A 115,343-nucleotide genomic window follows, 5' to 3' on the forward strand; every position below is an offset into this window, starting at 1 on the left:
TGCGCTTTCACACGCACACCGGGACGCTTTGCGGCTTCGGCGTCCGGGATACCGGGACTTGGCAAGTCCCGCTCCTTGCGCAGCCGCCCCGCTCAACCATCTGGGGCGCTCTTCTTTGTCTCTTTTTTCTCGTCAGTCAGCCGTTGCTTGACCTTCATAATGCGGTCCACCAAGTCCGGAATTGTTTTGGTTTGCAGGATCCCGGAGACCTCTTCCCGCGTCATGGGCGGGTAAGGCATGGTTTCCACCGGCACCGGTTTGACGAAGGCTATGTTCCACCAAAAGCATGCAGCCCATACAAACGCCCCAAGATAAAATGCCGTTCCAAGCAGCATCAAAAACTTATGCCAGGCGGAGCAGCCCCACCTGTCCCGAAGTTTCTGGCGATATTTGCCGCTGAAGATTGCCATGCCTGCAAGGAACAAAAAAACCAGCCCATACCAGGTGGCATAAAAAACCATCGTCACGATGGCAATCGCTGCGAGGCAAAGAAGCGCAATGAGGTCCTCCATTCTGTCCCCTTACCATGCCCGCCTTCAACTTTTTGTCCAGAAGCCCCACATTCCACCCGCACTTGCACTTTCCCCCATCCCGGACGAACTAGGCGGTCCGATTCTTCACCTGTGAAACTGCACTACCACCTCATCGCCCAGATCATCAGCTCCCTGCGGGACGTCTTTGTGGACCGTCGTTATGCCGACAAGGTGGTGGAGTATGCCTTCAAACGCCACCCGAAGTGGGGCAGCCGGGACCGCAAGCTCTTCGCCGAGGCGGTTTATGAAATCGTCCGCCACTGGCGCTGGTACTGGTATCTGGCTGGCCAGCCGGATGCCGAGCACACCCAGCGGGAGGCCATCACCCCGGAGCGGCTCTGGCACGTCTGGGCCGCCTACTGGATCATGGCCGAAAACGACCTGCCCTTCTTCGATGAAGTGGGCGCCGTCCGGCGCGGTTACATCATCGAGCGCTCCAAAGCCGAAGTGCCTGAGGCCATCCGCGCCTCCATTCCCGACTGGATGGATGCGCGCCTGAGCCGCGAACTGGGTGCCGCCTGGCCCGCCATTCGCGAAACCCTCAATACCCCCGCCTCTGTGTATCTGCGGGTAAATACGCTCAAGACCGAGCGCCGCAGCCTCAAGACCCGCCTCGCCCAGGAAGGTTTCATCACGGACGGTCTCAAGGACATCCCCACCGTCCTGCATCTGCGCCAGCGGTACAATGTCTTTGGCATGGCCGCATTTAAAGAAGGACTCTTTGAAGTCCAGGACGCCTCCTCCCAGCGCGTGGCTCCTTTCCTTCAGGTCGAGCCTGGGATGAAGGTGGTGGATGCCTGTGCCGGGGCCGGTGGCAAGACGCTTCATATCGCCGCGCTCATGCAGAACAAGGGCAAGATCATCGCCCTGGACGTGCATGACTGGAAACTGGCCGAGCTACGCAAACGCGCCGCCCGCGCCGGTGTGGACGTGGCCGAGACCCGGGTCATCGAAGGCACCAAGACCCTCAAGCGCCTCGCTGGATATGCCGACCGCCTTTTGCTGGACGTGCCCTGCTCCGGCCTGGGCGTCCTGCGCCGCAATCCTGATGCGAAATGGAAACTCAGTAACGAGGAGATTGATCGCCTCATTATCGAGCAGCAGGACATCCTCACCCGCTACAGCGCATTGGTGAAGCCAGGCGGCAAAATGGTCTATGCCACCTGCTCCATTCTCCCGGGTGAAAATGAAGACCAGGTGCAAAAGTTCCTCTCCACCCATGGCGACCAATGGACGCTGGAGGAAGAGATGAAAATCAACCCCGCCGAAACGGGCCACGACGGTTTCTACGCCGCCCGCCTCCTTCGCAAGAAAGAGGAGCCTGCCGCCCCTGCAGCAGCAGCCGCCGCCACCGCTGAAACGGTCCCCGCGATTGTCGAGAAAGCAGTCCTGCCGCCCGCAGGCCCGGCCTTGGAGGAGCCCACCGCACCACCGCCAGCCTCTACTGCGGAAGAAGCTTGAGTTCCCTGCTGAAATCACCGCAGAATCGCCCCGGTCATCACGTTAATTGTCTCCTTCCATGAAAGCCATCTTCCTCCCGCTTCTCGCCCTCGGTGCCATTGCCGCCTTTGCCTTCGCTGCCGATCCCGCTTCCGCACCGCCGCTGAAGGTCCTCATGATCACCGGCGGCTGCTGCCACGATTACGAGAACCAGAAGATGATCCTGGCGGAAGGCCTCAGCGCCCGTGCCAATGTGGAATTCACCATCGTCCATGAAGAAGGACCGGCTGGCAAAAAGGACAAGACCCACAAGATCAGCATTTATGAAAAGGAAGACTGGGCCAAAGGCTACGATGTGATCCTTCACAACGAATGCTTCGGCGGCATCACTGATGACGCCTTTGTCAACCGCATCGCCAAGGCCCATCATGACGGCGTGCCTGCCGTGATGCTGCACTGCTCCACCCACAGCTATCGCGCCGCCACCACGGATGAATGGCGCAAGTGCATCGGCCAGACGTCCATGAGCCACGAAAAGAACCGTGACCTTCTGGTCAAAAACGTCGCCCCAGAGCATCCCGTCATGAAGGGCTTCCCCATGGAGTGGAACAACCCCAAGGATGAGCTTTATAAGAACGACAAGCTCTGGGAAAACTTCGTCCCCCTGGCCAAGGCCTTCGGTGAAGACACCCAAAAGGACCACTTCCTCGTCTGGGTGAACACATACGGAAAAGGCAAGGTCTTCGGCACCACCATGGGCCATGGCAACGATACCATGAGCTCCCCCGTCTTCCTGGACCTCGTCGCCCGCGGTCTCCTCTGGTCGGCTGACAAGCTCACCGACGAAGGCAAGCCTGCCGCCGGTTACGAGTCCAAGCAGAAGTAAGCCGTAACCATGATGGCCCGCCGCGCGCCTGGGCGGCAAGGGCCTAAGCCGCCGCGAAGGCCCGGATTTTCATTGCGCAAGCCCCACCTAAATTGAACGCGGATTACCGTGCCTTCGCTCCCCGCTCGTCTTTTTCGACGACGCCGTCGCGCAGGCGGATGATGCGGGTGCAACGCTCCACCATGCGCTCGTCATGGGTGACGAAGACGAGGGTTTTCCCCTGCTGGTTCAGTTCGTCAAAGAGGGCCAGGATCTCCTGGCCGGACTTGGAATCCAGGTTTCCGGTGGCCTCATCGGCCAGGATCATCAGCGGGCTATTGGACAGGGCGCGGGCGATGGCCACACGCTGCTGCTGGCCGCCGGACAGCTCATTAGGCTTGTGATAAAGGCGGTGGCCCAGGCCCACCTGGGTGGCCAGCTTTTCGGCCACCTGGCGCATGTGCGCATCATCGGCACCTCCATAGTACATGGGGACGGAGATATTCTCCACCACGGTGAGCTGCTGGATGAGGTTGTAGCTCTGGAAGATGAACCCGAGGTTCCGGTTCCGCGCGGCGGAGAGGTCATCATCATTGAGTGTGGCCACATTCTCCCCGCCCAGGAAGTAATCTCCGCTGGTGGGCTGGTCCAGGCAGCCGAGGACATTGAGCAGGGTGGACTTGCCACAGCCGGAGGGCCCCATGATGCAGACGTACTCACCGGGGTGGATGTCAAAGGACACCCCCTGGAGCACGTGGCTCAGGACATCGCCCATCTGGTAAGACTTGCGGATGTCCCGCAGGCTGATGATCGGCTCAGACATGGGGCTTACTTGACGATGGCCACATCCTTCGGCTTGGGCTTGCCCTGGCCTTTAGGTTTGGCCGGGGCCACGACTTCTTCCTCAGCCATGCCGGGGGCGGCAGGTCCGGAGGCGCCGTTTTCAGGAATCAGCTTTTTCGGCAGTGACAGGGCCACCATCTCCCCCAGGTTCAGGCCGTCGCGCACTTCGATGAATTCATCATTGAAGAGGCCCGTCTTCACGGAGCGGCGCTCCAGCGCACCACCGGCGGTGACATAGCAGTAGTGGTTGTCGTTCTCCACTTCGATGCTCTGGACGGGCACAAACATGACATCGGCAAGCTGGTTCACCAGAATCTCCGCCTTGGCGTTCATGCCGGGTTTCATCCACGGATGCGTGCCCAGGATGTGGACGGAGGCGGGATAGACTTTTAAATTGGGTGTGTAACGGCTGCTGCTGGAATCTGGCAGCACGGCCAGTTCCGCCACACGGCCTTCCAGGACGACGCCAGGCTCGGCATCCACCTTGATGAGCACCGGCTGGCCGATGCGGACCTTTTTCACCTGGGATTCGTGGATGTTCACATGCACGCCCATCTGGGACATGTTGGGGATGGTGAGCACCGTCTGGCGGAAGCGCACGCTGACGCCTTCCTCAATGGACTCATTGTACCGGGAGGAGGCGCTGGCATTCAGGTTGCCGTAAGCGACGAGGCCGGGCTGCACGGCCCGCATCATGCAGGCCTTGAGCTGGCGCTCGAGATCCTCTTTTTTGGCCAGCTCCATTTCATAGCGGCGCTTGGCGGTGGTGAAGCGGGTCTCCGCCTGGGCCATCTTGGAGCGGTTGGCGCGGACGGTGCGCTGCAGCTTGGTCAGGCTCTCACGGTAGCCGGAGAGGAGCTGGGCGCACATTTTGGAGAATGCGTATTTTTTGAACAGGGCCAGCTCCGTCTCTGCGGTCTTCACGGCCAGGGACACTTTTTCAAAGTTCACCTGGTCATTTTCAAGCTGGGTCTTGGAGATGAAATCGCGTGCAGCCAGGCGCTGGGAGGCTTCCACCTTCTGCTTGGACACGGCCATTTCAGATTTCCGCAGAAGCAGCTCGTCCTCCAGCTTGCGCAGCATCTGCTGGGCCTCGCCATCACCGCCGGTCTCCCCTTCCAGGAAGGGTGAGAAGTCAATGCGGTCAGAGGCGGACTTGCCGATGGTCTGCTTGAGAAGGTCGCCTTCCTCAGATTTGGCGGCCCCGACCGTGCTGACGTCCGTCCCAGCTTCAAGCTGCGCATTGGCCTGGGATTCCAGGGTATCCGCAAATTTGTCAAACTCCTCGGCATCTTTGGGAAGCTGGCTGACGGCGAGGATCTTGTCAGTGAGCTTGCTGCCGAGGTATTTTTCAAAGTCCATCAGGGCAAAGATGGCCGTTTCCTTCATGTCGCGGACCAGGCTCTGGTTTTCACTGCGCTGGATCTCACGCCCTTCATCGGCATCAATGTAGGCGGCAACGGTGCTCTGAAACTGGATTTCATGGTCCTGGATGCGGCTCTTCAGATCCGTGTTATCCAGCTCAACAAGCACCTTTCCTTCCTTCACATCCTCCTCGGTGACCATGTAGCCTTCCGGGATGATGCTGAGGATCTTGGTCGGAGTTTCGATCTCGGACTTCAGCTCCAGGTTCTGCAGGGCACGGATCTCCCCGCCCTGGAGGACGTTGATGGAAAGAGCGCCTTTCTGCACGGTGAAGGTAGGCAGGTCCTCCCCCTGGCTGGCAGAGCCAGACATGAAATAGCTGCCTGCCGCGATGACCGCCACAGCCGCCCCTCCATAGATCCAGATTTTTGACTTCCCCTTTTTCATGACTCTCCCTTCGGTTTTTCTTTGTTCAATACGTCCACCCACGTGCCGTCTTTCTCGATATATAAGACGCCCATGTCACTCCAGAGCTGCAAGCGGGCGATGACGTGATCAATCAGGGTGGAGACAACAAGGTCACGGGCGACGATGAGACGGTCCTGGGATTCCACGATGTCACGTGCGGTCCCCTGCCCTTCCTCCATCAGCGCCTCTTCGATCTCCAGACGTTTTTGAGACAGGGCGAGGCCCTTCTGCGCCAGGTCATACTGCTTCCGCGCCACCTGCAGTCCGCGCCAGTCACTGCGGATGGTGCTGCGCAGCTCCTCCTCCGCCAGCTCCAGCTCCCGCTGCGCCCTCTGCTCGGCGATCTGGGCAGAGCGCAGGAAATTGCGCTCCGGCTTGGTGTTCAAGTTCAGGTCCACATCCAGCCCGGCGGAATAACGCCGCTGGCTGGGATTCAGCTCCAGGCCGGGGTTGTTGGTCGGCGTGCCGATCTGGTAGCTGGTCAGCGCATTCAGGGTGGGCAGCGTGTTTTGATGGGCTATTTTGACCCGGCGGCTGGTGTCCTGCACGCGGTCACGCTCATTATAAATGTCCAGCCGGGTGATGAGGGCGGTGTCCAGCACCTGGTCCAGAGTGCCATGGGGATCAATGACCTGGAGCTTGTCCAGCTCGTTCTTGGCCAGCACAATGCGCTCGTTCACCGGGAGGCCAAGGGAGATTTTCAGGTTGTCGAGCTGCTCTTCGTAATTGCGGATGGCATTGATCCAGTTGCGCTCATAGGTGATCTGGCCCTGCTCAATCTGCTTGAGGCCGGACTGGGAGCGCAGGTTGGCCGCGGCCAGGGCAGTTTCACGTTCAATGGAAACCAGGGCCGCCTTGTAGGCGATGAAGCGGTTGCGCGCCGCCTCACGGGCCTGCACCACGCGGAAATACTGCGTGGCGATGCTGACGGTGAAGTCCTTCCGGTACTGGGTGAAGTCCCGGATGGCATACAGCACATCCCGTTCATCCTGGCGCAGCGGCTCCGTGGTGGCCAGCACACCGGCTCCGCGCAGGAGCGGCTGGCTCAGGGAGACGGCCGCGCGGGAGTCGCTAAAATTACGCACGCCGCCAGTGAAGAAGCGGGTGAAGTCCGTGGTCAGGTCCATGGCCACCCGTGCGCCGGTCTTCATCAGGTAGTCAAAGGCCAGGCCGCCATCCGAGGTCAGTGTGGAGGTGCGGACAAAGTTGTTCACCCCGGACTGCACCTGCGTTTCTGTAAAGGCTCCGCCGCCGCCGCCATCTACAATGGGGCCGAACTGCTGGCGGGTCAGGGTGAGATCCAGTGCGCTGAGGTAAACCAGCTCCTTGCGGGCCAGGTAGGCGCGGTTGCGGTGCACGGCAAAATCCAGCGCATCCGGCAGGCTGACCACGCGCGCGCCTTTTTCAATATAAGCCCGGTCTCCCAGGAAATCGGCGGTCTCGGCGCTTTTGATCAGTGTATCCAGCCTCACCGGCGGCGGCGGCGTGATGCTGAGCAGCGTGTCATCCTGCGATCCTTCCACGAACTGTGACTTTTTCCCGATGATGCCAAACACCTCCCCGTCCGCCCACTTTTTGTAGAAACCCTGCGAACAGCCGGACAGCAGACACACACTCACCATGGCAACGGCACACTGGGGGCGGGAAAAAATGCTGTGGAATAAGGCTGTTTGCATCATGAGGATCGAATCCGTTACGTAAGGTTGTGCAACGGACGGAGGTTGGGGGGGCTGACAAAACGCTCCCACATGCCTCCATCTATCAACGGATGTTAATAAGCATACAGCCGGTGTTTTCTTCAAAATCTCTTTAGCCTGGCCCGCCGTCCTCTTTTTTTCCGCAACTTCCCACCCCATCCTCGCGTTCAACCGCGCCCGCCGGTCTTTCAAATACCCGTTGCCACCCCAGACCGAGGCCTTACACTCACTCTCATGGAGGAACCGCTCCCAAAAGAAATCACCGAAGAAATGATCAAGGAGGCGTCCGGCTCACCGCCGACACGCAAAACCCTGATCGAGCGACTGGACAACTGGAGCGACTGGGCAAGCTGGGATGAATTTTACCGCACCTACTCCGGGTTTGTCTTTCATGTGGCCCGCAAGTCCGGCCTCAGTGATGATGAAGCGGGGGATGTGGTGCAGGAAACCTTCATCGGCGTGGCTAAAAACCTGCAGAAGAAGAAGTTCGACACCAGCCTCGGCTCCTTCAAATCCTTCCTGCTGAACCAGGCGCGGTGGCGCATCCTGGACCAGTTTCGCCGCCGCAAAAAACAGCAGAGTCGCGAGGCCAATCTGTACGCGGATGAGACGGATGACCGCCGCACGGCCCCCATTGACCGCTGCGCGGACCCGAATGGCATGACGCTGGAAAAACTCTGGGACAAGGAATGGCAGGATAAGGTGATGGACATCGCCCTGCGCCGCGTGAAGGCCCTCGTCTCCCCCCGGCAGTACCAGATTTTCTCCTGCTATGTCTTGAAAGGCTGGAGCCCGGAGCGGGTGAAAAAAGAACTGGGCGTGAATGCTGCCCAGGTCTATCTGGCCAAGCACCGCGTGGGCCGCATCCTGAAACGCGAAGCGGCGAAACTGGCCGCTGAAGAGGACGAATAAGCGCAGAAAGGCGGACCGGTAGCCGATTCAAGCAGCCGTCACCAAAAAAAATCCCCTCCCTCGTGGCAGTCACCAAGGGAGGGGATGATGAGCGGCATTAAGCCAGGGATTTGAAGGCTCAGACAGCCACGCTGTCCCGAAGGTTGCGCACCTTATCATGGGCGGCTTTCACTTCAGCGGCCTGCTTTTGGACGATGGCCCGGATGTTGGACGGCAGGTCCTCCTCTTCCAGCGCCTTGCGGTAGGCGGCGACTGCGACGTCTTCGCCGCGCTCGCACTCGGCCAGGACCGCGTGCTCATCCTTGCTCATCAGAGCGGCTTTCAGGTCAATCCAGCCGCGATGAACCGCGCCGGCGACGGAGCCGCTGTCAGCAGGATCGTGGTCACCCAGGGAGATGACCGCCTCCTGGAGTTCACCGGCAAACTGGGAACGCTGGAGGGAGTATTTGCTGAACAGGGTTTTGAGTTCTGAAGATCCGATGTCCTCGGATGCGGCACGGAAGCCTTCCTGGCCGTCCTTCAGGGTTTCGATAAGATTATTGAGGGTAGAGATAGTGCTCATGGCACTGACAGTTCGAAAGCCCGCGCTGCAATGAGCGTGTCAAATTGAGCAGAGGCGGTGAACTTTTTTCTGAGGCCGTGTATGGCCGGGTGGTTTGCCAGGATCTGGGAAGCACGGCCCTGGCACGGCTGGCTCCTTGTTGAAGTCCGACCACCTAACAAAAGGCGTTTCAAAAAAACCATGCCACCCGCAGCCTCACTCCACCTCAGCCGGGACGATCTCCACACGGCCGGACCACATCGGCGGGTTGCGGGGGATCTCGGCGCTGGGCAGTTCGGGAAGCAGGAAGTAGCCGTAGCCGCGCTCCAGGCCGGGGATCAGGCTGCCCTGAAAGGTGACGGTGCGGCGCAGGGTGGCGCTGGGTTTCAGGGGATTCGGATCTTCCAGCTTGAACTTGCCGGTGAAAGTACCCGTGGCGGCCTTCACCTTCAGGGTGATGCCGTGCGGGTTCAGAGCGGACTCGCGCGGCACATCGGCCTGGTGCTTGCCGGTGAAGCTGAGCACCTGGGTGATGCCCGGCTCCGGCAGCCCTGCGCGGGTGAGGGTGAGCGTGGCCGGGGTGGGCACATCCACCTGGGAGGCAAACAGGGGCGTGTTGGCGGCAGGGCGCTGATACTGCCCGCCTTCCACGCTCAGAGTGTTCCGGATGAAGCCGTTTTTATGAACGCGGTCCTTGGAGGACGGTCCCTGGTCGTCCTTGCCCCACCAGGCGCTGCCGCCGGCCTGGCCGGACGGGCTGTAGGTCATGAGCGTGCCAAAACCGCCGGTGCCGCGATGCAGGCTGACGAAGACGGGCATATGCCCCTGCGGACCCATGAGGGTGGAGCCAGTCACGGCCTGGCCATCGGCCAGCCGGCCTTTGCAGGTGACGGCGCCCTGCGGAGTCAGCTTCAGATTCAGGAAACCCACACCACGGGGCGCGCCAGTATCATTGGTTAGACCTTCTTCAAGCTCAGGCGGCAGCAGCGCAGTATTGATCAAACCTGCGCCGGGGGCGGGATTCGCCTTGGTCCAGTCATTGCGGACGGCGTAGCCTGCGGTCAGGATCTGCGGCTCGCCCTCACCGCCTGTGAGCAGCACGGCCTCATGCAGTGCGGCACCGCCGACGATGTCCACCTCCAACCGCAGTGGACTGCCATCTAGGCCGTCAAAAGCCGCCTCCAACCGCCCCCAGGCACCATCCGCTGCTGCGGCCACGTTTTTGGAGACAAAACGACGGTTCTTCCCCCGGATCATGACCGTGCCGCTGGCGGCGCCTTTGGGGGTGATTTTAAAGGCGGTCTGCGCGCCATGACGGTAGGCCGGATCCGCGTCCCGATCCGTAAACACACCGCGATACGTGCCCGCCAGCGCAGCAGGAAAGCCCACCACATTCAGCTGAAAGCTCACCGGCTCTGCCGCGCCCTGCGCATTGTTAGCCTGCACGGTAATGGTGTAGCTCTTGTTCCCCGTAAGGCTGCCCACGATGCGCTGGGTGTCCGCATCATACGACAGCCCCTTGGGCAGGTCACGCACCTGGATGAAGACCGGCGGATCACTGGCCCCGATGGCGATGTCCACCGCATTGCCGGAGACCACATCCACATCGGCGAGGGGCTGGATGGTCGGCCGCCGTAACAACCGCACCTCATACGGCCCCACGTCCAAGGTCCTGGTGATTAGATCCGTCTGATACGTCACCCGGCATTGATAGGCGGACTCTGCCGCCGCAGTCGCCTCCGTGACCGTGAGCGTGGAGGCCAACTCACCACTGACCGTGCCGATGCCAGCCAGATCCTCCTCTTCAATACGCCTCCAGGAAAACGTAAGGTCTTCCTCCAGCGACGCCGGATGCACCCGCATGCCCAGGCTGAAACTTTCCCCCACCCGCGTGTAAAATGGCCCCTCCTCCGCCATCTCGACCACCCCCAGCATGACCGGTTGCGTCGTCAGAACCTCATCTCCATGACGGATTTCACAGGTGTAGCTGCCGCCGTGGGCAGGTTCCGCACTGGCCAGGCTACAGGTGGCCAAAGTGGCTCCGGGAACCATTTCGCCGTCCTGATACCATTGAAAGGTGGCCGTGGAGGGGGTAGCACGCACGCTAAGGCTGGCCGGTTCCCCCACTTTGACCAGCTTGGAAACGGGCGGGCTGGTGATCCTCAAATCATCCACAGAGGCGGAAGTAATTCGCACATTGTCCAGCGCCCAATGGCCTTGGCTAAGGTAACCGTGGTACGAATATTGACGCCAGCGAAAAAACCAGGTTTTGAAAGGATAAGGGCCAGAGTACCCGTAGGCCAAAGGAATAGGCAGGCGAAAGTGAGCCCAGCTTGCCAGGGTGACACTGGTCATGTCGTAACTGCGGTAACTGTTCCAGTCGGTTCCATTGAATGAATATTCGAGCCGGATTTCCTCTCCGTAATCAGCGTTCCGCCAGTATTCAAAGCCATCGCTGGTTTGATTGCCAGCCCGCAGGGAAAATTCGATGAAGCCGCCCGCGCTGGCATCCACAGAGCGTGTGGCAGCCATGCGGGTGCCTTCATGGCCAAACCACAGGGCCTTGCTGCCATTAAATCCTGTGCCACCATCCACTGAGGTGGAGACGGAGGTGGTGGTCCATTGAGCCGCGTCCAGCTCAGGATCAAAGTCATCCTCCATGGTCACTTTCAGTTCCTGGGCATACACCGGTGGCGCATTGGCGGCGGAGCTGTCGCCTTGCGCATTATAGGCTATGACACGGTATCTATAGCCGTGGCCTGGAAAAGGGGTGGAGTCTGTATAAGCTGTGGCCCCCGCATCCAGCGTGGCCAGAAGTGTCCACGGAGTTTCGGATACATTCCGTCGCTCAATCCGGTAGCCAACTGCCGAATAGGTGGCCTCCCACTTCAGGCCGATCTGGGAAAGTGCGATGCCGGTAATTTCGAATCCTTCAGGCGTTGGCGGAGGGGACGGAGGCAGCGTTCGAATGGTGACCTCATTCGACACCCTGCTGGTCTTGGATTCGGGCAAGGCTTTTAACCGGTAAGTATAGGTGGTCGCTGGGACTGTCGTGGTGTCCGTATAACTATGCATGTACGTGCCTGACGGCATGATGTCCAGCCAAGCCAACTTGCCGACATCGAAGCGCTGAAGCATGTAGGTGTAATTGTAATTCGAAATGGTCGCTAAAAAATTTATGTTCCCTTGATACTCAGAAGGGGGATAAAGAAAGATGTTGGGTCCGGGCAGAATAGCGCTTTCGACGGGAGAGTAAGAGAAAAAGCTGTCTCGAATGGCTTGAAGCCTGTAATAATAGGCCACATCCGTGCGGGCGCTGATGTCACCATAACTGGTTGCGGTGCCCGGAAGTGTGTCAATAACTGTCCACGGGCCATCCTGAAGGTCTGCACGCTCCACGATAATGGAAGTGGGATTAAGGGTCGTTCGAAAGTATAAAAAAAGTGTCGTCGAGTAACCCGAACTGTCGGTTATTGTCACGGTGGGAGGCGGGATATCCAGGGTCCTGGCCACGACGGTATTGCTCCATACGGCAGTTAAAGAGGGACTGGTGGCCTGGAGGCGGATCTCGTATTCCGTGCCCGGCTGAAGCCCGGTCAGGGTGAACGAATCAAGGGCAATGTGCTGGCTGCGCGGAATCCAGTCGGCCGCACCTACGGCGCGGTATTCCAGAACAGTCGCCAATCCCATGGAATCCTTTGTCCACTTCACCGGCAGGGTGGTGGTGGTGACACCGCTGCCGAGGCTAAGAACAGGTGACCGAAGCGTCAGCGGAAAATCCAGCGGGTAATACCGCAACTGCGTGCCGTTTTGCACCATCAGCTTCTTCGTTGTATTGTTATACGCGCTGACTCGGGTGGAGACCGGCATGGTCAGGACCTGCTGGCGTGCAGAGGTGTCATAGATCTTCTTTTCGCCAAAGGCCAGCCGGCCATCGGCAGAGGTGCTGTAGATCTGGTCGGCGATGGACCACTGCTCCACAAGGTCCGCATTGAAGAGCGAGCCGTTCCAGAAGATGGACTGCCCGTCTTCCGTGCCCACTACCACACGCGAGCCATAGTAAGAATAACTGGAAACCCGAATGCTGGAGACAGAAGTCATGACATCCCCGGTCACATCCAGCTTGTGGATTTTAGCTCCAGAACTGTTGCTTTCCCCATGGTAATAGTACCGGCCCGATGGCTCAAAGGCACCTCCTCCTTCGCTGAGGCGGATGCCTCCTTTTTTCGTCCCGTTAACCGTATCAAAAACATTGATGTCAATGTGTTGATCTTCTTCTTCCACCACCAGCCTGCCAGCCTTGCCTGCGGCCACCCGGTAAACGTCATTGTTCCCGGACCCGGTGCCTTGAAAGGGAGAGAATGGATACGTGCGCTCCAGCGCGAGGGTGGTTTTGTTAAAAGCCAGCAGGCTGCCGATCTTCCAGTTGGGGAGGTAAATGCGGTTATCAGCCTGATGGATGGCCAGGTCCGTCACGGAAGTGCCAGCAGGCACCACCCGCAGGATGGATTCCGTGGCCGCGTCCACTTCCAGCAAATAGGCTTTGGCACCTGTCGTCGCCGTATCCTCACTGATGGCATAGGTGATGGAGCTGAGAGGATCAGACTTGAGGTGTGTAAGCTTGAGCGGCTCGACCCTGAGATGAACGGGGAGCGTGAACAGCGTACCCGTTGCACCGGTGACCGTGAGGAGCGCCGAGTGCATCCCGACATCCAGATTGCCTGCATCCAGGCAAATTTCCAGTTCTGCCGGAGTGGTTCCAGTGCTGCGGACAAAGGTCACCCAAGGCTGGTCGGCTGAGACACTCCAGGAAAGTCCGGGTGCAGCCGAGCTGAGCTGAACTTTAATACGATGATCCGCATGACTTTGAACCGTGGATGTTTCCACCTTGCTGGCACTGGCTATGATGGGGGAGACGGTGAATGAATGAACGCTGCCTGTGCTGGTGTGGCTGTTCAGGACCGTGTCCACCCGCCAATAATAAGTGGCTCCCGGCATGAGGGCATCCGGTGCCGGAAAGGTGGGAGCCAAGGTGGACCCCAGATACTCGGATGACGCCGTTGTCGCGGCATTCACTGCTGCGAAAGTGCTGCCAAAAAAGACTTCATAACGGTTGGCTCCGGGCTGGCCCGCCCATGACAATGAGGCAGGCTGAAGCACACTGCCGCCTGACGCCGGGTGAGGCACCCGTCCCATGGCCTCCGCCCCGATCAGGGCAAACAAGTCCATGGTTTCCAACTCGCTGGACACCGGATTAAAAATGACGAGCCGGGCATAGTCGGAAGTGATCCCATGGATGGAGGTGGTAACCGGCAGGTCCAGCAACTTGCTGCCTGTGAAGTTTTTGTAGATGGCATTGTTGGTGACGGCAATTTCACCACCAGGACTGATGGAATAGACATCCGTGGCATAACTGCGGCTGATGGAAGAAATTGCTGTAGCGTCTACGACCACCTCTTTGACGAAGACTTTTTCTTCGTCGTTCGCCACCAAAACAGGTGTTTCCAGCGGATCGCGGTTCAATTGAAAAGCAGCGGATGAATTCTCCATTGCCGTCAAGGTTCCGGTTCCACTGACTGCATAACGCCACAGATGGCTGCCAGCATTGCCCGCGCTCCACCCATACTGCACCCAGCCAAAAAGATGGGTCTTGCTGGCATTGAGGGCGAAGTCACCAAAACCATACCCGGACACCGTTGCAGTCAGGGACTGAAGCACCTGCTGACTGCTGCGATTATAGACATGCAAAACTGGCCCCCAGGAGCCATCCGTGTAATAGAGAACATCTCCCGGCCCCACACCCACATTTGCAGTTGTCGTTGACTGGCCCCAATTGCCAAAAACCGGCAACGTGATCGTTGCTGAAACCGCCAGTGTTTGGAGATCAATGACTGAGATAGTCTTGTCCACGCAGTTGATGACAAAGAGCTCGGAGCCGTCATCGGAGATGGCCATGCCGGTGGGGCGTTTGCCGACGGTGATGCTGCTAACAGGGGTGGCGGTGAGGGGATCTATCACCAGCAGGCTGCCGGCCAGGATGCCATTGAGCTGGATGCCGTACATCCGGGAGCGGTGCGGGTCATCCAGGAGCTTGAAGACGTTCAGGGCGGTGGAGGCGGCGGAGAGGGTCACCGCGAAGATATCGGCACCGTGCGTGGCGGTGAGGGTGGCGCTGTGGCTGCCGGTGGCCAGCGCGGCGGTGGTGAACTTCAGGATGACCTTTTGGCCTGCGGCATCCACCTGCGGGGTGACCCAGGCGGCGTTTGATGAAACCTGCACCTGGCTGTAATCAAATCCGCCTCCGGCTGGCTGGATGGGCAGTGTGAGATCCGCGTGATGATAACCGGGCACCAGCACGAGGTTGCGGGAGGCAGGCCCCAGATCAAACGGACTGGCTGCGGCGGACACCGCCAGCAGCATCGTCATGCAGAGCATAAAAAAGAATGGGAACCTCATGAGTGAATATCATAAGAATGAATTAAGAAAATCATTCCGACAATCCTTTTCCGATTCATCCAAAAAAAAGACGGATGCCCGCAAGAAACCTGCGTGAGGTGTGGAGTGGACCGGGCGGGCGGTGCCCAGGAAAAGGGTTGACGAAACCCGGTTTGACCGCACTGCCGCCCCCCCTGAAGAGTGAGGTACTCCCATCCGATGGCAGAGGCCGGTTGCGGAAGGGTGGCTACCCCGCATGGATTCGAACCATGAACGAGAGATCCAAAATCTCCTGTGTTACCATTACACCACGGGGTAAAGAGGTGGGGATGGGGAGAATACTGCTGTATTCCCGGTGCGCAACCCCAGCGGAGAAAATTTTCTTTCCTGGCTTTTGCTCCCCTCGCAGAGGCGGCTCAAGTCGTCGCGGGCTTGACGTTGGTGAGGCGGGGTTTGGGCTGGTCGGGCTTTTTTTCGGAAGGGTTGGGGGATTCCACCTGGCCGTCAATGGTGGGGAGCACGCGTGCGCCGTCGGCGGGGAACGGGATGGGGGTGAGGCAGAGGACATCGCCTTCCTTCGGAGCCTTGGCGGAGCTGGCGGAGACGACGATGTGCTTTTCATTGCTGACCATGGGCTCCACAAACATGCGGCGCAGGGTGTTTCCAGGGCGGTCAATGAGGATGATCTCATTGCCCGCACGGACAGCATTGCGCGGAATGACGTACACATTCTGAAGGGGCTCGCCGACGATCTCAGCCTCCACAAAAGCACCGATGGTCAGCGGCGGTGCGCCATCGGGGCGGCGGGCATAGGGATCGGTGACCTGGGCGACGGCGGTGGACTGCCGCGTCTCTGCATCCAGGGAGCCTTCGACCCGGACAATCTTGCCCTCCCAGGCGACGGGCTTGCCGGCGATGACGGATTTCAGATACACTTTGGTCCCGTCTTCGTTGGCGGAGCTCTGATCGCGAAAGGACTGGGGGAGCTTGAGAAACTGGCTTTCCCGCTCCGGCAGGGGCAGGCGGATTTCCACATAGTCCACGGCGAAGATCTGGCCCAGGGTGGTGCCCTGGCCGACAAACTGGCCGATGTCCACCGTCTGCTCCAGGACCTGGCAGGCATAGGGCGCACGGATGATGGTGCGCTGCAGGTCACGCTCGGCCTTGACGACCTGGGCTTTGGCGGAGGCGGCATCTGCCTCGGCCTTGGCCAGTTGCGGCGTGCGGCTCACGAGGGTGGACGGGGTGCCGGTGCGGCCCATGGCGCGCCAGTTTTCCACGGCCTGCTCGGCGCGGGCTTTTTCCTCTGCGAGCATCACCTCCGCCTGGGCCTGGGCGGCCTTGGCGATGACGATGGCGGTTTCATAATCCAGGGGGTCCAGGCGCATGAGGACATCCCCTTCCCCAAAAAAACCGCCAGGGCGGAAGGAGGGGCTGATTTCGATGATCTTGCCACTGACCTCCGGCAGCAGGGTGCTGCGCGTGCGCGGCTGGACGGTGCCCTGGGAGGGCACGCGCAGGTCATACGTGGTCTTGTTCAGCACGGTGCCCTCCACCCGGACGAGGGTGGGCGGCATCTCCATTTTCCTTTGTTCAGGGGGATTGGAAAGGAGCCACCAGGCCGCATAGACGCAGCCCCCCAGGACAATGACGGGAAGAATGAAGCGTATAGCTCTGAGAAGAAAGCGCATGGACAAAGATTTAAACGCTTGGGGATGCCTCAGGATTCAATCTTTGTCGAATGCGCATTTACTCCGATGCGGTGTTCAGCCCCGCTGACCGGTCAGCCAAAAAGCGCGGCAATGGGCGTGCCGCCATCGGTGATGGGCACAGGCCGGGAGGCATCCATGAGCTCGTGCGCAGGATTGATGCCCAGTGCGGCGTGGATGGTGGCGTGGAAGTCCGGGGTGGAGACGGGGTTTTCGACGATCTTTTTGGACAGGTCATCGGTGACACCGTAGGCCCCGCAATGCTTCAAGCCGCCGCCGGCGAGGATCATGCTGAAGGTGCTGCACTGGTGGCCACGACCGCCGCCGCCATCAAACTCTGGCGGACGGCCAAACTCGGTGCCGATGGCGATAAGGGTCTTGTCCAAAATGCCGTGGGCCTTGAGGTCCACGATGAGTGTGGACAGGGCGTCATCCAGGTCCTTGATGAGCAGGTGCTGGTTGAGCTGGCCGTCGTTGTGGGTGTCCCAGCCGGTGCCGTTGACGAAGCCGAGGTTGTGCGAGACTTCGATAAACCGCACGCCGTCCTGGATGAGGCGGCGGGCCAGGAGGCAGCGCTGGCCGAACTCGCTGCCGTAGTCGTTGCGGAGGTCTGCGGGTTCTTCGTCGAGCTTGAAATTGCGCATGAACTCCGGCCCGGCCAGGCGCAAGCCCTCACGCTGGGCGGCCTCATAATCGGCCAGTGCGGAGTCCTGGGCGGCGCGATCCTGGAGCGGCTTCAGCAATTTTTCCCGGGCGCTGACGCGCTGCTGGGTGACGTACTCTGGCCGGGTGAAGCCGGAGGGGCCGTTCTTGGTGTCCGAGAGGTAAATGTTGCCATATTTGGCCCCCAGGAAACCCGGGCCGCGGCTAGGACTGGGATAGCCGATGAGCATGTAGGCAGGCACCTTGGGATTGGCCGCACCGCGCTGGTGGGCGACGATGGAGCCGATGGAGGGGTAGCTGGCATTGCCGCTGACGGGCCGGCCCGTGTGGACAAAGTTGGTGGCGATGGCGTGCTCGTTGATGACGTTGTGAAAGACGGTGCGCACGGCGGTGATGTGCTCCATCTGCCGGGCGGTCTTGGGCAGGTGCTCGCACACGCGCACTCCGGGCACGGAGGTCTCGATGGAAGGATAGGCGGAGCCTGCCTTTTTCGGGCTGGCTTTGGGGTCGCCCAGGGCCTTGGGGTCAAAGGTGTCCGCCTGGCACATGCCACCGCCTAACCAGATGAAGATGCAATGCTCAGCCTTGCCCATGGGAAAGGGAGCCGTGGTGGAAGCGCGGACCCCCATGGTGGCAAAAGGGGCCAGGGCGGCAGTTTTGAGGAAATGGCGGCGTTTCATGGTTGCTGAATTAAACGGCTTCCAGGGCGTCTTTCATATTTCTATTGCTATCACTTTCGTGGGGGGTCCGCTGGGGCTGGCTGGGTCGGAGTGAGACAATGGTGTTCGGTCTCATCAGCAGTCACTCGTGGTCGTCCTGGATGCGGGTCTTCCAGTAGTCCGGGTGGCGTTTGGTATGGGCCAGGGCGATAATGTAGATGCTGTTTTGGCGGGTCCTGTAATGGATTCGATAGGAAAAGCTCTTCAGTTTCAGACACCTGTAAGGGGCATCAATGAAATGGTGACCGTCGGGGTTCTGAAGGATTTTCTCGACATGAAGATCATACTCCGTGAGCAGCTTTCCAGCTGACCACAAGCTGTGCTCCTTGAGGTAGCTGATTGCTTCATCAAGCTCCTCTTGAGCCTCCGGGTGGGTGACGACCTCAAAGTCCATGTTTGGCACGCATGCTGGCCATGACTTCCGAATGAGGAATGCATCTCACACTGCCGCTTTCGATTTCTTCCCAGCGGCGGTCCAGGGTGGCTTTCATATCGTCGGTGAGGTCTTCATCGGCAGGCAGGCCGGAAAAACTGTCTTGAAGACGCTCGGCAATTTCCAGGCGGTCTTCTTCCGGCAGTGTCAGCAGAGTACTCAAGATGGATTCAGCAGCGGCGGTCATGGCGGGACGAATCTACACGATTTGTCGGGACGGCTCAAGGCGCAAAGACCCATTCGGGGGCGTTGAGGAGGGCCCAGAGGACGTCTTCGAGACGGTTGCGCCAGTCGCGGGTGAGGCGGGTGGTGGGCGGGTCGCCACGGCGGGCGGCGGCTTCTTCCTCGACGCGGAGGGCATTGGCCTCGGCATCCAGGTGATTGGTCCAGGAGACGTATTTCTGCGGGTAGCGGGGGCCGGGCTTTTCCACCTCTGCGGCCTGGACACGAGTTTCATAACCGTCCTTGAGATAGGCGATGTACTGCTCCCGCTCGGCGGCGGAAGGCTTGCGGGTGAGCAGGCGCAGATACAGGGTGTCCACCAGCCGGTCTAACGGCATGTCTTGCAAAGCCAGGGCGGTGATGCCGTGGTCGTCGCTGAGACGGGTGAGCCAGATGCCGACGGTGCCATTGCTGAGGATGGCGGGCTGGAGGGCATTGGGGGAGGTCTCCCGGCTGCTCACCGGATCCTGCCGGGAGCCACGCCAGCCGAAGGCTTCCATCACGTCACACACGGCCTGGATGCGGGGCAGGCTCAGGCTGGGGCGGTCGCGCTCGTTGCTGGTGCTGGCCAGCATCCAGGCGCGGGTGGGGTGGCCCAGGGAGATGGAGTTTTTCATGTCGCGACGGCCGTCAATGTCCAAGCTCACCTCTTCCGTCTTGAAGGGCTTGCCGGTGGCGGAAAAGAGGGCGTCCACGATCTGCTCAGCCGCCAGACGGCGCGGAGCCGGAGAGGTGAAGAGGGGGCTGGTGGCGGTGAGCTTGGAGTCTGTGGCGCGCTGATAGGCGTGGGAATTCAGGATGATGCGGGAAAGGTTTTTCATGCTGTAGCCACCGCGCACAAACTCACGGCCTAACCATTGAACCAGTTCAGGATGGGTGGGCTTGCCCTTTTCCCAATCTTCCACCGGCTCGACAATGCCGCGGCCCATGAACTGCTGCCAGAGGCGGTTGGCGATGACCTGGGCGAAGCGCTCGTTCTGCGGTGCGGTGATGAGGGAGGCGAGGCGGTCACGGGAATCCTTGGGGTCCTGCGCGAGAGTGTCGGCGACGGATTCAGGAGCAAATTCGTCAAAGGGCCAGGCGGGCTCCACCTTGCTGCCGGGCTGCAAGGTGACCTGGATGAGGGGCTTGCGGCCGCCTTCATGCAGCTTGTCCATGGGCACGCTGCTGGTCTTGGGCACGTCCACGGATTTGCGCTCAAGCATGGCGGCCAGTTCAAAGAGGTCCTGCTGCAGGCTCTTGTGAGCGGGGGCATCGTGGCAGCGGGCGCATTTCATTTCCACGCCGAGGAAGGCGGTGCTGATGATGGTGCCCTTGGCGGCCATGGGCACGTCATTGCCGGAGGCCACGCCAAAGCCGGCCGGGCCGCCGAAACGCTCGCTGCCCTTCATGTGCAGCAGGTCGGTGACGACGAGGTCCATGGGCCGGTCATCCATGAGCGCCTCATGCAGATACCAGCGGAAGGGGCCGGTGTTGTTCAGCGTGGGGTTCAGGATGTTGGGATTTTCCGCCAGGGCATCCTGCCAGTAGCCCATCCACTTGTCCGCCCAACGGCGGTCGGCCAGGAGGCGGTCAATGACCTTCGCGCGTTTGTCCTTGGACTTGTCGGCGGTGAAGGCGGCGATCTCCTCCAGCGTGGGCACCACACCGACGGTGTCCAGGGTGACACGGCGGAGAAAGGCCAGGTCATCGCTCAAAGCGGTGATCTCGATACGGTCCACGTTCATCTCCGGCCAGACGGCACCTTCGCTGATCCAGCGCTGGATGACCTCGATCTGCTCGGCCTTCAAAGGATGGCCCTTGGGCGGCATGATGTAGTCTTCATCCGTGGTGCTGATGCGGGCGATGAGGGAGCTTTTTTCCGGCTGGCCGGGAACGATGGCAGGCCCGTCGGATTCGCCGCCCTTCAGGGCATCGGCCAGGGAGTCGAGCTTCAGGTCGCCCTTGGTCTTGCTGCCCTGGTGACAGCTAAAACAACTGGCCTCCAGGATGGGCATGACCTCTTTGTAAAAGTTCACGCCGTCTTTTTTCGCCGCAGAGTACTGGGAGGATACGGCGGCGATCTTGGCATTGAGGAAATGGTCAACCTCATTGTTAGACGGGTAACCCTTCACCGGTGCGGGCACCTTTACCGGAGGCACGGAGGCCAGCCACTCCGCAGCGGCGGCGCGGCGTTTTTTCCAGTAGCCGTCCTGCTGCGCCAGCACCTTGGCGCGGCGGGCGGCGTTCATGTCAATCAGCAGGGCGGACTGCTGCTTTTCATAGGCGGTCCAGCCAGCGTCGTTATACGCCACCTTGGTTTTGCCAGGGGCCAGAAGCTCCCAGAATTCGCTGCCTTCATAGGAAACGGCCACCACGGTCTCACCCGTTTCAGGACGTTTCTTGGAGCTGCCAGTAATGCCGCCGATCATGCTCTCGACGACAAACAGGTGCTCGCCACCCTTGGTTTCAAATTCGGCCCAGGTTTCCTGCGTGCCGGGAGGGGCAAAGCGGAAATCCGGCCCCAGGTTCAAATACACATCCTGCTCGGAGACGCGGCCATGACCGCCGGTGTCCGATTTGGCAAAGGGCATGTCCAGGAACGGCTTGCCATCAATGTGCAGGCGGGTGGCGCTGCGGCCACGGAGGAGCAGGCGATGCTTGCCCGCAGGCAGGTTCACCACCGAGGCGGCCCGGAGAAGGTAAGGGATGGGCCGGTCCGCGCGGACGCCGGTTTCGATGTACTTCTGCGGCACTTCCGAAAGGCCGAAGACATCCAGCGTATAGGTTTCCGTGGCGGCAGGCGGCATCGCGGGCCATGAGTTTTTGGCAGGCACGCCTTCTTCACAAAGCTGGACGAGCACCTTGCCCTTGGGCAGCTTTTTCGCATCAATGGGCGGCGGTGGCGGCTGGAACTGGTAACGCTGGGCCAGCAACACCTCCGGCAAGATCTCCCGGTAGATGGCGATCTCATCCAGACTGCCTTTCAGCGTATTGCTTGCGCCGCCGCCGTAGCCGGTGCCGATCATCACATCATCCGCATCACTGACGGGCGGCTCCGTAGTCTTGCCGGCGATGTCCCAGACTCCGCCGGGCACCTTCTTGCCATCCACATAGGCGGCCATGGTCTCGGGCTTGCCAAAGGTGTAGGTCATGGCCACATGATGCCAGCCGGAGCCGGGGAGAAAACCTTCCTTGGCCACCCAGCGATGGTAGTTTTCCGCGCCGGCCTTGTTGCGGCTGCGGAAGAGAAAACAGGGCCGGGCCTCGCCTCCTTCACCTTTGAGCCGGAGCGCCCAGTTCTGGTTCTCGGCGGTGAACGCCTTGGACTTGTTGCGTCCTTTGCCGATGAGATAGACATACTTGCCGTTGCCCAGCTCCTCCGCATTCACCCAGGCCTCGATGCTGAGGACATCGCCCTGCTGAAAGCGCAGATTGGTTTCAGGCAGGTCGGATTCCTTGACCTGGATGTAGCTGTCCTGGCCAGTGAAGTTGACGGCTTTGTTGCCCTTTTCAAAAGCCGGATAGGCAGGCTTCTGCGGACCGAAGGCATCAATCGCGGCCTTGCCCTTCAGCGTACCGGGTTCTTTCTTTTCAAAGGTCCACTTCACCAGCGGCGTGACCTTCGGAATGGGCGTGGAGTCATTCTGGGCGGCGTTCTTTGCATCGTCCGCAGGATCAGCCGCGAGGAGCAGGCCGGGGAGGATGAGAAATGGAAGGGCGCGGGTCATGGGTAGCATCAGTGTGAAGATTTAAACGCTCCCTGACGAGACATTTCATGAGACCGCACACCCCACTTTAGGGGGATGGAGAGGGCGGGTCCGTTGTGCAGGCTGCCAGCCAGGAGCCTGAAAATTGTTGCTTGCCCCGGCGGGCATCTCCTCTTCAGTCCTGGGATGGGAGAGCCGGTCACGCCATCAGCCTCAGCCGGAGACTGGCTGAAGGCGCTGCTGTTGCAACTGGTGGACCGCGCGGAGCTGGATGTGGCGGACCTGCGGGCCCATCCGCAGGAGGCGCTGCACCGCCTGCGCCTGCGCATGAAAAAGGCGGAGGCCCTGCTGCGGCTGAGCGCGGGCGGGCTGGGCAGGAAGCAGCGCAAAGACCTGCGCAAGCAGATGAAACAGGTGAAAAACGCCGGGGGCGGCCAGCGGGACGCGGAGGTGGTGGCCACCCTGGCGGAAAAGCTGGGCGCCAAGGCCGGGCTGAAGCTGCTCCAGCCGCCGCAGCCACCCGCAGAGGCCAGGCCAAAAGCGGCCCCGCTGCGCGCCCTGCTGAAAAGCCTGCGGGCGGACCTGGAGCGGCAGCCTTTCTCCCGGCTGGACTGGGAGGAGGTGGCGGACAACTACGCAGCCTGCTACCGCGCGGGCCGCCGACTGATGCGGAAGGCGCAGGAGGCCATGGAGCCGGAGACCTTCCACCGCTGGCGCAAGCGGGTAAAGGCCCTGCTGTATCAAACCCAGGCCCTGCATGACTCCGTGGACGCTCCCCAAAAGCGGCTGGAGCGCAGCCGCAAGCTGGCCCGGCTGCTGGGACGCGAGCAGGACCTGACGCTGCTGGAGGCGGCCAGCGGCACCCAGTTTCCTGACAATGCCTGGCAAGCGGTGATCCAGGCCGGGCGAGAAAAGGGCCGCCCCAAAATCTTCAAACAGGGCGGCAAGCTCTACCGGAAACCGGTACGGAAATTCGCCCATTTGCACGGCCTCCCCGGCCGCTGATCCCGCGCCACACGGCCCGATCCCGCTCCTCCCTGCTGCCTTTGGCACGGCGGCTGCATTCTGTGTGCGTGGACAGCGGCTCCGCACCCCCGCCGTCCGCCCTTTGCATGACGCCAGATCTCTCCATCGCCACCTTGTTACAGGCTTATCGCAGCGGCACCGCCAGCCCGCAGCAGGTCGTCCTTGCAGCCTGGGAAAGGGCCGCCCAGGATGACCCTGCCATCTGGATCAACCGTGCCACCTTGCAACAGTTGCAACACCATCTGGCCGCCCTGGACGGTGAATCCCCGGACACCCGGCCGCTCTATGGCATCCCGTTTGCCATCAAAGATAACATTGACTGCGCGGGCCTGCCCACCACCGCCGCGTGTCCAGACTGGAGCTATGATCCAGAGGAAAACGCCCATGTCGTGGAGTTGCTGATTCAGGCCGGGGCCATTCCGCTGGGGAAAACGAATCTGGACCAGTTTGCCACCGGGCTGGTGGGTGTGCGCTCCCCTTATGGCATCCCGGAAAATGCCTTTGATCCCCGTTACCTGCCCGGCGGCAGCAGCAGCGGCTCCGCTGTAGCCGTGGCAAAAGGGTTGTGCAGCTTCGCCCTGGGCACGGACACAGCCGGATCCGGCCGGGTGCCGGCCGCCTTTAACAACCTCATCGGCCTGAAGCCGACACGCGGTATCCTCAGTTGCACGGGCGTTGTGCCCGCCTGCCGCACTCTGGACTGTGTGTCCATCTTTTCCCTGTCTGCTGCGGATGCGGCCCTGGTGCTGGACATAGCGGCTTCTTATGATCCTAAAGATGGTTATGCCAGGAGGCAGGCACCGTCCAGCCCGCCTGTCTGGCCGCCGCGCATCGCGGTGCCTGCGGCGGAGCAGCTTGATTTTTTTGGCAATGACAGCGCCCGTGAGCTTTTTGAATCCGCCATCGCGACCGTCAAGAGCCTGGGCTGGACGGTGGTCGAGACGGACATCACTCCGCTGCTGGATGCGGCGCGGCTTTTGTATGAAGGCCCCTGGGTGGCGGAGCGTGCGGCAGTCATCAGCAGCCTGCTCACGCTGAACCCGCAGGCTCTCCTGCCGGTCACCCGCAGCATCATTGCCGGCGGGCTGAAAGGCAGCGCCATGGATGCCTTCAAGGCCCAGTACCGCCTGGCTGATCTGAAGCGCGCCAGCGAGGCCATCTGGGACCGCGCAGATGCCCTGCTGATGCCCACCACAGGCACGCTTTATACCCTGGCCGAGGTGGAGGCGGAGCCCGTCCAGCTCAACAGCAACCTGGGCCGCTACACCAACTTCATGAACCTGCTGGACCTGTGCGGATGCGCCGTCCCGGCAGGGTTTCTGGGGGCCGGCCTGCCCTGGGGCATCACCTTTTATGCTCCCGCTTTTGGTGATGCCTTGGTGCTGGACTGTGCCGCGCACTTCCATGCGGCGCGCGATCTGCCGGTGGGAAAAACCGCGCTTACCAGCAGCGATCTGCCCCTGCCTGCCGCCGGGTTCGATGAGGAGGAGACGCCCATGCTGGCGCTGGCCGTGTGCGGGGCGCACATGGAGGGGCTGGCGCTACATCACCAGCTCAGCAGCCGTGGGGCGCGTCTTTTACAGCGCACGGTCAGCACGCCTGTTTACCGGCTCTATTTGCTGCCCGGACATGGCAGCGTTCCTGACCGGCCCGGCATGGTGCGCGTGAGCGAGGGCGGTGCCGCCATTGAGGTGGAGGTGTGGGAACTGCCGCAGGCCACCGTCGGCTCCTTCATCACCGGCATCGCCGCGCCGCTGGGCCTGGGCAAGGTACAACTGGCGGATGGCACCGCCGTCTGCGGCTTCATCTGCGAGGGCATCGTGGCGGAATACGCGCAGGACATTACCACCCTCGGGAGCTGGCGGGAATGGCTGCGGCTCACCCAATAAGAGGGAAGATGGTGTACGTCCATTCCTTGACCAGGGAATGTTGTTGCTTGCCCCCGGCGGCAAATCCGTCGTCAATGCAGGCGAACCTTTTGACCTTCACCTGCCATGCCCGCCAAACCTTCTGCCGCCCGGAAACCGGACAAAAAAAAGTCCCTCAAGAAAAAGGTGAAGTCTCCAGTGGAGCCCGCTTTGAAATCCGTGCCCTTCTGGATCGGCTTTGACCTGGGCGGGACGAAGATGCTGGCCTGCGTACTGGATGCGGAATACAACCTGCTGGGCAGCGCCCGCAAGTCCACCAACGGCTCCGACGGCCAGATCAAAGGCCGCAAAAAGATCGTCACCGTCATCCATGAGGCCATCGCTGCCGCAGGGGTGGACCCGAAGGGATTGCAGGGCATCGGCATCGGCTGTCCCGGCCTGGTGAATCCTGACAAAGGCATCCTGCTCAGCGCACCGAACCTGGGCTGGAAAAACATGGGCCTGTCCGGCATCCTGAAGACCGCGTTTAAAAAACCCGTCGCCGTGCTCAATGACGTGGATGCAGGCACCTTTGGTGAATATAAGCTGGGCTCCGGCAAAGGCGCGCGCTCCCTGCTGGGCATCTTTCCTGGCACGGGTGTGGGATCCGGTTTTGTCTATGATGGCAAGCTCATCATGGGCCGCAATGTCTCCGCCATGGAACTGGGCATGATTTATATGCCCGGCACCCACCTGGGCAGCCCCATCCCAGGTGCCGTGCTGCTGGAGGACATGACTAGCCGCCTCGCCATCGCCTCCCAGGCCGGAGTGGCCTGCTACCGGGGCCAGCTCCCGGACCTGGACAAGAAAACCCGTGGAAATCTGCGCGACATCCGCAGCAAGGCCCTTTCCGCCGCCTACACCACGGGGGAGGAAGCGGCGGTCACCATCTTCCGCAATAGTGTAGCCTACCTGGGCATGGGCATCGCTGCCGTGGTCAATTTGCTTGCCCCGGACCACATCACGCTCGGCGGTGGTCTGGTGGAAGAGATGCCCCAGCTTTATCTCACCACCCTCAAGGAGGAGGTGAACCGCTACGCCCTGCCCGGCCTCACGCCCGGCATCAAATACTCCATCGCCAAACTGGGCGGCAGCGCTGTCGCCATCGGCAGCGTCGCCTGGCTGCGCGAGAAAAAGTGACCGCCACCACCTAACCAACTTTTCATTTAACCGGATCCTCATTTGTCATTTCGTTCCCGCTTCGCGGGATCATTCGTCATTCGTCATTCTGCCTTTGTCCATGTCCGACCTGCCGCCGCCACCGTCCACTGAGCACGCCATCATCTATGTGGGTGCCGCCTCGCTCTCCCTCATCATCGGCACCCGTACGGACTCCGGCAGCTTCAGCCTGCTGGAGCATCTGGACAAGCCTCTCCCCATCGCCCGCGACATCTTCCGCCAGGGCAGCATCACCCGCTCCACGGTAGAGCAGGCCGCTGGCATCCTGAAGGACTACCTGCTGACCGTCCGCGAATACGGCCTGCCGCTGGCCAACGTGCGACTGTACAACACGAACATCCTTTCCGAGGCGGCCAACCACGAGATCTTCCTGAATCGCCTCCAGGTGAGCACCGGCCTCATCGCGCGGCTGATTGACGATGGCGACATGACGCGTCTGGTTTACCAGATCGGCCTGCGCATGCTGAAAAAGAACCCTTCCCTGCGTGAGGGCCACACCTTTGTCTCCCACATCGGCCCCGGCAACACGCGTGCGCTTTATTTCAAAAACGGCCGCCTTTCCACTTATAGCAACTACCGGTTAGGCATCTACCGCGCTCGTGAAGCCGTGGCCGGTGCGGATGGTGAGGCTGCCCAGCATCTGAACCACCTGGAAGAGCATATCCGGGGCGTGGTGGACCACCTGGCCCAGGATTACTCCGGTTATCAAATTGACAACCACGTGGCCATCGGTGCGGAGATCCAGAGCGTCGCCGCCGAGCTGGCCAGCGCCCGGCAGGGTGCCTTCCGCATCACCGAAACAGAGCTGGAACGCTTCACCGAAAGCCTGGCCCAGCTGAATCCGGACGAGCTGGTCCGCAAGCTGCACGTCCACTACACCGGCGGTGAGGGCATCATCCCCGCACTGCAGACGAACCTGGCCCTGGCACGCCGTTTTGGCGATGAAGCACTGTGGGTGCCGGAGGGCGACTTCCAGCGCGAACTCATGCTGGACCTGATGACCGCCAGCCCGCTGACCGCCAACTTCCAGGATGAAGTGGTCCAGGCGGCCTGCGAGATCGGCGTGCGCTACAAGACCGACCGCAAGCATGCCGACCATGTGGCCGCCTTTGCCCAGCAGCTTTTCCGCGAGCTGCAGCACCTGCACGCCCTGGACCCCAAATACGAGCTCGTCCTCCGCGTCGCCGCCGTGCTGCATGAGGTGGGCATGTTCATCAGTCCGCGCGAGCACCACAAGCACAGCCTGTACATCCTTTTGCAAACGGAGATCTTCGGACTTAGCACCGCCGACCGTGAAATGGTGGCCCTGCTGGCCCGCTACCACCGCCGTTACAACCCGGAGCCGAACCACCCGACCTTCTCCGACCTGACCCGTGAGGAGCGCATGATCGTCTTCAAACTGGCGGCCCTGCTGCGCATCGCCGATGCCCTGGACCGCACCCATGCTCAGCGCATCAAGACCATCCAGCTCCGCCCCGAAGGCAGCCGCCTGAACATCCTCACCCCCGGCGTGGATGATACCACCGTCGAGCAGATCGCCATCAACTCCAAGTGTGACCTCTTCCGTGAGATCTACGGCTTCGATGTGCTGCTGACGAAAGGCTGATGCGGCTCACTCCGCCCCTGCCAGCATGCCGCGCAGAGCCAGCAGGTTTTCGGCTTCGTCAAACACCGCCCGCACGGAGATATCGAATCCCGGGATGACATCGCTGCTTAGCAGGCCCTCCGTCTGTGCCGGAACGGGCGGATAGGCATCTCCCGACAGCCGGTACAGCTCCACCGTCTCCGCCGCCGGATCCACGATCCAGTATTCTCCCACGCTATGCAGAGCATAGTCCTCGAACTTCACCCCCCGATCCCGCTTTTCCGTGGACGGTGACAGCACTTCCACGATCAGATCCGGTATCGGAAAGCGCAGTGTATCGGGGTCAATGACAGCGAGCTTGGCCTCACCGAAAAACATGACATCCGGCTCGTAATCGTTGCGAGGGAAAGAGGTCATCGCCTTTTCCGAATGCACCAGTCCAAGCTGCCTTACCCGCACATAAGTATCCATCAGCGCCATTAGGCGTTTGGTTGCCATCAGGTGCCGGTTCGCAGCCGGGGAGTGCATGATGACTTCGCCCTGGATGAACTCCCATTTGTGCTCCGGGGTGATGTCCTGGTAAAACTTCTGCCTCAGCTTCTGCTCACGTGCCCACGCGCGCTGCGCCTCCTGAATAAGTTCAGGCAGCACGGGGGAATTCATCAGAGAATCGAATAGCGCGGTGCTCACAACTAAAGAAAATGCCATACCTGGCCGCTGCTGTAAAGTCCGCAGGCAGGCCCGCCAGCCAGCCTCTGGTCACTTGGCTTTTTTGTTCTTCTTGCCTTTCGGACGCGGCGGCTCGGACGCGATTTTGGCGCCATTGTCCTCCGGCATGGAGCGGTGCCAGGCGACGGCGGCGGTGGTCAGGCGTTTCACCAGTTCGGGCTCTTTGGCGGCCAGATCGGTTGTTTCAGCCCGGTCGCGCGCCAGGTCGTAGAGTTGGGGTTGGCTGCCGTCGTAGTCACAAAGCAGCTTCCATTTGCCCTCGCGCATGGCCAGGTCCGGCTGGGCGGCGGGAACCATGGGTGCCCAGAATTTCCGGTCGGGTGGACGCCGCCAGAAAAGCGGGGCCTGCCGTCCGCCTTCACTGCGGCCTGTCAGGGCGGCCGAGACATCCTCGCCATCAAAGGCCACGTCCGCAGGGGCGCTCGCGCCTGCCAGCTTCAGCAGCGAAGGCACCAGGTCAAAGGCTGCAAACACCGTGGTCTCATCATGCGTGCCCCCTTTTCCATCTGCGATGACACCCGGCCCCCAGACGACCAGGGGTGAGCGGATGCCGCCTTCATAAATCTGTGTCTTGTGCCCACGGAACGGACCGGCGCTGCCCGCACCTGGCTCCGGTCCGTTGTCAGAGCAGACCAGGACCAGTGTATTGTCCCGCAGCTCCGGCGTACTGCGGATGTGATCAAACAGGCGGCCAAACTGCCGGTCCATCTCCTCCAGAACGGAGAGATACAGGCCACGCTTGTCATCCGCCCATTTGCCCACCGGCGGCCAGTAAGGGCTGTGCACATCATCCGGCCACAGGTTGACATAAAACGGCTTCTTGGCCGCCACCGCCTTTTTCATAAAGGGCAGCGCCGCATCAATGAAACCGCTGGTGATCTCCGACCGCTGCATCCATGTCACCGGTTTTCCCAGGCGCTCGGCATCGCCCCAGATCTTCCCCGGTGCGATATCGCCGGGCTTCAGGGTCAGCGGCAGGAGCTTTGGCCCCATACCCTCAAAGTTTGTTAGACTTTCATCAAAGCCATAGGCCGTGATGGGGGGGGCATCATCCACATCGCGCTGGCCGCCAAGATGCCATTTGCCGAAATGGCCGGTGGCATAACCGTCCGCCTGCAGATACCGCGCCAGCGTGGGCGCCTGCGGATCCAGCCACTGGGCCACCCCGCGCCTATCATTCTCCGCGCGGTTGTTGAGGAACGAGGTGATCCGCCAGCGCTGCGGGTACTGCCCGGTCGTCAGCGCACAGCGGGAGGGCGAGCAGATGGGCGAGTTCACATAGAACTGTGAAAACCGAATTCCCTCGGCCGCCAGACGGTCCACATTTGGCGTCTTCGCATCGGCATTGCCAAAGCAGGAAAAATCCCCCCAGCCCATGTCATCAATGAAGACCATGACGATGTTGGGTCGCTGCTCCGCCGCAAATGCGGAGCCAAACATAACAAACAACGTAACAATGGATAAAAGCCGTTTCATAAAGTCTTATTGGATGTTCCAGTCCTTCGGTGCCACAAAACCCTCGCGTCCCTCTGTATAAGGGGCAACGCCGGGGCGCTGCCAGGTGCCAAATTCACGCAGGCGCTGATGCAGCTCCGCCACCTTTTCGGGATGTTTTGCCGCCACGTCCTGCGACTCCTTCACATCCTCGGCCAGGTCATAGAGCTCCAGTGCCGGTTTGTCTGAAGGAGACTCGGCAAAAAAATCGCCTTTAGCGACCAGCTTCCAGCTCCCCAGATGCACCGAAGCCAGCGCCTCCTCATTCTGATGCATGTAGCTGAACCAGGGCCGCTCTGGTAAGGTGCCTGCACCGCGCAGCGCAGGCAGGAAGTCCACGCCGTCGAGGTTTTCCGGCAGCTTCGCCCCTGCCGCCGCCAGGACCGTGGGCAGCACATCAATGTAACCCACCCGCCCCTCATAGCGGCCGCCGCCTTTCACGCCGCCAGCGGGCCAGCGTATCGCCGCGCAGACTCGCGTGCCGCCTTCATACACGGTCAGCTTGGCACCACGATACGGCGCATTGCTGCTGCCGGATTTCGGCACGCCGCCATTGTCGCTGAAGAACAGGACCAGCGTGTTGTCGGCATCCGCCCGGCCTTCGACTTCGGCCAGGATCTTGCCAATCGCCTGGTCCATGCAATCCACCATGGCCGCATAGGCGCGCCGGTCCTTCATTTTAAGCTGCGGATATTTTCTCATATCCGCCTCCTTCGCCTGGAAAGGCGAATGCGGCGCATTGAACGGCACATAGAGCAGCCACGGTTTGCCTTCCGGAGATCCCCGAATAAAACGCACGGCCTCCGCACCGATGAGGTCCGTGGAGTAACCTTGCTCCTTCACACTCGCCCGGTCATGATGCCAGTCGGTCTCGCCGTCCCGCTCATGAGTGAAGTAGTCAATCGCCCCATTGTAGCAGCCGACAAAACGGGTGAAGCCCTGCGCCAGCGGATGATGATCCGGCGTGGCATGGCCCAGGTGCCACTTGCCCGCCGCCCCGCGACGCTCATAACCTGCCTGCGCCAGCAGCTCCGGCAGGGTGTTTTCCTCCTGCGGCAGGCCGTAGGTGGACCATGGGGGCACCACCGCCCGCATCATGCCGAAGCGCGCCGGCCAACGCCCGGTCATCAGCCCGGCACGCGTAGGCGAGCACATGGGGCAGGCACGGAAGTCGCCCAGCGTGACACCCGTCGCCGCCAGCCGGTCCAGGTTCGGCGTGGCGAAGACCTCGCCACCATTAAAACCCACGTCCGCATGCCCCAGGTCATCCGCAAGGATGATGAGGACATTTGGCGGCGCTGAAAACAGAGACGGACTAACAAACGATGCAACTAACGCCATCAGGATCAAAAACTGTTTCATATAAGTCTCCATGTTATTGTTCAGCGTCGCTCCACCCGGATGTCATCCAGTTCGATGCCTTCGGCACCGCCGTTTTGCATCCACAGCAGCTTGCGTTTGGCCGCGTTAAAATTGGCCCTCTTCAGCGCCTTCTTCCACAGCCCGTCATCCAGCGTGATATCCACCGTATCCTGGCGGAAGGCCAGTTTCAGCGTGTGCCATTCATTCTTGCCCAGGTCCGCCTTTTCCAGGGGGAGATGTTCGTTCAGCCTGTAGGCCCCGCTTACTTTGTCAGCAGGTCTGCCGGCTTTTTGCCGCATGGGATGGTCCGGGTCCAGAGTATGCGCATCCACCTGGAGCTGGACGCCGTTTCTCAGCAGCTTCACTCGGAGCATGTGGTCCACACTGCCAAAGCCGTCATCGCCATCCACAAAGAACCATATCCAGCCGCCTCCGCCCAGGTGCCGGTAGCGGAAGGAGATGTCCATGTCCGTTCCTTCCACCGGCAGGTACACCATGGGCGGATATTTTCCACCACTACTCCCGTGCGTCCACAGCATGCCGTCACGCAGCTCCGTGTTTTTGTTTGGAACGGGCGTGGTGAAGCGCTTCGCATCCTGCTCTTTTTCAAAGTCCAGGTGCAGGGTTTCCGGCTCAGCCGCAGCAACCGTCCAGGCGGCGGCCAAAAGCCCGCCGCACCCCATTAAAATCCGCCTCATGGTCATTCGCATCGTTTGTTAGAATTCCCAAGATTGCATCTTGCCGTCTTTCCCGCGCATTTGCAGGGAGAGTATCTCCACATTCCCCACCGCGCCCGGCATGATCCGCACATGGATCATCCGTCCGACCACCGGCAGATCCACCGTCACCTCCTGGAAGCTGTCTCCGCCTGCATGGTCAAAGCTGACCGTGTTTTCCTTCAGGAAATCCTTTTGCTCATGCGTCCTCCAGGAGAAGGAACCCTGCCCGCCTTTCTGGCTGCGAATCTTCAGCGTCACGCTCACCGGGCCGGCCAGGTTGCGGATGTCGGCATTCGCCAGGAAAGGGCGCGCGCCTTTGCCGGCCTTGGCATCCACTGTCAGCAGCAGCGCCTTGTCCTTCACGCTCAGGCTGCCATTGCGTGCCAGCCAGCCCTGGATGCCCACGGCGGCCTTGGACGCTCCAGCCGGATTCAGAGGAACGGTTTTGCCCTCCAGGTAATGATCAAAATAATCATGCCAGACCTGCGCCATCGGCCCCAGAGCAAGGCCGGGCGGGTTCAGTTCATCGCACCAGGTTTTTAATTGGGTGCGCAGCCGCGCAGCCACTTCAGGATGCTGGTCCGCCACGTTGTTTTTTTCCTCCAGGTCCGTGCCCAAGTTATAGAGATACTCCCGGTCACCGCCGCGCAGCAGCTTCCAGTTGCCCTCGCGGATCGCGCTCTGAGCCATCCACCGCCACATCAGCGCCGCATGCGGAGGCTCCTTCACGTCTCCTTTTAAAAAGGGCAGCAGATTGACTCCGTCCAGATCCCCCGGCTTCGTTTCGATGCCCGCCTGCGCCGCCGCCGTGGCTGCGACATCCAGCGCGCTGATGGGATGGTCAAACTCCTGCCCGCCTGGAACGGTGCCCGGCCAGGCGATGACAAAGGGCACATGCATGCCGCCTTCGGACAGCATGCCTTTCTCGCCATTCAGCGGTGTGTTCAGGCTGCCGTCCCAGCCGCCTGGATCGCCCTTGAGGGGTGAGTCCACCTTGTGGATTTTCAGCGGTGCGCCGTTGTCACCGATGAAAAAGATCAGCGTCTTTTCCGTCAGGCCGTGCTTCTTCAGCGTCTCCGTGATCAATCCCACGCCGTCATCCACAGCGGAGATCATCGCCAGCGCCTGCCGCCGCCGTTCCGGCATTTCACCCGGAAAGCGGTCCGTGTATTTCTTCGGCGCGTCCAGCGGCGTGTGGGGTGCACGATAGGCCACATACAGGAAAAACGGCTCCGCTTTGTACCTCTCGATCACGCCCGCCGCCGCCTGGCTGCAGGCATCCAGGTGATACATCTCCGCCGGAAAATTTCCCAGGGGCACATCCGTCCCTTCCGCCGTGATGTTGGCGCTGAAGGGTCTTTGCGCATGCTGGGAAAACACGTGCTTGAAGCCATGCTTGGAGATTTCCTCCTGTGGTCCCAGATGCCATTTGCCAAACTGCGCGGTCACATAACCTGCTTTTTGCAGCCGCGTCGCGATGGTCGTCTCCTTGTTAAATCCATCCAGCTCGGACTGATTGGAATCCAGGTTGAAGCGACCCTGGAACTTCCCTGTCATCAGTCCGCCGCGCGAGGGCACACACTGCGGAGCGGTGCTGTAACCATGCCTGGCCAGCACGCCGCTGCGCGCCAGCGCATCCAGGTGCGGGGTGCGGATGTCCTTCAGCACGCCCTGGATGCCCAGGTCCGCATAACCATGGTCATCCGTATAAAACAAAATGATGTTAGGCCGGTCAGCCGCCCGCAGGCCGCTCACTGCACAAACCACCGCCGCAAACAGCATTAAAATCTTCATCGTTCAGTCCTCTCAATAAAAGTTGATCAGCCTTTGGGTTTGGCATGCCACAGGTTCACGTTTTTAAACTGCGCGCCCTGCCCTTTCACGATCAGCGCCACGATGCCCTTGGCATCCTTGAAGCGCTCATGGGTCCCCTCCACCACATGGCCGTCCACCTGTGCGCGGTAGCGGTCGCCAATGATCTCCACGGTCAGATCATGCCAGGCCTCCGGGTCCACCGGGGTCTTGATCTCCTTCAGCTTCACCGCCTTCGTCGTCTTGGCGATGCCGGACATCCTCTGGATCCAGATGCCGTCCTTGCTGATGAAGGTGCGCCCGAGGTGATGGTTGGGCGCGATCGTGTCCCGGCAGCCAAAGGCCACATGCTCAGCCTTCCCCAGGCGGAACTGCGCGGTGAGGATCATGTCCATGGCCTCCAGCCGCCAGGTGCAGGAGGAAGCGTGGTGATCCGCCTCCAGCTCATCCCCGTGCATCACGCCGTCCTTCACCGTCCATTCACCGATGGCCGCCTGCCATCCATTGATCACGCCCTTGCGCGTCGGTGGCGCCGGCTGGTCGAAAGGGGTCGCGACGATGAGCTTTGTCGCCTCTCCGATGACCGTGCCCTTGGGTGGTGACTGGGAAAAGGCGGCTGCAGCGGCCAAACAAATGATACTGGTGATTAATGATTTCATGATATTTTGTTTTATTCGGCCAGTGACTTCCATTCAGCCAGGTCTTCATTGCTTCCGCTGACCTGCCCAGGCTTGGGCGGCAGCGGTCCTGGCAGGCGCAGCACCGGATGGATGTGCGGCTGGAAAGACTGGTCAAATTCCTGCGCCTTCTTCAGCAGCCGGGCCACGATCTCAGGATGCTTCGCGGCCACATCCACCTGCTCCCCAGGGTCCGCCGTCAGGTTATACAAGGCGGCTTCCGGCCAGAGGCGGTGCTGGCGCTCGAACAAGCCCGGCTGATGCTCAAACCACAGGCTGGCCACGCGCATCTCAGGCAGTTTTGAAACGGGCAGGATCAGCTTCCACTCCCCTTCCCTCACGGCCTGGAGCTGCACACCGAAGTAATGTGGGATGAGCCGGTCCTGCGCTTTTCCTTTGGCTTCACCTTTGAGCAGCGCGCTGATGTCCATGCCGTCCAGCTTCACTGCCGGGTCAGGCTTCACGCCGGCCAGGGCCGCGAGGGTGGGGAAAAAATCCAGGGTCGAGCATGGGGCCGTTTCCACTCTGCCTGCAGGAATTGTCTTGGGCCACCAGGCGATGAAGGGCACGCGCACGCCGCCTTCCCAAGTGGTGCCTTTGCCCATTTTCAGCGGCTCATTGCTGCCGCCGTTGCTGCGTCCGGGGAAGCGCTCGGCCTTGGCTTTTGCCTTGCCCTTGGCGACACCTTTTTTGCCCATGGAGGCTCCGTTGTCGGAAGTGAAAAGGACCAACGTCTTTTCTGCAATCCCCAGTTCCGCCAGGAGGTCCACGATGCGGCCCGTGCTCGCATCCAGCTCCTGGATGCAGTCGCCATACACGCCGTCTTTTGAAGTGCCCTCAAAGACGGGGGAGGCATACTGCGGGATGTGCGGCATCGTGTGCGGCAGATAGAGGAAGAAGGGCTTCTCCCGCTGCCTGCGGATGAAGTCCAGCGCCCGCTGCGTGTACTTTTCCGTCAGCAGGGCCTGGTCCACCGGTGCTTCCACGATGCGGTCGCCGTCCCGCAGGGTCAGCGGCTCGAAGTCACTCAACTGGAAGAAGGCTTTCCCGGCTGTCCACTCCTCGGAGTCATTGGAATGGCGGAGGCCGAAGACCTCGTCAAAGCCCTGCTGCTGGGGCCGAAGTTCACGCCGCCAGCCGAGGTGCCATTTGCCAATGAGTGCTGTTGCGTAACCTGCCGGTTTCAGCATCTCCGCCAGCGTCACCTCCTCCGGCGGCAGACCGGTGTGCTCGGTGGGGAAAAGCACATACGGCACGCCGCAGCGGGCAGGCAGCCGCCCGGTCAGCAGCGCTGCGCGAGATGGGCTGCAAAAGGGCGATGCCACATAAAAATCCGTGAAGCGCACGCCCTCCTGCGCCAGGCGGTCCAGCCGGGGCGTGGAGATGACCTTGGACCCGTAACAGCTCAGATCGCCATAGCCCAGGTCATCCGCGTTGATCAATATGATGTTAGGCCGCTCCACCGCCGCCTGGAGAGGCAGCAGCGCACAGGCCGCGAAGCAAAGGGTGGAGAGTGCTTTCATCACAGGGGGGGCGCTTACGGTCACTTGTCGCCATATCGCGGAGCCGTCCAGCCTTTGGGCAGCTTGCCCTGCGGCTTCACGCCATAGGCATCCGCCGGGATGGAGTGGTCCTTGGCCGTCTGCAGGGGCAGGTCATCCGGCAGGTGCTTGATCTTGAAATCCTTGTATTGAATCTTCATGGCCGGGCCGACATGCACCTGCACGGCCAGCACGCCTTCCAGCGAGCGGCCTTTTTCATCCAGGTCAATCAGATCGGCGGTTTGATGGCCGTCAATCCAGTGCTGGTAATGGTTGCCGCGCACCAGCACGCGGTACTCATGCCATTCATCGGGAGCGAATTCCTTCACCGGCATCTTGCCCACCACCCAAGGTTCGCCAGAGGTGTCCACGATCACTTTTTCACCGGTATGCGAGAGGATGCGGCGGCCTTTTTCCTCATACAGCATGCCGTTGTAGTCCGGGTTGTTCGCCACAATGTCGCACTGGTAACCGGTCACCACATCCAGGCCCAGGTCCGGGCGCGAGGTGCCGCGATATTGCAGACCGCTGTTGCCCCCGGCGGTGACTTTAACCTGCACCCGCAGGTCAAAGTTGCGCACGGTGGAGCCGGTCCAGGTGATGAAACGGTTCATCTTCAGCGAGCCGTCCGTGACGCCGGTCAGGGCGCCGTCTTCAAAGGACCAGTACTGATCGTCACCGCTCCAGCCGCGCAGGTTTTTGCCGTTGAGCAGATTCACAAAACCGTCCGGGCCGGGCTTCTCCGTCACGGCTGCGGAAGCCACCGGATGCGGCGGGGTGGATGCGGTGAACGGGCCTTTCCTTGGCCCCAGCGGACCGCCGAGTTTGGCCACCACCTGCTTGGTGCGCTCACGCATTTCCTTCAGCGTCGTGGCGTGCTGCGGATCTTCCGCCAGGTTCACCAGCTCATCCGGGTCCTTCTTCAGATCATAGAGGAACTCATAGTTATCGTGGTCAAAGTAGCAGGCATATTTGTATTGCTCAGTGCGCAGGCCCTCATAGGGCGGGATGCGGTTGCGCACGGCAAAGTGCTCATGAAAGGTCTCCGTGCGCCAGTCCGCCGGTTTTTCACCGGCCACCAGCGGCTTCAGGCTGCGTCCCTGGTAGCGCTCCGGCACCGGCACGCCGGCCCAGTCCAGAAAGGTGGCGGGCAGGTCCAGGTTCAGCGCCATGGCCTCGCTCACCTTGCCCTGCTTCTCTTTGGGTGCGCGCAGGTCGGCCACGATGAGCGGCACGCGCAAGGATTCTTCAAAGTGCGACCACTTGCCTGCCAGGCCGCGATTGGCCATGTGATAACCATTGTCAGCGGAGTAAACGACGATCGTGTTTTCCGCCAGGCCGGCCTCTTCCAGCGCCTTCATGAACCGGCCGATCTCGTTGTCAATGCCGCTCACCATGCGCAGATACGCACGCATGTTGGTCTGGTACTTTTCCTCCGTGTTCCAGCGCCAGAAGTAACGCTCACGGGTGATGGAGGTTTTGAAAAAGTCCGGCAGCTTTTCAAAGATGGCCGGGTCGTTTAAACGCGGCGCATACATCTCCATGTCCTCATACATGCCGTTGGCGCTGGAGGGCCAGGCGAAGTGGCCGATGCCGGGGCGGCGGTCGCTGTCCTCAGCATGGCAGGCATTGAACCACAGGTTCAGCGCAAAGGGCTTGTCCTTGGGCTGGTTCTTCACAAACTCGATGCCGCGATCAATGATGAGCTCGGTCTCATGGCGCATGCTGCCGTCCGGCTGCTTTTTATAAAAGGGATTGCGCCCGATGTCTTCAAACTCGTCGAAGTGCCGCGCCGGTTTGTCGCCCTTGGCCAGCTTCGTATGCCACTTGCCATAGTGGCCGGTGCGGTAGCCGTTCTCGCGCAGGATGTCGGTGTAGAGGGACTTGGAGACTTCGGGGCGGGGCTGCTCCGGGTCTTCCGGCGTGCCGTAGCTGCGGCCGGTCAGGCCCGTGAGGATGGTGCTGCGGCTGACCCAGCAGATGGACTGGCTGACGAACGCATTTTGAAACCGCACGCCGCGATCCGCCAGGGAATCAATGTTCGGCGTCTTGGCAATGGGATGGCCATAGCAGCCCAGGGAGCTGGAGGTCTGGTCATCAGTGAAAAAGAAGACGATGTTAGGCTGCGCCGCCTGCACCAGGTGGGTGAAGGCGCATGCCAGCGCGGCAAGGAGAAGAACGGGTTTCATAAAGGGGTTGGGAAAAGGAAAAAATAAATCAGGGCCAGTTTTGCAGAACAAGGCCCTGCGCATCCAGAAGTTTCAGCTCTTTAATGCGGACGCTGCCGGGACCGGCGCAGGCATCCAGGCGGAAGGAATGCAGGGTGTCCGATGTCTCCAGCTTCACGGTGTGGCTGTGCCACTGCCCGTCATGCTGCACATCAAAGGTCAGGTGTTTGCCCTTGGGCAGGATCGTCTGCGCATCCGTGGTGTAATACACTTCCCCACCGCCGCTGGCCTGGCTCTGCACGCTGAAGACGAGGCTGTAAGGCCCGGTCACCGACACGCCCGGCACGCCGTTAAAGGCCAGCCCAGGGTCCTCGCCAGTGCACTCCAGCACCAGCTCGGCACCTTCCACCGTCAGCTTGGTGCCCACACGTGCACGCGGCATCTTGGTTCCGGCAGCCGCCGCTTTGGCCATGCCTTTACCCTTGCCCTTGCGCGCTTTTTCTTTGCCCGCCTCATGGCGCATGCTGCTGGCTTTGGCATCTCCATAGACGGTCCATTCACGATGCCGCTGCTCCGTAGCCTCCGCTGCCACCGGCTTGCGCTCACCTTCCGGTGCTTTCAGGACGTTCTCCGTCATGTCATGCCATTGCTTGGACATCTTCTCCACGATCTCCGGGTGCTTGCCGGCCAGATCATTCAGCTCGGTGCGGTCTTCGGCGATGTTATAAAGCTCCCACGGCTGGCTTTGAAAACTGACGAGCTTCCAGTCCCCGTCGCGCAGGCCCCGGTCACTGGCGAACAGCAGATGAATGGGCGGGCGTGAGGCCACCTTTTCCCCATTAAACACGGGCTTCAGCGAAACACCGGCCAATGGCGAAGGATCACGCCCCGGCCAAGTCTCCGGCACCTGTGCTCCGGCAATGTCGGCCAGGGTCGGCAGCACATCCACCAGGTGCGCGGGAGAGTGCACCAATGCACCCGGTGCGGTCTTCAGCCCGGCGGGCCAGTGGACGATGGCGGGGGTGGAAATGCCGCCTTCAAACTGGTTCTGCTTGTAGTAGCGGAAGGGCGAATTGCGCGCCCAGGCCCAGCCGGTGCTGTCGCTCCACCGCACGCCGGGTTCATACGGCTCGCGATCACGGTCTGTGCTTCGGCGGTCATAGGGGCAGGCGCCGTTGTCGGAGAGAAAAAGGATCAGCGTATTGTCCAGCTCGCCCTTGGTCTCCAGGTCCCGCACCAGCCGGCCGATCTCCTGGTCTACGCGGTCGATCATGGCCGCATAAGCCGTCATGCGGCGGGCCTCCCAGCTCTGCTCCTCCGGCGTGAGGCTGTCCCAGGCCGCGACATGATCCGGGCGTGGGGAGGCTTGGAGCTCGCGGCCAAAAAGGCCTAACTCTTTTTGCTTCAACAGGCGTTTTTCACGGATGGCATCCCAGCCTGCATCATACTTGCCGAGGTACTTTTGATAGTCCGCCTTCAGCGGCTGCAAGGGTGCATGGGGTGCGTTAAAGGCCAGGTAGAGAAACCAGGGTTTCTTTTCCCCGCGCGCCTCTTCCATGAAACCGAGCGCATGGTCCACCTTCGCCACCGTAGTATAAAATTCCTTCTTCGGCACCTGCCAGGGCTGGCCGTTCAGGCGGAAGGACTTGTCGCCTTTATAGTAGTCCGTGGCTCCGGACAGATGCCCAAAGTAACGCTGAAAACCAAAGTCGGTCGGCTCCTTGGACAGATGCCACTTGCCGCTCATGGCGGTGAAATACCCTGCCGGGGCGAGCACCTCGGGAATGATGACCGCCTTTTTCAGGCTCTCATCCCCGGCCTGCCTGCACCAGCGTCCGCTCAGCAGGCTGACGCGCGTGGAGTGGCACTTGGCGGTGTTGTAAAACTGGGTGAAGCGCAGCCCGTCCGCCGCCAGCCGGTCCAGGTTCGGGGTGGCGATCTCGCTGCCGTAACAGCCGAGGTCGGAATAACCCAGGTCATCGGTGAGGATGAGCAGCACATTCGGTTTATCCGCCAGGGCGGCACCGGCCAGCAGACTGCCGATGAGGACCAGTTTGCACAAATAATGTTTCATATCAGGAAGAAGAGATATCAGGGAACCAGGTTCACGCTGCTTCCGGCGGCGTCGGTCAGCTCCACTTGGGTCAGGACGATCTCCCCTGCCCCCGCAGCGGGATCAATTCGGAAGGCCTGGATCGTCTTTGCAGGCAGCTTCACTTCATAGTCATGAAACTGGCCGTCATGCTTCACCGCCACCGGCACGGAGCGGTCCTTGTGAAAGGGTTCCTTGGCGGTGCGGTTAAAATAGATGAGGCCGGGGCCTTTGGCGCTGCTTTTCAGGCGCAGCTTCACGGTGAAGGGCCCCTGCGCTTTGGCGGGCAGCTTTTGCGTGGCGATCCATGGATCCCCGCCGGTGGACTTCACCTTGAGCGCGCCCTTTTCCACGGTGATCTGCGCTTGTTTGCTGGACTGCCAGCCGCCGACCACCGCCCTGGGCGGTGCCTTGGCCGCGCCCTTGGGCTTTTGTTTGCCCTCCAGCTCCGGCCGGTATTTGGCAGGATCAAAGGCAGGATTTGCCACGGGCAGGACGGCCTTCGTCTCCGCCAAGAAGCCGTCAATCAGCGCGCCCAGTTCGGTCACCAGTTCCGTCTTCTGCGCGGCCAGATTGTTCTGCTCTCCCAGGTCCGCGTTCAGGTCATAGAGCAGGTGCCGGTGCGCGCCTTTTTCACCACCATGGAAGATGCGGATCAGCTTCCAGTCCCCGCGATGCACAGACACTGCCGGTGGCAGCCAGTCTGGCACGCCGGGATCATGCGGGAAGTATTGGAAGACTGCCTTGCCGGGCAGGTCGCCACCCTTCAAGGCTGGCAGGATGCTGGCTCCATCAAAGATCTGATTCGCTTCGGGAGACAGCGACAGGCCTTCCAGCAGGGTGGGATAAAAATCCTCGCTCTGCACCAGGGCGTCGCTGCGGCTGGCGGGCTCCGTCACGCCCGGCCAGGCGACGATGAGAGGCACGCGCACGCCGCCCTCAAACATCGTTGCTTTGCCACCGCGCAGGGGCGTGTTGCTGGTGGGGGTGGTGCCGTCCACTTCGTTGTACATGTTGCCGCCGTTGTCGGAGGTGAAGATGACGATGGTGCGGTCGGCTATTTTGAGCCGGTCCAGCGTGTCCAGCAGCGTACCCACGGCATCGTCCATGCTCTCCACCATCGCCGCGTAGGTCGGGCTGCGCTGCGGATCCGCCGGGTCTATCCGTTGGCGGTGTTTTTCAATCAGCGCCTTCTTGGCATCAAAGGGCGCATGCACACTGAACTGCCAGTAGTTCACATAAAACGGCGCGTCCTTGTGCTGCTCCATCCAGGCGGAGGCCTCGGCGGCCATGCGGTCCTCGATGTGCTCGCCGGGGCTGTTTTCTTTGAAATCGGCATACTTCCAGGGTGCCACAAAACTGCCAGCCGGGCCGGGGCCGGACCAGTGCGGAATGTCCACATCAAAGCCCTGCTCCAGCGGGGAATACGGCTCCGGCCCCAAGTGCCATTTGCCAAAATGGGCGGTGGCATAACCGGCGGCCTTCAGCGTCTTGGCCAATGTTGGATAGGTGGTGTTCAACCGCGTCACCGGATCTGGAGCGATGGACTTTTTGTCAGCGGGAGCGGCCTTGCCCTGGGTGGCCTGGAGCACCACTTTGGGCAGGTGGCAGTTGGGCGTAGTGATGCCCGTCCGCGCGGGGCTCAGGCCGGTGAGAATGGCGGAGCGTGTGGGGGAGCAAAGCGGGCTGGCGGAATACCCGCGCGTGAAGGTCATGCCTCGCTTGGCCAGTCGGTCAATATTCGGCGTCTGGTAGTATTTCGTCGTCCCGTGCAGCGTGGTATCGCTCCAGCCCAGGTCATCGGCGAGAATGAGGACCACATTGGGGCGGTCTGGCGTCTGGGCAGCGACGGTTCCGCACACCAGGCAGAACAGGCTTGCCAAAAGAGCACGGATTGAGGGATAAAAAGGCATACAGCGCAGACGAAGCAAAAAGGCCGAACTTTCTTCGCAATGCCACCACCCCCTATCCCGTTTCCACATTTCCACCATGCTCCCGTTCCGACCTCTCCTGACCGCCGCCTGCCTCTGCTTGACCGCCGCATTTGCCGCAGACAAGCCCAACATCATTGTCATCATGGCGGATGACCTGGGGTATGGCGATGTGGGCTGCTACGGGGCCACGGCGGTGCAGACGCCGAACATTGACCGCCTGGCCAAAGAGGGCCTGCGTTTTACCAGCGGCTACTGCTCCGCCTCCACCTGCACGCCGACGCGTTTTTCGCTGCTCACGGGCACCTATGCCTTCCGGCAGGCGGGCACCGGCATCGCCCCGCCAGCGGCCCCGGCCATCATCATGCCCGGCACGGTGACGCTGCCCTCGCTTTTGAAACAAGGCGGGTATAAAACCGCCGTCATCGGCAAGTGGCACCTGGGCCTGGGCGATCCTGAACCGGACTGGAATGGCGATCTGAAACCAGGTCCGCTGGAGATCGGCTTTGACCACTGCCTGCTGCTGCCGACCACCAATGACCGTGTACCGCAGGTCTATGTGGAGGACCATCGTGTGCTGAACCTGGACCCGAAAGACCCGCTGTGGGTGGGCAATAAGGCCCCCTCCGAAGACCATCCCACCGGCATCACTCACCGCGACACTTTGAAGATGGACTGGAGCCACGGGCATAACCAGACCATCCACAACGGCATCAGCCGCATCGGTTTTTACACCGGCGCCGAGGCCGCGCGCTTCCGCGATGAAGACCTGGCCGACCGCTGGGTGAAACACTCCGATGCGTGGATCGAGGCCAACCGCGAGTCGCCCTTTTTCCTCTACTTTGCCAGCCATGACATCCACGTCCCGCGCATCCCGCATGAGCGCTTCCAGGGCAAGACCACGCTGGGCTTGCGCGGCGACAGCATTGTCCAGCTCGACTGGTGCGTGGGCGAGCTGATGAAGACGCTGGACCGCCTGAAGCTGACGGACAACACCCTCATCATCTTCTGCTCCGACAACGGCCCCGTGCTGGATGACGGGTACAAAGACGGAGCCGTGGAAAAGATCGGCAGCCACCAGCCCGCCGGACCGTATAGCGGCGGCAAATACAGCGTCCTGGAAGGCGGCACCCGCACCCCCTTCATCGCCCGCTGGCCGGGCCGCATCCAGCCCGGTGTCTCGGATGAAGTCGTCTGCACCGTGGACCTGGCCGCCAGCCTCGCCGCACTCAACAACATTCCCCTGCCGGACACCGCCTGCCTGGACAGCATCAACATCCTCCCCGCTCTGCTCGGCGAAGCCGGAGCCCAAGGCCGCGACCACCTCCTGCAGCAGGACAACGGCGTCAGCGGCAACTTCGGCCTGCGCATGGGCGACTGGAAGCTCGTGCGGATGAAAAAGAAAGGCAAAACGCAGGCCGTCGTGACCGTCAAGTCCCGCCCTGAGAATCCCCCGCTCCATGCCCTCTACCACCTGCCGGACGATCCTTCTGAATCTAAGAACGTGAGCGAGAAGAATCCGGAAAAGACGAAGGAGCTGATTGAGAAACTGGACGCTCTGCTCGCGGCTCCGCAAAGCCGGTGATGGGGCGAATCAAAGCGGATTCACCTATCCGCAATGCCTGCCTTTAACTTCCCTCACCCAAGCAGGGTCCGCAGGAATGCACCATCGGAAAAGCGGGCATTCAGGCCCTGGCGGACGATGACCAAGTCCAAAGAAGGGATGGCGTAGAGGCGCTGGTAGCCGCTGCCGATGCAGGCGATGAGATCTTCCGGCACGTCTTTGGCGATGCAGACGTTGGACCAGTTTTGGCGGTGCCAGTCCACCTCAAGGAGGTCTTCGATGTCCACTTCCCTCGCCCCGGATTTCGCGGCGGCGCGGTTGTTCCAGAAACCGAAGCTGTAGGCGGGATTGGCGGCGGAGCCTTCCAGCAGAGCGTCCCTGGAGGCGGACTTGAGCACGGGTTTGCCTTTGGCCAGAAGCAGGTCGCCCATGCGTGCCCATTGGGCGGGCGTCATCAGGAAGCCTGCGGCCAGCAGCGGATTGCCATTGGCATCCGGCAGATACCGCTGAGGGCCGAGGCCCATCGGCTTCAGCACCCGGCGCTCCAGGTAGTGAGTGGGTGTCTCGCTCAGGAAGCGGCCCTTGAGCTTCTTTTTCAACACTTCATGAAACACCTGCAACTGGCTGGGGCCGTAAATAAAACTCTTTCCAGGAGTGCCCACCAGAGGCTGCTCCAGGGCCATTTGATTGCGGTTGGTCAGGCCGTCCTGGTGCAGCCGCAGGCAGCGCTCCAGGCCGCCGGTGAAGTCCAGCAGCTGCTCGATGGTGATGTCCTTTTTCTTCCCCTCATTCCAGGAAGGCAGTGTTTCAGATACTTTTTCATCCAGCGCCAGGCGGCCGTCCTCCACCGCCGCCATGGCGGCCAGGCCCCAGAAGCCCTTCGTGCCGCTGTAGATGCGGCGGGCCTCCCCGGCCTTGGCTCCGTTGAAATAACTTTCGTGGATGACCTTGCCATGCTGCTTGATGAACAGCGCCTGCCCTTTGCGGGATGAAACATACTTCGCCGCCGCCGTGACATTCAGCTTCGTTCCTTCCGCAGCCATCATCGGCAGTGCGGCAAGGCCGGGCAGCATCTGGATCAAACGACGGCGGGTGGGGTTCATGACATCAGGCGGTTGGAGCGTTCAGGGATACGATGTGGTCCTCCAGGGCGGACTGCCAGCTTCGCGGAGTTTCCCCCAAAATGAAAGCCAGGCGGGCATTGTTCATCACCGTGAACGGCGGACGCTTGGCTTTAAAATTCGGAAAGTCCCGCAGGCGCAATCCATGAGTGGCAAAGGGCCGGTCCAGCAGCCTATGCTGATGCGCCAGGTCTAACGAAACCTGCGCATAGTCACGCCAGGTGGCCACGCCGGTATTGCACAGGTGCAGAATGCCGGAGACCTGGGCCTGCTCCACCAGCAGCCGGTCCAGCCAGCGGGCAATGTCCTGGGTGCTGCTCGGCACGCTCCATTTATCCTCAATGAATCCCAGCGGCTGCCCTTCGCGAGCCCGCTGGAGAGCTGTCTCCGGCACACCGCCGCCCTGCGGACCAAAGAGCCAGGACACCCGTGCCACCAGCGCATCCGCATTGGCCGCCAGCACCGCTTTCTCCCCTTCCCGCTTGGAATGGCCATACGCATTCACCGGGAGCGCCGGGGCGGATTCATCCAGAAAAGCACAGCCGTTGCCGGCAAAGACATAGTCCGTGCTGATGTGGATGAAGCGCAGCCAGCGGTTGCCACAAACCCGGGCGACGATGGCGGCGGATTCCGCATTCACCCGCAGCGCCAGGGCAGGGTCATCTTCGCAAACATCCGGACTGGTCACCGCAGCGGCATTGATGGCCAGGTCAAAATCCAGGTCCATCATGCCCGCCTCCACCGTCTCCGGCCGGTTCAAATCCAGCTGCCCACGCCCTGGCGAAACGATCTCATAGCGCCCGGCGAAGTAAGCGGCCAGCGTGCCGCCCAAGCGGCCGGTGGCACCGAGAATGAGCAATCGAGGTCTTTCTGGCATAACAAGAACATCACTGATGCTGCCGCTGCCTCTTGCAAATAGAATTCAGCCCTTCATGTTGCAGCGGATTCACAATGAGCACCGTACAGCCCAGCATCGCCATCATCGGCGCCGGACTTTCCGGGCTGGCCTGTGCTCGGACCCTGACACGGGCAGGGCTCAAATTCACCCTCTATGAAGCTGCCGATGCCGTGGGCGGACGAGTCAGGTCAGACATCGTGGACGGTTTCACCCTGGACCGTGGATTTCAAGTTTTGCTCCCTTCCTATCCGGAAGCCCGCCGCGTGCTGGATTATGACAACCTGAAGCTGCGGCCCTTTTACCGGGGAGCGGACATGTTTTACAAGGGCCGCTTCCACCGCATTGTAGATCCCTTCACTCATCCCACAGAAGGCCTGAAACATGGGCTGGACCCCTTCGTCTCCTGGATGGACAAGTGGCGCACCCTGGTCCTGCGCAAGGAGGTGCTCACCACGCGCAAGATCGAGCGCCGCATCCCGGAGATGGAGACGGAGGACTACCTGCGCGACTTCGGCTTCAGCGAGGAGTTCATTGACCGGTTTTTCCGCACCTTTTTCGGCGGCGTCTTTCTGGAAAAAGACCTGCGCACCTCCGCGCGAATGTTTCTTTTCCTTTATTCCATGTTCAGCACCGGCGGTGCCGCCGTCCCTGCCCACGGCATGCAGGCCATCCCGGATCAGCTGGCCATCTCCCTGCCTCCTGGCAGTTTGCAGTTAAACACCGCCATCACCTCCTTGCGCGCCGGAGAGATCACCCTGGCCAGTGGCGAGACCATCCGCCCGGACCACATCATCATGGCGGTGAGTGAGGAAGTGGCTGCACAATTGCTGCCGGACCTGTTTGAGGAAAAACTGCTGCCAGCGCGCAGCGCCACCTGCCTCTATTTCACCACCAGCCAGCCCGTGCCGGATACTCCCATCATCCACTTGGACGGGGATGGTCGCGGCCCGGTCAACAGCGCCTGCGTGCTCTCCAAGATCGCTCCGCACTACGCTCCCGCAGGCCAGCACCTCATCTCCGCCAGCATCATCGGCGCGCCCTCCAGCGAGGAGCTCGAAGACGTCGTCCGGGACCAGATGGCCGCCTGGTTTGGCCAGAGCGCCTACCAGTGGAACCTGCTGCGCAGCTACAAAATCCGCCACGCCCTGCCGGAAAGCCGCCAGCTCCGCCTCGGTGAAGGCCCCCTTTCCACCGTCCTGGCCCCCGGCCTCTACCGCTGCGGTGACTGGTGTGAAGATGCCTCCATCAACGGCGCCCTCATCAGCGGCCGCCGCGCAGCGGAAGCGGTCATCGGGGCGGTGGGGTGAGATTCGCAAATCACAGTCAAATCTCCACAAAATACCGACAACGGAACCCCGCCCCGGCACGCAGCCTGCTAAGGGCGTATTTGACAACCATTCTCAGCGGTCTAGTCTCCGCGCCCATTTTTCACCCCCAAAACCCCTGACCCTCAATGAGCACCCCCGCGCCTGGAAAACCCGTCTATAACGTCAAGAACCCCTTCATCGCCAAGGTGAAGAAGGCCTATGACCTTTCTGGCCCGGGCGCACCGAAGAACACCCGCCATTATGAGCTGGACCTGGCAGGCAGCGGCCTGGAATACACGCCTGGGGATTCCCTGGCCGTGCAGCCACAGAATGATCCTGCCCTGGTCAATGACATGCTGGAAGTGCTCGGTTTCACCGGTGAGGAGATCGTCACCCACCCGAAAAAGGCCGACGCCCAGGTGCCCATCCGTCAGGCCCTCATCGAAGGCAGCCTCATCACCGAGGTGGATAACAAGCTGATCAAGGCCATCATCGAGAAAACCAACGGCCAGACCCTGCTGGCAGACATGGCCACGCCCGAGACCAAGCAGGCGCTCAAAGACTACCTGTGGGGCCGGTTCGTCATTGACCTCCTCATTGAAAATCCGGACGCCAAGTTTGAACCGGCCGAGTTCATGGCCACGCTGAAGAAGCTGAACATCCGCCTCTATTCCATCAGCAGCAGCCAGAAGGCCCATCCGGAAGAAGTGCATCTCACCATCGCCACGGTGAAGTATAACAGCCACGGCCGCGAGCGCGGCGGTGTCGCCTCCACCTTCCTGGCCGAGCGCATCACGGAAGAGACCCCGATTCCCGTTTTCGTGAACCACGGCAAAGGTTTCCGCCTGCCGGAGCCTGAAGAAGAGACGCCCATCATCATGGTCGGCCCCGGCACCGGCATCGCCCCCTTCCGTGCCTTTGTGGAAGAGCGCAAAGCCACGGGTGCCAAAGGCAAGGCCTGGCTGTTCTTTGGCGAGGTGAACTGCAGCACCTGCTATTTCTACAAGGACGAATTCGAAGGCTATCTCGCCGACGGCACCCTGACCAAACTCACCACCGCCTGGAGCCGCGATCAGGCCGAGAAGATCTACGTGCAGCACAAGCTGCTGGAAAACAGCGCCGAGATCTATGAGTGGCTGGAACAGGGAGCCATCTTTTATGTCTGCGGTGATGCCGCCCGCATGGCCGTGGATGTGGACAAAGCCCTCCACACCATCATCGAAAAAGAAGGCGGCAAAACCCCCGAAGAAGCCGTCGAATACATGACCGCCTTCAAGGACGCCAAGCGCTACCGCCGCGACGTGTATTGATTCCGCGTCTTCGCGAATCCATCACTTCGCATCCAAACGGAGCCGTCCCCACGGCTCCGTTTTTTTATGCTTATGCGGGAGGGGCAATGCGCCAGTGGCGGGAAATGATACTTCCATGCTCAAAACGGGCTGAGGGCGGGCGCATGGACTGAGTCATGCTTTGCGAAAGGCTCCCCCTCCGCTCTTTATGTTCTGCCTGACCTCCCCCCGGTTAGTTCTCATGGCTGCGGCCATGCTGACTCTTCCCACCCTTGTGGCCCAAACCCCTGTTTACATCTGGGACGGCAATCCAGCTACCGCAGGAGTCATCGACAACACCGCCGGTAACTGGACCGCGCCCAACTGGTATGACGGCACCGGTTATCAGACCTGGAATCCAGCCGCCATCGCCCAGTTCGGTGCCGCCACGTCCAGTGCAGGAGCCGCCATTACGGTCAATGAAGCCATCACCCTCGCGGGCATGAACTTCAGGCCCTTCACCTCCCTGCCCAGTGCCAATCGTGCCTACTCTTTCACCGGCACCGGCTCGCTGAATTTCACCGCAGGCTCCATCATTGACGTCGCCAGCGGCACCACCAACGGCAGTTCAGGCTTCATCACCTTCGCTGTACCGTTGGTCGGGAATGATCTGACCTTCAGCAAAGCGGATGGCACCGCCCTGGGGTACATGACTTTCTCTGCTGCCAGCCCTGATCTCACCGGCACCCTTTTTCTGAAAACCACCGGCACTGCCACAGCGGGCATTTATGCCAGCATCGTGGCCGCCCGTTTCACAGGTCTGGATGCCATTGATATCGAGGCCGGCTCCATGATCGCCACCTCAGGTGCCGGGAATTTTGACATCCCGCTCATCATCGCAGGCAACGGCGGCAGCCAGTGGGGCGCCATCCGGGTGGGTTCATCCAGCACGAACTTCACCGAGGGCATCACCCTCAGTGGAGATGCCCGTTTTCATACCCATATCAATGTTAACAGCACCACCGTCTCCTCCGTCATCAGCGAGACCGCAGGCGGCAGCAAGGCATTCAACCGAACCGCCTTTTCCCCGGTCAATACCCTGTTACCTCTGGCCGCCACCTTCACCGCAGCCAATACCTTCACAGGCAACACCATCCTTGGCCGCACCTTTAACCTGGGCAGCACCAGCGAGACCTCAGCCACCGAAGGCGGTCTAACCATCCTGGACTTCTCCGCCACCGGGGCACCTGCCAATGACATCTTTTACAACGGCACCGCCAAAGGCGGCCTCATCATGAACGGCGGCCTGGCCACCACCACGAAGCTGCACATGACCGGCAAATCCGGCACCGACAACTCCCAGACCTTTTCCAGCCTGCACATCCAGCAGGGAGCCAATGCCATTGAAGCCTTTTCCGCGACGGGCGGCAGCATCACCGTGGCCCTGGGAGACATCACCCGCACCGAAGTCAGCTCCCTGGCCATTCGCGGCCCGGCCAGCGGCAGCATCACCGGCACCCTCGGTGGCTCCGGCAACGGCTTCATCGGCCCCTGGGCCACTTATACAACGGCGGATGGCAGCAGCGCCACCTGGGCCAGCTTGAAAGACGGAGCCGTCAGCGCCTTCACCGGAGAGACCGAGTATGAAACAGGCACACTGCTAAGCAGCGATGCCAGCAGCCACCTCCGCATCTCCTCCCTTTCCACCGGAGATGTCTCCCTGGCAACGGGCACCACCACCGTGGGCACCTTTTCCATGACAGATGCGGCAGCCAGGCAAATAGGCGCAGTCACAGACCAGACGCTCCGCCTGGGCGTGGACGGTGGCATTCAAATGATCAACGGAGCTGCCAGCCTGACCGTTGGCATAGCAGGACAAAGCAGCACCCTGACCGCAGGCGGAGCCGATGATACCGCCGGCCAGGTCATCCTGACCAACCTCTCTTCGAATGGCACTCTGATGGTGAATTCCTCCATCACCAATAACGGCAGCGGAGCCGTCTCCCTGATGATCAACGGCACCGGCCGCACCATCCTCACCGCAGCCAGCAGCTTCACCGGCATGGTGGGCATCTACAGCGGTGTGCTGGAAATCCGCGACAGCCTGGCACTAGGAACCACCACTGGCACAGTCACCAAAGTCATCACCGGAGCCTCCCTAAACCTCGCCGGTGACCTCACCCTCGCCGAAAGCCTCCAGATCAACGGTCACGGCATCGCCTCAGACGGAGCCATCCGAAATCTCAGCGGCACCAACACCATCACCTCCCTCGTGCGCGTGCAGAGCAGCTCCCGCATCTCCTCAGACAGCGGCACCCTGATCCTCAGCGGTGGCATCTCCGCCACCAACAGCGGCACCTCCGTCACTTTCTCCGGCGCAGGGGACATTGAGATGAACAGCAACATCACCACCACCTCAGGCCTCCTCATCAAGGATGGCCCAGGCTCCCTCACCCTGCGCGGCACCAGTACCGCCACCGGTAACTCCCTTTTGAACATGGGCCGCCTGCACCTGGACTTTTCCGGCACCACCGCACCGGCCAGCAACATCCTTTACAGCACCGCACCCGCCGGAGCCATTCTTAGCATGGGCAACGGCTCCATGCTGGAGCTCACAGGCAAAAGCGGCGCCACTAACAGCCAGACCTTCACCAACCTCACCCTCACCACCGCAGGCAGCTACCGCATCTCCGCCAACCAGAACGATGCCGCCAGCCTCAGCCTCAATTTTAACACCCTCACCCGCCCTGCCGCCGCTCTCGTGCGCTTTGATCTCCCCACCACCGGCTCCTTCACCACCACCTCCGGCGTGGACAATGCCATCCTTGCCACCACCACCGGAATCCCTTATGCCACCGTCGGCCTGAATGACTGGGCAGCCACGACAGCCGCCGTCTCCTCCCGGCGCAACATCGTTGGTCTCAGCAGTCTCGATCTCTATACCCCCAGCACATTCGACACCCTTTCCGGTCATGCCGATGCCATCGTGCCACTGACCACCCTGACAGCGGACGCCAGCATTTCCACCCTGCGGTTCAACCTTCCCCAGGCCACCACCATCACCCAGGATGCCCCTGGCCGCACCCTCACCACCGGCGGCATTTTGGTCACGCCGGAAGTCGGTGCTCATGATACCACCATCTCCACCAGCGTGCTCCGCCCCGGCACTGGCAATGAACTGGTCATCATACAAAACAACACCCAAGGCGTGCTGAATCTGGTGGGCAAGATCAACAACAATACCGCCGGAGGCACCACCGCTCTCGTCAAAGATGGCCCCGGCACCGTCGTCATCGTTGCTCCAGGCCCCTACCTCACCGGCGAAAACTACTCCGGTGATACCCGCATCCAGAACGGCACGCTCCAGCTCACCTCTGGCACCGGCGCCGCCATCACCTACCCGGTCTATCATTCCGCTTCCTTTGTCCTAGGCTCTGGCAGCAATAGTGGCAAGCTCGTCCTGGGCAGTGGCACTGTGCCCATCACTCAATACGGCGGCTTGTTCACCCAAGGCACCGGCACGGCCAATGCCGTCGTCGGCGGCAGCACCGCCTACTCCACCTTCCTCACCTACCGCTCCGGCACCTTTGACTTCCGCACCGGCTTCCTCGGCGGCCCGGGTGAAAATGAAAACAATCTTAACCTGACCATCAGTGTCGGCACCACCCAGCTAGGTCCCGTCAATACCTACAAAGGCAAGACCAGCATCGCCCGCAACACCGTCGAAGTCACCTCCCTGGCCGATACCGGCATGCCCAGCTCCCTGGGCACCGGTGACTTCAATGCGGCGGCGGCGATCATTGACTTTGCCACCGCCACCACCAGTGCAGTGAATGTGGATCTCGTCGCCACACTCCGTTACATTGGCGATGGCGACTCAGTGACCAACCGGCCTCTCAACATGACCAATTCAGACGTCATCCGGGACACCCGCACCGTCACCATGAACCTGGAAAACACCGGCCATGGAACGGTGAAATTCACCTCCCCCTTCACCACGGGTGGCAACAATCTGGCCCCCCGCACCCTGCGCCTGGGCGGCAGCAATACGGGCGCCAATGAAATCGTCAGCATCAGCAATGCCACCAACGTCAACGTCCCTGGCTTGATACTGGAAAAATTCGGCACCGGCACCTGGGTGATGACCGGCAGCAGCACCCACACAGGCGGCACACTCATTACCGAGGGCACCCTGCTGACCCGCAATGACAGTCTCCCCGGCTCCGCCACGGGTCTGGGTGCCGTGGCCGTTTCTGCCGGTGCCACCCTTGGCGGCACGGGCCGCATTGCCCCGGCGGCGGACCTGTCCATCACCCTCACGGGCGGCACTCTCAGCATTGGCGACAGCACACTGGAGACACTGATTGCCGGAAAACTGGAAATCCTCACTTCCGGCACAGGCGGCCTTTTGTTTGAAGCCGGCTCCATCCTCGCATTGGACCTCTTTTCAGGAGCAGGCAGCGGCATGGACCAGTCCGCCAATCCTGCGGCCGCTGACCTCCTCACCGTCTCTGGCACCGTGGATCTCGGCACCGGCACCCTCCTGCAAGTTGGCAATCCGAATGGAATGAGCAGCTACACCTATGGAGACCAATGGCAGCTCTTCGACTGGAGCGGACTCGCAGGCCCCGTTCAGGGCACCTTTGCCGACACCCTTCTGCCCACCCTCAATCCCGGCCATTCCTGGGATCTCAGCCCGCTCTACACCGGCGGTTTCATCACCGTCGTCCCGGAGCCTTCCCGCGCACTGCTTTTGCTCTGTGCCATGGTGGGTCTTTGCATTCTCCGCCGTCGTTAAAACGATGCCCCTTCATGAAAAAAGGCAGACCTCGCGGCCTGCCTTTTTATGAATCATGAATCCAAGGCAACGTCGGCTCAGGCCACGATCGGGTGCAGGTTCTCCTTGCACCACTCACCGTTCTGGATGGTCACGCCATCAGGATCGTCCACGGCCACGTGGGCTTCATCTTCACAGATGATCCAGCCTTCATAATCACGGGCCACCAGCCATTCGGTGATCTTGTGGAAGTCCAGCTTGCCGGTGCCCATCTGCGCCCAAGGCTCAGGACCGTTGCCGGAGTAGTCCTTGTAATGGATGTGGTTCACCAGGTGCTGAAACTTGTTCAGCGTGGCGATGACATCCATGCCGCCACGGATGATGTGGCCCACGTCCGGGGTCCAGCCCGTCACCTTCGGGTCCAGGCTGCTCAGCACCACATCGTAGTCCTCCTGTGTGCGGACGATGGAGGCTGGCGGGCTGTTGGGATGGTAGGAGGCCTTGATGCCCAGGTCGGCGGCGCGCTTGGACACATTGTTGACATTGCGCGCCACATTCAGGCGGCGGCGCTGCAGGTCGTTCTTGCGGCCGCTTGGCAGCGTCACCGTGCCCAACATGGCACCGGGGAAATGTTGGAGCAGTTCCAGGGTGAAATCCGCCGCTTCCTTCTCTGCAGGAGTCTCCTCTTCAGCATCCCAGGCGCAGACGAGAGCCAGGCCCGCGAGCTTGATGTTGTGCTTTTGCAGCGCGTCCTTCAGGCGGACGGGATCGCAGAAATCCCCCAGCCAGTAGCGGCCGCAGCCCAGGGCGCTTTCAGAAATCTCGAGCACCATCGGCTCGATGCCTGTAAAGCCCGCCTTCGCGGCCACTTCGATCATATGATCCAGTTTGTTATCATAGCCCTTGCCGGTGCCCTGCATGAACCAGGTATAGACCTGGGAGCCGAATTCGATTTTTGCCATAGGATGGATGCGGTCGGTTATAAGTTTGGAAGTCAGAAAAACGCGCCGGTCGGCCAGCGCGCCGCTATTGGAAACGACGCGTCACGCGATGTCCAGCAGCGAATTTTCATCCCGCGTTGCACAAACCGGCTTTCCCGGCATATAAGCGCCATGATCCGCAATCTCATCCTCGACTGGTCCGGCACGCTGGCAGACGACCTCGGTGCTGTCATCACAGCCACCAACAAGGTCCTGGCCCATTACGAAAAGCCGGCTTTTACGCGGGAGCAGTTTCGCGAAGTTTTCCAGCTGCCCTACACCGAATTTTACCGTCACATCCTGCCAGATGTGCCCCTGGCTACATTGCAGGCGCTTTATCTGGAGCATTTTCCCGGCGAGGACCAGCACGAGGTGCCAATGATTGAGCACGCCCTGGATTTCCTCCAGTTCGCCGCTGATACGGGCCGCCGCATGTTCGTGTGCAGCAGCGCCCCGCTGGAGCATGTGAGCGCCCAGGCGGCCAGCAATGGCGTCTCCCACTTCTTTGAGCACCTGCACTGCGGCATCATTGACAAGTGCACCCATGTTCATGAACTGCTCCGCCAGCATCACCTCCTGCCGCAGGAGACCGCCTTCATCGGGGACATGCGGCACGACATCCTGGCCGGACGTGCGGCAGGGCTGACCTCCATCGCCACCGCCACGGGTTATGAATCCGTGAGCACCCTGCTGACGGCCGAGCCGGACATCCTGGTGAGAAATCTGTCGGCTTTGACACGTCTGATGCAATGTCCCACAGTAACGGCATGACCTCTCCCGCCTCTTTTGCAGATGAAATCCACCTTCAAGGGCTGGATCTGCCTGTGCAAATTGGTGTGCCGGAAGAGGAGCGGGCCGCCTGGCAGACCCTCCAGGCAGATGTCACCCTGTGGCTCCCGAACCGGTTTGAGACGATGGCGGACGACCTCACACAGACTGTGGACTATGCCGCCGTGGCCATTCGCCTCCGCGCTCTCGCCGCAGAGCGGCCCCGCAGGCTCATTGAGACTTTAGCTGCCGAAATGGCGCAGTGCCTCATCACTGAGTTTCAACTTCATACGGCCAAAGTGACCCTCCGCAAACGTATTCTACCTGGCTGTGATCATGTGGCTGTGAGCCTCACCCGGCCATGAATCAACCCCCAGCCCCCAAGAAAAGCTTGTCTCACTCCCCGATGAATGGTTTGCTTGAAAAACCGCGCGAAACGGATCGCGAGGACAGCGGACTCATGGAGACGACCACGGATCAGCCCCCAGCAAGCAACAGCGCCGCGGAAGACCGTGCGCTTGTCGAGCGCGCCCAGGCCGGGGACACCCGGGCGTTTGATGAACTGATCCGCAAATACACGCCCAAGCTTTATGGTCTGGTTTACAACATGACCTCCAACCGGGAGGACACGGCGGATCTTTTGCAGGATATTTTTGCCAAAGCCTACCGCTCATTAAAGCGGTTCATGGGAAAATCCTCCTTTTACACCTGGATTTACTCCATCTCGGTGAACATGACGCTGAATTTCCTCAAAAAGAGGGGCCGTCACGCCAAAGTCAGCCTGGATGACGTGGACAGCGGCATTCACAACGACCCGGACTTCATCAGCATCACCACAGCGAACCGCGACACCATACGCGAGGTGAACATCCATGAGCTGCAAAAAAGATTGAACGACGCCATGATGAAGCTGTCAGAAGACCACCGCACGGTAGTCACGCTCTACGACGTCCAGGGCCTTCAGCACAACGAGATCAGCAAGATTCTCGGGGTGTCAGAGGGCACTGTGAGGTCCAGGCTTTTCTACGCGCACCGGCTCCTCCAGACTTATTTGGAAGATTTTGTAAAGTGACACGATTCTTGCTAACTGATCAAGTTCCCGCCAAACTCCGACGCACTACCTATGAACGAATTCGAGAACATCCAAAGGCTGCTTCGACTGAAACAGTATGAGACTCCTGGTGATGACTTTGTGGAAGACTTCGTAACCCAGTTCCGTGAGCGGCAGCGCTCCGAGATTTTGCGGATTTCCTCACGTGATCTTCTTTGGGAGCGTGTGAACACCTTCTTCAGTGACCTCGTTTCCCCAAAGTGGGCCACCGCTGCGGCCACCGCAGCTTTCGCCATCGCCGCCGCATGGGGCACACTGAATGTCATCGGCGGCAGCCAGCAGGGCGGCAACGACTTTACCATCGCTTCCGCTGACGCTGTGCCTGCCATCTTACAAAAACAGCCCGCTTTTGCCGTGGACAGCGAGCTGATTCAGAAAGCTCTGCCTCAGGATGAAGTCCTGGAATTTAGCGGCATCCTTCTGAGCCAGCATTTTGAAGGTGAGCAGTTCGCCTCTTCGGCCTTGCCAGAAAACCTGGCCACGCCGGTCTCCGCCGGGCTTTTGCCGATCAGCGACTTCGGCCGCTGATTCCATCCGCATCCATTCTTAAAGGGCAGAGGCTGATCCCTCTGCCCTTTTTTTGTGTAACGTCCAGAAACAAGCTCAGTGCCCGGCGTTTTCTGCCGTCTCATCAGGATCTGTGTCCTCGATCTTGGCCTCTGCCTTGAGCTGGGCGATGAGTTCGTTAAACTTCGCGTCCTTGTGCGCTTCCAGCAGACGCTGGCGCACCGCCTCCTTGACAGCATCAAAAGGGATCGCCTCGGGTGCCTTGCGGCCCAGCACGGTGCAGAGGTGGAACCCTAGCTGAGTGGTAAAGACGGGGCTGATCTCCCCCTCCCCCATGGAAAAGGCGATGACCTCAAACTCCTCCATGAACTCTCCCCTCTTGAACCAGCCCAGGTCAATCTGCTGCTGGTCATCTGCCCGGTTTTCCTCCGCCAGTTTCATGAAATCCGCACCGGCCAGAAGCTGGCTGCGCAGTTCACGCATGCTTTTGAAGACCTCATTGCGGCTCTGGGCGCCCTGGAGGTTTTTGGTAATGTGGGCCACATGGATCATCTCCTCCGTCATGTAGAGCGCCAGATCCCGCTCATAGGCGGCTTTGAGTTCCACTTCTGTGAAGTCAGGATCGGGGCCGTAAATTTCCCCCAGCATCTTGTCCAGCCGCACGCCGCCCTGCACATTTTCCCGCACGATTGCCTCATCCTTGAAGGGCATGCCGATGTTCAGATAAAACTGGTCCTCACCGCCAGCGGCCTCGATCAGCTTCTCCAGCCGCTGCGTCACATCCTCTTCCGAGATGGTGGGAAAGCGGCGCATGGACTCCTGGTTGAGCAGCACGCGGGAGGCGATGTTATCCTTCGCATAACCGCGGAACTCCTGGTCCCGCTCGCAGCAGGCCACCTGCAGCATGCGCTCATAGTGCCCCTTCACATTGCGGAATTCTCCCTCAATGACTTCGTCGTCAATTTCTTCGCCGTTGATGATCAGTGCCATGACGCATTCGGAGCGCGGACGAAGGTGACAAGCAAGATGAAAAATGCCCTTCCTCCGCCGCCATCCGTGGGCACTCAGGGTTGACACCCGGCTGCGTGGAGTCCTACATAACCAACATTATTCATAAAGGCATTAAACTTGCGCCCCATGATGAACGTTACCCTTTTCCCCCCCAGTATGTTCACTTCCTTTTCACGCTTTTTCACCCTCGCCTCCGCAGGTGTGCTGCTGAGCCTGCTGCCCTCCTGCTCAGCCCCTCAAAAGACTGTCCGCTCAGCGGGTGACTTCAGTGGCAACGGCTCCGCCGGATATGTGCAGACCGGTTATTCCAGCGCCTATCCATCGGCCACGCTCACCCCGGCCACCTACAGCCCAGGCTGGGATGTGGAAGCCGCCCCCCGTTATGCCGCCGCCTCCAATACTCCCTCCATCCGCGCGGCCTCATACCTTCTCATTGATGCACAGACCGGCAGACATCTCGCATCCAAGAATGCCGAAACCGCCCGTGCTGTGGCCAGCACGCAAAAGCTTGTCACCGCGCTTGTGATCCTGGATGCCGGGAATTTGGACAAAACCGTCACCGTGACCGCTTCGGATATTAAAGTGGAGCCCACCTGCCTGGGCCTGCGCCCTGGTGAACGCTACACCCGCAGGCACCTCTTGTACGCCTTTTTGATCAAGAGCTGCAATGACGTGGCCAATGTCCTCGCCCGTGACAATGCCGGCAGCATCGCCGCCTTTTCCGCCAAGATGAACGCCAAGGCACGCTCTCTGGGCTGCACCAATTCCAACTTCAAAAATCCCCATGGCCTCACCGCCAGCGGCCAGTATTCCACCGCCCGTGACATGGCCCGCGTGGCCATGGCCGCCTACCGCAATCCGGTCATCCGCGATGCCGTGCGCCGCTCCTCTTACACCTTCAGGAAAAACAGCGGCTCCACCGTCACCCTCAAAAGCACCAACCACCTGCTGGGCTCCATGCCGGAGTGCAATGGTATGAAGACGGGTTATACCATCGCCAGCGGACGCTGCCTCATCTCCACCGCCAGCTACCGCGGGCGGGATGTCATCCTGGTGCAGCTGGGCACCCAGACCAAATACATCTGGGATGATGGCCGCCTGCTGATGAGCTGGGGCCTGCAGCGCGCCAAAAGCGGCGGCCTGACGGCTTCCCGCTGAGAAAAGCCCCAGCTCCCAGCGCGCGGCTGCGCCTGGACAAGAACGCCTCACCGGCGTTTCCCAAAGGCACGAATTCAATGGAAAAGGCCTCCGCCTGCCCAAGACCGTGCCCGGGCCCCTTCACGCCCTGACCGTGGTCAGCACCGCATAACAAATGATTAAACCGGCAGAGACCGGCCTGGTCTGACCGCACTTTTTGTTATCCAGGCCCCCGCCGGCATCCTGCAAGCACCCAAAATCAGAGGCTTTCATTTTTTTGAAATCACGCCGTGCCAATTTTGGCACGGCGCTTGCTTAACCCTCACAGGAACGGTTCCCGTAGCCGCCACAACACCAACTCAAAACGATACAACTATGCTAACCAGCAAACACAGATGGACTGCTTGCCTGCTCGCTGCCGGAATCGCGGCCGCGACCCTTGGGCTGACGCTCGAACCCCTGTCCCACGGACAGGAAGTTGCCCCGCCTCCCGCCGAAGCCCCCGCAGCGGCTCCTGAGCCAGCTCCGGCACCCGCTCCGGCTGCAGAAGCCCCCGCCCCCGAAGCACCCGCAGCGGAGGAGGATGCAGGCCCTTCTGTGGAGCTGTTCACCACCAACAACCTGTGGATGATGCTCTGCACAGGCCTGGTGTTCATCATGCACCTTGGCTTCGCCACGGTGGAAACGGGCCTCACCCAGTCCAAGAACACGGTGAACATCCTGTTCAAGAACACCCTGATTCCTTGCATCGGTCTTCTGACTTACATGCTCTGCGGTTTCAATCTGATGTATCCTGGCTTCGAAGATGGTGACTCCCAGTTCTGGTTCAAGTTTGCCGGCATGGGCATCTCCACGGATGAAGCAGGCGTCACTTCCGCCTACAATGTTGGTTATACCTACTGGACCGACTTCCTCTTTCAGGCCATGTTCGCCGCCACCTGCGCGACCATCGTTTCCGGTTCCGTGGCTGAGCGTATCAAGCTCAGCACCTTCATGGTGTTCTCTCTCATCTATGTGGCCATCGTCTATCCTGTCGCTGGCAGCTGGAAGTGGGGCAATGGCTGGTTGAACCGCCTTGAGACTCCCTTCTATGACTTCGCCGGTTCCTCCCTGGTTCACTCTGTGGGCGGTTGGGGTGCTCTTGCTGGCGTCCTTCTTCTTGGGCCTCGCCTTGGCAAATATGCTGCCGATGGCAAAATCAAGCCGATCCTCGGCCACTCCATGCCTCTCGCCACCATCGGTGTCTTCCTCCTCTGGCTCGGCTGGTTCGGTTTCAACGGCGGCTCCGTCCTGTCCGCTGATCCGGCCCTGGTTTCCCTCACCCTGGTGACCACCTGCCTGGCCGCCGCAGCCGGTGGTGTCGGTGCCGCTCTTGTCTCCACGATCATCCTCAAAAAGCCTGACCTGTCCATGGCCCTCAACGGCATCCTGGCCGGTCTGGTGGGTATCACTGCAGGTGCAGACCAGATGTCTCCGGTTGATTCCATTGTCATCGGTGCCATCGCCGGTGCCATCGTGGTAATCTCCGTCATCTTCCTCGACAAGATCAAGATTGACGATCCAGTCGGCGCCATCTCCGTCCACCTTGTCTGCGGTATCTTCGGAACCCTGGCAGTTGGTATCTGGGGTGCCAAGGCTGGCAGTGCCCAGCTTATGAGCCAGCTCACAGGTGTCGCAGCTTATGCCCTCACCTTCGTCGCCGCCTTCGTCATCTTCTTTGTCCTGAAACTGATCATGGGCCTGCGCGTCAGCCCTGAGGAAGAATCCGAAGGCCTGGACATCGGCGAACACGGTGCAGCGGCTTACAACATCACGCCGAACCACTGATAGCTACGAGAGGTTCCGTTCATTCAAATCCCGAACCATAACTCCCTGGCCGCGCAAGCAGCCAGGGAGTTTTTTGTACAGTACTCATCACTCTCCGAGTGATGCGATCCACCCAAGGTCTGCTCACCCCAACCTTCGCCTCCTCACCCAGGAAATGGTTTCAGCTAAAGCCCTGCACTCCCTTCCCGCGACTGCGGCGATCCGAGTGATGCAATCCCCCCTAAACCTCTTCATCCCAGCCTTGTGTAATACAAGGATCAAGATTGCCCCCCTTACCCATAAAAAACCCTGCCTCCCGCCCCGCCCAGATCCACCCGGATCCAGACAAAGACAAAAGACAGGGCTTAGCTAACTTTGGGCTTAAATCACTTCGCCAGCAGCCGCTCCATGATCTTCTCCGTCCGCGCCACAATGCGCTGAGGATCATCCAGCAGTCCGGCGGAAAGGAGCGCATTGTCCAGCACCTGCTCAGCCACCAGTTGGGCGCTCTCCGCATCGCTCTGGCTCAGGGCGGCCAGCTTTTTCACGATCTCATGCCGTGGATTGATCTCCAGGATCACCTTCGGTGCCTCCACCTCGTCCGGCTTCATCACGCGCATCATCTGGCGCATCTGCGGGGTCATTTCACCATCAGGAGTGATGGCCAGCGCCGGGCTGTTCACCAGGCGCTTGCCGCTGCGCACTTCCTCCACACCGCTGGCCAGGCTGGTTTTCAGCCAGTCACACAGCGTGGTGGTTTCGGCTTCACTAAGAGCCTCCCCTTCACTGGCCAGGTCACCCAGATCCACTTCATTGGAGTTCACCGCCTGGAGCTGCTTGCCGTCAAATTCACGCAGGCTGTTGACCACGTATTCGTCAATGGACTCATACAGATACAGCACCTCATATCCCTTGGATTTGAAAGCCTCCACATACGGGCCGGTCTCGATGGTATTCCGTGAAGGGGCCACCTGGTAATAGATCGCCTTCTGGTCCTCCTTCATGCGGGAAACATAATCCGTCAGGCCAATGACCTCACCCTTCTCTGTCAGGCTGGATTCAAAACGCAGCAGCTTGGCGATGGCATCCCGGTTCAGGAAATCCGTGGCCACGCCTTCCTTGAAAAAGCGGCTGAACTTCGCATAAAACTCCTGGTACTTCTTCGCGTCATCCTGCGCTTCCTTGTCCAGAAACTTCAGCAGGCGCTTCGTCACCACCTCTCCCAGCTTGCGCACCAGCGCGCTGTCCTGCATGGACTCGCGGGAGATGTTCAGCGGCAGGTCCTCGCTGTCAATCACGCCACGCACGAAGCGCATCCACTCCGGCAGCAGCTTCTTCGGGTGCGGGTCAATGAGCACCTTCTTGCAGTACAAGCCCACCGCCGGCTCCATCTGGCCCATGCCAAAGGCTTCCATGTTCTGGTCCGGCAGGAACAGCAGCGCATTGATCACCAGCGGCGCATCCGCCTGGAAGTGCAGGCGGTAGCTCGGCTCATCAAAGGCATGCGCCGTGAACTGGTAAAACGCCTTGTACTGCTCCTCCGTCACCTCATCTTTGCTCTTCAGCCAGATGGCCTCCACCGTGTTCACACGCTCGCCATTGAGCTGGATCGGGAAGCCGACAAAGTTGGAATACTTGCCCAACACACTCTTCACCCGGTCCGGGCGGCAGAACTCCAGCGCATCCTCTTTCAGCTTGATGACGATGCGGCTGCCGCGCACCTGGTCGGGTGATTCCTCAATGCTATACGTGCCTGCACCCGTGCTGCTCCACACCAGGTGCTCGCCCTCATTGCGCCAGGAGTGAGTGTAAACGCTGACTTCCTCCGCGACCATGAAAGCACTGTAAAAACCGACACCAAACTGGCCGATCAAAGACGCCTCATTGGACTTGCCCGCATTCTTCAGGGCCGCCGCAAAAGCCTTCGAGCCTGAATGCGCAATGGTGCCCAGGTTTTCCACCAGCTCATTGCGCGTCATGCCGATGCCGTGATCCGCGATGGTCAGCGTACCGGCGGTCTCATCCGTGGTGATGTTGATTTCCAGCGGCAGCTCGGCACCGAAGACTTCCTTCTCGGTGAGCTGCGTGAGCCTCATTTTCTCCAGGGCGTCCGCCGCATTGGACACCAGCTCACGGATGAAGATTTCGCGGTCGGTGTAGAGGCTGTGGATGACGATGTCCAGGACCTGTTTGACCTCTGCCTGGAACTCATGCGTACTGCCGGTTGTATTGCTCATAGGGAGTTAATAGAAGAGATTTGGGGTTAAAAACGGGCGCAGAGAATAGGCGGTCTCCGCCGCCTGTCAAAGGCCGCCTCCATATCACCTCCCCATCGTCTTCCCACTCAGCACACCACCACCCCGTCCGCCCGCATCTGCCGGTACCATTCCACATAAGCCGGCACGCCTTCGGAGATGGTCGTCTGCGGGCTGAAATTCAGCCACTTCCGTGCCTTGGTCACGTCAGCAGATGTCAGCGGCACATCCCCAGGCTGCTCGGGAAGCTGGTTGATAACCGCTTTTTTTCCCACCGCCTTCTCGATGGTGGTGATGAGGTCATTCAGCGTCACCGTCTGCGAACCGCCCAGGTTAAAAATGTCACAAATCGGTCCGTTGCGATAATTCACTGCTCCGATGATGCCATCCACGATGTCGTGGACAAAGGTGTAGTCACGCGCCGTGTGCCCTTCCCCAAATTTGTCTATCGGCTTCCCCTCATCAATCAGCCGTGTGAATTTGGAGATGGCCAGGTCCGGCCGCTGCCGCGGGCCATACACAGTGAAAAACCGCAGGCACACCGTCTTGATGCCGTACAAGTGGCTGTAGTTGGAGCACATCTGCTCCCCCGCCATCTTTGTCATCGCATACGGGCTGATGGTCTGTAAAATCGGGTCCTCCTCGCTGAAGGGCACCTTTTTGTTCACCCCATAGACGGAGGAGCTGCTGGCGAAGACGAAGTGCTTGCAGCCCGTGAGCCGCGCCCCCTCCAGCAGGTTGAACGTCCCTTTGATGTTCGTATCAATATAAAGTTCCGGCTGCTCAATCGAAGGCCGCACCCCGGCCCGCGCCGCCAGATGGATCACCGCATCGAATCGCCCTTCTTCAAACAACCGCCGGATCAGCGGCGCATCCGTCAGCTCTCCTTCAACCAGGCGCACACGTTCATCAAAAGCGCGCAGATTGGCCCGCTTGATGGCCGGATTATAGTAGTCGTTGATGCTGTCAAAAACCGTCACCTCATGGGCTCCATCCTGCAGCAGACGTTCGACAGTGTGGGAGCCGATGAATCCGGCACCGCCGGTAACAAGAATCTTCATGATGAGTTGGAGTATGGGGAACCTCCGGCAAACCGGAAGCTTTTGCAACCGCGACCGGCATGCCCCCCGCGAAGCAAATCCGTTACAGGCCCTCGACCTCCCGGTAGTGCCGCACCGTAAAACCACGCTTTTTCAGCAGCGGGATCAGCCCCTTGTCTGCGGCAAAGTGGCCGGTGCCCACAAGCACCATCACTTTTTCCCCCTTCTCCAGCATCTCCACCAGGCGGTCCATCCAGGCCTCATTGCGGTTATAGAGAAACAGATCCATCAAGTCCGGGAACTTGGCCTGCTCGCGAAAAAGCATCTCCGTCAGCTCATCCAGCTTCCCATGTTTCCAGGAGTCAATCATCTTGTCGAATTCCTTGGGCAGGGTGCTCACCTCCCCCAACGTCTGCACCAGCATCTCATTCTGCTGGGCAGGGGTCAGCTTCGCAAAAAGCTGCAGCTGAAACTCCACGCTCTCCAGGCCGGAAGCCGGCTTCTCATCACGTTTGGCACGTTCTTCAAAATGATGGTCCACCCCCTTTTCAGGCCGCGCCCCCAATGCCGCATACTCGGTGGCGGTGATCAGCAAGGACACAAACCAGGGACGATACTGGTTCAGGGTGGCCGCATTCATCCCCCGGGTGGCCGCCCACGCCTTCACACCGGCCCAGGTCTCCGCACTCACCTCAGCCTCCAAGGACTCTCCCGGACCATACGTACCCAGCTCCCGCATCCGCGAGGTCATCGAAGGACCGTCTCCCGCGCCCGGCGGCAGCTCAAACACCACCCGGTCAGAGTTCGCATACGCCCCCTCATACGCTGGTGACAGAGGGTAATCAGCATCCCGCAGGATGTGGATCGTCCCGCACAGATACAGCCGCCCACCGGTCTCCGGCGCGTCCACCACCCACACACTCCCTGCCACCTCCGGGTCCGATACAGGTGTATCCGGCGTGCGCTGCGCCGCCACGTCAGGGCTGCAGGACGTCAGAAAAAACAGGCAGCCAGCCGCCATGAGATGACAATAATAAAACACCCCCGATTCAAACACGGCCAGCGCCCGCCTTGCAACCGGGATATTAACCGCTCCCGCCCCTCATTCGTCACTCGCATTTCACCACTTCGCGGTTGCTCCCCTGCCCAGGAACTCCTACCGAATCCCCATACCTCTGCCATGACTCACGAAACACCCCTCATCCTGCCCTCCCTCCTTGCTGCCGACTGGTCCAAAGTCGCCGCTGAAGTGAACCGCGCTGAAGAAGCCGGCGTCCAGTGGCTGCACCTGGACGTCATGGACGGGGCCTTTGTGGACAATATCTCCTTCGGCCCCCAGATGGTCCAGACCGTGCGCAAATGCACCGGCATGTACCTGGACGTCCATCTCATGATCCACCGCCCGGACCATTACCTGGAGCGCTTTCTCCACGCCGGGGCAGACAACATCACCATCCATGTTGAGGCCCGCTATGACACCTCCGTGCTGGAGACCCTGCGCCGCATCCGCGCGGCCGGAAAGCACGCCGGCATCGCCCTGCACCCGGACACCCCGTTTGAAGCCGCCCTTCCCTATGTGAACGACATAGACCTCCTTCTCGTCATGACCGTCGTCCCCGGCTTCGGCGGCCAGCCCTTCATGGAAAAGGAGACCATGCCCAAGCTCGCCGCCGCCCGCGATTACCGCGATGCCCATGGCTTGAAATATCATTTGGAGGTGGATGGCGGCATCTACCCGACTACCGCCCCCATCGCCAAGGCAAATGGAGCCAATCTCTTCGTCTGCGGCACCTCCTTCTTCGGCCCCGCCAATACCCATGAGGCCATGGCCGGGCTGATGACCAGCATTGGATGAAAGCTCTCTAAATATATGCAGTATTTCTCACAAGCTCTGCTGCAAAGATGAACTTGACGAAACCGTCACTTGTAAAGGATTCTAACCCTGCAGTCAGACCCTCATCCAACACACTCCATGAAGACAAAAATCGCATTCATTGCAGCCTCACTCGCCGTCCTGGCCTCTCCCCTGAGGGCGGACATTGTCGAAGCCAATGTCACCATCGCGTTGAAATTCTACGCCAACACCACAGATTCGGTCGAAAAAGGTAATTCTGAAATTCTGAATTATCAGACCGGCACCATCAAAAACTCAGACATCATTGAGGCGGTTAATTTTGCCCTCTTTGAAGATGAAGCAGATGACTATTCGCCCAAATCCAAAATCATCCGCCAGGATGAATTTAATGATAACGGCAGCCTTCTGGCCACGAGGTATCTTATCCGCGACAAAGCCAAGGAGGCGGACCTGGATGTCACGAATCTCATTGATATTGATTCCCTCGAGGAAGTCGTGAAATACAAGTTTTCCACCGTCACAGGCGCTGGCACGGTCAACCTTATCAGCAACAGCAGATACCAGTTTCTTTTTGATCCGGAATCCCCGGAAACCAGCGAGGAACTCGACCTGTTTGGCATTGACCGTTCCACGATCAAAGTGGTGATGGTCAAGAGCACCGAAAACTTTGTGGATCTTCTCAGCTTCAGTTCAAAAGTCAGCGGCTATGGCTACTTCTTCCCCCTTAAGTTTGATGACTTTTATGAAGGGATCGCCGAAGGCACCATCAAAGTCTCGGGAGCCAAAGTCTTCCCGACACCGCCAGACACGTGATTGTTTCTGCAAGCGGTGCCTGTCTTTCTTGGACAGGCACCGCTTTTTTATGCTTACATCCCGCCATGCAAATGAAAAAGACCCTGTGGCTGCTGGTGGCCATCCCCCTCGTTTCCCTGGTCCTCTGGGCGGCCTACAAAGCAGGAGGAGACAGTGCGCGCACAGCGGTTTCTGCGCCAATCAACCCGGCCGAAGATCCGGCCCCACCTGCTCCACGCAAAAAGCCCCTTCTTGGACAACCTGCCCAGGTGACATCAGTGACGCCTCTGAATCCAGCCGAACAACAAGCCGCATTGGATGAAGGCGAACTCATTTCAGACCTCTTTGATGCTGCCACCGAAGGCACGCCTGAAAAAACAGAAGCTGTCTATGCCGCACTGAGCCATCCGAACGATGCCGTGCGGGAAGGAGCCCTGGATGCCATCATCCAGCACATGGGGCGGGAGTCCATTCCCAGGCTGCGTGCGGCCTTAGCGGCCGCCAGAACGCCGGAGGAAAAGACCCGCCTCACCGAAGCCATCGAATTCATCGAACTGCCCACATTAAGCGAAATCCGAGGAGCTTCGGATGCCCCGCGCCCCCGGCGCGAACAGGTCACCGGCCAGAAACCCGCCCGGCCCGACTCCCCTCCCTTGGTCCGCAAAAAAAACCCGCCTTTGCAGCAGGAGTAACAAGGCCCGCGATCCCCCCTCGAATCCGACATTTGTCTGGACGCCGACAGAAAAATCCTGTCCCGACCATGCATAATGCCCAGCTGATTCATATAGAACAATAACCCCGTCTTTTAGAAAAGAGCAGTAACCCCGCCCGGTTTTTGGGGCTACTTAAATCAAGGCCCTGCTCTGCCTGCGAATTTCTCCAGGCCGCAGCGAATGGCTCCCCCCACCCATGAAAACCAAATCCCTACTCGCCGCCCTTCTTTTTGCCAGCACCGCTGCAGCCTCAGCAGATGAAACTGTGGAGATTAACATGCTCTTTACCCTGAAAGTCCATGAGCAGAATGCCACTGTCACAAAAGGGAACATTGAGACTGATAGCTTTCGGGTTTTCAGCGTGAAGACCTTCGATATCATTCAGATGATTGGCCTGAAGGAAGGACGTCTTTTCAGCAAAAAAGCCCGGCTCCTGGCTCAACTTACTTTTGATAACAATGGCCAGACCGGCTCCTCCTTCCTGATCCGTGACCCAGGCCAGAGTGATCTGGTTGTCTCGTCATACTTTCCCAGCAACACCCCCTATGCCGTCACTAAATCCAAACTTAATTTGGACAAAAAAACTGGAACAGGCAATGTCGTCGGCCAGGCTACGATAGACGTCCAACTGAATGGCGAGGATGAGGGGTTTTATCTCATCGGTCCTCTCAAAGCCAACGTCCGCGATGTACAGGCTCCCGCAGCGGCAGATGTCATCGTGCAGCTAACCAATCTGACCATCAATGCCAGCGGGGGCAGCAAAATCGGTGCGGCCCCGAATACAAAGAACGGGTATGCCTCCGGCAGCGTTAAATTCTCCGGGGCCAAGATCATCAAATAATTCCGCATTCAGATACTGGCAGAGCTGCCCGGGATGTGGCAGAGGCAGCGCGTGCGTGATTACCTGCTGCTGCATCTCGTCATCCTGGCCTGGGGCTTCACCGCCATCCTGGGCAAGCTCATCACGCTTCCTCCAGTCGAGGTCGTCCTGTGGCGCACCGCCATGGCTGCCGCCGGTTTCGCCATCCTGGCACGCTGCCGGGGCCGCCGCCTTAATGTCCCGCGCAGTGAGCTGTGGAAAATGCTCGGCGTCGGTTCCCTCCTTGGGCTGCACTGGGTACTTTTCTTCGCCTCCGCCAGGCTGGCCACCGCAAGCGTCAGTCTCGCCGCCCTGCCCACGGCCATGCTCTGGTGCAGCCTCATCGAGCCCTATGTGGACGGCACCCGCCGCTGGCGGCCCTGGGAACTTGCTGTGGGAGCAGTCATCATGGGGGCCGTGTGGATGATCTATGAGGTGGAGTTGCAATATTGGTTAGGCTTCACAGTCGGCATCGCCGCCGCCTTCCTGGCCGCACTCTTTGCCGTCATTAACAAGCAGCTCGTGGCCCAGTGGCATTACAGCGTCATGGGTTATTACCAGATGCTCGGCGCGCTCCTCATCACCGTCCTCGCCTGGCTCGTCACCCCGCCTTTTCACCTCGCCATTCCTGGCGCGGGGGATGCTTTCTGGCTCTTCATCCTGGCCAGTATTTGCACCGTCGGTGCTTATGCTGGTTACATGGTCGTGCTGCGCCGCATGTCTGTCTTCACGGTGAATGTCGTTTACAATCTGGAGCCCGTTTATGGCATCATCCTCGCGGTCCTCATCTTCGGCTCGCAGGAGCACATGAGCGGCGGCTTTTACCTCGGGGCCGGCATCATCATCGGCAGCGTCCTGCTGGTACCATGGCTTAACCGATGGATCACCGGAGTACGCACACCCGCCGCTAAAGTGCCGCCTTTCGTGCCGTAATCACCCCATGTCCTCTCAGACCACCTCCCGCCGTGCCTTCCTGACCAGCAGCCTTGGCACCCTCGCCGCCACCGCCCTTGGCCAGGAAAAGACCGCCGCTGAGCCCATCATTGATATCCACCAGCACACGAACTACCGCTTCCGCGAGGACGCCCACCTCCTGGCCCACCAGCGCGCCATGGGCATCACCACCACCATCCTGCTGCCTGCAGGCACCCCCACCACCCGCCCCTCCACGCACGACGGCAAATCCAACGGCCTCGCCGCCGATGCCTTCGGCAACGAAAGCTGCATGAAAGTGGCCCAGGCCCACCCCGGAGCCTACCTCTGGGGGGCCAACGAAGTCACCGACCTCGATACCGCCCCCGCCGAGATCGAGAAATGGCTCAAGCTCGGTGCCTGCATCATCGCCGAGCAAAAATTCGACGTGGAGTGCGATTCCGCCCACAGCCAGAAGCTCTATACCCTCGCCGCCGCCTACAACGTCCCCATCCTCCTCCATTTCCAAAATCAGCGCTACAACCGCGGCTACGAGCGCTTCCACACCATGCTGGCCAAGTATCCGAAGACCGTCTTCATCGGCCACGCCCAGACCTTTTGGGGCAACATTGATAAAAACCACCAGCCCACCGATCTCTACCCCAAAGGCAAAATCACCCCCGGCGGCCTCACCGACCGCTTCCTGGCCGACTACCCCAACTTCTTCGCCGACATGTCCGCCGGCTCCGGCCTCAATGCCCTCACCCGCGATGAAGAGCACACCACCGGCTTCTTTGACCGCCACCAGGATAAAATCCTCTACGGAAGCGACTGCAACGACCACCTCGGCCGCGGCCCCGGCTGCCAGGGCGCCCAGACCATCGCCATGATCCGCAAGCTCTCTCCCACGAAGGCCGTCGAGCGCAAAATTCTCTTCGACAACTCCCAGAAGCTCTTCCGCCTGGGCTGAAGTCGCCACATCTCCCTTCATCAAATCCTGTTAATCCTTTCCGTCGTGGCGGGCCTGTTAATCCTGTAAAAAAAGCCCGCTTCTGCCCCATTCGTCATCCGCCCGCCAGCCAGTTGACCGCCGCCCCTCCCGCCTTTACGTTGCGCGTCCCCCATGCTCACCAAGCGCATCATTCCCTGTCTCGACGTCAAAGAAGGCCGTGTGGTCAAAGGCACCCAGTTCCTGCAGCTCCGCGATGCCGGGGACCCCGTGGAATGCGCCAAAATCTACAACGCCCAGGGCGCTGACGAGCTCGTCTTTCTGGACATCACCGCCAGCCATGAGGAGCGCAAGACCATGGTGGACGTCGTCGCCCGCACGGCGGAGTCCTGCTTCATGCCCCTCACCGTCGGTGGCGGCATCCGCACCGTCGCCGATATGCGGGAAATGCTCCTCGCCGGCGCGGATAAAGTCGGCATCAACACCGCCGCCGTCAAAACCCCCGACGTCATAGATGCCGCTGCCGAGGCCTTCGGCTGCCAGTGCCTCGTCGTCGCCATTGATGCCAAGCGCAACGAGCACGGCTCCTGGACCGTCTATACCCACGGCGGCCGTTACCCCACCGAGCTAGATGCCGTGGAATGGGCAGCTGAAGTCTGCCGCCGGGGCGCGGGGGAGATCCTGCTCACCAGCATGGATTCCGACGGCACCAAAGCCGGCTACGACATCGCCCTCACCCGCGCCGTCAGCGAGGCCGTCACCATCCCCGTCATCGCCAGCGGCGGCGCCGGCAACATCCAGCACATGGCCGATGTCCTCAGCGCTGGCAAAGCCGATGCCGTCCTCGCCGCCAGCATCTTTCACTTCGGTGAATACACCGTCCGCGACGTCAAGACCTTCCTCGACAGCCAGGGCGTCCCCGTACGTCTGGTGTAGAACCGTTGCGCCGCCATGGAGCGCACGCGTCCCCGCGTGCTGTTTCCTGCGTCCCGCGGGAAACCGTTCTGCGACGTGCTATTGAGCATCCCCTGCGCCCCAGCCCAAGGAACTCCTACAAGCTGAGGCCAGGATGGCCTCACACCTTGGACTCCCCCCTCACTGCCCCGAGGCCATCCGCACAAACTTCGCCAGGTCCTCCTTCTGCTTCTTCAGGTCCGGCAGGTTCAGGTACATCATGTGCCCGGCCGTGTAGTCATCCTCCGTGATGTTTTTCATCAGCTCCGGGTGGATGTTCAGATGCGAAAAGGTATAACGGGAAGCGTAGTACGGAGTCGCCATGTCATAATAGCCGTTGGAAACATGCACCTTCAGATAAGGGTTGGCCGTCATGCTCTCCGCCAAAATTTCGGACACATTGGCAAACTCGTTCTCCGCATTCCAGTTCCACTTCCCCACGCTCGTCAGGATGTTATAAGGCCGGTCCTCCTCAAATTTCAGATCGTTGCGCACATAGTGGTTAAAGGTGGAGGTAAACGCGCTGAAGACCGCGTCCGCGCTCGGATCCCGCTCCGCGTGGTTGTTCAGCGCATCGCGCATGTAGCTCGTATAGCGGCTGTCGAACCGGCCCACTACCAGCCGTTTTTCACGCAGCAGCTCCGCATTGAACCGGCTCAAGGACACCCGCAGATCGGACGCCTCCACAAAGCTCTCGCTCAGGCCCGTCAGCCGCGCCATCTGCTTCACCACCTTCGCCCGCTGCTCCGGGTCCAGCGCCGCGCCCATCAGCAGCGCCTGGTTATACTCCCCGCTGGTAAAGGCCTCCGCCTCCTTCAGCACCTCCGCCAGTGGCCTGCCCTGCAGCGCCTTCCCCAGCTTTTGGTGATACCACGCCGTCGCTGTGAAGCTGGGCAGGTATAAAACATACGGCAGGTCATTCCCCTCCGCTCCCCAGATGGTCTGGAAGTTCAGCACCGTGGACACCAGCATGATGCCGTTCAGGTTCATCTTATGCGTCCGCAGCAGCTCCCCGCTCAGGGCCGCCGCGCGAGTCGTCCCATAGCTTTCGCCAATCAAAAATTTCGGCGACAGCCACCGTGATTCCTTGGTGATGTAGAGGCGGATAAATTCGCCAATGCTCGCCGCATCCTCCTTCACGCCGAAGAAATTCTTCGCGTCCTCCGGCTTGGCCGCCCGGCTGTAGCCCGTGCTCACCGGGTCAATGAAAACCAGGTCCGTCTCATCCAGCAGCGAGTATTCATTTTCCACCAGTTCATACGGTGGCGGCACCGCAAAGCCATCGTCCCGCAGCTTCACCCGCTTCGGCCCCAGCAGCCCCAGGTGCATCCAGACTGAGGACGACCCCGGTCCGCCGTTGAAAGAAAACGTCAGCGGCCGTTTCGCCATCTCCGTCACCCCCTTCTTCGCATACGCCACATAAAAAATGTCCGCCGTCACCTTCCCCTCCCCGTCCTTCAGGCTCAGCATCCCCGCCGTCGCCGTGTAGTCCACCTTCTGGCCGTCAATCATGAGGCTGTGCTCCGTCACCTTTTTGACCTCCGCCGCCTCCGGCTTGCTCCCCTTCTCGTCCTTGCCGCCTTTGGCCTCCGGGGCCTTCTTGTCGTCTTTGGCATCAGCCTCCGCCTTGGCATCCTTCGCCTCCGCCTTCTTCTCCCCCACCACCTTTTCAGGCTCAGGAGCCTGCGCCAGCGCAGCCGCAGAAGTCAGCATCAGCAGAGAAACGATCCGTGCAAAGTGGGTCAGAGAAAGCATAAGACCACCATAAACGGAAATCCCCCCGCGCATCTTCAGATTCCATCATTTCCCAAAAAAAGAACTGGCAAACCTTCCACAAGAGGCTTAACTCCTCGTCCACCCAATCGCGCGGTTAGCTCAGTGGTAGAGCATTGCCTTCACACGGCAAGGGTCGCAGGTTCGAACCCTGCACCGCGCACCATTCTACACGTTTAGAATCATCTGTTTTTGGAGTTTGAAGCTTGGTTCCACCAACCGGTAAAAGGCGTCTGGCTAAACCAGTGTGGAGTTCAGGGTAGCTGAATGTGAACCACCGATGCCACAGAGAGCACAGATGTTCAGAAACGGGTTTCCTTCCTTTCTTCGTCCCTATCTGTGTCCATCCGTGTCATCTGTGGTTGATCTGGGTTCTCAGCGCGCCCAATGCCAGGCATCAGACGAGACCGCTATTTCCCATCAAAGCGCCGATACGATGCAATAAAACGGCGCCCCAGTCCTCGCACTTCTATGAAACCCTCTTCGGCGCGTCGCCGAATCCGTTTGTCCCTGGCAGTCCTCTTTGCCAGCAGCCTGTTTGGGCTCACCAGTTGCGCCACCCGTCCGGTGACGGTCGCGGAGGCGGCAGACGCTGGGGCGGATGAGGTGTCACGCACGCAGGCGGTGCAGTTGCAGATCTTTCTGGATGGGGAGAACTTTGGTCCCGGCGTGGTGGATGGGCATCTGGGGGAGTTCACCCGCAAGGCGCTGGCCCTTTACCAGGAGTCGCAGGGATTGCCGCCGAGTGCGGTGCCGGAGGTGGGCCACATCGTGCCCTACACGGGGTATGCGGTAACGGCGGAGGACCTGAAGCGGCTGGGGACGATGGCGGTGGAGCCGGCGGAGCAGGCGGCGCAAAAGAGCCTGCCCTATGTGGGGCTGGGGGAGCTGCTGGCGGAACGGTTTCACACCACGGTGGCCTTCATCGCGGAGCTCAATGCGGGCCGGTCTCTGGATGCGCTGACACCGGGCGAGGTGATCCGGGTGCCGAATGTCCGGCGGCCGCTCCGCGTGGACCGTTTCCCTTCGGGTTATGCCAAACCGCCCGCCTCTGTGGCAGCGACCCGGCACGTGATCGTGGATACGCGTTTTCGCATGCTGCGGGTGATGGAGGAGTCACGGTTGCTGGCGGCCTTTCCTCTGACGCCGGGGTCTGAGGAACACCCGGCACCGAAGGGGGAATGGAAGATCACCAATGCTGTACCGTGGCCGTGGTATCGCTATGATGAAGGCGTGCTGAAAAGGGGCGAGCGGACCGAGACCTTTTACAATCTGCCCCCTGGACCTAACAGCCCGGTGGGTCTGCTGTGGGCAGGCCTGAACCGCCCCGGCGTGGGCATCCACGGCACCGCCTTTCCGGAGACGATCGGCCGTGCAGGCAGCCATGGGTGCATCCGGCTTTCCAACTGGGACGCGGCGACGTTTTACACGCTGGTGCAGAAAGGCATGCCTGTGACCATTCGATAAATGCTTCTCCTGGATGCTGGATTTCTGGGTTCGGAGGCCCGCATCAGGTTTAATCCCCCGCCTCGACCTTCAGCGCCTCCAGCGGTATGACCGCCAGCTCAGCGCTGTTGTTGTTGGCCAGTTCACGGCCTTCTCCCACCCGGCCCACTTTGCCGCCGGTATTGGAATAACCAACGTAGAGGTGTCCCTCGTGCTCGACAGCGTAAGGATAAGAAAGGGCGGCTTTGGGGTGGGATTCGCCGGGGCCTTCGGGGAATTCGGCATGGCGGATCACCAGCACCCGGCTGAAAACGTTTTCACCGGGCCGCGTCAGCGCAATCGTCAGAGGGGAGCGCATCGAGACATCGGCAGATGTCGTGCATACCAGATAATGCTGACCGGTGCTGAGTGTGCCTGCATAGGGTTTGCTAGTGATCATGGGCAGATTGGAAGGCAGGGATTCTGTCCAGGTCCGGCCATAGTCCTCACTGATGGCGATGAGCGCCTTCCGCTCGCCACCGTAGCGAGAGACATTGGTGATGCGTTTGCCGCTGACAAAAACGGTGGATTCACCCCACATGTCCAGGCCGTCCGGTGCCGGGATGACGACGAGGTCCCACTTCGTAAGATCATCGCCATGGCTGATGGCCACGGCGGCGGGATTGGCCGGCGGCTTCAGGTATTTGGCCACCCGGATGCCGGCCATGATCCAGTTGCCGTCCGCCATTTTTAAAGGCTCCTGCATCGGCCAGAAGCCACCCTCAATGACGGTGCCCTTCGCCTGCCAGGTCTGGGTGGTTTCATCCAGCACATAAGCGCGGGTATGGATGTCCTTCATGAAGCCGGTGTAAGCACCCATGAAGGCCCAGAGCTGGCCCTGGTGGGAGAGGAAAGAGCCGTGGCTGATGCCGGTCCCAGGCTCACCACGGTCCATGGTGGCCACGGGGCTCCAGGTCCGGCCCAGGTCCTCGCTCACGCAATAGCGGGCCTCTTCCGTATCCGTGTTTTCAGCGCCTTTGTTGTGACCAAAGGAGGCGTATAGCTTGCCCTTGTGAAAGGCCAGCCCCACGCCGTGAAGGAAGCGATAACCGTCTTTGGTAAACTCATACGGCTTGATGACGGAGAAGCGCGTGCCTGGGGCCAGCGGCAGTTCCAGGCTTTTTCCCAGCGTCTGCTTTTCATCCCAGAGCGGCGTTTTGGCGGCCAGAGGCTGGGGAATGTCATGGGTGGCGGAAGCTGGCTGATAGCGGCTGGCCACTTCAGCCGGAGTCAGGGCGGTGGGAGTGTATCGTACCTCATCCAAAGCTCCCATAAACTGCTGCCGCAGCGATCCCAGGTCATTCACCCCGCCGAGCGTGATGGGCGCAGTGTTAGCCATCAGCGGTCTGGTCAAAGAGGTCTCACCCACCGGCTGTCCGTTCAGGTAAAGCAGGGCCTTGGATTTATGCACCGTCAGCGTCACCTGATGCCAGTGCCCCGCCTTCAGCTTCTCCTGGGTGCTGATGGTCTTCCAGCCCCCCTGATGCAGATAGGCACGCAGCGTGCCGTCCGCCTCGACGGTGAGGCTCCATTGACGTTCATCGGAAGAATAGCGGTTTTTCGCCGCGATGACCTGCTGGCCGCGGTTCAGGTGATAGGGATTGAACCAGACGGAAAAAGTGAAGCCGTGTTCCCCTGGATTCAGCTTCATCGTGTCCTTCAGTTCAATCACCGGCCGGCCGTCCAGCACCAGGCTTTTCTCCACCGCTCCAGGTGCGGTTTTGACCTTGCCATGCAGCGTCATTGACCCTGGGTCCGCAGTCTCCAGCGGCCAGTGTTTGGAATCCAAGGCCAGGCCGGGATGCAAAGCTCCCAGGGACAGAAGTGCGATGAGTTTTTTCATGGTTGGCAAGCAGGTGGGGCGGAGGCAAATGCCCGCCGCCTGGATGCAAACGGGCCTGGCCCGCCAGATCCTCCGGCATAAAACGGTGAAGTCGGTGTTATATTAACACGACATCCTGCCCAGCGTTGTCAAGGCTGCCTGACGGTGCAATGAAGATCCGTCAGAGCCTGTGAACTCTGCGCTTTTAAGAGGCGCACTTCCACCTCATTGGCCCCTGGTTTGAGATCCTTAGCCTGCACGTCATATTCCAGCCACCGGTCGTTGACTTTGGCCGAGGACAAAGGTGTACCGTTCAGAGTAACGGCAGCATCCGCAGCCTCGACGGGCTTTTTGAATTGCACCCGCAGCCGGACCTTCGGCTGGCTGCCCTGGGGCTTGGCGGCGTAGTCATCACCAACCCTGAAGCGGACCTTGGCGGAAGCATCTTTGGTTAGGGGAAGCGGTCGCGCAGGATTCAGATCGGGGATGCGCATGAAGTCCGCATGGGGATACGTACCGCCTGCTGCCGCGCCGAGTCCGCGAACGCTGGCAAAGTAATCCTGGTCGAGCTTTTGCAGCATCTCACGCGAGCCAAGCTCCCGCCACAGCGGGCTGTTGGGGTTGAAGGAATTGAACAGATAAATGCCATCGGCACCGGCCTGCCAGGCATTCAGCGCCCGTCCGCGATACGTTCCCACCGCGCGCCGCAACTTTTGGGAATCCGGGTCTCTGATGCGGGATTCATCAAAGGAGGGATACACTTTCACCCCGTGCTTGCGGCCCAGATCCACGCTGTAGCTCCAGTCATTGAGCTGAAAGTAGCCGCTGGGAATGAACAGGTCCATCAGACCGTCAGCGAGCCACTTTTCCAGATCCAGCCCCACCGCACGGCAAAATTCCACGGAGTCCGGCAGGCGCATGGCCACCAGGATGGGGCGGCCACGCTTCAGGCCCTCTTTCTCGGTCATGGTGCGGATGCGCTGCATGAGTCCGGTCATGAGCGCGCGCTCGGCATCGTTGCATTCCGTGCCGGTCATGGCCGCGCGTTTGAAGAAGACCGGATGGCGGAAGAAGTCCAGCTCGACACCGTCCACATCGTAGTTTTGGCAGACCTCCTCCACGTAACGGAAGGCCAGGTCACGGATCTCGTCGCGGGTGAAGTCCACGGCGGACCAGGCCCCAAATTTCGGCCTAACATCAGGTGTGCTGATGAGCCATTCAGGGTGCTCTGTTTTGAGCTTGTTAGCCCGGAACATCACCGGGCCATATTCGGTGCGGCTGCCGTCATGTGTGTCATTGAGCCGGAAGGACCAGAAGACCTCCATGCTGTTTTGGTGGCCAAAGTCCACCATCACGCGCAGCGGGTCCGTGCCGGCGGCCAGCAGCTCCGGCGTCATGTTTTTGGAAAACAACGCCTCCTTGGTGGAAAACACCTGCCCAACCTTCGTCCCATGGGTGAACAGGCCGAAGCCTGAGCTCCAGGTGCAATAGAAAAGGCTGTCCACCTGGGAACCCGCCAGGGCTGCGGTGCGATGCCGCAGCAGTTCCTCCGGCGCGGTGCTGGTGCAGAGATACACCGGCTCATTGCCATCATTGTTAAAGATGATCCGCCGTTGCCGTCCGGCGGCCTCCTTGCGCAACGTGCGCAGTTCATCCAGGGACTGGATGGGAGCTTGCGCCGCAGACGGAAGGGCACTGAGAACCAGGCCGAGCGCGGCCAGGAGGAGCGTCGTTTTCATGAGGATGTCTCTCCGGTAATGGCCGGGCTGGATTAAAATGTATGGAGCCTGCCTGTCAGGACAGACTGGCTGGCTTCATTTGCCGGTCCATTTTTCAGTGAACTGGCCTAACGGATGAAGTTCATAACGGCGGACAATCATCTCTGCGCCTTCCGTCTGGATGCAGATGCGGCCTTCGGCAGGCTTGCACTCAAAGGCTTCATTGACGAGCTGGCCGTTGACGAAGTATTGCAGCGTGTCGCCTTTGGCAATGACTTCCAGGCGGTTCCAATCGCCGATGGGCGCATCGGTATCGTGCTTGCCACGGAAGTTGATTTTGTCGGCCCAGTCCTCATCGCGCTTTTCCCAGTTGATGCGGCCTTTGGTCACCACCTGGCGGGGTGCGCCCTTCTTCCAGCGTTTCTCCTTGTCGCGGTCCAGTTCATACTCCGCCGTCACGCTGGTGATGAGTTCCGTGCCGTCGGGCAGCTTGGGTGACAGGACCAAAATATCGCCAATGCCGCCTTCGATGATCTGCGCCTCGATGCTGGCCATCCAGGTATCTGAGTAGGCGCCATGCGGGCCGTAGGCGTGAACGAGGATGCCGTTGTCACGGGTGCGATCCGCGCGCTTGCCCCAGGTGTTCGGGCCCCATTTGAAATCCACCACGAGATGGTAGTCCTTGTATCCCTCTTTGGTGACCATGTAGCCATAACCGCGACCACTGATGTTGAGCTGGCCGTCCTTGAGCTGAAAGACCTCGCTGGCCGGGTCTGCGAAATCCTGTTTCGGATTAATGTGGTATTCCACCTCACCGGCCTTCATGAGGTCCAGGACGTTGATCTTCTCTTTGACCGGTTCAGCAGAAAAGAGGGCGGAAGTGAATGCCAGGAGGCAAAGTGAGGTCAGGCGCATGGTGTGTATGAATGAGGAACCCGGTATAAACGTTCCTTCTCCCTGGCCCTCTCCGCCCGAATCGCACCGGTGGTGATGCTTTTGTGATATTGAGGCATGGCCTGATAAAGAAACAGCCGGGACGTTTCCGTCCCGGCTGCTCATTGGTGATTAGGGTTTGCCTCGTTTAAGGCAGCGGGAAGCGCTCGTTCACGGTGGCGATCTCGGCGCGGATGGAGGCGAGGACTTCGGCGTTGTCCTTGTTGGTCAGCGCTTTGTCAATCCAGTTGGCGATCTGCACCATCTCGGCCTCTTTCATGCCACGCGTGGTGACGGCAGGCGTGCCGATGCGGATGCCGCCGCCGAGGGTGATCTTCTCGGTATCAAACGGGATGCCGTTTTTGTTCACGGTGATGCCGGCGTGGTCCAGCGTTTCGCTGGCGACCTTGCCGTTCAAGCCGCGCGGACGCAGGTCCACCAGCATGAGATGATTGTCCGTGCCGCCGCTGACGATGCGGTAGCCGAGCTCTGACATGCGGGCGGCCAGGGCTTGGGCGTTCTTGACGATCTGCTTCGTGTAGTCGGCAAACTCAGGCTTCAGGCACTCGCCAAAGCACACGGCCTTGGCGGCGATGACGTGCATGAGCGGGCCACCCTGGACGCCGGGGAAGACCTGGCTGTTGATCTTCTTGATGAGGTCTTCGTTGTTGGTCAGCACGATGCCACCACGCGGTCCGCGCAGGGATTTGTGCGTGGTGCTGGTGACGAAGTCCGCGTATTCCATCGGGTTCGGGTGCTGGCCACCGGCGACGAGACCGGCGATGTGGGCCATGTCCACGAAGAGATAAGCGCCGACGCTTTTGGCGATCTCGCTCATCTTCTTGAAGTCAATGATGCGCGGATACGCGGAGGCACCGGCGGTGATCATTTTGGGCTGCTCGCGCTTGGCGACTTCGGCGAGTTCATCGTAATCAATGAGCTCGTTGTCCTGGCGGACGCCATACTGGCAGAAGTTGTAGAAGCGGCCGGAGAAATTGGCAGGGTTGCCGTGAGTCAAGTGGCCGCCGTGGGCCAGGTTCATGCCCAGCACCTTGTCACCCGGCTGCAGCACGCTGAAGTAAACGGCGGCATTGGCCTGGGAGCCGGAGTGCGGCTGCACGTTGGCAAATTTGGCACCGAAGAGCTTGCAGACGCGGTCAATGGCGAGCTGCTCCACCTTGTCCACTTCTTCACAGCCACCGTACCAGCGCTTGCCGGGATAACCTTCGGCATACTTGTTGGTCAGGCAGGAGCCCTGCGCGGCCATGACGGCCTTGCTGGTGAAGTTCTCGCTGGCGATCAGCTCGATGTTGTTCTGCTGGCGGTGCTGCTCGCCACGCACGATTTCGGCGACGGCGGGGTCTGCGGATTCCAGGATGGTGAGGGGATGGAGTTGTGGCTGGGTGTTCATTTTGGCGACTCTGCGTCCGTGACGGCCACCGGCGAAGGGCGTCTTCAACCAGGCGTTGAGGATGTCCTTGGTGGTGGCTTCGGAAGTGGTTTTGGCGGCGAGGCACAGGACGTTGGAGTCGTTGTGCTCGCGGGTGATGGCGGCGGTTTCGGCATCGCTGACCAGGCTGGCCTGGATGCCGGGATGACGGTTGGCGGCGATGCTCATGCCGATGCCCGTCGTGCAGACGAGGATGCCGGCATCGGCATCGCCAGAGAGGACGCTCTGGGAGACGAGCTCCGCATAGTCCGGGTAGTCCACGGAATCACCCGAATGGGTGCCGAAGTCCTGGACGGTATAACCGTTGCTTTTGAGATGGGCGACGACCGCCTGCTTCAGCACCACGCCGCCATGGTCGGAACCGATGGCGAGGGTTTGCGGCAGGTCTGGGGCGGTGGAGGTGCTCATGGAGATGATTGGCGAAGGGGAAGTGAAATGGAAAATGAAAAGATCGAATGCAAAGATGCAAAAAACGAATGATGCGGCGGGGTGCGGCAGGAAGACGGATCAAGAGGGAGCAGCATCACGGCAGAGCATGTTCCCACTGACTAATCTCCCTGCGCGGGACCTCGGCCGGCCTCCGCTTTCCAGGTTTGCTCGATGTAGGCCAGCACGCAGGGCAGCATCCGGGTCAGGTGCTCCAGGGTCTGGCGGTACTCGGAAAGGTCGCCTCCAAAAGGGTCGCTCAGGTCCCGGCCGCGCAGGCTGTCATCGGCGGCGAACTCGGAGATGAGGTAGATTTTATCATCCGCGTCCGGGTAATCCGAGAGGATGGCCGCCACATGGTTGCGGCTCATGGCGAAGATGTGGGTGGCCTCGTCCACGAGGTCCACGGTCACCGCCCGGCTTTTGTGGCCGCTGAGATCCAGCCCTTTTTCCTTGGCCAGCGTCACGCTGTAGCGGCTGGCCGGCTGGCCGGAATAAGCGCCCACGCCGGCGCTGCCGATCTTGTAATCGGACCGCTCCTTCACCAGATCACGGAACAGCACCTCAGCCAGGGGGCTGCGGCAGGTGTTACCGGTACAGACAAAGAGGACGTTTTTCAAAAGGGCGCGCGGGTTTTCAGAGACTTACGCCCCGCCGGGCTCGGCGGGACGTCAGATTGCCCCGCCTGGGCGTTTTGTCAAAAGGGGAGTGGTCAGGAAGATGGAAGAGAGTTCCCGAAATCCAGATAAGAATTTATTCTCCCGCCCTGAACAGACATTCTTTTATCAGCAATGGCCCAATAAAATACCCCGCCTCCAGCATGTCCATCAATGGACGCCTGACAGTTTGGATCAGTTTACGTTTCTTGGCTTCCAGGAGAAATCCGCAGGTTCCACGCACTTCCAAACCGTAAACGTTGGAAGCAATTCGTCTGGCCTTTCTTTCATCAATCAGAACGCGTGGAATACCTTCATTCCGTGCTGTCTGGATGACTGCGGCTTCCCCTGCGTCCAGTTCAGTAATTAGTAAAGGATCCACCGTGACTGGCGAAGCAACCCGGCAGCTTTGAATGATACGTGCAATTTCTTGGGCATCACCCGCCTCTTTGGCATTCAACTCGTCCACGACTGCCTGAGGCAAGACCACCTCAGTAAAAACTTCACGCAACAACTGGCCAAGTCCGGCGCGTGTCAGGCCTAAAACCGGCCCAGTGTTGCAGACCACTGGCTGACCGTAATAATTACCCATCTGCAAACTCCTGTTCCAGTTCTTCACCGCCCAGGTCTGTGGCCGGAACTCCGTTATGGGCAGCTTCCAGCAAAAAGGCTGCCCGCGACATGCCGCACATCTTGCCTGCCTGGCCTGAAGACAGCTCCCCTAACTCAAAATACTTCAATGCCAGTAAAAACCGGCTCCGGCGCTGCAAGCTGGCAGTATCGGGGGCGTGCAACAGCAAGGTCGCAGGGAAATCAATCTCAAGGATTGCTGTCATAACACGGCATTATACTTTGAATCGGAACTCTCTCAACTTAAAGCGCAGTCGCTCAAATCCGCCTCGCCTCCTGCACCTCCAGGGCCACCACTTTCCATTCGGATTCCACGGGGGCGACGGTGACGGTGGCGGTGTAGCGGTTCACGCGGGTGTGGGCGTGGCCCCAGTGGCCGACGGTGCCCAGGGCGGTCCACTGGCAGTCGGTGATGAAACCCTGGCCGGTCGAGGCGGGCTTCACCGCCATGATCTCCACGCTGAATTCGCTGATGGTCACCCGGGTGCCTTCGCGGCCCTCCAGGGTCAGCGCCTGGAGCGTTTCCAGGTACAGTTTGCGCAGCAGCTCCCCGTCCACGCTGCGGGCCAGGGTGTCATAAATGTCGGATTCGGTCCGGTAGTCAAAGGCGCGGTAAACATTGCGCAGCAGGGGTGCGAGAATGGCTTCGGCCTGCGTGTTGTCGCTCACTTCAGGGACCGAGCTTCCCCGGGGGACGGTGACGACAAAGAGTGGCCAGGTGAGCAGCGCCCCGATGAACCAGGCACCCAGGAATGAAACGGCACCGCCGGGGAGCCGGTGGCTTTTTCTTCGCACCAGCAGAAAGATGACGAGGCCGCCGCAAAACCAGATCACGCTGGCCATGGGAACACGCCAGGGCGGCAGGGTTTCAATCTTGGGCACGGCGGCCAGGGGGGCGGGCATGGGCAGACGGCCTTTGACCCGCCACCGGACTTGTTTTGAGGCGGCATCGGCTTCGATGACGTCGCTCTTCACGCCGAAAAAGACGCGGATGGGCAGTCGCTTCTGGCCCTGGATGTAGCCTGTCCATTGGAGGGTGATTTCGTCCGGCAAAGGCGGCAGCGGAAATTCCCACATCAGGCCGACCATGGCCTCACGAGTGGGCAGGCTGTCGCCTTCCTCCAGCGGCAGGGTGGCCCCGGGCTTGCCCTTGATGATGGAGGCCCCCAGGAAGTTTCCCTCCGCAGGCTTGCCCACGCCCGCCCGGCACCAGTCGGCCGCCTTGGCCTCCAGGGCATCGGCCAGGGCCTTTTGCTCATCGGCATTCAGGGAGATGGCTGCGGGCATCTTCGCCCAGGCCAGCACCGTGGTGGCATCAAACAGCACCTCGAAGCGCATCTGGTTAGGCTCCAGGTACAGGTAGCCCTGGCTGATGACCTCAGCGGGAAGCTCTGGAGCTGCGTTTTGGGTGGCTGGCTGGGTGAGAATTTTCGACGGATCAAACTGCAGTGTCTGCGCAGAAAGCAGCGCAGGCAGGGCCAGCGCGGTGATCAGCATCCACCGCATCAAAAACTGCATGGATCCAGGTTTCATGGTCGCTTCATCGCCGTTGGCCATCAAAGGACCCACGGTTTCCTCCATTCTTTGGAGAGCAGTTTGGCGGCGGCTTCATTGCCTTCGATCTGCTCCGTCTGCGGATTCCATTTCAGGCCCGTGCTGCCGGTGCGCAGGGCGATGTTGGCCAGATGGGCGATGGTGATGCTGCGGTGGCCGATCTCGGCGGGTGTCGCGGTCGGCTTGCCGTCATAGATGCAGCTCAGGAAGTTGTCCGTGTGGTCCTTGCTCTCATAAAGGCGGATTTCCTCCGGGCCGATCTTCTCCCGCAGGATGGCCGGATCGCTGGCGGAGATCTTGCCCCGGTTCACGTAGATCCACTTGCCAGCGTCTCCTTCAAACATCACGCCCACATGGTCGAAGGGCTTTTTGCCGGGTGCCGTTTGGACCGTCTCGGCCACCTCTGGCATCAGCTTGTGGTCCGGGCTGGCCACCTGCATGATCACACCGTTTTCATAAACGCACTCAAAGGCAAAGGCGGTGGCGGTGTTGTACAGGGCGTCCTTGTCCAGGGTACCGGAGACGTTGCGCAGCTCCAGCGGGCCCGTGTGCTCCGTGCCCATGCCCCACTGGGCGATGTCAATGTGATGCGCGCCAAAGTCCGTGATCATGCCGCCGCTGAAGTTGAAGTTATGCCGCCAGTTCAGCGGCAGCAGGGCCGGGCGGTAGTCCATCTGCTCCGCCGGGCCCAGCCAGAGGTCATAGTTAAAATCCTCCGGCAGCGGCGCCACATCGGTCAGGTCCGCCATGCCGTTCCAGTTGGAATGGCCGCCCGGCAGGCCCACCCGCACCCGCTTCAGCTTGCCGATGCGGTTGTTGCGCACCAGCTCGCAGGCCATGCGGAAATAGATGTCGCTGCGCTGCTGGCTGCCCGTCTGCCAGGTCACGCCCGCCTTGGCCACCTCATCGGCGATCAGCCGCCCTTCGGCCACATTCAGGGCCAGCGGCTTCTGCCCGTACACATGCTTGCCCTTGCGCGCCGCATACACCGCCATGTAGGCGTGCCAGTGGTCCGGGGTGGACACCTGCACCGCATCCAGGTCCTCCTGCTCCATCATCTCGCGGAAGTCCTCATACGCCGTGCAGGTCTTGACGTTCTTCTTGGCCGCCTGGGAATAGTGCTGGTCAATGATCTTGCGCCCCGCCTCGCGCCCGCCCGTTTCCTTGCCGTCATAGCCGTAGTGGCCGTATTCCTTCATCGGGTCCGCCACGGCGATGAGCTGGCACTTCTCATTGTTTAAAAACGAAGGCGTCCAGTCCCCGGCGATGGTACCCCAGCCGATGCAGCCCACCGTGATTCTTTCCGAAGGCGCTGGCCGCCCCTCTTTCCCGAACACACTGCTCGGCACAATGGTGGGAAAACCCAGCACAGCGGCACTGCTGGCAAGAAACTGGCGGCGTGAAAATCGGTTCATCGCTTCATTCTAGCGGGCACGGCCCCCCGGCGGCAACAGCGAACTCATGCCCGGATTGAGAAAAGCGGCCCGGTTTTTGCCCTGTCGCGAGGATGGGCTCCAACCATGGCCGGGGATGCACCCTGCGGGTTTTTCAAGCTCCGGCCTCTTGCCTCATCATTAAAAAAGACACCGGAGCAGGACCAAATCCTCAGTCTTCTTCAGGCGTACGCCCTGCGCCTTCGTCATCCCCCATAAAACTCACTTGCTCCGCTCCCCGGACCATGCGATTGATAAGGTTCAACCCTGAACGCGCTCGTAGTTCAACGGATAGAATGGTGGTCTCCGAAGCCGCATATCCAGGTTCGATTCCTGGCGAGCGCACCAGCCGAAAACTCACCTAATCGGCTGAAAATAAACTGCTTACAACGAGATGCTTATTTCGTCAGCGATTGTTCTTAAGACAGGTAAAATGCGCCAAAATGCAGGAAAATGCGCTCAAAACCATTACAGGCTGGCAAGCCCTTCCGGTGCCCTGGTGCGGGCGCTTCCCGGCCTGAAAGCGCGGGACCTCCCGGTCCACGGGGTCTATGCCGGTCAGTGCGTCCTCCCCGCCCGCGTGAGTGCCTTCATTGACTTTGCCGCCCGCCACCTGGCCACCTTTGGGAAAGCCACCTCGGAGAAAAAAGGCGGCTGCGGGGACGCGTGCGCTCCATTTTCCAGAGGCGCTCAATAACATAGTTGACCCATATGATGACTAAAATTCAAAAAGTTAAATCCGTCATCGCCATTGTTTTGTTTTTAATCTGCGTTGCGTTAATTTACCTTATCCAAGCGCTGCCCAAAAATTGGATTGGAGACCTGGATGCAATAGCGAAAAAAAGAGGAAAATTAATAGTATTTCAGATTTCACAAGCTGTAGTTGATTACAAAAAAGAAAACAATGGAGAGTATCCTGATAAAATTTCAGATCTCATTCCATTGTACCTTACTGATCCCGGATCATTGTTGGGCGGCAGGATAGAAGGATGGTTGAAGATATCTGGAACTGACATGAGTCAGTGGCCTGAAGCAATGGACATAACAGGGCTCGCCTCTCTGTATCCGAAAGAAGGAGGTGAGTTTATTGTGGTCCTTTCACCTGTTTTATATGGTTCGGAAGCGGTTCCGTTTTTTCATTTCCGCCCAGGCGATCACCCCGATGGACACATTAAATATGAGACTATGAATTATAAAGAGATGGACCTTGTCGAGGCTTGCAAGCTGGTCAGGTCACCCAACTGGTCAGCAAAAATCCATGAAACAGGAGGGCTGCCACCTCCTCCAAAATCGTCTTTTTAGGCTGACCCTCCTTTTTTTCATTCAAACGTGTTGATGAGAGGCTATAACGGTCCCCGGCGGGACGCGGGGAACGGCACGCCGCATCTCGCGGGCGGTCCATTTTCACCGAGCGCGTCGCTTGACGCCGGGGCTGGGCATGCCAAGGGTGGAGGCCATGCGCTTTCGTTCCTTCCAAGGTCTTGTCCCTGCCCCTGAACACGCGGCCGATGTGGCCGCCGTGCCCTATGACGTCGTGAACCGGGAGGAGGCCTATGCGCTGGCGCATGACAAGCCGCTGAGCCTGCTGCATGTGGACCGGGCGGAGATTGACCTGCCCGCAGAGGTGGACCCCTATGCGCCGGAGGTGTATGTGAAGGCGCGGGAGAACTTTGAAAAGCTCCAGGCCGAAGGTGCGCTGGTCCGGGAGACGGCGAAGATTTTGTACCTGTACCGCCAGACGGTGGGAGAGCACAGCCAGACGGGCCTGGTGGGTGTGTGCCACACGGAGGATTACGAGAATGACGTGATCAAGAAGCACGAAAAAACCCGCCAGGACAAGGAGGATGACCGCACCCGCCTGGTGGATACGCTGAGTGCCAACACGGGCCCCATCTTCCTGACCTACCAGGGCGTGCCGGCCATTGACATGATCGTCAATGATTTCCGCCTGCAGAATGATCCGACGCATGATTTCACGGCTCCGGACGGCGTGCGGCACCAGGTGTGGCGGCTGCCGGTGGGGCCGAGTGCGGACATTGAGAAGCTGTTTTCCCACCATGTGCCAGCGGCCTATGTGGCGGACGGACATCACCGGGCGGCCAGCGCCTTCCGCGTCAGCAAACACCGCAAGGCCTCCAATCCTGAGCACAACGGGACGGAGGAGTACAACTGGTTCCTTTGCGTGCTTTTCCCCGGCAATGAGCTGAACATCCTGCCCTATAACCGGGCGGTGAAGGACCTGAACGGGCGCGATGAGGCGGAGTTTCTGGCCGAAGTGGGCAAAGTCTTTACCGTGATCCCCACGGAGGTGAAGACACCTGCGGCCCCTGGCCATTGCAGCATGTACCTGGGTGGCCAGTGGTATGGCCTGGAGTGGAAGGCGGAGGCGGAAGCCAGCCCCATTGACCAGCTGGATGTCAGCATCCTGCAGGACCGCCTGCTCAGCCCGCTGCTGGGCATCGAAGACCCGCGCACCAGCAAGCGCATTGATTTCATCGGCGGCATCCGCGGCACCGAGGAGCTGGAAAAGCTGGTGGATGGCGGCCAGCACGCCGTGGCTTTCAGCATGTATCCTGTGACGGTGGACCAGCTCATGGCCATCTCGGACGCGTCGCAGATCATGCCGCCGAAGAGCACCTGGTTTGAGCCGAAGCTGCGCTCCGGCCTCTTCATTCACACCTTTTAAAGGCGTGGATGAGCTTGGACAGCAGCGCCAGCGAGGGCTGCTTTTTCAAAGGCCGCGATAGACATGCGACAAGGGGCCGTTCCATGGCGGCGATGATGAGCTTTGATTTATCTTACCCAGGACAGCGGTCGTTTGGTTCGGCGGCTGCCTGCCTGCTGCTTTTCACCGGGCTACTTCCCTGCCCTGCCCAAGGGCCTGCTCCAGCCGCGGCAGCGCCTGCCAGGCCGAATGTGATTGTGATCCTGGCGGATGACATGGGCTGGGGCGATGCGCGCTGTTACCAGCCGGAGAGCAAGATCCCGACGCCGCACCTGGACCGCATGGCGGCGGAGGGTGTGCGCTTTACGGATGCGCACACGCCTTCCTCCGTCTGCACACCCACCCGCTACGGTCTGCTGACCGGCCGCTATAGCTGGCGCACCACGCTGAAAAAGGGCGTCCTGGACGGCTTCGACCCGCCGCTCATCGAACCGGGCCGGGAAACGCTGGCCTCCTTTTTGAAAAAGCAGGGTTACGCCACCGCCTGCATCGGCAAATGGCACCTGGGCATGACCTGGACGCGGAAAGACGGCACGCCCATGCCGGACCGGCTCACGGAGGGAAAAGGCATCCATCGCGGCGGTGAGGAGGTGGACTTCACCCAGGAAACCGTGGGCGGCCCGGTGGACCATGGGTTTGACTCCTGGTTCGGCATCAGCGCCTCGCTGGACATGTCGCCCTACGTTTATCTGGAAGGTCGGCGCGTGGTGGAGCTGCCGCTGGAGGTGCAGCCATCCATCAAGGAGCCCGCCCTCACCACCTCCTCCGGCGTGCGGTCCGCCACCTTTGTGCTGGAGAAGGTCCTGCCGGAATTTACCCGCCGCGCCGCCGCCTATGTGGAGAGTCGCGCAGGGAAAAAGGAGCCCTTCTTTTTATACCTGCCGCTGCCCTCCCCGCACCTGCCCGTGGTGCCGGATGCCGAGTGGAATGGCAAGACCGGTGCCGGCATCTATGCGGACTACACGGCCCAGACAGACGCCACCGCCGGTGCGGTCATGGCCGCGCTGGAACGCAGCGGCCAGGCGGACAATACGCTCATCGTCTTCACCAGTGACAACGGCGGCCTTTGGCATCAATGGGACCCGCAGGAGAAAGACGACGCCCGCTACCAGCCGACTCCCCGCGCCGCCTACAATGAGGAGCGCGGGCACCGGAGCAATGCGGGTCTGCGCGGGACCAAGGCGGACATCTGGGAAGGCGGCCACCGCGTGCCCTTCATCGTCCGCTGGCCTGCCCAGGTGAAACCGGCCGTGAGCGATGCTCTGGTGGAGCTGAACGATGTCTTTGCCACCCTGGCCGAGATCACCGGCACGGCCATGCCTGACAATGCCGCCGAGGACAGCTTCAGCTTCCTTCCAGTGCTGAAAGGTAACGGCGGCGGCCGGGCCTTTGCCGTGCATCATTCCCTCCAGGGAGTCTTTGCCCTGCGCGAGGGTGCCTGGAAGTATGTGGAAAGCCGTGGCTCAGGCGGCTTCACCAACCCCAAAAAAGTGCTGCCGAAAAAAGGTGAGCCAGAGGGGCAGCTCTATCGCCTGGATACGGACCTCGCCGAAACCCGCAACCTCGCCGCCGAAGAAACCGCCATCGTGGAAAAGATGTCGAATCGGCTGAGGGAGATCCAGAAGGGTGCGAGGACGAGGAGGTGAGGGGCGGGCTTGAAGAGGGGACTTGGCAAGTCCCGCTCCTTGATGCTTGGCAGGTCACGTTCGTTGTTGGGAAAGTTTTTGGTTAGGGCAGGCGTATTGTGGGGACAACCGGCCTGCGGCTTTCCACACGATCATGCACTCCGTCCCTCACCGACTCTCCCGACGTGATATGCTGCGCACGGCCTCGTGCGGGTTTGGTTATGTGGCCATGTCCGGCCTGGCGGCAGCCTCGGGCGGTGGAGGAACGGCGGATCTGATCCCACGCCCGCCCAAGGTGCAGGCACGGGCGAAGCGGGTGATCTTTCTGAACATGGGCGGCGGACCGGCGCAACTGGACACGTTCGACTACAAACCGCAGGTGGGTAAAAAACCGCACGCGGGCTCGGTGGTGAATTTTCAGCGGCATGGGGAGAGCGGCCTGTGGATCTCCGAACTGCTGCCCAATGTGGCCCGCCATGCGGACAAGCTGTGTGTGCTGAATGCCATGCACGCGGACACGGGCATCCATGCGCAGTCCATGCTGCAACTGCACACGGGCGACCGCCTGCGGCCCTGCCCGAGCATGGGCTCCTGGGTGGCCTACGGACTGGGCACGGAAAACCAGAACCTGCCCGGTTTCATCAGCCTGAACACTTCCAAACCAGCCGAATACTCCAGCGCCTGCCTGCCGCCGATCTATGGTGGAACGCCCATCGGCGTGAACGGGGAGAACATGTCTATGGCGACGATCAGCGACATTGAGGGAGGGCACCTGCCTCTGGCCGTGAAGCGGCGGCAGCTTGATCTGATCCAGGCGATGAACCGGGACCACCTGGCGATGCGCCGGGAGGATGAGCGGCTGGAGGGCGTGATCCAGACGATGGAGCTGGGCTTTCGCATGCAGGCGGCGGCTCCCGGCTTGCTGGACATCCGCCAGGAGTCTGCGGCCACGCTGGAGCGCTACGGAGTGGGAAAAAACTATGCGGTGGGCACCTGCAAAGCGTCGGACTTTGGCCGGCAGTGCCTGCTGGCGCGGCGCTTTTGCGAGGCGGGGGTGCGGTTCATCGAGCTGAACCATGGAAGCTGGGACCAGCACACAGACCACCGCCGGGATCTGCATGCCAACTGCTGCTCCATAGATGCACCCATCGCGGCACTGCTGGAGGATCTGGACCAGCGCGGCCTGCTGGAGGAGACCCTGGTGGTGTGGGGCGGCGAGTTTGGCCGCCCTGGGCTGACGCCGGGCAAGGACAACGACAAAACCGGCCACAATGCGCGGGCCTTTACCTTCTGGATGGCGGGTGGCGGCGTGAAGGGCGGCCATGTGCACGGAAGCACGAATGAAACCGGGGCCGAGTGCGCGGAGGGGAAGGTGCACTTCCGCGACATGCATGCCACGATGCTTCATTTGTTAGGCCTGGACCCTGATAACCTGGCGGTGACGCAAGGCGGGCGCAGCATCCGGCTCACGGGGGTGCAGGGTGGGCAGGTGGTGCGGGGGATTCTGGCGTGAGATCACTTTTCGATATGGCTGGGTAAGGGGGAGTTCTTTTGACAGGATTTTTTTGGATGTTTTTCATTATTTTTTGATTCCTGTTTATTTTATATGAGTGTCTTTTGATGCTGACTCCAGGGTGGGCTTTGCGGTATGATCGTGATAATCTATGAAACGACCTGCCCTGCTGCATTGCGTGATGTTGTGCCTGTCTGTGAATCTGCTTTTTCCTATGGAGGCGGGGGCGGTGGAGAATGATGGGAAGCTGCGCATTGTGGTGTTTGGGGCGCACCCGGATGATGCCCAATACAAGGCGGGCGGAACGGCGGCAAAGTGGGCGAAGCTGGGGCACCACGTGAAGCTGGTGTCCGTGACGAACGGCGACATCGGCCACTGGCAGTCGGCCGGGGGGCCGCTGGCGCAGCGGCGGCTGGCGGAGGTGAAGAAGGCGGATGCCATCGTGGGCGCGGAGACGCAGGTGCTGGACATCCATGACGGGGAGCTGATGCCGACCCTGGAGAACCGGCAGAAGATCATCCGCATCATCCGGGAATACCGGGCGGACATTGTGATCTCGCACCGGCCGTGGGACTACCATCCGGACCACCGGTATGTGGGCATCCTGGTGCAGGATGCGGCGTTCATGGTGACGGTGCCGTATATTTGCAGCGATGTACCTCCGCTGAAAAAGAACCCGGTGTTTTTGTATTCGAGCGATGGTTTTCAGAAGCCGTATCCCTTCCAGGGGGACATTGTGGTATCAGTGGATGATGTGTTTGACCAAAAGCTGGCGGCCATCCATGAGATGCCCTCCCAGCACTATGAAGGCGGCGCGGGCGGCAGCGAGGAGCATGTGCAGCGGGTGCCAAGTGAGGCGGATGAGGCGGGGCGGAAGGCCTGGCTGAGGGACCGGTGGACACAGAGGCAGAGCGGGGAGGCCAAGCGCTTCCGTGAGGGGCTGCTGAAGTGGTATGGGCCGGAAAAGGGGGCGGAGGTGAAGTATGCCGAGGCTTTTGAAATCTGCGAATACGGGCGCAAACCGACGCCTGAGGAGATCCGGATTCTGTTTCCGTTTTTTCCGTAGCCACGCATCTGTTGTGAGAGCGGGGTCCATGGCGGCGTAGGTAGTGGGCATGAAGTCCAACCAACGGCGTCTGTTATCCTGTGTGTGTTTTCTGGGCCTGTGTGTGGCCCTGATGGCGGCGGAGAAACCGAAGCCGGTGTTTAGGGCGGGTGCGGCGGCGGTGGACATCACGCCGGAGCATTTCCCGATGAACATGCCGGGCGGCTTCAGCGCGAAGATGGCGGAGAAGGCGCATGATCCGTTTCACTCGCGGGCGCTGGTGATGGCGGATGGGGAGACGACTGTGGCGATGGTGGTGGTGGATCAGCTCGGAGCGGGACCGGAGGTGCTGGACGAGGCGAAAAAACGCGCTTCGGAAAAGACCGGCATCCCAATGGCTAACATGATGATCAGCTCCACGCATACGCACACGGGGCCGTCCTTGAACACACGCAGCGAAGCCAGTGCGAAATATTATGAAAAATTTGTCGCGGGTGTGGCGGATTCCATCGCGCAGGCACATGGCGCGCTGAAACCGGCGGCGATGGGCGCGGCGGCGGCGCCGCTGGCGGAGGAGGTGTTTAACCGGCGGTGGTATGTAAAGGAGGACAAGATGCCGAAGAATCCGTTTGGCCGGTTTGACCGGGTGAAGACGAATCCGGGGACGAGCCCGGACGTGATCGAGCGGCCCGCCGGACCGACGGACCCGGACATCACGATCCTGTCCATCCAGGATGCGAAGCGGAAGCCGGTGGCGCTTTATGCGAACTACTCGCTGCACTACGTGGGCGGTGTGCCGGAGGGCCAGATGTCGGCGGATTACTTTGGCGAATTTGCGCGTCTGATGCCTTCGCGCATCAAGGGAAATGATGACTTCGTGGCGATGATGTCCAACGGAACATCGGGAGACATCAACAACATCCCTTTTGGCGTGACAAGGCCTCCGCGTGAGCCGTTTGAGCAGATCCGCATCGTGGCGCAGAAGGCGGCGGACACGGCATGGAATGCCTGGCGGAAGATAAACAAACATGAGAACGATGTGCGGCTGGGCATGGTGCAACGGGAGGTGACTTTGAAATATCGGAAACCATCCTCCCAGGAAGTGGCGGAGGCGAAGGCAGTGCTGGCGGTGAAGGACAAAGATGCCATCGCCCAGATGCCACGGCTGGCGCAGAACTATGCACGCAGCACAGTCAGCGCCGCCGAGCGCCCGGAGGAAACCGTGACCGTGCAGATCCAGGCGCTGCGGATCGGGAACTTTGCGGTGTGCGCGATCCCATTTGAGGTGTTTGTGGAGATCGGCCTGGATTTGAAAAAGCGCAGCCCTTTCCCACAGACCATGGTGGTGGGGTTGGCCAACGGGCGGCACGGGTATCTGCCGACACTGGAGCAACATTCGTTAGGCGGTTATGAGACGTGGATCGGCACCTGCCGCGTGCAGGAAGATACGTCGGTCATTTTGACGGATCATCTGCTGGAGATGCTGGCGGAGCTGAAGGGGGAGTAGCGTCCATCAAAAGGCGTCATCACGGCTGCACCTCTGCCGTGCTGCGGAGACTTATGGCAACATTGGATATCCATTTTATCCAATTATAGCCATTTATAGCCAATATTTGGCGAAGCCTACACCGTCTCGCCGGCGACGAAGGCGGGGACGAGGCGGGTAGTTTTGGGGGGGAGGGTGCCGGTTTCGGCGAGCTGGCGGGCGGCGGTGGAGACGCGGCGGACGTAGTCCGGGATGCTGATGCTGTAACGGGTGACGGCGGGGACGGTGGCGGCGAAGAAGGGATCGTCATCGCGGGAGATGACGGCGATGTCATGAGGAATTCTCAGACCGCGACGGAGGAGGTGCATGGTGACGGTGAAGGCATGAATGGCGCGGGCGACGATGATGGAGGTGGGCGGATGTGCGGAGGCGAGGGCGGCATCGAGCAGGCGGCAGAGGTGGGCATTGCTGCCGTCATGGCGGAGGACGTGGAGATGGATGCCGGGGCTGGGTGTGAGGGATTCGCGCAGGCCGAGCTCGCTGTCGGCATCGCCATCGAAGGAGTCCAGGGGAAGGGCGAGAGCGAGGTTGCGGTGGCCTTTGCGCAGGAGCAGGGCACCGGCATGGCGGCAGGCGGCACGGTGATCCACATCCAGGGACGGGAGGGGCAGACCGGCGCGGCAGGAGCCGATGATGAGGCAGGGAATTTTGTTCTCAATGAACCAGCGCTGCATGGGCTCGCGCGAACCGAAGATGAGCCAGACGGTGCCGGGATGGCTGGCGATGAGCTTTTCCAATGCGCGGGCGGGATGGGCGGAGAAGCAGCGCGGGCTGACGTGCAGATCGCTCTCGAATCCGGCACGGGTGAGGCTTTCACGAAGTGAGTGAAGGAGGATCATCCGCCGGGTATGGAGGGACTGAAAGGGGGTGGCCATGAGCAGGCCGACGGTGTGGCGCTGGGCCAGGCGGGGCCGTTTGGACAGGGGCTTCAAGATGCGGCGGCGGGAGCGGACGGAGACTTCGACGAGGTCTTCGGCCTCCAGTTCCTTGAGGGCGGCGCGGAGGGTTTTGCGGCCGACCTGGAGGGCTTGGGCGAGGTCGCGCTCGGCAGGGAGATGGCCGGTCCACAAGCCGGTGCGGATGCCTTTGCGAAGAGCGCTGACGGTCTGGGTGACCAGGGAGATGCGCTGGGGAAGCGGAGTCTGGAAGGTGGGGCGGGCTTTCATGACGGTGGTTTCCACAGGGAACCAGCAGGCTAACATTGCCCCGGACGCCTGTGCAAGCGCATGATGCATGCGAAACCAATCGCAGACGCCCATGTTCACCCCACCCGCCATGAACGTTCTAGCAGCAGCCGTGCTGTGCCTGGCCTTGCTGACGGATGCGGTCCTGGCGGGGGCGGCGCCAAAGCCAGTGGATGACGCGGTGCCGCCGGTGATGCCGACGCGCGCGGATGTGGCCTATGGCACGCATCCGAAGCAGGTGCTGCATTTCTGGCAGGCGAAGACGGAGGGACCTGCACCGCTGATCTTTTTCATTCATGGCGGCGGCTGGGTGGCGGGACACCGGCTGAGCACTTTGGGCACGTTTCTGGAAGAGGTGCTGGCGGAGGGCATCTCGGTGGTGTCCATCGAATACCGGTTTGTGACGGAGGCGCTGATGGCCGGAGTGAATCCACCGGTTCAGTGGCCGATGGAAGATGCGGCGCGGGCTTTGCAATTCGTGCGCAGCCAGGCGGCGGAGTGGAACATTGACAAAACGCGCATCGCGGCCTGCGGGAGCTCCGCCGGGGCCTGCACGAGCCTGTGGCTGGCCTTTCAGGATGACCTGGCGGATGCGGCCAGCAGCGACCCGGTGGCGCGCGAATCCACGCGGCTGTTTTGCGTGGCGGCGCATCTGGCCCAGACGACGCTGGACCCGCAGCAGATGCAGGAATGGACGCCTAACAGCAGGTATGGCGGCCATGCGTTTGGATTTATGCCGGACCCGGCGGATCTGACGACAAGAGACACGCGGTTTGCCCAGTTCCTGGCGGCGCGGGAAAGTCTGATGCCGTGGATCCAGCGCTATTCACCGTATGCGCTGGTGAGCGCGGATGATCCGCCGGTGTATCTGTATTACCGAACGCCTCCGGCGATGGGGCAGCCGGACAAGGATCCCACCCATAGCGCTAATTTTGGCGTGAAGCTGCAGGAGCGCTGCCGGGCAGAATCGGTGGAATGCGAGATGTTTTATCCGGGTGCTGAAAACGCCGTGCATCGGACGATACAATCTTATTTAATCTCACGCCTGAAGGCTCCCTGAACAACTCTTATGTCCCCTTCCCTTGTCCTGCAAAAATTAGCCAAAGGCCAGACGGTGGTCTGTGCGAAGGCCTGCTATACTGACCCTGAACTGGTGGAGATGATCGCCTCATCCGGATACGATGCGGTGTGGATCTGCATGGAGCACAAACGCATGGATGCTGCGATGGTGTATTCGATTATCCAGGCGTGCAGGCTGGGCGGGGCGGATGCACTGATCCGGGTGAAGCCGTCGAACTACACGGATGTGCTGCACCTGATCGAATGCGGAGCGCGCGGCATCATGCTGCCGCGAGTGAGGCATCCGGATGAGGTGCGGGCGGTGGTACAGGCAATGAATTTTCCGCCGCTAGGGGTGCGGGGTTTTGACGGCATCCATGCGGAGGCGGACTTTGGGCGTATCCCGGCAGCGGAGTATCTGGCAACGGCGAACGAAGGGAACTTTTTGGTGGTGCAGATCGAGGAACCGGAGGTGCTGGTGCATGTGGATGAGATCGCGGCGATGCCGGGCGTGGACATCCTTTTTGTTGGGCCTGCGGACCTGACGCTGGGCCTGGGCAAATTTGGCCAGACGGGCGACCCGGAGGTGCGGGCGATTTTGCAAATAGTGGCCGATGCCTGCAAACGGCACGGCAAGGTGGCAGGCATCCCCTGTGCGCCGGAGCAGGTGGCGGACTACCGGGCGATGGGCTTTGAGTTTTTCAATGTCATCAGTGACTACCGTTGTGTTTTCCATGGCATGAAGGCGGCGCGGGCGGCGGTGGGAATCGAGAAATAAAAACCATCATGTCGCACGTCACGGAACAGCTTTTGAAATGTGATCTCCTGGTGGCAGGAGGGGGCATTTCTGGTGTTTGCTGCGCGCTGGCGGCGGCGCGGCTGGGGGCGCGGGTGATCCTGTGCCAGGACCGGTCCGTGCTGGGCGGCAATGCCTCCAGCGAGGTGCGGATGCACATTGTGGGGGCGACGGGGCTGGGTGGCGGCACGGCGCTGGAGGCGGAGCTGCGAGAGGGTGGCATCATTGAGGAACTGCGGCTGGACCTGGCGGTGCAAAATCCGCAACGGTCATCAGCGATGATGGACCTGCTGCTGTATGACAAATGCAGGCGTGAGCCTAACATTGAGTTGCATCTGAATACGACGGTGGTGAGGGCAGTAGTGGAAGGCGGACTGATCCGTGAGGTGCATGCAGAGCGGCCTTTGACGGAGGAGCGGCTCATCATCCGGGCGCGCACTTTTGTGGACTGCACGGGGGATGGGCGACTGGGCGTGGAGGCGGGTGCGCCTTATATGCAGGGGCGCGAGGGGCAGGCGGACTATGGTGAATCGCTGGCGCAGGAAGTGGCGGACAAGAAGACACTGGGCTCGACGATTCTGTTCCAGGCCAGGCGACATGCGCAGCCGATGCCCTTCACGGCTCCGCCGTGGGCGAGACGGATGAAGGCGGAGGATTTTAAGCTGCGGCCTTTTGGTAAAGATGGATCGGACCTAGGGCTGGAGTATGGTTACTGGTGGATCGAATGGGGCGGGTGCCTGGATACGCTGAAGGACAATGAACGCATCCGTGATGAGCTGCTGGCGATCACCCTGGGAGTGTGGGACTTTGTGAAAAATCACTCGTCGGTGGATGCCTCTCATTGGGCGCTGGAGTGGATTGGTTTTCTGCCGGGCAAAAGGGAGAGCAGACGGTTTATCGGCCAGCATGTGCTGAGTGAAAGAGATCTGATAGAATCGCGCCCATTTGAGGATGCGATTGCGTATGGAGGCTGGCCGATTGACACGCATCCGCCGGAAGGCGTAGATGCGCCGGAGCTGCCGCCGTGTACGCAGCATCACCTGCCCTGGCTGTATGACATTCCTTTGAGTTCGTGCATCTCCGCCGGGCCGCGTAATCTGATGTTTGCGGGGCGGAATCTTTCCGCCACGCACATTGCCTTTGCCTCCACGCGGGTGATGGCAACATGCGCGGTGGTGGGCCAGGGCGTGGGGACGGCAGCGGCGATGGCGCTGCGTGAGGGGGTGGATGCGGCGAACATTGTGCAACATCCGGAACTGATGCGAGCGATCCGGCAGCGGCTTTTGAGGGAGGATTGTTTTCTGCTCGGGGCGGTGAATGAGGATGATGGGGACCTGGTGCGCCAGGCATCCGGCATCGTGGCGTCCAGTTCGCAAGCCGGGTCCGGGCCGGAGGAAATCCGCAGCAGCCAAACGAGGTCGGTTCATGGGTCACCAGAGACATCAAAAGAGGCAGCGGGCAATCTTTGGGATGAGGTGCTGAGTGGTGAGACCGTTGGTGGCGCAGTGACCTGCGCACCGCCTGGGCGGGCGGTTCCAGGGCTGCACCGATGGATGAGCGACCCTGCTGAAGGGCTGCCTGCGTGGCTGGAGATCCAGTGGGAAACGGGTGTGCGGCTGAGCGAGGTGAGCCTGATTTTTGACACGGGCCTGCACCGGCTGCTGACGCTGTCGCAGGCGGATGGCTATACCCAAAAGATGTGCTGGGGCCGCCCGCAGCCGGAGACGGTGAAGAACTATGCCATCAGCCTGCAAACGGCGAAGGGGTTTGTGGAGATCGGCACCTTCCGTGACAATTACCAACGCCGCCGGGTGCATGGCTTTGAACCGGTGGACGATGTCATGGCTTTACGCATCACGATTCACGCGACGAACGGGATTGACCATGCGCGGCTGGTGGAAGTGCGCGCCTACGCCTAACTATTTATGAGACTAACAACACATTCGATTTTTTTGATGACTGTCCTTCTGACAGGGTCCCCTGCCCTGCGGGCAGCGGAGGCGGTGATCCCGGCGAGCAAGGAGGTGCATGTGCTTGCGGCCTCGGCAGACACACCGGAGCTGCCTTACCTGGCGTTTCCGGCGGTGCTGGACCTGGGTGAGGAAGTGCTGATTTCCTTTAAACAGGGGCGGTCCCATGCGGCGGATCCGGGCGCGGTGCTGGAGGGACTGTGGATCCAGCGCAGCAGCGGGGCGGTGAAGGCGCGCCGCACGCTGGCGAAGATTGACGGCGAGATCATGCAGATGGGTGAGTGGGTGCGCTTTGCCAATGGGGACATCACCAATTACATTGATGCGCAGCGCAAGGAGGCACCGACACGCACGGGGCTGCGCTTTATCCGGTCCACGGATGGCGGGCGCAGCTTTGGGAAAGTGGAGCGGCTGGGGGTGGTGGACGGGGTGGAGTATGGGTATGCCTTTGATGCGATCACCCAGGGCAAGACGACGTGGATGCTGGTGATGACCTTTGCCAATCTGACGGGCGGTGAGCTGGTTTTTAAACGCGGCAGCCAGCCGGGATCGGTGGATGTGATCCGCACGGAGGATGATGGCGGCACGTGGAAGTTTGTGCGCAGCATCACGCGTGAGCTTGACGGCGCGCCCATCAATGAGAGTGCGTTTATTCGCGACGGGGAGGATTTTTTGGTGACGGCGCGTGGCTATGACAACCGGCAGTGGCTGCTGCGGATGGATGATGAATTTAAGCTGAAGAAGCGGGTGGACCTGACGGCGGAGCATGACTTTATCCAGTCCTATGTCGGGCGGCCCAGGCTCTTCATCAAAGACGGCGGCTTTTATCTGCTGGGGCGCAACTGGACGGACAAGGGGCCGATGAAACTGAGCCTGTTCAAGCTGGATGCGGAGACGCTGGGCATCACGCGGCATGTGCTGCTGGACAATGCGGAGGCTGAGCCGGTGGCGGACGGATACTATGCGCAGCCGTACTGGCAGGAGCGCGAGGGCCGGATGCGGTTCAATGTGATCAATTACAAAAGGGGAGCGCAGCCAGGGCCTGACATCGTGCGGCTGGAATACGACTGGGAGGAGGTGAAATGAACCGTGCGTGGCTTGTGGTGGCGGTGCTGTGGGTGGTGGCGGTCCTGAACTATCTGGACCGCATCATGATCACGACGATGCGGGATTCACTGACGGAGGTGATCCCGATGACGGATGCGCAGTTCGGTCTTTTGACATCGGTTTTCCTGTGGGTGTATGGGCTGCTGAGCCCGTTGGCGGGTTTTTTGGCGGACCGCTTCAACCGCTGCCGACTGATCATCATCAGCCTGTTTGTGTGGTCGCTGCTGACATGGCTGACGGGTTATGCGAAGACGTTTGAGCAGCTCATCGTGGTGCGTGCGCTGATGGGGGTGAGCGAGGCGGCGTATCTGCCTGCGGCGCTGGCTTTGATCGCAGATTATCATCGCGGCAGTACGCGGTCGCTGGCCACGGGCATTCACATGACGGGCCTGAGCGTGGGCACAGGCCTGGGCGGCGTGGGCGGCTGGCTGGCGGAGAAACAGGGGTGGAGCTTTGCGTTTGAGGTGTTTGGGATTTTCGGCATCGGTTATGCCATCGTGCTCCTCTGGCTTCTGCGTGAGGCACCGCAGGAGAAGGCGGCCGTGGACACGGCGGGGCTGCCAGTTTTGGTCCCCAAAGCGCGGCTGGGCGAGGCGCTGGTGAGCCTCTTCAGCCGGGGCTCGTTCATTCTGCTGGTGGTTTACTGGAGCCTTTTCGGTCTGGCAGGCTGGGCGGTGATGGGCTGGATGCCGACATATTTCAAAGAGAACTTCGACCTGCAGCAAGGCGCGGCGGGCATCTCTGCCACGGCCTTTCTGGCGGGCGCAATGCTGCTGGGCAAGCTGGTGGGCGGAGCCTGGGCTGACCGCTGGACGCGGACGAATCCGCGTGCGCGCATCCTGGTGCCTGCCATCGGCATGTTTATCGGTGCGCCGGCGATATTCCTCGTGGCAGGCACTAGCACGCTGGCCATCGCCATCGCGGGCCTGTCCATCTACGGCATGATGCGGTCGTTTTCGGATTCGAACCTGATGCCGGTCCTGTGCCAGGTCTCAGACCCGCGCTACCGGGCCACGGGGTATGGGGTGCTGAACATGTTCGCCTGCATCATCGGCGGCCTAACTATTTATGCCGGAGGCGCGATGCGGGATGCCCAGGTGGGTGTGGACACCTTGTTTCAATCGGCCGCCGTAGGGCTGCTCATCTGCGGGGTGCTGATGCTGATGGTGAAACCGGCGAAGACTGCTTCTTGAGTGTTTTCCTTCCATGAATTTACCTTTTCGATCATGAAACTGCACCTCCTGACATGGCTCTTTTTCACTGGGGTATTCAACGCCGGTTCCATCCGGGGTGAAGTGGCGACGGAGCCTGAGGACATCGTCCGTTACGTGGCGGTGGACAATGTCTGTGCGTGGCCAAATTTGACGTTGCTGAAGGATGGCAGTATTGCGGCCATCATCCATAACCAGCCCAGCCATGCGCGAATGGAAGGTGACATTGACTGCTGGACCAGCCGCGACGGGGCGATGTGGGAAAAGCGTGCGCAACCGGCCCCGAATGCGCCTGGCACAGTGCGCATGAATGTGGCGGCAGGCAAGGCGACAAATGGCGACCTGGTGGTGCTGTGCTCGGGCTGGACGCTGAAGAATGGCGCGCCCAAGACGGTGCTGCCCTGCTGGGTGACGAGGTCCGCCGACAGCGGAAGCACCTGGGAGGTGATCCGCGCCTTTCCCGAGGCTGAGCCAGGGTGGACGCACTTTGTGCCGTTTGGCCCCATCCTGCCGGGGGAGGATGGACGGTTACACACTTCTTGTTATGCTCGCGGCCTGGAAGACCGGAATGCGCGGCAGGTCTGGCACTTTGCCAGCAGGGACGAGGGCAGGACGTGGAAGCGTGGCGCGGTGATCGGCCAGGATCACAATGAGACCTCGATCTTCCATCTGGGCGGGAAACGCTGGCTGGCGGCTGCGCGAAACAATGCGGCCGCCCACGTGGTGCTTTTCCGTTCGGATGATGACGGTGAGAGCTGGCAGGGAGGTGAGCCCATCACCGCAAACCGCGAGCTGAACGCGCATCTGCTGCGCCTGGCGGATGGCCGAATTTTGCTGTCCTATGGCAATCGATCACCAGGGGAGTTTGGCGTCCTGGCCAAATTCAGCACGGATGAAGGCCGCACCTGGAGCACCCCCGTCCGGCTGGCACACAGCCTGTCATCGGACTGCGGTTATCCCAGCAGTGTGCAGCGTGCGGATGGGCGCATCGTGACGGCTTTTTATTCCGCATCGGCTGTAAACCATGAGCGCTATCACATGGGTGTGGCCATCTGGAAAGCTCCTGATTTCAAACCCTGAAACGTTTAAACTCATTCCTTTTATAAGCATGATCCGCATCCTTTGTTTGATCCCATTGCTGGCCTGCGCGCTCCAGGCGGCCGATGACAACGACGGTATTGAGTGGCTGGTACAATACGATGGCAAAGCTGTACCTGAGGCCCCTTGGAGGGTCATTGGGCAGCCGAAGGCAAGTCTTCAAGAGGATGGGCTTTTGCTGACGGATGATTCTGCTGAGTTCGGTTATTATCGTGCGCCGTGGAAGGCTGCGCCGGGTAATGAGATCATTGTGGAAGCAACGGTCAAAGCGGGTGCGGCCACGGGATCACAAAGGAACAAACCTTCCACTTCGCTCTGGCCCTGGCGCGATGGGGCACCGGTGATGGTGCAGGTGAGCGATGGCGTGCATCAGGAAGGACTGGTGCTCTTTCCTGCACAAGCCACAAGCTTTACGGACCGCTTCATCCCCATGGATACGACGAACCGTTTTCATACTTACCGGCTGGTCATCCACGGCACGCACATGAGCATGTGGGTGGATGGTGAACTGAAGGTGGAGGGGCAGAATGCGTTCTGGAAAAAGGCGGACAGCTCGGAGCCTTTTATCCAGTTTGGATCCAGTGCGAAAACCGCGACGGGGGAGGCGCATTGGAAGTCAGTCAGGCTGGGTATTCGCAAGGCGTCAGCAAAGCCGAAGGCTGCGCCTGTCAAGATCACCGTCAGCGAGCCCTGGGACTTGACACGTCAGGAGGTGCGGCAGACGCGGCCTTATTTGTATGACATGGGCCAAGGCCTGCTGCTGATGAGCGTGGCCCAGGGGCCGGATGCTTTTTATGAACCGTATGGGCTGCTGAAATCCACGGATGCCGGCAAGACCTGGGCACCCATTCCAGGGCTGGACCAGCTAGACACCACTCCCCTGCCCGTGCTGCGCCGGCCGGATGGCAGCATCCTGGCCGTGTCCCGCTGGACCTGGTTGCAGGCGGATGGCAGCGTGCAGGGCAAAACCGTGCATCTGAACGCCGATGCCACGCAGTTCACCATGCACGACAACCGGATCCATTTGCCGAAACAATACGCCAATGAGACAAAGGGAGATCAGACCATCTGCGAGCGTCACATCTGGAATGATGCGGATGGCGGTGTGACGATGGTCCTGTGGACACGCAAGGCGGTACCCATGGCCGATGGCCGCAAAAAAACTGAACGCATGTCCCACCTGATGCGGTCCACGGACAACGGCCTGACGTGGAACTATTTCTCCACCATCGGCCCCGGCGGCGAGCCTGCGGTGGTACGGCTTTCGGATACGAAAATGACAGCGGTCATCCGTGGCGACCGGGACTCGCGGATGAAGCAGATGTTTTCTCATGATGGCGGCAAGACCTGGGATGAACCGGTCTCGCTAGAGGTGGGCAAGGTGCTGCCGGATCTCGTGCTGATGAGTAATGGCGTGCTTGCATGCAGCTATGGCCGGCCTGCGTCCTGCCTGATGTTCAGCCTGGATGGCGGCAAGACCTGGCCTTCCCACCATGTCATCTCAGACCGGGTGGGTTTCAATTACACCAGCATCCGCGAGATCTCACCCGGGCGGCTTCTTTACATCCACGATGCGCCGAAGATGAATGCGATGTACATTGATGTTGAGCGGGCCGGGGAATGAGGCAGCATCGTTGGATGAACCGCCGCCAATTTTTTACCACGGGTGCTGCTGCGCTGGCCTGTCCTGTTTTTGCTGACACGAAGGGCCGTCCGCCGCGCATCCTGCTGAGGCCGGGGACGTATCAGAATGGCAACATCGGAGACATTGCGCACTCGCCAGGGGCACTGCGGATGTTTGAGACGCTGTGGCCGGAAGCGGAGATGACTTTGTGGCCGCGCGGCATCAGCCCGGAGGCGAAGGCGAGCCTGGAAAAAAACTTCCCGCGTCTGCGAATCGTGGAGGGGGAAATCAAGAGCAAAGGGGAGCTGACGACGCCGGAGCTGAGGGCGGCGTGGAAGGAGGCGGACTTCATGCTGCATGGCTCCGCACCGGGATTCAAAGGCGGTGAATACCTGCCTGCGTGGCGGGCGGCGGGCGGAAAGCCGTATGGGCTATTTGGCATCACGAACGATCCGCTCTCCGGCATCAATGGCAGCTTTCCAGAAGGCGGGACGCTGAAGCAACTGCGGGCGGCGATCGAGGCGCTGCCGAAGGATCATCTGCGCTCCGGCACGCGCACGCTGCTGAACGGGGCCTCTTTTGTCTTCTGCCGAGACAGCCTGTCGCAGCTTTATTTTGAGCGGCAGGGAGTGGCCAGCCCGCTGGCCTTTGGACCGGACAGCACCTTTGCGCTGCACCTGCGCGATGATGCGCGGGCGGCGGCCTATTTGCAGGAGCAGGGGCTGGAGGCGGACCGCTTCATCTGCGTGATCCCGAGGCTGCGCTACACGCCATCGGAAGCGGCGACCCGGGCGGCGGAAACGAAGGGCTCTGCGGCGAAGTCGGCGGTCAATGAACGCACACGCAAGGCGGACCACGAGAAGCTGCGGGGCCTGATCATCCGCTGGGTGCGGGAGACGGGGCAGAAGGTGCTGGCCTGCCCGGAGATGTCCTACGAAGTGGCGCTGGCGAAAGAGGAGCTGGTGGATCCGCTGCCGGAGGATGTGAAGGCGAAGGTGGTGTGGCGGAACAGCTACTGGCAGCCGGATGAGGCGGCCTCCATCTATGCGAAGGCGATGGCAGTGGTGAGCTGCGAATGCCACTCCCCCATCATCGCGCTGACCAACGGCACGCCGGCCTTCTACATCCGCCAGCCGACGGATACGGTGAAGGGACAGATGTATCATGACATCGGCGCAGGTGACTGGAACTTTGAGGTGGATGAAACAAGTGCGGATGAACTGTGGACGCGGCTGCAGCCCATCCACGCGGATCTGGCCCAAGCCCGTGAAAAGGTGAAAACGCTGATGGCAGGCGTGCAAAAGGTGCAGACCCGGATGGTGGAGGCGGTGCGGGCGAGCCTGGGGGCGTAAAAGCTGCCCATCGGGCTTGGCATCACAAAAACACCAGCACCGGTGTCAATCTGGCGGAGCGACAAGGGGGAAAGGATTCGTTATTACTTAACGTCTTCTCCCCCATCATGCTGCGCCTCACCTCCCTCTGCTTTCTTGCTCTCGGTTCCGCCCTTATTGGGGCTGAGCCAGTCACCCAAAAAATTGATGTGCTGGAGCTGATGAAGGCCGGTGAGGTGGAATACCACATCAACCCGAAGGCTGATTTCCATGATCCGGCCAAGGAGGTCTTCCAGCTCAACGACGGCCTGCTGAACATCAGCGGGCGGGGCTACGGCTACATGGTCACCAAGGAAAGCTACAAGGACTACCACCTGGTGGTGGAATTCAAATGGGGCCCAAAGACCTGGGGCAAACGCGAGGACCGTACCCGGGACAATGGCATCCTGGTCCACGCCTACGGCCCGCATGGAGCTTATGGCGACACCTGGATGGCGAGCATTGAGGCACAGATCATCGAAGGCGGCATTGGGGACATTTTGGTACTTTCCCCCAAGCTGGCCGACGGCACGGAGCTGGTCACCAGTGTCACGGCGGAGATCGAGCTGGACCGAGACAAAGAGAAGCGCTGGAAGAAGGGCGCCCCCCGGCAGGTGGTGACGAAAGGCCGCATCAACTGGGAAAAACGCGATGAGGACTGGGTGGACAAGATCAACTTCCGCGGCAAAAACGACCCGGATTCCCCAGTGGGTGAGTGGAACCGCCTGGAAGTCATCGCCAAAGGCGACACGCTGCAATACTTCGTCAACGGCCTGCTGGTGAACGAGGCCTTTGACTGCAAGCCCGCCGAGGGCCGCATCTGCATCCAGACGGAGGGCGCGCAGATGATCGTGCGCCGTTATGAACTTCATCCGTTAGGCCAGTTCACTGAAAAATGGAACCCCATCCAGGCCAGCGGCGGCAGCGATGTCAGCGTGCGGGACGGCCAGACAGCCGCCCTCTCCCCGGAGGAGTCCTTGAAAAAAATCCAGCTGGATGGCGACTATGAGGCGCAACTGGTGGCCGCTGAACCGCTCGTCATGGACCCGGTGGAAGTGACCTGGGATGCGGAAGGCCGACTGTACGTGGCGGACATGCGCGACTATCCGCTGGGGCCTGAGCCGGGCGAACCGGCCCTGTCCCGCATCCAGCTTCTCACCGATGAGGACGGCGACGGCCGCATGGACAAGGCCGTGACCTTTGCCGACCACGTGGACCATGTGCAGGGGCTGCTGCCCTACAACGGCGGGCTCATCGCCACCACCCGCACGCAGATTCTTTTCCTGAAGGACACCGACGGCGACGGCAAGGCGGACATCAATGAGCCTCTGATCAAGGGCTTCAATCCGCGCCACAGCCAGCTCCAGGTCAGCGCGCCGCGCTGGGGTCCGGATAACAAAGTGTATTTCAACAACGGCCTGGACTCCAAGGAGATCTATCCCGTGGTAGGCAGCGATCCGGCGAATGTCACCCGCTTCAATTTCCGCTGGGATCCGAAGACGGGCAAGATCGAGCCAACGAGCGGCTACGGCCAGTATGGCGGCGCGTTTGATGACTACGGGCGGCATTTCTTCTGCTCCAACCGCAACCCGCTGATGTTCGCCGTCATGCCGTATGAGGCCGTGATGCGGAACCCGTATGCCGGCATCGGCCAGGGGCATGAGGACATCGCCCCGGCAGGTGCGGAGACGCGAGTGTATCCGCTCATGATCACGCACACCACCGCAGATGCGCATGCGGGGACAAACACCGCTTGCAGCGGTCTGGGAGTGTATCGTGGGCCATTGATGCCGGAGCTGAAGAACAACGTCTTCGTGCCGGATCCGACCGGACAGCTCGTGACACGATACAAAGTGGAGCCCAAGGGCGCCTCCCTGAAAGCCACGCGTGTGGGTGACCGCACGGAGTTTTTCCGCAGCAGCGATGAATGGTGCCGCCCGGTGAACATGACCACCGGCCCGGACGGCGCGATGTACATCTGTGACATCTACCGCCGCTGGATTGACCACGCCCGCTTCTTCCCGGAGGAGTTTGTGAAGAACAACGACATGCGCCAGGGCGAAAACGAAGGCCGCATCTGGCGTATCGTGAAGAAGGGCCAGAAGGTGGCCAAAGTGGAGCCTGCGCCCAAGGATGCCGGGGAACTGAAAGCCTGGCTGAAGCACGAAAACGCCTGGCAGCGGGAGACCGCGCAGCGTCTGCTGGCGGAACAAGGCGCAGCCGGCGGCGGCGAAACCGTCGTGGACGCCAGCCGCAAGACCTTCTTTGACGTGCTCAACAAGCCAGATGCGGACGCCGCCGCAGACGCCGCCGTCATCCAAGCACGCGCGACCGCCATCAGCGAATCGCCGGAAGACGCCTGGATGACGCGGGCCGTCCTTAGCGCCAGCACGCACTCCGCCGGGGCAGTTCTGGACGCGGTGATCCGCCAGGGAAAAGTCACGCAGACCTATTCCGCCCAGCGCATGGAGACCCTGCGCTCCCTGGCCAGTGCAGCAGCGGCAGCAGGGCACCCAGATGACTTTGCCCTGGCCCTCAAAGGCGTGCAGGAACAGGCCGGCAAGCTGACCTGGTGGAAACCGGCCCTGCTGCAAGGCCTGGCGGAAGGCCTGCCCAAATCCGGCGGCAAGCTGGGTGCCAAAACCCTGGCCGCCTTTGTCGCCAAACCGCCCGCCGGGTCCGAGGCCGCAGCCACGGAAATCAGCGCCTTGCTCACCCTCGTGGATGAGGTCATGAGCGATGTCAAAGCGCCCCTGGACCAGCGCCTGGCCGTCATGCCCTTGCTGGCCCAGCGCCCCTGGGAAAAGGCCGAGCCCGTCCTGCGCACGCTGCTGAAAGACGGCCAGCCGACAGAGCTGCAAACCGCCGCCCTGGCCGTGCTGAAGAAGTATGGCGCGGACAAGGCCTCCCCTTTGGTCTATGACCTGCTGCCCACAGCCGGCCCCACCATCCGGCGGGATCTGGTGACGCTGCTCACCTCCAATGCCAAAACGGCGCTGGCCTTGTTCAAGCGCATGGACCAGGGCGAGTTCTCCCCTGCCCTGGTGGATGTGGAAACCCGCTGGCGCTACCAGCGCGGCACCGGTGAAATGCGCGACCTGGCCGTGAAGCTCTTCGGCCAGGCCAGCGAGGACCGCGCGGCGGTCATCACCAGCTACATGGACAGCCTGCATCTGAAAGGCAATGCCGCCAAAGGCCAGCAGGTCTTTTCCATGGTCTGCATCACCTGCCACAAACACGGCGACCTGGGCGTCGAAGTCGGCCCGCCCCTTTCCGATGTGAAGGCTAAGCCGCCGGAGGCGCTGCTGTCCGACATCCTGGACCCCAACCGCATGGTGGAGGCCCGCTGGTGCGCCTATACGGTGGAGACCAACGACGGGCGCCTGCTCAGCGGCCTCATCGTCGCCGAATCCGCCGACAACGTGACCCTCAAAATGATGGGAGGCCTGAGCGAAACCATCCAGCGCAGTCAAATTAAGAAGATGGTCAGCACCGACAAAAGCCTCATGCCCCCCGGCCTGGAAGCCGCCATCACCCAGGAACAGATGGCCGACCTCCTCGCCTTCCTCCGCGGAGCACCGTGAGGCATGTGCGGCCCTCCCCCCGCATCACGCGAAGAGCGTCCCAGAGGGCGGTGGCAAGCGCTCAAACGCGACACCTCTGTTCTTTGAAGGCGGTTTGCAGCCTAACGTAGTGTGTGACCGAATGGCATCGTTCGGCCAGGGCCTTTCGAGGCGCGCCAATCTTCCAAGCGGCCTCACCTGGCCTAGCGAAAAATGGCGTCGCCGAGGCAAGGTTGCCCTTGCCTCTCTGCCACCGCTCTCCTGGACGCTGTCGCAGCTCAGGAGAATCTTTCCCATCCGAAGATTTGCGGCCTAACTTTCTTCCACCACGGGGTTGGTGAGGGAGCCGATGCCTTCGATCTCAATGGTGACGCTGTCGCCAGCCTTCAGCCAGAGCTGGGGGTTGCGGGCCATGCCGACGCCCTGAGGGGTGCCGGTGAGGATGACGGTGCCGGGCAGCAGGGTGGTGCTGGCGCTGAGGAAGGCGATGACGGTGCGCACGTCAAAGATCATGTCGTTGGTGTTCCAGTCCTGCACGGCCTCGCCATTCAGAATCGTTTTGATGCCGAGTGCGTTAGGATTCGGGATTTCATCCTTCGTGACCAGCACAGGCCCCAGCGGGCAAAAGGTGTCAAAGGTTTTGCCACGGCACCACTGGCCACCACCGCCGTTTTTCTGCCAGTCGCGGGCGCTCACGTCATTGGCGCAGGTGTAGCCCAGGACATAGTCCAGCGCGTTTTCTTTGCTGACGTTTTTGGCGGTCTTGCCAATGACAACAGCCAGCTCGCACTCATAGTCCACCTGGTCGCTGCGCAGGGTGCGCGGCAGCTCGATGGGGCCGCCCGGATGCTGCAGGGAGCCGGGAGTCTTCATGAAAAGGATGGGATGCTCGGGCAGGGCGGAGCCGGTTTCTTCTGCGTGGAATTTGTAGTTCAGGCCGATGCACAGGATGGACACGGGCTGCACCGGGGCCAGCAGTGTGGCCACATCAGCCACGGTTTCCGTCACGCGATATTCGCCAAAGAGGTCGCCTTCAATGACCAGGGCGGAGCCGTCCGGCTGTTGGGCGGCATAGGAAGTTTGACCGGCAGAATCTGAGTAACGGATGATTTTCATGAATGGAGGGGAGAGGTGAACATGTACGCGCCTTGCTGGCAAATTTAATGATTATCTGCGGTTGAAGGCAACACAGTCCTCATACCGGGCACCGCTGCCGCCAAACATGTCCAGGGCGCTGCCGATGGTGCCGTCCACTTTCCCCAGGCTGAGCTCGTCCAGGCGGGCCAGATCGCCCAGATGGCGGATGCCGCCGGCATAGGTCATGGGAATGGGGCTGTGGTCCCCTAAAAAGACCACGAGATCCTCGTCCATGCCTTCGCATTTGCCCTCCACATCCACGGCGTGGATGAGGAACTCCGCGCAGCAGCCGGCCAGGTGTTTCAGCGTTTCAGGCGTGACATGCAGATCCGTGAGCGTCTGCCAGCGGTTCATGGCGACAGTCCAGCCATCGGCGGTGGCTTTGCAGCTCAGGTCAATGACAAGGCGGTCCCTGCCCGCAGCCGCGACCATTTTTTGCAGCCGCGTTTCTGAAAACGTGCCGTCCGTTTCAAACAGGTAGCTGGTGACGATGACGTGGCTGGCCCCGGCTTCCAGGTATTCTGCTGCATTGCAGGGGCGGATGCCGCCGCCGACCTGGAGACCGCCCGGATACGCCCCCAGGGCGGATTTGGCAGCGGCTTCATTGCCAGGCCCCAGGAGGATGACGTGGCCGCCGGTGAGGCCATCTGCCTGATATTGACGGGCATACCAGGCAGGATCGCGGTCGCTGACAAAGTTGGTTTTTAAACCGCTGCCGGAATCGCTAAGGCTGGAGCCGACAATCTGCTTCACCTGGCCGTCGTGGAGATCAATGCAGGGGCGGAAACGGGTCATTGTTCGGTGTTCAGTTTACAGTGTTCAGTTTGCCGCAAAAGCCAGGTGCGGCTGTGTATATCAGGGAGGAGGGGCGGGGGTGCAAGCGGCGGAGAAGGCATTTAGGACTGTTCTGCCAAGGTGCTGCCTACCTTGCGGACTTGCTTTCTGTGCAAAAGTGGAGTTCAGAGTCCGTTGCTTTAAATACAACCATGGAATCTATCGAGATCGCGCGCCTGTGCGCCAAGTATGCCGACGAAAAGAAGGCTGAAAACATCCTGCTGCTGGACCTGCGCGGCCTGTCCCCGGTGACGGACTTTTTTGTCGTCGCCACGGCCAGTTCCAACCCCCAGCTCCGCGCCGTCCGCGACAACATCGTGGACGAACTTCGCGACCGGCACGACCAGCGCCCGATCATCAGCGAAGGCACGTATGAGAGCCAGTGGCTGATTTTGAACTACCCTAACGTGCTGGTGCATGTCCTCTCCCCCGAGAAGCGTGAATACTATGCCCTGGAAGAGCTGTGGGGAGATGCCCCCAAGCTGGACTGGCAGGACACAGCGCCTGTGGGCGAGCCGGTGCCCCGCGTGAAAAAGCCGAAGGTGAAAAAGGCCGCCGTCAAAAAAGTGGCTGCCAAAAAAGCTCCTGCCAAGAAGGCGGCAAAAAAAGCTGCCAAGAAAGCTGCGAAGAAGAAGTGACCGTTTGGGCAGAGGCTGTCACTGCCTCTTCCCTACCATCTCATTCCCGCTGCAGTGCACTGACCTCCACGTTGGCTTGACGCAGGCGGGCGGAGATTTCCCGAGTGATCTCGTAAAGAAGGGAGATTTTTAAAGCCGGTCGCGTTTCATTGAGGGCGGCAAACCATGCACGAGGAATGACGAGGCAGTTCACGAAGCCGAGGGCGATGACATCCGCTGAGCGAGGTGACGCATCCAGGAAGGCCATCTCACCGACCGTCATGCCAGCGGTCAGCACGTCCACACGCTTTCTGTTCTGGTTTTCTGTGCGGATCTGCACTTCCACGCTGCCTTCCAGAAGCACCAGCATTTCATCCGCCATCTCCCCGGCCGTGATGAGCGCCTGCCCGGCCTCGTAACGCCGGCGGGTCAGTTCCGTGCGCATAAGTTCCAGATCCTCTGCCGTGCAACTGCGAAACAACGCGCACTGCTCCAGAGGAATGTTCCCCGCCGGCCGCCAGGAGGCTCCCGTCACCTCCAGGAGCAAAGCATCCTCGCACGCCTCCAGTGCAGCATCTTCTGTGGCAAACAGCATGCTGGGGGTGAATCCTGCATCTGGCAGCCGTGCCTCAAATTTACCCGGATGGCAGATGACCATCCGGACCCCCTGTTTGATGAGTTGCGACCGCAGCTCCCCTATCAAACGCAGACTGACGGCATCCACACTGACGACCGCGCGCAGGTCCAAAATGAGCTGTAAACAGCCCGCGTCAGCCAGTTGCTGAGCTTTCCTCAACACAGGCTCCAGTGTGGTAAAAATAAGCCCTCCCTGCAGTGCCAGGATCTGGATGCGTGAACCATGACGGCGCAACGATTCCCGTGCCGCAGGTGGCAGGCGGCGACGCGCGACCACCTCCCCACCATGATAGGCCTGGCGCACCGCCGTCCGCGGAGTCGCCGCCGGATTCAGCATGTGCAGAGCCAGCTCTTGGGAAAGGTCCATGCAGACTTTGATTCCACGCAAGCTGTTCCCCTGGGTGTCAAGCGGCGGTGAAAACACACCAATGCCCAACTGCCCGGGCAGCACTGCCAGGATACCCCCGCCCACGCCGCTCTTGGCCGGCAGCCCCACACGATACACCCATTCGCCAGACCAGTCATACATGCCGCAGGTGGCCATGACCCCCAGCACATTGTCCACATACTCTGCCGGGATCACCCGCTTTCGGGTCACGGGTTGCACCCCCTGGTTGGCCAGTGTCGCCCCCATCAGTGCCAGATCCCGGCAGGTTACGCGTATGGAGCACTGCTTAAAATAAGTCTCCAAGATCTCATGCGGATCTTCATCCAGGATGCCAAAATTCCTCAAAAGCCAGCCAATGGCCCGGTTCCGGTGTCCGGTCTCGCTTTCACTTCTGTAAATGGACTCATCAATATCCAGCTGGCGCCCGGCAAAGGCGCTCAGGTAATCCAAGATCCGGTCAATGCGTGATTTGCCATCCTCCGGCAAAACCTGACCGCAAGTGGCGATGGCACCGGCATTGATCATCGGGTTAAACGGCACTCCGCTGCCTTCCTTCAGGCTGATCGCGTTGAAGGCTTCCCCCGAAGGCTCGACGCCAATGCGCGACAGGATGTGCTTCTCCCCCCGGTCCTGCAATGCCAGGCCATAGGCCAAAGCCTTGGACACGGACTGGATGGTGAAACTGTGACGTGTATCCCCCACCTCATAAACATGACCGTCACGGGTGGCGATACAGATGCCAAAAAGCCGGGGGTCCGCCTTGGCCAGCTCCGGAATATAATCGGCGAGATGACCGTCCATGACGGACGCATAGCGAGCATGAAGCACCTGTAGATACTCCTGGATGGGTGAGAGCATGCCGTGCGAAAAGCACGGAAAGTGCCAATAAATAGGACTTTTTATGATTTCAAATAATTATGCCTATACCCGTCCCAACCGGGCCAGAGATCGGGCTTAACCATAAAATTTTAAAATCAAAAACAAATCCGGCTGACCGCTCACTGGCGGAATCAGCCCCAGCCTGCGATAGGCGGCCAGCAATTGTGCAGCCCTGTCACTTCGAGTTCGCTGTCATCGCAGGGTATAACTGAACAGGCTGGCGTCCTGGAAACGGAAGCGGAGTTTGAAGGGCCTGCTCTTGGGCAGGGTTTCGTGCCGGGTCCAGCGGACGGTGTGGCGGACCTGGTCGGCGGTGAGGGGCTGGCAGTCGGCGGCGGTATAACCGGAAAGCGGGTGGCCGTTTGAGTCCAGCACTTCCACCACGAGGCGGCCTTTGGCGGCGTTGGCATTGATCTCCAGGATGCCGGTGCGGGGAAGTGCGTCCCTACCAGGATCGGCAATGGGGAGGGTTTCGACCATGGCTTCTTCGGTGCCGGCATCCAGGGAGACCCAGCCGTCCAGCCGCCATCGGGCCAGGGCGATGGTGATGCGCTTGGGTGGGCGCGGTGCGCCGTGGGTGGCATTGATGGCGGTGTAATAATGCCAGACTTCGTCCTTCACCACGATGGGCGCGATGGCGACGTTCATGACGGAGCGGTCGTAAGTGGTGCCGGAGGGAATGACGGGGCTGCGGTCCGCCAGGCGCTGCCATTGCAGACCGTCCCGGCTGGTGATGAGCTGGCCCTCCATGGGGCCGTCGTATTTGGACTGGCCGGGCTTCTTGGTCTCCAGGATGTCCGTGATGCGAAACAGAGGCACGATGCCAAGGTAGGAGTTTCCATAGGCGAAGCCGTTCATGGCATAGAACTCCGTGCGCTGCTCCGGGCGGGTGACCCAGGCGTCGTCCATTTCATCCGGCTCCAGCACCACTTTCATCTCGGACCAATGAATGAAGTCGTCGCTGGTGACGACGCCGCCGAGGCGTTTCTGGCGGTTGGAGGCGGGGAAGTATTTGGGGGAGAAGGGGCGGATGTAGGCGAAGTATTTTCCGGTGGCCGGATCGTGCATGAGATGGCCAAGCTCCGAGCCCACAGTGATGACCGGCTTCTCGCCGTAGCGCGTCCAGTGGATGCCATCGGGCGAGTGGTAACCGGAGAATCCACCGACCTTGATGGTTTCATTGGCCAGGGCCTTGTAGCGTTTGGCGGGGTCGGGGTCCGTGGGATCGAAGATGACCGCGCCACCGCCCTTGGGCAGCACCCGGTTGGTCGGCAGCCCATTGGAGGGAAAGAGGTCCATCTTGGGTTTGGTCCAATGGATGCCGTCGCGTGAGGTGGCATAAAGCTGGCTGTACCACATGCGGAACTCGCCAGTTTTTTCGTCATGGAGAGTGGTGCCGTAAATGCGCACGGCATCTCCGCCCTCCCAAGGCTGGTCCGCCACCAGGACGGGCTCAGGCCATTTGTCTGCGGCATGAATGCGGCGGGTGGTGCCTGACTGCCGGGCGATTTGGGAGTCGTCCACAAAGAGCTCGGTACCGGGCCGGAGAGCCTTCAGTTCATCTGCCGCATGGATCACCGGGCCAGGCAGCAGCGCTAATACGACCCCAACGGCGGCCGCAGGACGGAGGCTGAGTTTGACGGACGAGAGGAGCGTGTTCATGATCCGGCGCGTGGTTTGAAGATTCAAACAGGGAGTTTAAAGACCGGAAGGGTCTCCCTTGTCAACCTTGCGCCTTACTTCACTGCCTTCCGGGCCGCTCAGCGTTCTTTGGCGAGCTTGTTATACTTTTCCACGAGCTCGTTGTAGGCCTGGATCTGGGCGTTGAGCTTGGTGATGGCGGAGTCGCGCTCGGTGGCGAGCTGCTTGAGGGCGGCGTTGGCTTTTTCGATGGCGGCGTTTTGGGCGCTAACTTCGGTATTGCGGTCCTGGATGGCCTCGCTGCCTTTGCCGGCCAGCTCTTTGTAGGCGGTGAGCTCGGCCTTGGAGACGTTGGCTTCGTTCATCCAATAGGCGAGGCTGAAGCCGCGCCCGCTCTGGTCCTGGGTGCGGAGCTGGACTTCCTCGGTGGCATCCAGCAGGGCGGCTTCGGTCTCGGCACGCAGGGTGGTGATGCGGGCGATCTCCTGCTCATAGCGCATGGCCTTTTCCTCAAACTCGATGCGCAGCTTGTTCTCGGCGATGAGCTGGGCGGTG

The 115,343-nt window shown here is 60.7% G+C and carries 85 protein-coding genes and 3 tRNA genes (1 of these 88 only partly in view); 43 read left to right on the forward strand and 45 right to left on the reverse strand.

Annotation, left to right across the window (positions count from 1 at the left end; translation table 11 throughout):
• Positions 1–92: 92 nt before the first annotated feature.
• The gene (locus WJU23_RS16420; protein ID WP_346333690.1) at positions 93–512 is read right to left on the reverse strand and encodes a hypothetical protein; all 420 of its coding nucleotides are present in this window, start codon (positions 510–512) and stop codon (positions 93–95) included.
• A gap of 111 nt (positions 513–623) precedes the next feature.
• Between WJU23_RS16420 and WJU23_RS16425 the strand changes: the two genes are divergently transcribed.
• Complete coding sequence (locus WJU23_RS16425) at positions 624–1,994, forward strand: class I SAM-dependent methyltransferase (RefSeq protein ID WP_346333691.1); 1,371 nt, start codon at positions 624–626, stop codon at positions 1,992–1,994.
• 58 nt (positions 1,995–2,052) lie between these two features.
• A complete protein-coding gene (locus WJU23_RS16430) occupies positions 2,053–2,859 on the forward strand; it encodes a ThuA domain-containing protein (RefSeq protein WP_346333692.1) in 807 nt (268 codons plus the stop codon).
• A gap of 103 nt (positions 2,860–2,962) precedes the next feature.
• Here the strand turns inward: WJU23_RS16430 and WJU23_RS16435 are convergent, their stop codons facing one another.
• Genes WJU23_RS16435 through WJU23_RS16445 form a run of 3 tightly spaced genes read right to left on the reverse strand, consistent with a single transcriptional unit; the run spans position 2,963 to position 7,193 of the window.
• Positions 2,963–3,661 (reverse strand): ABC transporter ATP-binding protein, encoded by a 699-nt coding sequence (locus WJU23_RS16435; RefSeq protein ID WP_346333693.1) that lies wholly within the window; start codon positions 3,659–3,661, stop codon positions 2,963–2,965.
• 5 nt (positions 3,662–3,666) lie between these two features.
• Positions 3,667–5,493 carry an efflux RND transporter periplasmic adaptor subunit gene (locus WJU23_RS16440; protein ID WP_346333694.1) on the reverse strand — a complete coding sequence of 609 codons (1,827 nt, stop codon included), beginning with the start codon at positions 5,491–5,493 and terminating at the stop codon, positions 3,667–3,669.
• Positions 5,490–7,193, reverse strand: a complete 1,704-nt coding sequence (locus tag WJU23_RS16445) for a TolC family protein (RefSeq protein ID WP_346333695.1) — start codon at positions 7,191–7,193, stop codon at positions 5,490–5,492. The genes WJU23_RS16440 and WJU23_RS16445 overlap by 4 nt, the downstream gene beginning before the upstream one ends.
• Before the next feature lie 252 nt (positions 7,194–7,445).
• Here WJU23_RS16445 and WJU23_RS16450 point away from each other — a divergent pair, with 252 nt between their 5' ends.
• Positions 7,446–8,123 (forward strand): sigma-70 family RNA polymerase sigma factor, encoded by a 678-nt coding sequence (locus WJU23_RS16450; RefSeq protein WP_346333696.1) that lies wholly within the window; start codon positions 7,446–7,448, stop codon positions 8,121–8,123.
• A gap of 118 nt (positions 8,124–8,241) precedes the next feature.
• Here WJU23_RS16450 and WJU23_RS16455 read toward each other — a convergent pair whose 3' ends face one another.
• From WJU23_RS16455 to WJU23_RS16490, 8 genes are all read right to left on the reverse strand, one after another.
• Positions 8,242–8,685 carry a PA2169 family four-helix-bundle protein gene (locus WJU23_RS16455; protein ID WP_346333697.1) on the reverse strand — a complete coding sequence of 148 codons (444 nt, stop codon included), beginning with the start codon at positions 8,683–8,685 and terminating at the stop codon, positions 8,242–8,244.
• Between the two features lie 195 nt (positions 8,686–8,880).
• A complete protein-coding gene (locus WJU23_RS16460) occupies positions 8,881–15,120 on the reverse strand; it encodes a fibronectin type III domain-containing protein (protein ID WP_346333698.1) in 6,240 nt (2,079 codons plus the stop codon).
• A gap of 223 nt (positions 15,121–15,343) precedes the next feature.
• Positions 15,344–15,417: transfer RNA gene (locus WJU23_RS16465), tRNA-Gln, on the reverse strand.
• 98 nt (positions 15,418–15,515) lie between these two features.
• Positions 15,516–16,790, reverse strand: a complete 1,275-nt coding sequence (locus WJU23_RS16470) for an efflux RND transporter periplasmic adaptor subunit (RefSeq protein WP_346333699.1) — start codon at positions 16,788–16,790, stop codon at positions 15,516–15,518.
• 92 nt (positions 16,791–16,882) lie between these two features.
• A complete protein-coding gene (locus WJU23_RS16475; protein WP_346333700.1) occupies positions 16,883–18,151 on the reverse strand; it encodes a DUF1501 domain-containing protein in 1,269 nt (422 codons plus the stop codon).
• A gap of 121 nt (positions 18,152–18,272) precedes the next feature.
• Positions 18,273–18,584 (reverse strand): type II toxin-antitoxin system RelE/ParE family toxin, encoded by a 312-nt coding sequence (locus WJU23_RS16480; protein WP_346333701.1) that lies wholly within the window; start codon positions 18,582–18,584, stop codon positions 18,273–18,275.
• Positions 18,574–18,810, reverse strand: a complete 237-nt coding sequence (locus WJU23_RS16485) for an addiction module protein (RefSeq protein WP_346333702.1) — start codon at positions 18,808–18,810, stop codon at positions 18,574–18,576. The genes WJU23_RS16480 and WJU23_RS16485 overlap by 11 nt, the downstream gene beginning before the upstream one ends.
• 34 nt (positions 18,811–18,844) lie before the next feature.
• Entirely contained in the window at positions 18,845–22,555 is a 3,711-nt protein-coding gene (locus WJU23_RS16490; RefSeq protein ID WP_346333703.1) for a DUF1553 domain-containing protein, read from the reverse strand.
• Positions 22,556–22,720: 165 nt separating this feature from the next.
• On the opposite strand from WJU23_RS16490, the gene WJU23_RS16495 reads away from it, so the two are divergent.
• The 4 genes from WJU23_RS16495 (at position 22,721) to WJU23_RS16510 (ending at position 28,252) form a co-directional block, all read left to right on the forward strand.
• The gene (locus tag WJU23_RS16495) at positions 22,721–23,539 is read left to right on the forward strand and encodes a CHAD domain-containing protein (RefSeq protein WP_346333704.1); all 819 of its coding nucleotides are present in this window, start codon (positions 22,721–22,723) and stop codon (positions 23,537–23,539) included.
• Between the two features lie 107 nt (positions 23,540–23,646).
• On the forward strand, positions 23,647–25,449 hold the full coding sequence (gene atzF, locus WJU23_RS16500; RefSeq protein WP_346333705.1) for an allophanate hydrolase: 1,803 nt from the start codon (positions 23,647–23,649) through the stop codon (positions 25,447–25,449).
• A gap of 105 nt (positions 25,450–25,554) precedes the next feature.
• Complete coding sequence (locus tag WJU23_RS16505) at positions 25,555–26,607, forward strand: ROK family protein (RefSeq protein WP_346333706.1); 1,053 nt, start codon at positions 25,555–25,557, stop codon at positions 26,605–26,607.
• A 100-nt stretch (positions 26,608–26,707) separates the two neighbouring features.
• Positions 26,708–28,252, forward strand: coding sequence for an HD domain-containing protein (locus tag WJU23_RS16510; protein WP_346333707.1), 1,545 nt, complete (start codon positions 26,708–26,710; stop codon positions 28,250–28,252).
• A 6-nt stretch (positions 28,253–28,258) separates the two neighbouring features.
• On the opposite strand, the gene WJU23_RS16515 is transcribed toward WJU23_RS16510, so the two are convergent.
• The 10 genes from WJU23_RS16515 to WJU23_RS16560 all read right to left on the reverse strand — a co-directional run bounded on the left by WJU23_RS16515 (position 28,259) and on the right by WJU23_RS16560 (position 42,708).
• On the reverse strand, positions 28,259–28,882 hold the full coding sequence (locus tag WJU23_RS16515) for a Uma2 family endonuclease (protein WP_346333708.1): 624 nt from the start codon (positions 28,880–28,882) through the stop codon (positions 28,259–28,261).
• 108 nt (positions 28,883–28,990) lie between these two features.
• Positions 28,991–30,436 (reverse strand): sulfatase-like hydrolase/transferase, encoded by a 1,446-nt coding sequence (locus tag WJU23_RS16520; protein WP_346333709.1) that lies wholly within the window; start codon positions 30,434–30,436, stop codon positions 28,991–28,993.
• A 6-nt stretch (positions 30,437–30,442) separates the two neighbouring features.
• A complete protein-coding gene (locus WJU23_RS16525) occupies positions 30,443–31,816 on the reverse strand; it encodes a sulfatase-like hydrolase/transferase (RefSeq protein ID WP_346333710.1) in 1,374 nt (457 codons plus the stop codon).
• A 20-nt stretch (positions 31,817–31,836) separates the two neighbouring features.
• Entirely contained in the window at positions 31,837–32,514 is a 678-nt protein-coding gene (locus WJU23_RS16530) for a hypothetical protein (RefSeq protein ID WP_346333711.1), read from the reverse strand.
• 18 nt (positions 32,515–32,532) lie between these two features.
• Complete coding sequence (locus WJU23_RS16535; protein ID WP_346333712.1) at positions 32,533–34,329, reverse strand: sulfatase-like hydrolase/transferase; 1,797 nt, start codon at positions 34,327–34,329, stop codon at positions 32,533–32,535.
• Positions 34,330–34,355: 26 nt separating this feature from the next.
• The gene (locus WJU23_RS16540; RefSeq protein WP_346333713.1) at positions 34,356–35,006 is read right to left on the reverse strand and encodes a family 16 glycoside hydrolase; all 651 of its coding nucleotides are present in this window, start codon (positions 35,004–35,006) and stop codon (positions 34,356–34,358) included.
• 11 nt (positions 35,007–35,017) lie between these two features.
• Complete coding sequence (locus tag WJU23_RS16545) at positions 35,018–36,547, reverse strand: sulfatase (protein WP_346333714.1); 1,530 nt, start codon at positions 36,545–36,547, stop codon at positions 35,018–35,020.
• Between the two features lie 20 nt (positions 36,548–36,567).
• Positions 36,568–38,754, reverse strand: a complete 2,187-nt coding sequence (locus tag WJU23_RS16550; RefSeq protein WP_346333715.1) for a sulfatase-like hydrolase/transferase — start codon at positions 38,752–38,754, stop codon at positions 36,568–36,570.
• 28 nt (positions 38,755–38,782) lie between these two features.
• Positions 38,783–40,807, reverse strand: a complete 2,025-nt coding sequence (locus WJU23_RS16555) for an arylsulfatase (protein WP_346333716.1) — start codon at positions 40,805–40,807, stop codon at positions 38,783–38,785.
• A 17-nt stretch (positions 40,808–40,824) separates the two neighbouring features.
• Positions 40,825–42,708, reverse strand: a complete 1,884-nt coding sequence (locus WJU23_RS16560) for a sulfatase (protein WP_346333717.1) — start codon at positions 42,706–42,708, stop codon at positions 40,825–40,827.
• 106 nt (positions 42,709–42,814) lie between these two features.
• Here WJU23_RS16560 and WJU23_RS16565 point away from each other — a divergent pair, with 106 nt between their 5' ends.
• Positions 42,815–44,341, forward strand: coding sequence for an arylsulfatase (locus WJU23_RS16565; RefSeq protein WP_346333718.1), 1,527 nt, complete (start codon positions 42,815–42,817; stop codon positions 44,339–44,341).
• A gap of 53 nt (positions 44,342–44,394) precedes the next feature.
• Here WJU23_RS16565 and WJU23_RS16570 read toward each other — a convergent pair whose 3' ends face one another.
• Together WJU23_RS16570 and WJU23_RS16575 are read right to left on the reverse strand one after the other, a co-directional pair.
• The gene (locus WJU23_RS16570; RefSeq protein WP_346333719.1) at positions 44,395–45,423 is read right to left on the reverse strand and encodes a serine hydrolase domain-containing protein; all 1,029 of its coding nucleotides are present in this window, start codon (positions 45,421–45,423) and stop codon (positions 44,395–44,397) included.
• Between the two features lie 4 nt (positions 45,424–45,427).
• Positions 45,428–46,318, reverse strand: a complete 891-nt coding sequence (locus WJU23_RS16575; RefSeq protein WP_346333720.1) for an NAD(P)-dependent oxidoreductase — start codon at positions 46,316–46,318, stop codon at positions 45,428–45,430.
• 74 nt (positions 46,319–46,392) lie between these two features.
• Here WJU23_RS16575 and WJU23_RS16580 point away from each other — a divergent pair, with 74 nt between their 5' ends.
• The 3 genes from WJU23_RS16580 (at position 46,393) to WJU23_RS16590 (ending at position 53,712) form a co-directional block, all read left to right on the forward strand.
• Positions 46,393–47,646 carry an NAD(P)/FAD-dependent oxidoreductase gene (locus tag WJU23_RS16580; RefSeq protein WP_346333721.1) on the forward strand — a complete coding sequence of 418 codons (1,254 nt, stop codon included), beginning with the start codon at positions 46,393–46,395 and terminating at the stop codon, positions 47,644–47,646.
• Positions 47,647–47,792: 146 nt separating this feature from the next.
• Positions 47,793–48,956, forward strand: coding sequence for a hypothetical protein (locus WJU23_RS16585; protein ID WP_346333722.1), 1,164 nt, complete (start codon positions 47,793–47,795; stop codon positions 48,954–48,956).
• A 232-nt stretch (positions 48,957–49,188) separates the two neighbouring features.
• Complete coding sequence (locus tag WJU23_RS16590; RefSeq protein WP_346333723.1) at positions 49,189–53,712, forward strand: autotransporter-associated beta strand repeat-containing protein; 4,524 nt, start codon at positions 49,189–49,191, stop codon at positions 53,710–53,712.
• A 77-nt stretch (positions 53,713–53,789) separates the two neighbouring features.
• Here the strand turns inward: WJU23_RS16590 and WJU23_RS16595 are convergent, their stop codons facing one another.
• Complete coding sequence (locus WJU23_RS16595; protein WP_346333724.1) at positions 53,790–54,653, reverse strand: sugar phosphate isomerase/epimerase; 864 nt, start codon at positions 54,651–54,653, stop codon at positions 53,790–53,792.
• A 150-nt stretch (positions 54,654–54,803) separates the two neighbouring features.
• On the opposite strand from WJU23_RS16595, the gene WJU23_RS16600 reads away from it, so the two are divergent.
• Genes WJU23_RS16600 through WJU23_RS16615 form a run of 4 tightly spaced genes read left to right on the forward strand, consistent with a single transcriptional unit; the run spans position 54,804 to position 57,078 of the window.
• On the forward strand, positions 54,804–55,442 hold the full coding sequence (locus WJU23_RS16600) for an HAD family hydrolase (RefSeq protein WP_346333725.1): 639 nt from the start codon (positions 54,804–54,806) through the stop codon (positions 55,440–55,442).
• Positions 55,439–55,804 carry a dihydroneopterin aldolase gene (locus tag WJU23_RS16605; protein ID WP_346333726.1) on the forward strand — a complete coding sequence of 122 codons (366 nt, stop codon included), beginning with the start codon at positions 55,439–55,441 and terminating at the stop codon, positions 55,802–55,804. Before WJU23_RS16600 ends, WJU23_RS16605 begins: the two co-directional genes overlap by 4 nt.
• 41 nt (positions 55,805–55,845) lie before the next feature.
• Positions 55,846–56,511 (forward strand): sigma-70 family RNA polymerase sigma factor, encoded by a 666-nt coding sequence (locus WJU23_RS16610; RefSeq protein WP_346333727.1) that lies wholly within the window; start codon positions 55,846–55,848, stop codon positions 56,509–56,511.
• Positions 56,512–56,562: 51 nt separating this feature from the next.
• A complete protein-coding gene (locus WJU23_RS16615) occupies positions 56,563–57,078 on the forward strand; it encodes a hypothetical protein (protein ID WP_346333728.1) in 516 nt (171 codons plus the stop codon).
• 75 nt (positions 57,079–57,153) lie between these two features.
• Here WJU23_RS16615 and WJU23_RS16620 read toward each other — a convergent pair whose 3' ends face one another.
• Complete coding sequence (locus WJU23_RS16620; protein WP_346333729.1) at positions 57,154–58,047, reverse strand: peptidylprolyl isomerase; 894 nt, start codon at positions 58,045–58,047, stop codon at positions 57,154–57,156.
• A 177-nt stretch (positions 58,048–58,224) separates the two neighbouring features.
• On the opposite strand from WJU23_RS16620, the gene WJU23_RS16625 reads away from it, so the two are divergent.
• The gene (locus tag WJU23_RS16625; protein WP_346333730.1) at positions 58,225–59,226 is read left to right on the forward strand and encodes a D-alanyl-D-alanine carboxypeptidase family protein; all 1,002 of its coding nucleotides are present in this window, start codon (positions 58,225–58,227) and stop codon (positions 59,224–59,226) included.
• A gap of 606 nt (positions 59,227–59,832) precedes the next feature.
• On the forward strand, positions 59,833–61,032 hold the full coding sequence (locus tag WJU23_RS16630; protein ID WP_346333834.1) for an ammonium transporter: 1,200 nt from the start codon (positions 59,833–59,835) through the stop codon (positions 61,030–61,032).
• Between the two features lie 365 nt (positions 61,033–61,397).
• Here WJU23_RS16630 and htpG read toward each other — a convergent pair whose 3' ends face one another.
• The 3 genes from htpG to WJU23_RS16645 all read right to left on the reverse strand — a co-directional run bounded on the left by htpG (position 61,398) and on the right by WJU23_RS16645 (position 65,327).
• A complete protein-coding gene (gene htpG, locus WJU23_RS16635) occupies positions 61,398–63,248 on the reverse strand; it encodes a molecular chaperone HtpG (protein WP_346333731.1) in 1,851 nt (616 codons plus the stop codon).
• A 107-nt stretch (positions 63,249–63,355) separates the two neighbouring features.
• Positions 63,356–64,327 (reverse strand): GDP-mannose 4,6-dehydratase, encoded by a 972-nt coding sequence (locus WJU23_RS16640; RefSeq protein WP_346333732.1) that lies wholly within the window; start codon positions 64,325–64,327, stop codon positions 63,356–63,358.
• An 82-nt stretch (positions 64,328–64,409) separates the two neighbouring features.
• A complete protein-coding gene (locus WJU23_RS16645; RefSeq protein ID WP_346333733.1) occupies positions 64,410–65,327 on the reverse strand; it encodes a TraB/GumN family protein in 918 nt (305 codons plus the stop codon).
• 159 nt (positions 65,328–65,486) lie between these two features.
• On the opposite strand from WJU23_RS16645, the gene rpe reads away from it, so the two are divergent.
• The 7 genes from rpe to hisF all read left to right on the forward strand — a co-directional run bounded on the left by rpe (position 65,487) and on the right by hisF (position 71,322).
• Complete coding sequence (gene rpe / locus WJU23_RS16650) at positions 65,487–66,161, forward strand: ribulose-phosphate 3-epimerase (protein ID WP_346333734.1); 675 nt, start codon at positions 65,487–65,489, stop codon at positions 66,159–66,161.
• Between the two features lie 117 nt (positions 66,162–66,278).
• A complete protein-coding gene (locus tag WJU23_RS16655) occupies positions 66,279–66,974 on the forward strand; it encodes a hypothetical protein (RefSeq protein ID WP_346333735.1) in 696 nt (231 codons plus the stop codon).
• 71 nt (positions 66,975–67,045) lie between these two features.
• The gene (locus WJU23_RS16660) at positions 67,046–67,645 is read left to right on the forward strand and encodes a hypothetical protein (protein WP_346333736.1); all 600 of its coding nucleotides are present in this window, start codon (positions 67,046–67,048) and stop codon (positions 67,643–67,645) included.
• 217 nt (positions 67,646–67,862) lie between these two features.
• Entirely contained in the window at positions 67,863–68,507 is a 645-nt protein-coding gene (locus WJU23_RS16665) for a hypothetical protein (RefSeq protein ID WP_346333737.1), read from the forward strand.
• A gap of 51 nt (positions 68,508–68,558) precedes the next feature.
• Positions 68,559–69,458 (forward strand): DMT family transporter, encoded by a 900-nt coding sequence (locus WJU23_RS16670; RefSeq protein ID WP_346333738.1) that lies wholly within the window; start codon positions 68,559–68,561, stop codon positions 69,456–69,458.
• Between the two features lie 7 nt (positions 69,459–69,465).
• Positions 69,466–70,407 carry an amidohydrolase family protein gene (locus tag WJU23_RS16675; RefSeq protein WP_346333739.1) on the forward strand — a complete coding sequence of 314 codons (942 nt, stop codon included), beginning with the start codon at positions 69,466–69,468 and terminating at the stop codon, positions 70,405–70,407.
• 153 nt (positions 70,408–70,560) lie between these two features.
• On the forward strand, positions 70,561–71,322 hold the full coding sequence (gene hisF / locus WJU23_RS16680) for an imidazole glycerol phosphate synthase subunit HisF (RefSeq protein ID WP_346333740.1): 762 nt from the start codon (positions 70,561–70,563) through the stop codon (positions 71,320–71,322).
• 159 nt (positions 71,323–71,481) lie between these two features.
• On the opposite strand, the gene WJU23_RS16685 is transcribed toward hisF, so the two are convergent.
• Entirely contained in the window at positions 71,482–73,095 is a 1,614-nt protein-coding gene (locus WJU23_RS16685) for a peptidase S10 (RefSeq protein ID WP_346333741.1), read from the reverse strand.
• Between the two features lie 109 nt (positions 73,096–73,204).
• Between WJU23_RS16685 and WJU23_RS16690 the strand changes: the two genes are divergently transcribed.
• Positions 73,205–73,279: transfer RNA gene (locus WJU23_RS16690), tRNA-Val, on the forward strand.
• A 305-nt stretch (positions 73,280–73,584) separates the two neighbouring features.
• Complete coding sequence (locus WJU23_RS16695; RefSeq protein WP_346333742.1) at positions 73,585–74,580, forward strand: L,D-transpeptidase family protein; 996 nt, start codon at positions 73,585–73,587, stop codon at positions 74,578–74,580.
• Between the two features lie 49 nt (positions 74,581–74,629).
• Here WJU23_RS16695 and WJU23_RS16700 read toward each other — a convergent pair whose 3' ends face one another.
• The 9 genes from WJU23_RS16700 to WJU23_RS16740 form a co-directional block, all read right to left on the reverse strand.
• Positions 74,630–76,441: a LamG-like jellyroll fold domain-containing protein gene (locus WJU23_RS16700; protein WP_346333743.1), complete on the reverse strand. Its 1,812-nt coding sequence runs from the start codon at positions 76,439–76,441 to the stop codon at positions 74,630–74,632.
• Positions 76,442–76,569: 128 nt separating this feature from the next.
• Positions 76,570–78,159, reverse strand: coding sequence for a family 10 glycosylhydrolase (locus WJU23_RS16705; RefSeq protein ID WP_346333744.1), 1,590 nt, complete (start codon positions 78,157–78,159; stop codon positions 76,570–76,572).
• A 75-nt stretch (positions 78,160–78,234) separates the two neighbouring features.
• Positions 78,235–79,053: a DUF1080 domain-containing protein gene (locus tag WJU23_RS16710; protein WP_346333745.1), complete on the reverse strand. Its 819-nt coding sequence runs from the start codon at positions 79,051–79,053 to the stop codon at positions 78,235–78,237.
• A 166-nt stretch (positions 79,054–79,219) separates the two neighbouring features.
• Positions 79,220–80,929 (reverse strand): ribose 5-phosphate isomerase B, encoded by a 1,710-nt coding sequence (gene rpiB, locus WJU23_RS16715; protein ID WP_346333746.1) that lies wholly within the window; start codon positions 80,927–80,929, stop codon positions 79,220–79,222.
• 140 nt (positions 80,930–81,069) lie between these two features.
• Entirely contained in the window at positions 81,070–81,567 is a 498-nt protein-coding gene (locus WJU23_RS16720; protein WP_346333747.1) for a low molecular weight protein arginine phosphatase, read from the reverse strand.
• A gap of 133 nt (positions 81,568–81,700) precedes the next feature.
• Positions 81,701–82,195 carry a hypothetical protein gene (locus tag WJU23_RS16725; RefSeq protein ID WP_346333748.1) on the reverse strand — a complete coding sequence of 165 codons (495 nt, stop codon included), beginning with the start codon at positions 82,193–82,195 and terminating at the stop codon, positions 81,701–81,703.
• Complete coding sequence (locus WJU23_RS16730; RefSeq protein ID WP_346333749.1) at positions 82,188–82,439, reverse strand: UPF0175 family protein; 252 nt, start codon at positions 82,437–82,439, stop codon at positions 82,188–82,190. Before WJU23_RS16730 ends, WJU23_RS16725 begins: the two co-directional genes overlap by 8 nt.
• A 52-nt stretch (positions 82,440–82,491) precedes the next feature.
• Positions 82,492–83,766: a hypothetical protein gene (locus WJU23_RS16735; protein WP_346333750.1), complete on the reverse strand. Its 1,275-nt coding sequence runs from the start codon at positions 83,764–83,766 to the stop codon at positions 82,492–82,494.
• A gap of 23 nt (positions 83,767–83,789) precedes the next feature.
• Complete coding sequence (locus WJU23_RS16740) at positions 83,790–85,202, reverse strand: Gfo/Idh/MocA family oxidoreductase (RefSeq protein ID WP_346333751.1); 1,413 nt, start codon at positions 85,200–85,202, stop codon at positions 83,790–83,792.
• A gap of 291 nt (positions 85,203–85,493) precedes the next feature.
• On the opposite strand from WJU23_RS16740, the gene WJU23_RS16745 reads away from it, so the two are divergent.
• The 7 genes from WJU23_RS16745 to WJU23_RS16775 all read left to right on the forward strand — a co-directional run bounded on the left by WJU23_RS16745 (position 85,494) and on the right by WJU23_RS16775 (position 93,635).
• Positions 85,494–85,568 (forward strand) — tRNA-Arg (locus WJU23_RS16745).
• Between the two features lie 363 nt (positions 85,569–85,931).
• Entirely contained in the window at positions 85,932–86,522 is a 591-nt protein-coding gene (locus tag WJU23_RS16750) for a hypothetical protein (protein WP_346333752.1), read from the forward strand.
• Positions 86,523–86,676: 154 nt separating this feature from the next.
• Positions 86,677–87,906 carry a DUF1015 family protein gene (locus WJU23_RS16755; protein ID WP_346333753.1) on the forward strand — a complete coding sequence of 410 codons (1,230 nt, stop codon included), beginning with the start codon at positions 86,677–86,679 and terminating at the stop codon, positions 87,904–87,906.
• 8 nt (positions 87,907–87,914) lie between these two features.
• Complete coding sequence (locus WJU23_RS16760) at positions 87,915–89,591, forward strand: arylsulfatase (RefSeq protein WP_346333754.1); 1,677 nt, start codon at positions 87,915–87,917, stop codon at positions 89,589–89,591.
• A 133-nt stretch (positions 89,592–89,724) separates the two neighbouring features.
• Positions 89,725–91,083 (forward strand): DUF1501 domain-containing protein, encoded by a 1,359-nt coding sequence (locus WJU23_RS16765; protein WP_346333755.1) that lies wholly within the window; start codon positions 89,725–89,727, stop codon positions 91,081–91,083.
• A gap of 151 nt (positions 91,084–91,234) precedes the next feature.
• Positions 91,235–92,149: a PIG-L family deacetylase gene (locus tag WJU23_RS16770; RefSeq protein WP_346333756.1), complete on the forward strand. Its 915-nt coding sequence runs from the start codon at positions 91,235–91,237 to the stop codon at positions 92,147–92,149.
• Between the two features lie 49 nt (positions 92,150–92,198).
• On the forward strand, positions 92,199–93,635 hold the full coding sequence (locus tag WJU23_RS16775; RefSeq protein WP_346333757.1) for a neutral/alkaline non-lysosomal ceramidase N-terminal domain-containing protein: 1,437 nt from the start codon (positions 92,199–92,201) through the stop codon (positions 93,633–93,635).
• Between the two features lie 116 nt (positions 93,636–93,751).
• Here WJU23_RS16775 and WJU23_RS16780 read toward each other — a convergent pair whose 3' ends face one another.
• Positions 93,752–94,840 (reverse strand): substrate-binding domain-containing protein, encoded by a 1,089-nt coding sequence (locus tag WJU23_RS16780; protein WP_346333758.1) that lies wholly within the window; start codon positions 94,838–94,840, stop codon positions 93,752–93,754.
• 109 nt (positions 94,841–94,949) lie between these two features.
• Between WJU23_RS16780 and WJU23_RS16785 the strand changes: the two genes are divergently transcribed.
• The 9 genes from WJU23_RS16785 to WJU23_RS16825 all read left to right on the forward strand — a co-directional run bounded on the left by WJU23_RS16785 (position 94,950) and on the right by WJU23_RS16825 (position 108,677).
• Entirely contained in the window at positions 94,950–95,918 is a 969-nt protein-coding gene (locus WJU23_RS16785; RefSeq protein ID WP_346333759.1) for an alpha/beta hydrolase, read from the forward strand.
• A 9-nt stretch (positions 95,919–95,927) separates the two neighbouring features.
• Positions 95,928–96,695, forward strand: a complete 768-nt coding sequence (locus tag WJU23_RS16790) for an aldolase/citrate lyase family protein (RefSeq protein WP_346333760.1) — start codon at positions 95,928–95,930, stop codon at positions 96,693–96,695.
• Positions 96,696–96,703: 8 nt separating this feature from the next.
• The gene (locus WJU23_RS16795; protein ID WP_346333761.1) at positions 96,704–98,632 is read left to right on the forward strand and encodes an FAD-dependent oxidoreductase; all 1,929 of its coding nucleotides are present in this window, start codon (positions 96,704–96,706) and stop codon (positions 98,630–98,632) included.
• A gap of 36 nt (positions 98,633–98,668) precedes the next feature.
• On the forward strand, positions 98,669–99,769 hold the full coding sequence (locus WJU23_RS16800; RefSeq protein WP_346333762.1) for an exo-alpha-sialidase: 1,101 nt from the start codon (positions 98,669–98,671) through the stop codon (positions 99,767–99,769).
• Positions 99,766–100,983 (forward strand): MFS transporter, encoded by a 1,218-nt coding sequence (locus WJU23_RS16805; protein WP_346333763.1) that lies wholly within the window; start codon positions 99,766–99,768, stop codon positions 100,981–100,983. The genes WJU23_RS16800 and WJU23_RS16805 overlap by 4 nt, the downstream gene beginning before the upstream one ends.
• A gap of 33 nt (positions 100,984–101,016) precedes the next feature.
• Positions 101,017–102,081, forward strand: a complete 1,065-nt coding sequence (locus WJU23_RS16810) for a sialidase family protein (RefSeq protein ID WP_346333764.1) — start codon at positions 101,017–101,019, stop codon at positions 102,079–102,081.
• A 28-nt stretch (positions 102,082–102,109) separates the two neighbouring features.
• Positions 102,110–103,723 carry a sialidase family protein gene (locus WJU23_RS16815; protein ID WP_346333765.1) on the forward strand — a complete coding sequence of 538 codons (1,614 nt, stop codon included), beginning with the start codon at positions 102,110–102,112 and terminating at the stop codon, positions 103,721–103,723.
• A 14-nt stretch (positions 103,724–103,737) separates the two neighbouring features.
• Positions 103,738–105,075, forward strand: coding sequence for a polysaccharide pyruvyl transferase family protein (locus tag WJU23_RS16820; protein WP_346333766.1), 1,338 nt, complete (start codon positions 103,738–103,740; stop codon positions 105,073–105,075).
• A gap of 107 nt (positions 105,076–105,182) precedes the next feature.
• Positions 105,183–108,677, forward strand: coding sequence for a PVC-type heme-binding CxxCH protein (locus WJU23_RS16825; RefSeq protein WP_346333767.1), 3,495 nt, complete (start codon positions 105,183–105,185; stop codon positions 108,675–108,677).
• Between the two features lie 291 nt (positions 108,678–108,968).
• On the opposite strand, the gene WJU23_RS16830 is transcribed toward WJU23_RS16825, so the two are convergent.
• Both WJU23_RS16830 and hisA read right to left on the reverse strand, forming a co-directional pair.
• Complete coding sequence (locus tag WJU23_RS16830) at positions 108,969–109,772, reverse strand: fumarylacetoacetate hydrolase family protein (protein ID WP_346333768.1); 804 nt, start codon at positions 109,770–109,772, stop codon at positions 108,969–108,971.
• 51 nt (positions 109,773–109,823) lie between these two features.
• Positions 109,824–110,588 carry a phosphoribosylformimino-5-aminoimidazole carboxamide ribotide isomerase gene (hisA, locus tag WJU23_RS16835; RefSeq protein WP_346333769.1) on the reverse strand — a complete coding sequence of 255 codons (765 nt, stop codon included), beginning with the start codon at positions 110,586–110,588 and terminating at the stop codon, positions 109,824–109,826.
• A 191-nt stretch (positions 110,589–110,779) separates the two neighbouring features.
• Between hisA and rsfS the strand changes: the two genes are divergently transcribed.
• Positions 110,780–111,265 carry a ribosome silencing factor gene (gene rsfS / locus WJU23_RS16840; protein ID WP_346333770.1) on the forward strand — a complete coding sequence of 162 codons (486 nt, stop codon included), beginning with the start codon at positions 110,780–110,782 and terminating at the stop codon, positions 111,263–111,265.
• Between the two features lie 40 nt (positions 111,266–111,305).
• Here rsfS and glsA read toward each other — a convergent pair whose 3' ends face one another.
• The 3 genes from glsA to WJU23_RS16855 form a co-directional block, all read right to left on the reverse strand.
• Entirely contained in the window at positions 111,306–113,126 is a 1,821-nt protein-coding gene (glsA, locus tag WJU23_RS16845; RefSeq protein WP_346333771.1) for a glutaminase A, read from the reverse strand.
• A gap of 213 nt (positions 113,127–113,339) precedes the next feature.
• The gene (locus WJU23_RS16850) at positions 113,340–114,809 is read right to left on the reverse strand and encodes a hypothetical protein (RefSeq protein ID WP_346333772.1); all 1,470 of its coding nucleotides are present in this window, start codon (positions 114,807–114,809) and stop codon (positions 113,340–113,342) included.
• Positions 114,810–114,907: 98 nt separating this feature from the next.
• Positions 114,908–115,343 carry the 3' portion of a hypothetical protein gene (locus WJU23_RS16855; protein ID WP_346333773.1) on the reverse strand. The gene runs 110 nt beyond the window's last position, so the window shows 436 of its 546 coding nt (coding positions 111–546); its start codon lies off the right edge, out of view — the gene reads right to left on this strand; its stop codon occupies positions 114,908–114,910.

It is taken from the genome of Prosthecobacter sp. SYSU 5D2 (assembly GCF_039655865.1).
Taxonomy (GTDB): domain Bacteria; phylum Verrucomicrobiota; class Verrucomicrobiia; order Verrucomicrobiales; family Verrucomicrobiaceae; genus Prosthecobacter.

What these genes read in the sequence shown, in the direction of transcription:
- WJU23_RS16420 (WP_346333690.1), bottom strand. Translation starts at nt 512, where the DNA reads ATGGAGGACCTCATTGCGCTTCTTTGCCTCGCAGCGATTGCCATCGTG.
- WJU23_RS16430 (WP_346333692.1), top strand. Translation starts at nt 2,053, where the DNA reads ATGAAAGCCATCTTCCTCCCGCTTCTCGCCCTCGGTGCCATTGCCGCC.
- WJU23_RS16435 (WP_346333693.1), bottom strand. Translation starts at nt 3,661, where the DNA reads ATGTCTGAGCCGATCATCAGCCTGCGGGACATCCGCAAGTCTTACCAG.
- WJU23_RS16440 (WP_346333694.1), bottom strand. Translation starts at nt 5,493, where the DNA reads ATGAAAAAGGGGAAGTCAAAAATCTGGATCTATGGAGGGGCGGCTGTG.
- WJU23_RS16445 (WP_346333695.1), bottom strand. Translation starts at nt 7,193, where the DNA reads ATGATGCAAACAGCCTTATTCCACAGCATTTTTTCCCGCCCCCAGTGT.
- WJU23_RS16450 (WP_346333696.1), top strand. Translation starts at nt 7,446, where the DNA reads ATGGAGGAACCGCTCCCAAAAGAAATCACCGAAGAAATGATCAAGGAG.
- WJU23_RS16455 (WP_346333697.1), bottom strand. Translation starts at nt 8,685, where the DNA reads ATGAGCACTATCTCTACCCTCAATAATCTTATCGAAACCCTGAAGGAC.
- WJU23_RS16460 (WP_346333698.1), bottom strand. Translation starts at nt 15,120, where the DNA reads ATGAGGTTCCCATTCTTTTTTATGCTCTGCATGACGATGCTGCTGGCG.
- WJU23_RS16470 (WP_346333699.1), bottom strand. Translation starts at nt 16,790, where the DNA reads ATGCGCTTTCTTCTCAGAGCTATACGCTTCATTCTTCCCGTCATTGTC.
- WJU23_RS16475 (WP_346333700.1), bottom strand. Translation starts at nt 18,151, where the DNA reads ATGAAACGCCGCCATTTCCTCAAAACTGCCGCCCTGGCCCCTTTTGCC.
- WJU23_RS16480 (WP_346333701.1), bottom strand. Translation starts at nt 18,584, where the DNA reads ATGGACTTTGAGGTCGTCACCCACCCGGAGGCTCAAGAGGAGCTTGAT.
- WJU23_RS16485 (WP_346333702.1), bottom strand. Translation starts at nt 18,810, where the DNA reads ATGACCGCCGCTGCTGAATCCATCTTGAGTACTCTGCTGACACTGCCG.
- WJU23_RS16490 (WP_346333703.1), bottom strand. Translation starts at nt 22,555, where the DNA reads ATGACCCGCGCCCTTCCATTTCTCATCCTCCCCGGCCTGCTCCTCGCG.
- WJU23_RS16495 (WP_346333704.1), top strand. Translation starts at nt 22,721, where the DNA reads ATGGGAGAGCCGGTCACGCCATCAGCCTCAGCCGGAGACTGGCTGAAG.
- atzF (WP_346333705.1), top strand. Translation starts at nt 23,647, where the DNA reads ATGACGCCAGATCTCTCCATCGCCACCTTGTTACAGGCTTATCGCAGC.
- WJU23_RS16505 (WP_346333706.1), top strand. Translation starts at nt 25,555, where the DNA reads ATGCCCGCCAAACCTTCTGCCGCCCGGAAACCGGACAAAAAAAAGTCC.
- WJU23_RS16510 (WP_346333707.1), top strand. Translation starts at nt 26,708, where the DNA reads ATGTCCGACCTGCCGCCGCCACCGTCCACTGAGCACGCCATCATCTAT.
- WJU23_RS16520 (WP_346333709.1), bottom strand. Translation starts at nt 30,436, where the DNA reads ATGAAACGGCTTTTATCCATTGTTACGTTGTTTGTTATGTTTGGCTCC.
- WJU23_RS16525 (WP_346333710.1), bottom strand. Translation starts at nt 31,816, where the DNA reads ATGAAACAGTTTTTGATCCTGATGGCGTTAGTTGCATCGTTTGTTAGT.
- WJU23_RS16530 (WP_346333711.1), bottom strand. Translation starts at nt 32,514, where the DNA reads ATGAGGCGGATTTTAATGGGGTGCGGCGGGCTTTTGGCCGCCGCCTGG.
- WJU23_RS16535 (WP_346333712.1), bottom strand. Translation starts at nt 34,329, where the DNA reads ATGAAGATTTTAATGCTGTTTGCGGCGGTGGTTTGTGCAGTGAGCGGC.
- WJU23_RS16540 (WP_346333713.1), bottom strand. Translation starts at nt 35,006, where the DNA reads ATGAAATCATTAATCACCAGTATCATTTGTTTGGCCGCTGCAGCCGCC.
- WJU23_RS16545 (WP_346333714.1), bottom strand. Translation starts at nt 36,547, where the DNA reads ATGAAAGCACTCTCCACCCTTTGCTTCGCGGCCTGTGCGCTGCTGCCT.
- WJU23_RS16550 (WP_346333715.1), bottom strand. Translation starts at nt 38,754, where the DNA reads ATGAAACCCGTTCTTCTCCTTGCCGCGCTGGCATGCGCCTTCACCCAC.
- WJU23_RS16555 (WP_346333716.1), bottom strand. Translation starts at nt 40,807, where the DNA reads ATGAAACATTATTTGTGCAAACTGGTCCTCATCGGCAGTCTGCTGGCC.
- WJU23_RS16565 (WP_346333718.1), top strand. Translation starts at nt 42,815, where the DNA reads ATGCTCCCGTTCCGACCTCTCCTGACCGCCGCCTGCCTCTGCTTGACC.
- WJU23_RS16570 (WP_346333719.1), bottom strand. Translation starts at nt 45,423, where the DNA reads ATGAACCCCACCCGCCGTCGTTTGATCCAGATGCTGCCCGGCCTTGCC.
- WJU23_RS16575 (WP_346333720.1), bottom strand. Translation starts at nt 46,318, where the DNA reads ATGCCAGAAAGACCTCGATTGCTCATTCTCGGTGCCACCGGCCGCTTG.
- WJU23_RS16580 (WP_346333721.1), top strand. Translation starts at nt 46,393, where the DNA reads ATGAGCACCGTACAGCCCAGCATCGCCATCATCGGCGCCGGACTTTCC.
- WJU23_RS16585 (WP_346333722.1), top strand. Translation starts at nt 47,793, where the DNA reads ATGAGCACCCCCGCGCCTGGAAAACCCGTCTATAACGTCAAGAACCCC.
- WJU23_RS16590 (WP_346333723.1), top strand. Translation starts at nt 49,189, where the DNA reads ATGCTGACTCTTCCCACCCTTGTGGCCCAAACCCCTGTTTACATCTGG.
- WJU23_RS16595 (WP_346333724.1), bottom strand. Translation starts at nt 54,653, where the DNA reads ATGGCAAAAATCGAATTCGGCTCCCAGGTCTATACCTGGTTCATGCAG.
- WJU23_RS16600 (WP_346333725.1), top strand. Translation starts at nt 54,804, where the DNA reads ATGATCCGCAATCTCATCCTCGACTGGTCCGGCACGCTGGCAGACGAC.
- WJU23_RS16605 (WP_346333726.1), top strand. Translation starts at nt 55,439, where the DNA reads ATGACCTCTCCCGCCTCTTTTGCAGATGAAATCCACCTTCAAGGGCTG.
- WJU23_RS16610 (WP_346333727.1), top strand. Translation starts at nt 55,846, where the DNA reads ATGAATGGTTTGCTTGAAAAACCGCGCGAAACGGATCGCGAGGACAGC.
- WJU23_RS16615 (WP_346333728.1), top strand. Translation starts at nt 56,563, where the DNA reads ATGAACGAATTCGAGAACATCCAAAGGCTGCTTCGACTGAAACAGTAT.
- WJU23_RS16620 (WP_346333729.1), bottom strand. Translation starts at nt 58,047, where the DNA reads ATGGCACTGATCATCAACGGCGAAGAAATTGACGACGAAGTCATTGAG.
- WJU23_RS16625 (WP_346333730.1), top strand. Translation starts at nt 58,225, where the DNA reads ATGTTCACTTCCTTTTCACGCTTTTTCACCCTCGCCTCCGCAGGTGTG.
- WJU23_RS16630 (WP_346333834.1), top strand. Translation starts at nt 59,833, where the DNA reads ATGATGCTCTGCACAGGCCTGGTGTTCATCATGCACCTTGGCTTCGCC.
- htpG (WP_346333731.1), bottom strand. Translation starts at nt 63,248, where the DNA reads ATGAGCAATACAACCGGCAGTACGCATGAGTTCCAGGCAGAGGTCAAA.
- WJU23_RS16640 (WP_346333732.1), bottom strand. Translation starts at nt 64,327, where the DNA reads ATGAAGATTCTTGTTACCGGCGGTGCCGGATTCATCGGCTCCCACACT.
- WJU23_RS16645 (WP_346333733.1), bottom strand. Translation starts at nt 65,327, where the DNA reads ATGGCGGCTGGCTGCCTGTTTTTTCTGACGTCCTGCAGCCCTGACGTG.
- rpe (WP_346333734.1), top strand. Translation starts at nt 65,487, where the DNA reads ATGACTCACGAAACACCCCTCATCCTGCCCTCCCTCCTTGCTGCCGAC.
- WJU23_RS16655 (WP_346333735.1), top strand. Translation starts at nt 66,279, where the DNA reads ATGAAGACAAAAATCGCATTCATTGCAGCCTCACTCGCCGTCCTGGCC.
- WJU23_RS16660 (WP_346333736.1), top strand. Translation starts at nt 67,046, where the DNA reads ATGAAAAAGACCCTGTGGCTGCTGGTGGCCATCCCCCTCGTTTCCCTG.
- WJU23_RS16665 (WP_346333737.1), top strand. Translation starts at nt 67,863, where the DNA reads ATGAAAACCAAATCCCTACTCGCCGCCCTTCTTTTTGCCAGCACCGCT.
- WJU23_RS16675 (WP_346333739.1), top strand. Translation starts at nt 69,466, where the DNA reads ATGTCCTCTCAGACCACCTCCCGCCGTGCCTTCCTGACCAGCAGCCTT.
- hisF (WP_346333740.1), top strand. Translation starts at nt 70,561, where the DNA reads ATGCTCACCAAGCGCATCATTCCCTGTCTCGACGTCAAAGAAGGCCGT.
- WJU23_RS16685 (WP_346333741.1), bottom strand. Translation starts at nt 73,095, where the DNA reads ATGCTTTCTCTGACCCACTTTGCACGGATCGTTTCTCTGCTGATGCTG.
- WJU23_RS16695 (WP_346333742.1), top strand. Translation starts at nt 73,585, where the DNA reads ATGAAACCCTCTTCGGCGCGTCGCCGAATCCGTTTGTCCCTGGCAGTC.
- WJU23_RS16700 (WP_346333743.1), bottom strand. Translation starts at nt 76,441, where the DNA reads ATGAAAAAACTCATCGCACTTCTGTCCCTGGGAGCTTTGCATCCCGGC.
- WJU23_RS16705 (WP_346333744.1), bottom strand. Translation starts at nt 78,159, where the DNA reads ATGAAAACGACGCTCCTCCTGGCCGCGCTCGGCCTGGTTCTCAGTGCC.
- WJU23_RS16710 (WP_346333745.1), bottom strand. Translation starts at nt 79,053, where the DNA reads ATGCGCCTGACCTCACTTTGCCTCCTGGCATTCACTTCCGCCCTCTTT.
- rpiB (WP_346333746.1), bottom strand. Translation starts at nt 80,929, where the DNA reads ATGAGCACCTCCACCGCCCCAGACCTGCCGCAAACCCTCGCCATCGGT.
- WJU23_RS16725 (WP_346333748.1), bottom strand. Translation starts at nt 82,195, where the DNA reads ATGGGTAATTATTACGGTCAGCCAGTGGTCTGCAACACTGGGCCGGTT.
- WJU23_RS16730 (WP_346333749.1), bottom strand. Translation starts at nt 82,439, where the DNA reads ATGACAGCAATCCTTGAGATTGATTTCCCTGCGACCTTGCTGTTGCAC.
- WJU23_RS16735 (WP_346333750.1), bottom strand. Translation starts at nt 83,766, where the DNA reads ATGAAACCTGGATCCATGCAGTTTTTGATGCGGTGGATGCTGATCACC.
- WJU23_RS16740 (WP_346333751.1), bottom strand. Translation starts at nt 85,202, where the DNA reads ATGAACCGATTTTCACGCCGCCAGTTTCTTGCCAGCAGTGCCGCTGTG.
- WJU23_RS16750 (WP_346333752.1), top strand. Translation starts at nt 85,932, where the DNA reads ATGATGACTAAAATTCAAAAAGTTAAATCCGTCATCGCCATTGTTTTG.
- WJU23_RS16755 (WP_346333753.1), top strand. Translation starts at nt 86,677, where the DNA reads ATGCGCTTTCGTTCCTTCCAAGGTCTTGTCCCTGCCCCTGAACACGCG.
- WJU23_RS16760 (WP_346333754.1), top strand. Translation starts at nt 87,915, where the DNA reads ATGAGCTTGGACAGCAGCGCCAGCGAGGGCTGCTTTTTCAAAGGCCGC.
- WJU23_RS16765 (WP_346333755.1), top strand. Translation starts at nt 89,725, where the DNA reads ATGCACTCCGTCCCTCACCGACTCTCCCGACGTGATATGCTGCGCACG.
- WJU23_RS16770 (WP_346333756.1), top strand. Translation starts at nt 91,235, where the DNA reads ATGAAACGACCTGCCCTGCTGCATTGCGTGATGTTGTGCCTGTCTGTG.
- WJU23_RS16775 (WP_346333757.1), top strand. Translation starts at nt 92,199, where the DNA reads ATGAAGTCCAACCAACGGCGTCTGTTATCCTGTGTGTGTTTTCTGGGC.
- WJU23_RS16780 (WP_346333758.1), bottom strand. Translation starts at nt 94,840, where the DNA reads ATGAAAGCCCGCCCCACCTTCCAGACTCCGCTTCCCCAGCGCATCTCC.
- WJU23_RS16785 (WP_346333759.1), top strand. Translation starts at nt 94,950, where the DNA reads ATGAACGTTCTAGCAGCAGCCGTGCTGTGCCTGGCCTTGCTGACGGAT.
- WJU23_RS16790 (WP_346333760.1), top strand. Translation starts at nt 95,928, where the DNA reads ATGTCCCCTTCCCTTGTCCTGCAAAAATTAGCCAAAGGCCAGACGGTG.
- WJU23_RS16795 (WP_346333761.1), top strand. Translation starts at nt 96,704, where the DNA reads ATGTCGCACGTCACGGAACAGCTTTTGAAATGTGATCTCCTGGTGGCA.
- WJU23_RS16800 (WP_346333762.1), top strand. Translation starts at nt 98,669, where the DNA reads ATGACTGTCCTTCTGACAGGGTCCCCTGCCCTGCGGGCAGCGGAGGCG.
- WJU23_RS16805 (WP_346333763.1), top strand. Translation starts at nt 99,766, where the DNA reads ATGAACCGTGCGTGGCTTGTGGTGGCGGTGCTGTGGGTGGTGGCGGTC.
- WJU23_RS16810 (WP_346333764.1), top strand. Translation starts at nt 101,017, where the DNA reads ATGAAACTGCACCTCCTGACATGGCTCTTTTTCACTGGGGTATTCAAC.
- WJU23_RS16815 (WP_346333765.1), top strand. Translation starts at nt 102,110, where the DNA reads ATGATCCGCATCCTTTGTTTGATCCCATTGCTGGCCTGCGCGCTCCAG.
- WJU23_RS16820 (WP_346333766.1), top strand. Translation starts at nt 103,738, where the DNA reads ATGAACCGCCGCCAATTTTTTACCACGGGTGCTGCTGCGCTGGCCTGT.
- WJU23_RS16825 (WP_346333767.1), top strand. Translation starts at nt 105,183, where the DNA reads ATGCTGCGCCTCACCTCCCTCTGCTTTCTTGCTCTCGGTTCCGCCCTT.
- WJU23_RS16830 (WP_346333768.1), bottom strand. Translation starts at nt 109,772, where the DNA reads ATGAAAATCATCCGTTACTCAGATTCTGCCGGTCAAACTTCCTATGCC.
- hisA (WP_346333769.1), bottom strand. Translation starts at nt 110,588, where the DNA reads ATGACCCGTTTCCGCCCCTGCATTGATCTCCACGACGGCCAGGTGAAG.
- rsfS (WP_346333770.1), top strand. Translation starts at nt 110,780, where the DNA reads ATGGAATCTATCGAGATCGCGCGCCTGTGCGCCAAGTATGCCGACGAA.
- glsA (WP_346333771.1), bottom strand. Translation starts at nt 113,126, where the DNA reads ATGCTCTCACCCATCCAGGAGTATCTACAGGTGCTTCATGCTCGCTAT.
- WJU23_RS16850 (WP_346333772.1), bottom strand. Translation starts at nt 114,809, where the DNA reads ATGAACACGCTCCTCTCGTCCGTCAAACTCAGCCTCCGTCCTGCGGCC.